The sequence below is a fragment of the Streptomyces sp. NPDC006385 genome (assembly GCF_040612485.1).
GTDB lineage: Bacteria > Actinomycetota > Actinomycetes > Streptomycetales > Streptomycetaceae > Streptomyces.
Window position 1 is genome coordinate 57672 of the sequence record NZ_JBEXQG010000014.1, and the last position, 97782, is coordinate 155453.

The following is a 97782-nucleotide window of genomic DNA, read 5'->3' on the forward strand; positions in this document are numbered from 1 at the left end:
CCTCGCCGACGGCTTCGGCCCCGGCTTCAACGGCCCCCTGACCATTGTGGTCGACACCAAGGGATCCGCCGATCCCAAGGCCGCCGTGGCCACCGTCACCAAGGAAATCGCCGCGACCGACGGCATCGTGTCCGTCTCCCCGGCCAACTTCAACCAGGCCGGCGACACCGCGGTGCTGTCCGCCACTCCGGCCACCAGCCCCACCGACGCAGCCACGATGGACCTCGTCCAGACCATCCGCGACGAACGCCCCGCCGTCGAGCGGCAGGCCGGGGCGAGCTACGAGGTCACCGGCAGCACCGCGATGAACATCGACGTCGCCGAGAAGTTCCAGTCCGCCCTCGTCCCCTACCTGATCACCGTGGTCGGCCTGGCCATCGTGCTGCTGATGCTGGTGTTCCGCTCGATCCTGGTGCCGCTGAAGGCGGCCCTCGGCTACCTGCTGTCGGTCCTCGCCGCCCTCGGCACCGTCGTCCTGGTCTTCCAGCACGGCTACGGCGCCGAACTGCTCGGCCTGGAGACCACCGGCCCCATCATGAGCATGATGCCGATCTTCCTGGTGGGCATCGTCTTCGGACTCGCCATGGACTACGAGGTCTTCCTCGTCTCCCGCATCCGCGAGGCTTACGTCCACGGCGACCGGCCCGGACAGGCGGTGGTCTCCGGCTTCCGCACCAGCGCCCGTGTCGTGGTCGCCGCCGCCCTCATCATGATCGCCGTCTTCTCCGGCTTCATCGGCTCCGGCGAGTCCATGATCAAGACGATCGGTTTCGGACTGGCCGCCGCGGTCCTCTTCGATGCCTTCATCGTCCGCATGGCGATCGTCCCGGCCGTCCTCGCCCTGCTCGGCGACCGCGCCTGGCACCTGCCGGCCTGGCTGGACCGACTGCTGCCGAACGTCGACGTCGAGGGAGAGGCGCTCACCCGCAAGCACACCGCTCCCGCGACGGAGACCCGGCACGAGGCGGCCACGTCGCTCAGTCGGTAACCGTACGACCCGGTGGCCGCCTCTCCTGGCGGCCACCGGGTGCGGGGCGCTGAAGCGGCAGCGCCCCGCACCCGTCGTACCCGTGGGGACGGGGAGCGGCGGGTCCCGGGTCCGGCGGCACCCGCCTTGTCCGCCGCCGGACCCGGCAGTCCTCGAACGTCCGCCCGTTGCTTGATCGTGATGAGGCGGCGTCTTGCATGGGGCGGCTATCTTCGGTTGGCTGCTAACGCGCATCAGTAACGCGCATTATCACTCTTAGAAGCAGGAGGGCCGCATGGCCACCGGACTCACCGGAAGCAGCGTCGTGGTGACGGGTGCGGCCTCGGGCATCGGGCGAGCCACCGCGCTGCGCTTCGCGCACGAAGGCGCGAACGTGCTCGTGGCCGACCTGAACGCCGACGGCGCCGAAGAGGTCGCCAAGCGAATCGAGGACGTTGGGGGCAAGGCACGGGTGGTGGCGGGCGACCTCAGCGACCCGCGGGTGGTGGACGCGGTCGTGAACGCGGCCGTCGAGAGCTTCGGCTCGCTCGACGTCCTGGTGAACAACGCCGGGGTCATGGACCGGATGTCGGCCCTGGGCGAGACGGACGACGCCGAGTGGGAGCGGGTCATCCGGATCAACCTCACCGCGCCGTTCCTCCTCACGCGCGCCGCGCTCCCCCACATGCTCGGCGCCGGGCGCGGCTCGATCGTCTTCACCGCCTCCGGGGCGAGCCTGCGCGGCGGCGCGGCCGGGGCCGCCTACACCGCGTCCAAGCACGGGGTCGTGGGCCTGGTGAAGAGCCTGGCCGTGATGTACCGCAAGCAGGGCATCCGCGCCAACGCCGTCGCGCCCGGCCCCACCACGACCGGTATCCAGGTCGACGCCCGCCCCGACGCGCACGGTCCGGCAGTGGTGGGTCAGCTGATCGGCGCGAACATCGGGCGGCTGGGCTCCGCGGAGGAGCAGGCGGCCGCCATCGTGTTCCTCGCCTCGGACGACGCGGCCTTCGTCAACGGCGCCGTCCTGCCGGCCGACGACGGCTGGTCCGCCGTCTGATCCGGCCACCCCCACCCGGCCCTTCCGCGCCGACACCGCCCCGCCCACGCCTTCTTCGAACAGGAGCCGCACCGATGACGACCCTCCCCGACCCGGACGCCATCAAGTCCCTCGTCTCGCGTCTGACCGTCGAGCAGAAGATCGCTCAGGTCACAGGATTCGCCGTCACCGACCTCTTCGTCCCCGGCGGGGACGCGGGCTTCCAGCTTGCTCCGAGCCGGCTGTCCGAACTGCGGCCGCACGGCGTGGGCCACCTGTCCCTGAGCTGGTACCTCGGCCGGGACGCGGACGGTCTGAAGTCCGCGCTGGACGGCATCCAGCAGGCCGTGCGGGAGGTGAGCCCCTTCGGCATGGGCGCGCTCGTGCACAACGAGGCCATCAACGGCTTCCTGCACCCCTGCGCCGAGCAGTTCCCCACCGCCTGGGCGCAGGCAGCGACCTGGAACCCCGCCCTGACCGAGCGGATCGCCGCCGGCGCGGCGGCCGACATGCGCCGCACCGGCGTCCACCTCGCGTTCGCTCCCGTCATGGACCTGAACCGGGACCCGCGCTGGGGCCGGGTCCACGAGACCTACGGCGAGGACCCGGAACTCGCCGCGCGGTTCTCCGTGGCGTTCGTGCGCGGCATCCAGGACGAGGACGGCGGGGCGAGCACCCTCGCGGTGGGCAAGCACTTCCTCGGGTACGGGGCCTCGGAGGGCGGCCTCAACCAGGCCACCACCCAGCTGGGCCGCCGCGCCCTGGTCGACGACTACGCCGAGCCCTTCCGACGCGCCATCGCCGAGGCCGGCCTGTACGGCGTCATGAACTCCTACAACGACATCGACGGCCTGCCCGTGGCCGCCAACCGCTGGGTGCTGACCGAACTGCTGCGTGAGCAGCTCGGGTTCGAGGGGCTGGCCGTCAGCGACTACGACTCCGTCAACCTGCTGCGGCACGTCTTCCACACGGCCACGACCCCCGGCCGGGCCGGTGCCCAGGCCATCGCGGCGGGTCTGGACGTCGAACTGCCGGGCGACACCAACTACTCCCACCTGGCCGAGGAGATCGAGGCCGGACGCCTCGACGAGAGCCTGCTCGACCAGGCCGTGACCCGGGTCCTCACGGTCAAGGCCCGTCTGGGCCTCATCCCGGACGTCCGGACGCAGCGGCCGGCACAGCCCGCCGGGCCCGAGCCGACCGAGGCCGCACAGGTGCGCCGTACCGTCGCGGCCGAAAGCCTGGTACTGCTCCAGAACGACGGAACCCTGCCGTTGCCGCCGCAGGGCCTGACCATCGCCGTCGTCGGACCAGCCGCCGACGACCTCCGCGTCCACTTCGGCGCCTACACCTCGGTGGCCCACGACGAGGTGCCGACGGGCATGCGCGCCCTGAAGGAGGGCCGGGTGCCCGGCGTGGACCCCGCCACCTTCGTCTTCACCGACATCTTCCAGGCACGCTTCCCCAGCGACGACTCCGTCTTCGCGGGCATCACCCGGAGCCTGCACCCCGACGCCCCCACCGTCCTCGACGCGCTGCGAGACCGTACTGACTCCGTCATCCACGTGCCGCTGGGCTCCTTCGAGGACGGCGGACCGCTCGAAGCGGAGGCCGTGGCCGCCGCCGTGGCCGACGCCGACGCGGTCGTCGCCATGGTGGGTGAACGCACCGGGTGGGTCGGCAACAACACCGCCGGCGAAGGCCAGTCGACGGCCCACCCGAGGCTGCCCGGCAACCAGGAGCAGCTCCTGGAACTGCTCGGCCGGACCGGCAAGCCGCTGGTGACGGTCGTGGTGTCCGGCCGCCCGCTGGTGCTCACGCAGGCGGCTCGGGTCTCCCGCGCCGTCCTGCTCGCGCCCCTGCTGGGAGAAGCGGCCGCCGAGGCCGTCGCGGACTGTCTGCTCGGCGGCATCAACCCGAGCGGCAAACTGCCCAGCACCTTCCCCCGCGACATCGGCCAGCTCCCCCTGTACCACGGCCACCTGTTCGGCAGCGGCTACGCCCACCCGACCGGCACCCGGCACGGCTACAACGACCTTTCCGACGTCACCCCTCTGTACGCCTTCGGCCACGGCCTGTCCTACAGCACGTTCGACGTGACCTTCGACGACACGGACGGGCCGGCCGTCGAGCAACACAGGGACCGCATCCGCGCCCGGTTCCGGGTGACCAACACCAGTGACGTGGCCGGCACGGCCGTGCTCCAGATGTACGCCCGTGACGAGGACGCGAGCGTCGTACGGCCCGTGCGCCGCCTGCTCGCCTTCGCCCGCGTCCCACTGGCGGGCGGGAGGAGCACGAGCCTGCTGCTGGAGGCACCAGTGGAGCGACTCTTCTACACCCTGCCCGACGGACGTCGCGGGCTGGAATCCGGTGACGTCACGATCATGGGCGCCTTCGCGAGCGACGACATCCGGTGTGCCGCCACCATTGTCGTGACGGGAACGGACCGGCCCGGGACGGACGCGTCGCTGCCGTACGACAGTTGAGGCATCGGCAGGCTCACCCCCACCCCAGAAGGAGATGAGGACACCTTGCCCACCCCCCACGACCCGGTCCGCCCCGAGGCGCTCGGCATCGACCTGGACGCGCTGCGCGCCCGCTACCGGGCAGAGCGCGACCGCCGCATCCGGCCGGACGGCCGCGGCCAGTACCGCAGCACCACAGGAGAGTTCGGCTACTACGACGAAGACCCCTACGCCGACCGGGACCACACCCGCGAACCACTGACCGACCGGGTCGAGGTCGTCATCGTCGGCGGCGGTCTGGGCGGCCTCATCGCCGGCGCCCGGCTGCGGCAGGCCGGCGTGGCGTCGATCCGCGTGATCGAGAAGGGCGGGGACTTCGGCGGCACCTGGTACTGGAACCGCTACCCCGGCATCCACTGCGACATCGAGTCGTACGTCTACATGCCCCTGCTGGAAGAGGTCGGCTACGTCCCGCGGTGGAAGTACGCCCCCGGCGAGGAGATCCGCGAGCACGCGCGCGCCGTCGGACGGCACTTCGACCTCTACCGCGACGCCTGCTTCCAGACCTCGGCGACCGAACTGCGCTGGGACGAGGCCGAGTCGGAGTGGATCGTCGCCACCGACCGCGGCGACCGCATCCGGTCCCGCTACGTGATCGCCTCCACCGGCACCCTCAGCCAGGCCAAGCTGCCCGGCATCCCGGGCATCGAGACGTTCCGGGGCCATACCTTCCACACCAGCCGCTGGGACTACGCCTACACCGGCGGCGACGCGAACGGGAACCTGCACGAACTCGCCGACAAACGCGTGGCCCTCATCGGAACCGGCGCCACCGCCATCCAGGTCGTCCCGCACCTCGGCGCCGACGCGCAGCACCTGTACGTGTTCCAGCGCACGCCGTCCTCCGTCGACGTACGCGCCAACCGGCCCACCGACCCCGACTGGGCCGGCTCGCTGCAGCCCGGCTGGCAGCGGCACCGCATGGAGAACTTCCTCAAGGTGGTCACGGGCGTCCCGGCGGACGAGGACCTCGTGAGCGACGGCTGGACCAGCAGCGCCCGACTCTTCGAGAAGCTCATCCCGACCAACAGCTACGCGGACGTCCCGGCCGAGGATCGCGAACGGGCCTACGAGCTCGCCGACGCCCAGAAGATGCACGAGATCCGCGCCCGCGTGGACGCCCTCGTCGACGATCCCCACACAGCTGAGCTCCTCAAGCCGTGGTACCGCTACATGTGCAAGCGGCCCACCTTCAGCGACCACTACCTCCAGACGTTCAACCGGCCCAACGTCACCCTCGTCGACACGGCGGACACGCACGGCGTGGAGCGCATCACGCACAACGCGGTCGTCGTCGGTGACCGGGCGTACGAGGTCGACTGCATCATCTTCGCCACCGGCTTCGACGTCGGCGTCTCCGGCATCCTCTCCGGGCGGCTGCCGGTGTACGGCCGTGACGGCCTCGCCCTCATGGACGCCTGGAAGCAGGGCCCGAAGACCCTCCACGGCTTCTACAGCCACGGCTTCCCCAACTTGTTCCAGCTCGGCCCCATGCAGAACGCCAGCGCCGTCAACTACGTGCACATCCTGGAGGAACAGGCCGCCCACGTCACCGAGGTCATCGCGGCGGCCCGCACACGGCAGGCACGGTACGTCGAACCCACACCCGAGGCCGTGGAGGAATGGGTCGCCGCGATCCGCGAGAAGTCGGCGGACCTGCACGCGTTCCAGGCCGAGTGCACACCCGGCTACTACAACAACGAGGGCATGCCGAGGGAACGCAACGAGTCCTTCGGGGACGGGCCGGTCGCCTTCCACGCCCTGCTGCGCGACTGGCGTGCGCAAGGCGGGATGGACGACGTCCTCGTAGAGCCCGGCACCGCGCGGGAGGCCGGCTCGTGACGCGACAGCACCCCAGCCGCTTCGGCCCGGCCGGTACCGAGCCACCCCGCAGTACCCGCTGGGACATCACCCGGCTCACCTCACCGAGCCCGCTGTGGGGGTCGAACGGCGTCGCGTTCGGCCCCGACGGGCGGCTGTACGTGGCACAGTTCCTCGCCGGGCAGATCAGCGCCGTGGACATCGCCACCGGCGACATCGAGGTGGTCGTCCCGATGGGCGGGCCCGTGCAGTCGCCGGACGACCTGGCCTTCGGCGCGGACGGGTCCATGTACATCGCCGACCTGGTTCCCGGCCGGGTCTGGCGGCGCAGCCCCCAGGGCGCGTACACGCTCGTCTCCGACCAGGTGCGGGTACCCAACGGCATCACATGCCTGGGTGACCGCCTCTTCGTCAACGAGATGCGGATGAACGGCCGGCTGCTGGAGATCTTCCCCGACGGCCGCGACCCCGTCGTTCTCACCGAGGGGCTCGCCCTGGGCAACGCCATGCAGATCGGCCCCGACGGCTGCCTGTACTACCCGCACATGGTGACGAACGACGTATGGCGCATCCCGCCCGACGGCGGCGTGCCGGAACAGGTCGCGGAGGGGGTCCACGAACCCGTGGCGGTCCGTTTCGACCGGGAGGGAGTCCTGACGGTCCTCTCGCGCGGCGAGGCCGGCATCGTCACCCGCATCGACCTGCACGGCACGGGCGCCCGCTCCCTCGTCACCAGCGGCGTCACGGGCCTGGACAACGCCGCTTTCGACGCCGAGAACCGCATGTTCGTCTCCAGCTTCGCCACCGGCGGCGTCACCGAGATGCACCCCGACGGCCGGATCCGGGACATCGTGCCGCGCGGGCTCGACGGCCCGTACGGCATCACCGTCGACCTCGGCGGCAGGGTGTACGCGGCCGACCACTACCGCCTGGCGGAAGTCGACCCAGGCAGCGGTCCCGCCCACGGGCGCACCCTCAGGCATCTGCGGCTGGTGCACGGAGTCACCGCCGACGACGGGCTCCTGCACACCACCTCGCAGTACGGAGAGGTCACGACGTACGACCCCGGCACCGGAACCACACGGACCCGGGCGACAGGGCTGGACCAGCCCATGGGCGTCACGGTGGGCCCCGGCGGCCGTGTCGTGGTCGCCGAGGCGGGCGCCGGGCGGGTCCTGGCCGTCGACGCACAGGACACCGTCACCGTTCTCGCCGAAGGACTCCTCCACCCGGTCGACGTGACGTACGACGCCGACGGCCACTGTTACGTGAGCGACGACGTCCTCGGTGCCGTGCTCAGGCTCGACGCCGAGGAGACGGTGACCGTGGCGGACGGGCTGGATGCCCCGCAGGGGCTGGCGGTGCTGGGCGAGGAACTGTTCGTCGTCGAGACGGCCGCCCGCCGTCTGAGCGCCGTCTCCTTGCACACCGGGGCACAGCGGGTGGAGGCCGAGGACCTCGCGGTCGGCCCGCCGCCGGGCGTGACCCGCGCCGACCCCGCCCTGTTCGCCCACGGCATGCCCGGCGCCCCGCGCCTCTTCGCCGGGCTGACCGCGGCCCCGGACGGCACGCTGCTGCTGTCGGCCAACGGCGAGGGCACGGTCCTGCGGCTGCGACCGCGGGTGCCTGACGAGCAGGAGTAACGCGCCTCAGCAGGGGACAGCACCGGCCACGGCCGACAAGGTACCGTCACAGGTGACGACTACCGCTGCCCCGAGTGATGAGAGGCCATGAGGCAGGTTGCCAAGCGCGTCACCAGTGCGGACGTGGCGAAGGAAGCCGGTGTGTCCCGCACGACCGTGAGTTTCGTGCTGAACGACCGCCCCGGGCACGCGATCCCAGAGGAGACCAGGGAGCGTGTCCTCGAAGCGGCACGCCGACTCAAGTACCGGCCGCACGCCTCCGCGCGGGCTTTGGCCGCGGGGCACAGTGACATCGTGCTGCTGGCGCTGCCCGACATGCCGATCGGTGACGGTGTCAGCCGGTTCGCCGAGGAGTTGGCCGCCGCTCTGGCCGATCGCGGCCTGACCCTGGTCGCCCACGCGGGCGCGGACGACCGCTCGCTCCAGGACGTCTGCGCGGCCGTCGACGCCTCGGCCGTCATCGGACTCGGCGCCTTCGACCAGGCGACCGTCCAGGCCCTGCGCGCTGCGGGTGTCAAGGTGGTCATCCCCAGTGACGGCAACGCCCCGTCCATGCGGCACGTCGGCCGGCTCCAGGCCGAGCACCTCATCGCACGCGGGCACCGGCGCCTCGGCTACGCCATGCCCACCCACCCCAGCCACCTCCCCATGGCGCGGCACCGGCTCCAGGGCGTCACCGACGCGTGCGCGGCCGCCTCGCTGCGGCATCCCGTGGTCATCGACGTGGAACTGGAGGTGGTGGCGGCGGAGCGGGCCGTGCGGCAGTGGACGTCCCACTCGGTGACCGGCGTGTGCGCGTTCAACGACGAGACGGCACTGGCCGTCCTGGCGGGCGCCCGGGTAGCGGGTGTCGAGGTACCGCGGGGCCTCGCCGTCGTGGGTGCCGACGACATACCGACCGCCGCGCTGTCGCTGCCGCCGCTCACTACCGTCTCCTTCGACCTGCGGGAAGCCGGACGCCAGCGGGCGGAGGCGGTGGCGTCCACGCTCGCCGGACGCGCCCCCGCGCCCGGCGCCGCCCCGGTGGGGCCCGAGCTGATCGGGCGCGCGTCGAGTTGACGCGGCGGGGCCGCCACCGGTGGCGCGAGGCCCGGCTTCGCCGCGGCGGCGGGCACAGACCGCTCAGGCGGACCGGCGTACCAGGAGATGAGGACCGGCCGTGAGCGGGTTCAACTCCGCGTCCTCGCCGTCGAGTCCGGCAGCCACCACTTCCGCCAGTCGGCCTCCCGCCGCACCGAGGTCGAAGGCGATGGTGGTGAGGGGTGGGGCGGCCAGCCGGGCGACGGGAATGTCGTCCACACCCACGACCGCGAGATCATCAGGTGCGGTCAGACCGTGCGCGTGGAGGCCGGCCAGGACAGCGATCGCGATCTCGTCGTTGTAGGCGCACACGCCCGTGACGGACTGCCGACGCCATACGTCGACGGCCCGCGCCGCCCCCACGCGGTCGAGCCCGGTGGGCTGTGCGACGGCCGGGTCGGCACCACGCTCCGCGCACACCTCCAGGACCCCGCGGAGCCGCTCCTCGGCCGACCACCGAAGCGCCTGCCGCTCGGGCAGGGCGTAACCGATGTGTCGATGGCCCTGGTCGAGGAGGTGACGGGCCTGGAGTCGCCCGATCTCCTTCTGGGGCGGGGAGAGGTCCGCACCGACGGCGAGGACAAGGTCCACCCCTACGTGGTGGAGGGCCTCGGCGGTCTGCTCGTCGAACGGCTCCAGACCGACCACCGCGGACGCGTCCACCGCGGCACTCACGTCCTCCAGCGGTCGGGCGTCCGATGCGGCGAGGTGGGTCACCAGGGTCAGGCCCCGAGTGGCGAGTGAGGAGCCGAAGTGCTCGATGAAGCTCGACACGCTGGGACTGATGGGCATTCCGGACAGGGCGAGGAGCACCACGTTGCTGCGGCCGGCCGCGAGAGTTCGGGCCGACCCGCGCAGCCGGTAGTTGAGCTGCCTGGCCGCTTCGAGGACCCGGCGCCGGGTGTCCGTGGGGATGCGCTGACCGGGTTTGTCGTTCAGTACGAGGCTCACCGTCGTCTGGGACACACCGGCAGCGCGCGCCACGTCGGTGCTCGTGATCCGCTTGGCAGGGGGCTTCATCGGTCCTCGTCGTGATGGACGGCGCCGCTTTACCGATTCGTCACCATCGATGCGCTTGCCGTAGTCGTCCTGTCGGCTGCCAGGTTACTCAGGACTGCGACAATGCGCGTTACTAACGCGCATGGCCGGGCCGCCCGACCCCCGAGCCGGCCTCGAATCCGAGCGGACTCATCTCGACCGCTAGGTGGTCAAAAGGCGGCAGCTGAGCCGCTCACTGCGTGGGCTCGCGGTTGTAGAGCTTCCTGGCCCACAGGTAGCCGCCCAGGGCGATCAGGGCGCACCAACCGAGGGCGAGATTCGCGTTGTTGCCGATCGGGGTGCCCATCAGCAGCCCGCGCAGGGTCTCGATGAACGGGGTGAACGGCTGGTAGTCGGCGAACCATTGGAGCCCGGCGGGCATCGAGTCGGTGGGGACGAATCCGCTGCCCATCATCGGCAGGATCATCAGTGGCGTCAGCATGTTGCTCGCGGCCGCGACGCTCTTGGCCATGATGGCCAGCGCGACCGACAGCCAGGTGAGCGCGAAGATGATCAGCACGAGCACGCCGATCACGCCGAGCCATTCACCGAAGTCCGCGGTGGGCTCGAAGCCCACCAGCAGGGCGACGCCGGTGACGATGGTCATGCTCAGCAGGGTCTGGGTCAGGCTGCCGAGCACGTGGCCGGTGAGCACCGAGACCCGGGCGATGGCCATGGTGCGGAACCGGGCGACGATGCCCTCGGTCATGTCGATGGCCACCGAGATCGCGGTGCCCTGGGCCGCGGTGGCCGCGGTCATCAGGATGACGCCGGGGACGACGTAGTTCACGTAGGTGTCCCGGCCGCCCGACGGCCCGCCGAGGCCGCTGCCGAGGATGCCGCCGAGGACGTAGACGAACAGCAGCAGGAAGACCACCGGGACCCCGGCGGCGGTGAGGGTGAGCGTCGGGTAGCGCAGCATGTGCCGTAACTGGCGGCGCAGCATGGTCGCCGAGTCGCTGAAGGCGTGGGTGGCGGTGCTCATCGGGCGGGCTCCTGTTCCGCGACGGGGTTGCCCGTCAGTGCGAAGAAGACGTCGTCGAGATCGGGGGTGTGGACCTGGAGTTCGTCCACGGTGAGCGAGGCGCGGTCGAGCCGGTCGAGGAGTGCGCGGAGCGACGGGACGTCGCCCCGGCCGGCGACCTGCAGGGTCAGGGCCTGATCGTCGCGGGACATCACGTCCAGCGTCCGTGCCGCGTAGTCGAGGTCGCGCGCGTCGGTGAACCGCAGGGTGATGTGGCCGCCGCCGACCTGCCGCTTGAGCTCCTCCGCCGTGCCCTGTGCGACGAGCTTTCCCTGGTGCAGCACCGCGATCCGGTCGGCAAGCTGGTCGGCCTCCTCCAGATACTGCGTGGTGAGGAAGACAGTGACCCCTTCGTCGGCCACCAGACGGCGGATGATCTCCCACATGGTCCGCCTGCTGCGCGGGTCGAGGCCGGTGGTCGGTTCGTCCAGGAAGATCACTCGGGGTCGGCCGACCAGCGTCATCGCCAGGTCCAGGCGGCGACGCATCCCGCCGGAGTACGTCATCGCGGGCTTGCGGGCCGCGTCCACCAGGTCGAACCGCGCCAGCAGGTCGGTGGCACACCGCCGCCGTTCCCGGCGGGGCAGGTGGTGCAGGTCGGCCATCAGCAGCAGGTTCTCCTCGCCGGTGAGAAAGCCGTCAACCGCGGAGAACTGGCCGGTGACGCCGATCGCAGCACGGACCGCATCCGGATCACGGACCACGTCGTGGCCGGCGACCCGCATCTCCCCGGCGTCGGCCCGGATCAGCGTCGAAAGGATCTGCACCATCGTGGTCTTACCCGCGCCGTTCGGGCCGAGCAGCGCGAAGACCGATCCTGCGGGGATGTCGAGGTCGATGCCGTTCAGCACCACGTGGTCGCCGTACGCCTTGCGTACAGCGGTCGCCGAGAGGGCGGGGGGACCGAGGTCGGTGGTCATGGGGGTTCGCTTCCGTCGATGAGCTGTCAGCCAGCCTTCATGGCTCAGTAATAGTTGCGTTGCATACAGAGATTCGTCAAATGCATTTACGTGAAGCAACGACATAAGCACAGGTAAGCGAAGCAAATCGTTGCATGACGGTTGCCGGGTAATGCAACGGTAGGGCGTTGCATTAAGCTGGTTCGGACGTCGAACAGTGGAGGACGCCCCGATGCCCGGCGACCGACTCACGCTCCAGGACCGGCAGCAGATCGCCGCGGGGCTGCGCGAGGGACTGACCTACGCCGCCATCGGCCGCCGCATCGGGCGGCCGACCTCGACCGTCACCCGCGAGGTGATGCGCAATGGCGGGCCGCGCGGCTACCACGCCGAGGCGGCGCACCACGTGGGCGGCGCCGGGCACGCGCGTCAGCGCAGGGCCCCCTCGCCGACGCCCTCACCGGGAAGGGCCGACCTCGGCGGGCGCGATCCGCGGATCGCGGACGAGGTGGGCGCGCAGAGCGTGGAGCTGATGATTCAGGCCGGGCTCCCGCAGATGATGGCCAAGGTGCTCGCCGCGATCTTCACCACCGACAGCGGCAGCCTCACCTCCGCGGAACTCGTGCGACGCCTGCAGGTCAGTCCCGCCTCCATCTCCAAGGCCATCGGCTACCTGGAGAACCAGGCACTCATCAAACGCGAACGCGACCCCCACAGCCGCGCCGAGCGCTACGTCATCGAAGACGACGCGGTGTTCACATCCATCATGGCCGGCGCGCGCAACCAGACCCGGATCGCCGAAGCCTGCGCGGCCGGAGCCCGGAAGCTCGGCGTCACCACCCCTGCCGGTGCCCGACTGGAGAACACGAGCCAGTTCCTCCGCCACGTCATCGACGACCTGGTCCGCTCGGCCGAGCACTGGCACAAGGTCTACTCCACCCGCCCTCGACAGACACCGGAAACCGATTGAGCGGGTCACGCCGGCCGCAGGTCTCGCCGCATGCTTCCGTCACGATATCCACCGTCACGCTTGACGGCCCCGTTCTCTTATAACTCCGGCCAGGTGGCGCGTAGCGCTGCATATGCTCAGTGGCGGGCCGCAATGGAGGAAAGTTGCTCACGGGCGGTGACTTTGCTCCGGAGTATCGGTCTTCCTCACGAACCGCCCGTGCCGGATGCCCAGACCGGCCGGGTGGGACGTTGGAGTACGCCCCCGTGACAGGAGATTCTCCGTATGACTGATCCGGCAGTGACAGTGGCCCGCGGCCGCAGGACCGGGGTCTGGCCCTTGATTCACGCTGAGCGAGCAGCGTTGGCGGTCGATCTCGCAGACATGGCTGACGAGCAGTGGGAAACTCCCTCGTTGTGCACCGGTTTGACGGTGCGTGAGGTGCTTGCGCACCTCACCGCGGGCGCGAGCCTCAACGCCGTGCGCTGGATGGCAGGGGTGATCCGTTGCCGGTTCGACTTCGACAAGCAGGTGGCCATGCGGCTGGCCGAGCAGTTGGGCACGACCCCGGCCGAGACTCTTGAGCGGTTCCGGCGCGTCGTCCCGAGCACCACCAAGCCGCCCTTGCCTGGCATAGCCATGCTGGGCGAGACGATCGTGCACGCAGAAGACATCCGGCGTCCGCTGGGCGTCCGCCGCGACTACCCGAGCGAGGTAGTCACCCGGGTGGCCGAGTACTACCAAGGTTCGGACCTTGTGGTCGTTGCCAAGGGACGCATCGACGGGCTGAAGCTCGTCGCGGATGACGGTCCTTTCACGACCGGTTCGGGGCTGCTCGTGTCCGGCCCCACCGTGGCCTTGGTGATGGCCATGACCGGACGTGCGGCGTACTGGGAAGAACTCGAAGGCGACGGTGTGGAACTCCTTCGCAGTCGCTGCGGGACAGTGTGACCTCGCGGCCGTTCGGGTCAGTGGCGGCTGGTGTCCCGTGCCCCCATGGGCAGTGGCTCATCCACCTGCGGAGCCGGGCCAGCGGGCGCCGTGGCGTTGCTCGCGATGAGTGTGGCGACGCCTTCGGGGTTGCCGAGCCGATACTCGATCTGTGCGGCTGTCCGAGCTCCGTCCAGCAGACCGGCGCCGTCAGCGAACACCTCCACCAGACGATCAGCGACGTCAGGGCGGTGCACCCGCGGATGCCGGCAGCCGGCCAGCCACCGCACGTTCGCCATCAGCACCGCGTCCGGCGTCCCGAACCGCGCAAAGTCCCAGCCCACCGACCGGCAGGCCGCCGCAGTCACCGCGAACTTCGCCGCGTCCCCCGGCGCGGTCAGCTCATCGGGGCGCACGTCCCGGGGTGCGGCCGGCGGGGCGGGTCGGAAGTCGTTCCACAGATAACGCCCCATTGTCTGTGGCATCGCCGGAGCCGGCCTGCGGCGACGTCGCCGCGCCGCTGCGCGAAGCAACCCCGTTATCTGTGGCAAGGGGGAAGCGGTGCCCGCCGTCATCCAGCTCCGGTCCGGGAAGGCGCTGACCGTCCGGTCGGCGGCCGACGTCTTCCTCCGCTCGCTCGCCAATCCGAACACCGCCCGCGGCTACGGCACCGGTGTCGGGAAGACCGCCGAACGGCCCGGCGGTGCCGGCCTGGGTGAAGCGGATGACGCCGCCGGACTCTGAGATCCGGCCCGGCCGAAGCTGGCCGTCGACCGGCTGATCGCCCGCCGGGAGGTTCCGCTGCGGGAGAAGACGCTGTGGCGGATGCTCTACGAGACCTGCGCGCGGACGGAGGAGATCCTCGGGGTGAACGCGGACGGAGGAGATCTTCGGGGTGAACATCGAGGAGCTGGACCTGCCGGGGCGCCGGGCGCTGGCGAAGGCCAAGGGCGCCGCCGCCCCGGCGCCGGGGCGGGCGGGAGCGGGAGGACTTCGTGCTGGAGACGGTCTACTGGGACGCCGGCACCGCGCGGCTGCTGCCCCGTCTGCTGCGCGGCCGCGCCCGCGGCCCGGTCTTCGTCACCCACCGCCGCCCCGGCCCGGGGAAGGTGATCGCACCGCGCGACGTGTGCCCGGACACCGGGCTGGCTCGGCTGTCGTACGGGCAGGCCCGTGCCCTGCTGGATGCCCACACCTCGGTCGGCGGGGCGCGGGCACGGGCACGGGCTGGGACCTGCTCGCGCCGGGGGACAGCAGACGGTGAGGCTCTACAGGCCGGGGACGCCGTGGGAACTCGGCCGCTGTCTCAAGGCCCGGATTCGCTGCTTTGCCCACGGCGTAGGCCATGACCGTACCCACCAAGGGCAGGCCCGTCAGCCCAGCAGCCCGAGCAGCCGCTCCAGCGCCTCCACGACGGGCCTGCCCACCTCGCCCACGCTCGCCGCGATCTGCGCGACGGATGCCAGGATCATGCCGCGCTCACGCAGGGCGGCCCGGTCGGGGGTGAGCGCGGGCAACGCGTTCTCCACGGTCTGAGCTTGGTCCGGGGTGAGCTCCGGGCGCAGGTCCTTGAGGAGGCGGGTGAGGTCTCTCACGGCGGCCCGCAGCTCGGTGTCCTGAGCGGTGCCGTCGTTGTGGACGACGGTGCCGTGGTTGATCCCCGTGTTTCCCCTGCCGCCGTTCATGTTGACAATGGAACCGAAGTTGTTCGATGTGTCGCTCATAGTTTGATCCCCGTGTTTCCCCTGCCGCCGTTCATGTTGACGACGGAACCGAAGTTGTTCGTGGTGTTGTACTGCTCGAGGACGGTGGAGAACTCGTATTCCGGGTGGTCGATCGCGTACACGATCTGCCCGGCGATCGCCCGCAGTTCGTCCATGGTCGGCAGGGTCAAAACCACCCTGGAACCGCTGTTCAGCTCGACGACCAGCACCGGCTTCCTCGGCCAGAGCAGGACGGCCCAGATAACGGCCAGGGTGAACAGGGTCAGAACGCCCGGGGCAGGGCCGCCGCCCCTGTCCGTGGAGTCGAGCCGGGCGGAGACCAAGAAGGCGACGACCACTAACAGCAGGGCGTAGACGCCAACCTTGCCCCAGGCGGGCTTCAGCCTGAACACTTCGACCCAGCTGACATTGCGCAACGGAGCCGCCGCCGACCCCACCCACAGGATGTGCCGCTGGACCCGGAGTTCCAGCCGCTTTCCCCTGCGGGGAGGCAGCGGCATCGGCGGTATCTGAGGAGGCGGCTGCGGCGGCTGAGACGGGGGCCGGGGCGGAAGCTGTGGCGGAGGCCCGGGAGGTGGTACGCCGATGCCGCCTGTGTGATCCATGGTCCCCCCGTGCTGTCGTCACGACCACCCGCGCAGTGCGTGGCGCGGGAGCATCATTAAGCCTGTGTGGGGTCGTGGGACGGCAGACGAGATACGGCCAATATCATTGGCACTCGTCGGCGGCGTCCGGGTCCCGCAGCGGCCTCAGACCGCCGGGCAGGTCGGGAAGCTGGAACGAGTACCGGCCCAGCATGTTGATGTGGTGCCGCACGAACGGCGACAGCCGCGCGACGTCCTGCTCCCGCACCTCGAACCCGTCGGCCCGCAGTTGGTCGAGGGCGGCGTTCATGTAGCCAGCACAAGCACCCCAGAACAGACGTCACGCCAGACCCCGGACCTGCTTTCAAGATGGCGGCAGCTCAGTGTTGAGCCTCTCGGCAGGCCGCGCTCGATGCGGGTCCAGCCACTCCAGCCACGCTCCTTCAGAATCGCCAGCACCAGTTCGGCGCCCGGTGCGGACTCAAGCATGGTTGAGTCCATCAGGGCGACGAACTGATCGTCGAAGCCGTCGGCACCCACCTCGCCAGCCTCCACGGCGCGAATCATCAGGCGCTCCAGGATGTCGGCGACCTCGACGATCCGTGGATCGCCGGCCCGCCAGTCGGGCTCCCCGGTGAAGAAGCTGTAGAGCCTCACCATGTCGGGGTGGTCCAGTTCCTCGTGCTTCTTGGCAATCACGGAGTCGATCAGGTCCGGCACCTGCGCGGCGATCATGATCCAGGCATCCCGCTCCAGCTCGATGTACCGCTCCCCGACGCCGAGACCACGCAGCCGGTCGAGGTAGCCCACAACACTCTGCGGAAGCGCCAGGTGCTCTCCGGCGGCGAGCCGGGCGAGTCGGCTGCGGGTGTCCTGCAGCCGCCGGATCTCGGCGCGCAGATCCTTGTCGATCTCCTGGACGCCGCCGGCGAACTCCTCCGGGCCGGCGTCGAGGAGTTCCTGCACCCTGGCCAGCGGCACGCCTGCATCAGCCAGGGTGCGGATCCGGATCAGTCGCACGACCGCGGCGGCATCGTAGGTCCGGTACCCGGACCGGTCGCGCTCGGGCTCGGGCAGCAGCCCAACCTTGTGGTAATGGCGTACCGCCCGCACCGTCACCCCGGCGTACGCCGCAAGCTGGCTGATGGTGAGCATGGGTCTCAGCCTGCCTCAGGCGATCTTCCGGCGATAGGCGATCACCGCGAAGACGTACGCCACGACGAGGATGCCGACGCACCAGGTGAGGGCGGTCCAGATGTCGTCGCCTACCGGCTGCCCTGTGAACAGAGCACGCAGCGTGTTGACGATCGACGTCACCGGCTGATGTTCGGCGAACCAGCGCACCGGGCCGGGCATCGTCTTTGTGGGCACGAACGCCGAGCTGACGAACGGCAGGAAGATGAGCGGGTAGGCGAACGCGCCCGCTCCCTCGACCGACGACGCGGAGAGCCCAGGGATCACGGCGAGCCAGGTCAGCGCCAGAGTGAACAAGAGCAGGATGCCGGCGACCGCGAGCCATGCCGACACTCCTGCCCCTGAGCGGAATCCCATGAGCACAGCGACGCCCACGACGAGCACGAGCGCGATCAGGTTGGCGACCAGAGAGGTGACGACATGGGCCCACAGCACCCGACCGCGCGATCGGCATGGACTGGAACCGCTCGAAGATTCCGCTCTTCACATCGGTGAACAGCCGGTACGCGGTGTAGGAGATGCCCGATGCGATGGTCATGAGCAGGATGCCGGGCAGCATGTAGTTCACGTACGAAACCGGCCCGGTATCGATGGCGCCGCCGAATACGTAGACGAACATCAGCATCATGGCGACCGGCGTGATGGCGGTCGTGATGATGGTGTCCATGCTGCGTGTGACGTGGCGTAGGGTCCGCCCCGTGAGCGCGGCCGTGTCGCTGAAGAAGTACGCGGTCATCGTTGTCCCCCCAGTTGTCGTGCCGGTGGCGTCGCTCTTGTCGCCACCGCCGATAACTGCGAGGAAGATCTCCTCCAGAGTCGGCTGCTTCTCGACGTACTCGACCTTGGCCGGCGGGAAGAGTTGCTTGAGCTCGGCGAGGGTGCCGTTCACGATGATCCGGCCCTGGTGGAGGATCGCGATCCGGTCGGCCAGCTGATCGGCCTCGTCCAGATACTGCGTGGTGAGCAGCACCGTCGTTCCGTGGCCGGCGAGCTCCTGACCAGGTGAGGGCCGGTACAGGGAGGCGACCTGGCAGGAGGTAAAACCCTCCGGGCGACGACCGGTGCGTTCATCTGCTTCGAGGACGAAGCGGGCGTGACCGGTAGGCCGCCCAAGGGCCGCACCTGGGGCCGGCGCGGCATCACCCCGAGGGCCAAGGTGTCCGGCCGCAGCCGCGGACGGCTCTCGGTGACCGGGCTGGGATGCTGTGCTTCCGGCCGGGCCTGCCCGCCCGTCTGTGCTACCGGCTGCGTCGGCATACCGGCCGCAAGGGCGAGCGTCGCTCGCTGGGCGAGACGGACTACATCCGCCTGCTGGATGGCGCCCACCAACTGCTCAAGACCCCGCTGATCGTGGTGTGGGACCGGCTGAGCACCCACATCTCCAAGACGATGAAGGCACTCGTGGCCGAGCGGGACTGGCTGACGGTGATCCTGCTGCCCGGGTACGCGCCCGCCCTCAACCCGGTGGAGGGCCTGTGGGCGCACATCAAACGGAGCCTGGCCAACCTGGCCGCCCGCACCCTCAGCGAGCTGGAGACTCTGCTCCGCAAGCGGCTCAAGGCGCTGCAGTACCGGCACCGCCTCCTCGGCGGATTCCCAGCCGGAACAGGGCTCGCTCTCGACAGACCGGACGGACCCTGATGCCGAAGTCGGTAAAACATTCGCGGGTTCCGCCGTCCGGATGATGAGGTGGCACGGTGACCAACCACGATGAGGCGGCGGCGGTCCGACCTTTGACACTGGCTTGGGTGAACCGGCACCTGGAGGTCGGCGAACGGATCATCAGAACCGAGGCGCTGCACGGCGGCATCACTGCCGAAATGCGGAGGCTGACCATCGGCACGCGGGCCGGAGGCACCCGTGACCTGGTGCTGCGGACCTACGTCAACCCGTTCTACGTGGAGCACGCCGAGGACGGGCTGAACAGGGAGGCCGGCGCCCTGACCCTGCTCCCGGGGACCGGCGTGCCGGCTCCTGAACTGGTCGCGGTTGATTTGACCGCCGCGCGGTGCGAGTATCCATCGCTCCTTATGACACATCTGGCGGGCCGACCGGTCCTCGACGATGAGGGACTGGAGACGCGAGTCCCTTTGCTGGCCCGTCAACTCGTGGCGATCCACGCGTTGCGACCCGCCGAGCGGCCCCGAAAGTATGTGACGTTGACGACCGCCGACACCGTCGTGACTCCGAAGGGTGCCGACGCGACGGTATGGGCCGCGGCGATCGACGTGATCCGCAAGCCCGCGCCGCCCTATGAAGGGCGATTCCTGCACCGGGACTTCCAACCCGGCAACGTGCTGTTCGACGTGCCACCCTCAAGGCCGGCAGGTGCCCGGATCACCGGAGTCGTCGACTGGGCAGCGACCTCCTGGGGCCCGGCGGATCTCGATGTAGCGCACTGCTCCGTCAATCTCGCACTGCTGCACGGACCGGAGTGGGGCCTGCGGTTCCCCGAGGCGTATGAGGAGGCCGGTGGGGTGCTGGCCACGGCCGCGAGCGAGCGACTGTACTGGCTGGTACGGGACGGGATGGCCGCCTCAGAAGAAGTGCAGTCGGTGTCGCAGCCATGGCGGGAGGCAGGGCGGACAGAGCTGACGACGCGAGCCGTGGAGGAGCGACTGGATGCCTACGTCACCGCCCTGATGGACACGCTGGGCTGAGCCAAGACGGTCCGGGCCGACCCGGCCTCATCGTCCAGCGCTCAACCGACACCACACCACACCCGCTCGCATTGTGCTGCACAAGACCTCGGCCTTCACAGGCGAGGAGACAGGCGGCTTCCAGGATGCCCGATCGGCATCAAACCCGTCACTCCCGCCCGGGACCCGCGCGAACTGGCGGCCGAAGTCCTTGCCCTGACCAAGACGAACTGGCACCAGACCCGCCTGGACGGACGGCTCCCCGTAACCCTGCGCACCGCTAACCAGGTCAAGTCCGTCCTGCGCTTCTGCCCGCCCGACCAGGCTGTCGCCACCCGCTACGCCCACTACATGTGAAGCAAACGGCCGGGCGGCTGCGGATGCGAGCGGTGCTTCGGCCGCAAGCGGTAACTGGCGGACGTCAGATCTTGATGACGGTGGCGCGCCTGCCGCACAGCATGGTGAGGTCCTCCGGGTCAAAGGTCAGGATCGTGACGGGTCCGGGGGCGGCGAGGGCGGTGGCACTGAGCATGGCGTCGATGGCGCACTTGCGGCCGTGCAGGGTGGCATCGGCGAGGAGGGCGGCAGCGTGACGGGCGAGGGGTTCGGTGACCCGTAAGTGATCGTTGTGTAGCCGGCGAAACTTCGGCCGGGTTGTTCCGGTTGTGGCTCGGCCGGCCCGTCAGGAGTCGTCGGTGGTCGCGAGGTGCACCAGCTGTCGCCGCCACGGCGGGGTGGGGCCGGGGACCGAGCAGGTCAGGGCTGCGACTCGGGGGGCGAATCGGCAGGCTTCCGTGACGTCGCCGAGTCCGAGACCGATCAGCCGTCCGCCGAGGAATCCGGAGGATGTCCGCGAGGCCGCACCGGTGGGCCAGCCGGTCGTGTAGACCTGCAAATTGACCAGCAGCGGTCGGACGTTGGGGTCGATGCTGATGGTGGCCTGCGGAGCGACCGTCGTCAGGAATTCCTCGACGACCGCCGCGCCGGGCTCACGGACCAGCACCAAGGAGCCGGTGTGCACACAGGTCGTCTCGGACAGGTCCACCTTCGCCAGTTCTTCCGGGGTCCACTGCCAGTCGGCCGTGCTCTGTGCGTGGAAGGAGAACGTTGCCTGTCCCGTGGCGTCCAGCTCCGCCACGGCCGGCGTGCTGGGCTCGGTGGCCGCTATGGCATCCGACAGGTCGACGCCGGACGCCTCCAGATCGGCCCGGAAACAGGTGGCAGATGGGCCCGGAACAGGTGGCCGAACACGTCGCCGGACAGCCGCGCGAGGAAGCGTGCCGGGGTACCGAGACGGGCCAGGGCGACCGTAGTGTTCGCGGGTCCGCCTCCGGGCAGTACCCGCAGCGCGAGTTCGTTCGCGGCCCCTGAGGGTTCGGTGAAGGCGTCGGCGACGCACTCTCCCAGGACGGTGATGTGACGTGGGCTCATGGGGTGCTCGTCTTGCGGAACAGGTGAAGGGGCTTCTCGGTCTCGCCGCTGATCGGCTACGCCGGCAAGGCGGTTACGGAAGTGCCGACGTCAATGGGCCCCACACGGGACGCCCCGCCGAAATCGCTGTGCGTCGGCGGAGCATCCGTGTCGGTGTCAGGTGTCGGCGGGCCGGCCACTGTGTGGTTCGGGCGGTGTCAGGTCCCATGCTCCGACCGTGTACGCGGCGGAGCCGGCGCCCGTGGCGCCCATCTGCACGCGCCAAGGCCCGTCGCCGACGGGGTAGAAGCGCAGGGTGAGTGTTCGGCCGGACGCGGTGAAGATCTCCGCGACCGAGTGGTCCAGCAGGATCCGCAGGGTCGCGGTGGGCCCCTCGGAAGGAAGGCGCCAAGTGCCGCCTTTCGCACGGGGGTCGAGCGAGGCGTGCTCGCGGTCGACGACCAGTTCGCCGGTGACCGGGTGGTGGACGATGTCGAGGTACTCGGTCCCGTCCGGTGAGGTGAGCAGCCGGAGGCGTCCGCCGCGATCGAGGGTCACGGTCAGGTCGGTGGCCCGGGCCACTTCGCCGAGGTCCACCGGCTGCTCGGCGCTCGCCTTGCCTGCGGCGGCGATACGGCGTTCGCCGCGCAGGGCGAGCAGCTCGCGGACCGGCCGCTGGACCAGCTCGCCGTCCGTACCCGGTGCCAGTTCGCGGGGCAGGGAGAGCATTCCGGCCCAGCCGGCCTCGTCGGTCCAGGTGCTGGGGGCGCCGACGCGTTCCTCGTCCCGGGCTTCCCAGATCCAGGCCCACATCAACCAGCGGCCATCGGGAGCACGGAGCAGGGCGGGGGCGTAGAAGTCCGGCCCGTGGTCGAGGAGCCGGGGCGCCGTGGCTCGGAATACGCCGTCCTCCTCGCGGCCCGGCCAGTAGACCGTGCAGCTGGCACCCTCCTGGGGGTCCCAGGCGCTGGCGAGGACGGCCCCCGTGCCGTCGGGGAAGGCGGCGTACTGCGCGCACTCCCAGCCTTCTCCGGTGTTGCGCCCGTCGGGCAGGGGCTGGGCTGGGCGGGCGAGGAAAACGCCCTGGTACGACCACTCGTCGAGGTCGTCGGAGGTGTACTCCACGGCCGCTCCCCGGCCGTCGGCGAGGGCGGCGCCGACGAGCATCCGCCACCTGTCGCCGTCCCGCCACACATAGGGGTCGCGGAACATCGTCGTACCCTCAGGCGCTTCTGGGGTCAGCAGCCGGCCGCGTTTGGTGAAGGTCGTACCGCCGTCGTACGACACCGCCGAGGTCACCGGCTGGTGCCAACGGCCGGGATGGCGAGCCGAGTAGAAGGCGGTCAGGTGGCCGTCGTGCGATACGGCGTTGCCCGACCAGACGCCGCCCTCGTCGTCACCGCCAGGGGTGGGCGCCAGGGCCACCGGCAGGAGCTCCCAGTGGATGAGGTCCGGGCTGCGGAAGTGGCCCCAGTGCATGTCGGCATGGCGGGCGCTGTGCGGGTTGTACTGGAAGAACACGTGGTAGTGGCCGTCGTGGAAGACCAGGCCGTTGGGATCGTTGATCCAGTGCGCCGGCGGTCGGAGATGGACGGCCGGGAAGTGCGTGTCGAGCGATACCGCCGCCTGGGTCTCAGTCATCGGCGCGCTCGTCATAACGGCGGCGCACGGCCGCGGCCTGCTTGATGTTGGCCTCGGACTCCTGGAGCGAGCGCTCGCCACGCTGCCGGGTCCGCTCGGCGAGGTGCTCCATGTGGCGCTCGAAGCGGGCCTGGTACCGCTCGCGCATCACCGCTATCTCCTCGGCGACGGCTCCGGAACGAGAGGCCGGAACCGGCATCGGCTGTCCGGCGGGGCGGACGGGCAGGCGCTGCTCCAGCGGCAGGATGGTGGCCTTGGGGGACGGCAGTGTCTGGTACCAGTAGGCGGTCGAGGCCCAGTCGTCGGCGAGGTGGTTGCCGTGGCCGTGCTCGATCGAAACCTTGATCCGCTCCTCGAAGCGGACCGGATCAGCCACGTGGAAGCGGTAGTTGACCGAGTAGCCGGGGACGTCGGCCTCGTGGAGGACAGCGCCGTGGTAGAGGTAGGCGTTCTTCTGCATCCCCCACGCGTGGTTGAAGTAGTCCTCGGTGCCGGTCCCGTGCAGGGAGGGCGGCCAGCTGGTGGAGCCGTCGGGCAGGAAGTCGTCGTCGATCCAGATCATGTCGTTGCCCTCGCCCCACCAGCTGCCCTGGCGGTGGTGGACGGAGAGGTTGCAGCCGACGTAGTGGCCCTTGCCCTCGGTGTCGAGGATGACGTAATTGTCCTCGCCCGTCACGTCGACGATGTTGACCTCGGGGCTGTTGGTCTGGATGTCGGGGGCCCAGCCGTTGCAGGGGTTGTTGCGGTTCCAGCGGGCGTGGAAGTAGAGGGTGTCCTCGGGCAGGTCATCGGGGAACAGCTCATAGTCGATGTAGAAGTACTGCTGGATCGGCAGGTCGTTCTCGTTGACCAGCTCGATGCGGGCTCGCTTGTTGAACGGCATCGGCGCCCAGCAGTTCAGAGCCGCGCTGCCGCCGAAGATCAACGACTCCTCGGGCTTTGCGGAGACGGTGAACAGGGCCGACTGGTAGCTGTTGGGCATGCAGTGGCCGATGCCGAAGAAGTCGCCGAGCGGGACGAGGACGGCGGGCTCCTCCTCGTCGTCCCAGGTGATGCGGATCAGGACCTTGCGGTAGTAGTCCGGGTCCGGCTCCTCCCAGTTCACCCCGAGCGCGTTGTGGATCTCCATCACCGGGGCCACGGTGTCGGCCTCCAGCGGGTCGATCAGGCCGGGGCCGAGGGTCTTGCGGCAGAACTGGGTCATCCAGATGTGGGTGATGCGCCCGGGGCCTTCGAGGTCGGCCAGGACGCGGCTGGAGTGGGCGGGGGTCGTCCAGTAGTCCTGGTTGCGGCCACGCTGGTCCCAGCTGGAGACACGGGCCGTGCGGGCCCGCGTGGGACGGGTGAGGTGTTCGAGAGAGTGCGAGGACATGGGAAACTGACCCCTTCAGTGATGGTTCGCTGAACTCGGGCGGCGAGAGACTGGACCTCTCTCGCCGCCCCCTTGCTGGTGTGGAGGTGGTTCAGGCCGGGCAGCCGCAGGACTCCCGGTAGGTGATCTCCGGGTCCAGGCGGACGGTGCGCGGGCGGGACGTGAGACTGCCGTCGATACGACTGAGCAGCAGCTCCATCGCCGTGGCTCCGATCTCGTGGGCGGGCTGGACGACCGCGGTGATACCGGGGCGGAACAGATCGGTATGCGGGAAGCCGTCGAAGGTGGCGAAGGCGAAGTCCTCAGGCGTGGTAAGGCCCAGTTCCTTCGCCGCCGCCAGTACGCCCACCGCTGTCTCGGTGCCGGCGGCGACCACCGCCGACGGCCGCTGCTGCCGTAGGACACTCGTCATGCGCTCGCCCGTGTCGTCCGCCCGTCCGCTGCCGGTGACGATCAGGGTTTCGTCGACGTCGATGCCCGCCTCGTAGAGCGCCTCGAGGTAGCCGCGCCGCCGCTCGGAGATGGTGGACACAGCGGTGTCGCCCGCGGCCAGGGCGATCCGCCGGTGGCCGTGCCGTTCCACCAGGTGCAGCACCAACTCCCGCATGGGTGCGGTGTTCTCGACGCCCACCTGATCGGCCTTGACTCCGTAGAGGCGGTCGATGAGGACGACCGGAGTGCCCTGGTCGATGACTGCGGTGATGGCCTCCAGGCGGGACCGGGCGACGGGCGCGATGAGCAGGCCGTCGACCCGGCGCTCGGCCAGGACCTCCAGCGCCCGGGCCTCCAACTCCGCGTCCTCGCCCGAGTTGGCCAGCAGCACGGTCAGGCCGGCGCCCATGGCCTCCCGCTCGACACCGCGGGCCATCGCCGCGAACGCCGGTTCGGACACGTCCGTCAGGATCAGCCCGATGGAGTCGGTGCGTGAGCGGCGCAGGGCGCGGGCCAGGCTGTCGCGCCGGTAGCCCGTGACCCGGATCGCGTCCTCGATCCGGGTGCGGGTCTCGTCGCGGACCGGCCGGGTGCCGTTGATGACGTGGGACACGGTGGACGTGGAAACGCCGGCCATCCGTGCAACGTCGGAGATCGTGGCCACTGCTGCTTCGCCGCCTCCTCGCGTCGTCGGACCCGATCCGTGATCCAGTCCGTAACTGCATAACTCCATCCGGTCCACCGGTCTATGTGGTTGACCGGTTCGCCGTCCACTCGTTTCGCTCACCGAGAGGCTCATCGAAACGATTGCGCAGACCTTCGCACGCCGCAACGCGGACCGTCAATGGCTCTGGCCAGCGCGACTAGTGCACTCCCGGAAACTTCTCAGTCACACGGTATTGACACGCCGGGACTCGCGAGGCACCTTTCATCGAAACGTTTGCGTCAACGGCCGCAGAGCCGCCCCGATGCCGAACATTCGAGCGTACCGGACATCCATGCCGGAGCAGACGGCCTGCACCAACACCGAACATCTCCTCGGAGCCCTGCCACCCCCACGCCGGTTCCGCCTCCCCACCCAGTTCCCGGAAGGCATCAGCACCATGGCGACCTCCCCTCAGCCCGCGACCCCGACGTCGAGACGGCCGTCCGGCATCTCACGCCGACTCCTGCTCACCGCCACCGCGAGCGCCCTGTTCGTCACCGCCACGGCCTGCGGTTCCGCGGTGAACACGGCGGACGGATCCTCGTCGGACGGCCTGATCACGCTGTCCATGCACAACCCGGACAGCAAGACCCAGGACCCGGCGACCTGGCAGATGGTGCAGGAGTTCAACAAGAAGCACCCCGACATGAAGATCAAGCTGGAGGGCCAGCCGGTCGACCAGCACGGGCAGCGGATGACCATCGCCGCGCAGAGCGGCACGCTGCCGGAGATCTTCTGGGTCTACGACTCGCTCGCGAAGACCATGGTCAAGAGCGACGACCTGCTGGACCTGAGCCCGATCCTCGCCGAGAACGACCTCAAGTCGAAGTTCGCCCCGAGCATGCTCGCCGGCTTCCAGCAGGACGGCGTCCAGTACGGCCTGCCGTACCAGGCGCTGGTCACGGGCTTCTACTACAACAAGGCCATCCTGGACGAGCACAAGATCGCCGTCCCGGAGACCTTCGAGGACCTGCTCGCCGCGGTGAAGAAGCTCAAGGCGGCCGGCGTGGTGCCGATCGCGCAGGGTGCGAACAACTCGTCGTTCAGCGTCTGGGCGTTCCTGACCATGCTCGACCGCTTCGGCTACGAGGCGAAGTACCAGGACATCCTGTCCGGCAAGGCGAGCTACGACAACGCCGACTTCCTGCGTCTGTACAAGCACGTGGAGGAGCTCGCGAAGGCCGGCGCCTTCCCGTCGAACATGAACACGCAGACGTACGCCCAGGCTGTCGCCTCCTACACGGACGGCAAGGCGGCCTTCCTGGACGCGGGCGTCTGGGAGGCGGCGAAGATACAGGAGAGCACCGTGGGCAAGGACACCGGCTTCTGGGCCGGGCCGACCTTCTCCGACGGTGTCGGCGAGCAGAAGCTCGTCATGAACGTGCCGTCGGCGCCGTTCGTGGTGAGTGCCAAGGTCAAGGACGACAAGAAGAAGTACGCCGCGGTGAAGGCGTTCATCCAGTTCTACTACAGCGACGCGGGCCAGAAGATCCTCGTCGACAACGCCCAGCCGCCGGTGACCACGTACGAGCCGGACGTCGACGCCGCGAAGAACTCGGTGTTCGCCGCCGTCCTGGCCGAAGCCTCCAAGCCCGGCTGGAAGAGCCCGAAGGCCCAGCCCGATCTGGTCGTCTCCGCGGCCACCGCGAGCGCCATGTACGACAGCTTCTACGGCGTGATGGGCGGCAGCCTCAGCCCCGAAGAGGCCGTGAAGAACGTCCAGAAGACCATCAAGTAGTCACGCTGCCGGCGCCCGCGTGCCGCACGGGGCGGCGCGCGGGCCCGGACGACGGGAACAGCATGAACTGGCTCACCACGCGCCGGCACTTCACCCTCATGGTCGCGCCGGCCCTGATCATCTACAGCCTGTACATGATCTATCCGATCCTGTACTCGCTCTACTACAGCTTCACCAACTTCGACGGCGTCTCTGCCAACGGCTTCGCGGGCCTCGACAACTACCGGCAGATGGGCCAGGACGACGCGTTCTGGACCTCGATGCGCAACACCGGGATCGTCCTCGGCATTGCCCTGTTCCTGCTGATCCCCCTGGGCTTCCTGCTCGCGATCCTGCTCAGCGGCCGGGTGAAGGGCAGTGGTGCGATGCGGGCGCTCGTCTTCGCCCCCGCGATCATCGCGCCGATCCTCGTCGGACTGATCTGGATCTTCATCCTGGACCCGGAGATCGGCTTGGTGAACGCCTTCCTGCTGGCGATCGGGGTGCCCGCGCACCCGCAGTGGATCGGCGGCCCCACCCTCAGCCCGTACTCGATCGGCTTCGTCTACCTGTGGCAGCAGATCGGGTTCGTCCTGACCATCTTCTACGCCGGCCTGCGCATGCTGCCCCGTGACGTGATGGAGGCCAGCAGCCTGGACGGGGCGAGCCGCTGGCAGCAGCTGCGGCACATCCAGATTCCGATGATGCGCGAGACGTTCGGCATCGTCACCGCGCTCGTCGTCACCGGCGTCTTCAAGGTCTTCGAGCTCGTCTACGCCCTCACCGGCGGCGGTCCCGTCCACCTCTCCGAGGTCATGGTCAGCTACATGTACCACATCACCTTCACCACGCAGCAGTACGGCTACGGCATGGCCCTGGCGGTGGTGGTGTTCGTGGTGGGCGCGCTCGCCTCCGCGGCCACGTTCTTCGGCAACCGCCGTAAGGGAGAAGTCCGTTGAGCATCGATACCGAGGTCAAGATGGAGCTCGCGTCCCCGGCGGCTACCGGCGAGACCCCGAGCGGGCCGCGACGCCGCAGCCGCGGCAGGATCGTGGTCTCGGTGGTCGCCTACCTGATCACCTTCGTGATCCTGTTCCCGCTGCTGTGGATCGTGCTGTTGTCGTTCCAGACCAACGACACCATCCTCAACGACCCGTTCTCGCTGGGCAATCTCACCCTGGCCAACTACCAGCAGGCCCTGGAGACCCTGAACCTGCTGGTGATGTACAAGAACACCCTGATCCTGGCCGTCGTCTCGGTCACGGTCGGGCTGGTCATCTCCTACATGGCCGCGTTCGCCCTCACCCGCATGGTCTTCCGCAGCGGCCGGCGCCGCACGCAGAACACCCTGCGCTTCTACTTCCTGGCCGGGCTCGCCATCCCCGTGTACGTCCTGCTGTTCCCGGTGTACCGGCTGGACATCGCCTTCGGTATGTTCGGCACCTACTTCGCGCTGATCCTGCCGTACATCGCCGTCACGATCCCCTTCAACATCCTGCTGCTGACCGGCTTCCTGCGGGACTTCCCCGAAGAGATCGAACAGGCCGCGGTGATGGACGGGGTCGGGCTGTGGCGCATGGCCTGGAAGGTCGTCTTCCCGCTGATGCGGCCGGTCATCGCCACTCTCGCGATCCTCAACGTCATTTACGTCTGGAACGAGTTCCCCTTCGCCGTCACCCTCATCAACGACCCGAACATGACCACCGTCTCCCTCGGCGTCTCTCAGTTCCAGGGCGTCTACAGCGTCAACTACGGCGCCATGATGGCGTCCGCCACCCTCGTCCTGCTGCCGCAGCTGGCGATCTACGCGGCCTTCCAGAAGCAGGTCATCGCGGGTATGACCGCGGGCGCCGTCCGCTGAAGCCTTCTTGTGCCCGTCCCCTTTCCGAAGGAGCCGCCATGCACCCTGCCCAACCACCGGCCCCCTCCCGCCGCACCCTGCTCACAGGAGCCGCGGTGACGGCCCTGACCACCGTGGCGTTCCTGTCCGCCGCACCGCCTCAACCGGCCGCCGCTGCCGTCCCGGAAAAGCCCACGCCCGGCAAGCGCGACGCCAAGGCCCACCCGTATGCCGCGATCGTCGGCCTCCTTTGACCCGACCACCGACCGGAAGGACACCCGTGGCCAACACCGTCTATGACGTCACCACCTTCAACGGCAGCGTCTCCCCGCACACCGACATCGGCAAGGTGATCAACGAGATCATCGCCGACATCAAGTCCAAGCAGACCACCCAGAACACCAGACCCGGCGCCGTCATCTACATCCCGCCGGGTCACTACGACCTGCTCACCCGCGTCGTCATCGACATCAGCTTCCTGACGATCAAGGGCTCCGGACACGGCTTCCTGTCCCGGGCCATCCACGACGACACCTCCGACACCAGCAAGTGGATCGAGGTGCAGCCCGGCTCCAGCCACATCCGGGTCAAGCACACCGACGGCAACAACGAGGCGTTCCTCGTCCAGCGTTCCGGCGCGCCCGCCGAGGTCGGCCGGCTCAACGGCGTCGTCTTCCAGGACTTCTGCATCGACGGCGTAGCCTCCTCCAAGCCGTACGCGGAGGGCAACCACAAGATCGGCATCTCGGTCCAGTCGGACAACGACTCGTTCCGCTTCGAGGGAATGGGCTTCGTCTACCTCACCCAGGCCATGGTCGTCCGGGGCGCGGACGCCTGCAGCTTCACCAACAACTTCGTCGCCGAGTGCGGCACCTCGATCTCCCTCACCGGTGCCTCACAGGTCGCGAAGATCACCAACAACTACCTGATCAGCGCCTGGGCGGGCTACTCCGTCTTCGCGGAGAACGCCGAGGGCATCCTCATCTCCGGCAACACCATCCTGTGGGCCTGCAACATCACCCTCATCAACTCCAACCGCTGCACCATCTCCGCCAACAAGCTGCTGAGCAACTTCCCCAGCATGATCGCCCTGACAAACGGCAGCTCGGAGAACCTGATCTCAGGCAACCACTTCCGTCGCGTCTACGGCGACGGCACCAGCACCCGCTACGACGACCTCTTCGGCCTCGTCCACGTCAACGGCAGCGACAACGCGGTGACCGGCAATCAGTTCTCCTTCTCCGTACCGGCCGGGAACATCAGTCCGTCCGGAGCCGACCCGACGATCATCCTCGTCGCCGGCGGCGACCGTAACTACCTGGCCACCAACAACATCAAGGCCAACCTCGACGTCAAGATCGTGCTCGACGGATCCTCCACCAAGACGAAACTCCTCTACACCGCCCAGAGCGCCCAATTGCAGGCGTACACAGACGACTACGCCCTCGTGGCCACCCCCTGAACAAGCCACACGAGCGCGGGCATGGACTGCACCAGCAGAGTCTCCGTGCCCGCGCACGTGTTTGCGCGAGCCCTCACGGGGCCTTTGGCCGCTGTGGAGCCTGATTGCCGGTGAAGCCGGCCAAGAGGGCGGAGATGACGCGGTCCGTGGATGCGGCCATGTCGACCGAGTCGGGGGCGAGCAGCCACTGAACCTGGAGGCCGTCCATGACGGCGATGATCGCGTTGGCCGCGTCTTCGAGGTTCAGATCCGCCCGGGTCTCGCCGAGTTCGTGCGCTTCGGCGAGGGCTTCGCAGACCATGGCACGCAGTCCCGCGTAGCGGTCACGGAAGTAGTCCTGCGCGGGGTGGCCTTCGGTGACGCTCTCCGCCGACAGGACGGAGTACAGCCGGACGATGCCCTCCCGTTCGGTGTTGCGGCGGGCCGTGTCGACCAGGTGGCGCAGGAAGGCCAGACCGCGGGGGCGCTCGCTGCCGAGCTGTTCGATGTCGGTCGCGTCGCGCAGGTCGAGGACGCTGGTGAGCAGCTGGGCCTTGGAGCGGAAGTAGTGCAGGACGCCGGCCTGGGTGACACCCGCGCGGTCGGCGATCTCCTGCAGGGAGGCGTTGTTGTAGCCGCGGGCGGCGAAGGTGTCCATGGCGATCTGCAGGATCTCCTGCCGTCGCTGTTGGGCTTTGAGGCTCTTCCCCGTGCGGGGCTGCCGCTCGCCGGTCGGCCTGCTCTCGCTCACCGTGCGGAGTCTACGGGGCTGTCGATCAGTGGTCACCTTTCGATCAAACCCGAGAAAGAACTTACGCACAAGCACTTACCAAGTACTTAGTAAGTGTGCTTTCCTGCTCTCCGTTCCGCCCGCTTCGTGCCGCACCGCGGCCTGGAAGGACGAGCATGAGCCGCCCTGCCCTCCCCGATGACACCGAACTCCGTGACCGCGTCCGCGGCCTGGACCTGGACTCCAAGATCCGCCTGCTGACCGGCGCCGACCTGTGGAGACTCCCGGCCGAGCCCCGACTCGGTCTGTCGGCGGTGACGATGTCCGACGGCCCGCAGGGGGTACGGGGAACCGGCGAGGATCCCGCCGAGACCGGCCTCCTGGCTCCCGCGCCGAGTGCGCTGGCGGCGGCCTGGGACACCGACCTCGCCGAGCGCCTGGGGGAGCTGTTCGCCATCGAGGCCCGCCGCAAGGGCGTCGACGTGGTGCTGGCGCCGGTGGTCAACCTCCAGCGCACCCCGGTCGCCGGGCGCCACTTCGAGTACTTCTCCGAGGACCCGCTGCTCACCGGCACCCTGGCCGCCGCCGTCGTGCGCGGCCTGCAGAGCCGGGGCGTGGGCGCGTGCCTGAAGCACTTCGTGGCCAACGACTCCGAGACCGACCGCACCCGCTACCGCGCCCGGCTGGACGAGCGGACACTGCGGGAGGTCTACCTGGCCCCCTTCGAGCAGGTCCTCGCCGAGGCCCCGCCGTGGAGTGTGATGGCCGCCTACTCGGGCCTCGACGACGGCGCCGAGTCGGCCCCGATGACCGAGAACACGCGGCTGCTGCGCGAGGTGCTGAAGGGCGAGTGGGGTTTCTCCGGGCCCGTGGTAAGCGACTGGGCCGCGACCCGGTCCACCGTGGCCTCGGCGGTGGGTGGTCTGGATCTGGTGATGCCCGGCCCCCACGGCCCGTGGGGTGACGCCCTCGCGGCGGCTGTGCGCGCGGGCGAGGTGGACGAGGAGGTCGTCGACGACAAGGTGCTGAGGCTGCTGCGTCTGGCCCGGTACGTCGGCCGGCTCGACGAACCGGGGCCGGCCCCCGTCCCGGCAGAACCCGAACCGGAGGAGTTCCGTCTGCTGCGTGAGGTCGCCGCCCGGGGCACGGTGCTGCTCCGTGACGAGGCGGATCTGCTGCCGCTGGCGTTTGGTGGGATCCGCAGCGTCGCGTTGATCGGCCCCAATGCTGTCGAACCGTACCTCCAGGGCGGCGGCAGTGCCTTCGTCCCTGCGGTGCGCACGGTGTCGTACGAGGAAGGACTGCGCGCCGCACTCCCCGAGGACGTACAGCTGACCGTGCACCGGGGCGGCGACGCCCGCCTGCGTCTGCCCTACGCCTTCGCCGAACTGCTCGCTGCCCCCGACACCGGCGAGACCGGTGTGCGCGCCGACCACCTGGACGCTGACGGCCACTGCATCGGCGGCGAGGTCCGCGTCACCGGGGACTGGACCACGTACGACGGCTTCGACCCGGCGACCCATCGGGTGGTGCTGCGCACGGTGCTGACCCTCACCGAGCCGGGGACGCACCGTCTGGAGTTCGGCTGCGCGGGCCGCTTCAGCGTGAGCCTTGACGGCGAGAACGTCCTGGCCGGGGCTGATGACCGCGGAGTCGAGCTGGTGCTGGAGTCCAGCCACAACCACCCGCCCCTGCGGGGGATCGACGTCGAGGTGGGACCGGAGGGCCGCAGGCTCGCGCTCGCCCTGGACCTCACCGTCGTCGACGCCGGTGGCTACGGCCGCTTCGTCACCGGCCAGGTCCGGCACGCACCGCCCGGTCCGACGCCGTACGAGGAGATAGCCGAAGCCGCCGCCGCAGCCGCCGCGGCCGATGTTGCCGTGGTTGTGGTGGGCACCAACGAGGAGGTGGAGTCCGAGGGCTGGGACCGCACCGGGCTCGATCTGCCCGGCCACCAGAACGACCTGGTGCGCAAGGTGATCGCCGCCAATCCGCGCACGATCGTGGTCGTCAATGCCGGCGCCCCGGTGCTGCTGCCCTGGGCCGACGAGGCTCCCGCCCTGCTGTGGGCATGGCTGCCGGGCCAGGAGGCCGGACACGCCCTGGCCGACGTCCTGCTCGGCCGGGCCGAGCCGTCGGGCCGGCTGCCGTGGACGCTGCCCGCCCGCGCCGAGGACGTCCCCGTCCCCGACGCCCGCCCCCGCGACGGCATCGTGGACTACACCGAGGGCGTTCACGTCGGCCACCGGGCCTGGGACCGGGACGGGCTCACCCCGGCCTTCCCGTTCGGCCACGGTCTGGGCTGGACCCGATGGACCTACGAGTCCGTGACCCTCTCCACGACTCCCGTCTCCGCCACTCTGCCCTGCCCCGCGGGCGGAGACGGGCTCAACCTGACCGTGGAACTGACCAACAGCGGCCCCCGGGCCGGCCGTGAGGTCGTCCAGGTCTACCTGGAGCCGCCGCAGGACGGCTCCGACAGGCCGGTGCGTCTGCTCGCCGGGTTCGCCACGGTACAAGCGGAACCGGGCGCACGCGTCACCGCCGAGGTGTACGTGCCCGCCCGCGTCTTCCGGATCTGGGACGGCGAGGCGAGCGCCTGGCGTACCCCGCCCGGCCGCTACCGCCTGCATGTCGGACGCTCCAGCCGTGATCCGCATCTCACCGCAGAGGTGAACGTCGACGGCGGGCGCCTGCACCCCGCAGTCTGAGCCTCCCGCTCGCCCGTCCCTTTTGCCCCACTCCCCGCGCCCCGTCAGCACGACCGCAAGGAGCCGCAACCATGCGCACCCCTCGTCCCAGCACCAGAACCCTCCAGATCGCCTGCGCCACCGTCGCGGCGGCCCTGCTGGCCACCGGCTGCGGCCGCAGCGACGACTCCTCGGCCGCCGACAACGCCCCGGCGAAGATCAGCAGCGGCAAGGCCGAGGGCAAGCTGGTCATGTGGTCCATGGGCGACAAGGCCGACAAGGACCTTGAGAGCCTGGCGAAGAAGTTCGAGCAGCAGAACCCGGACGTGACCGTCCAGATCACGGCGGTGCCGTGGGACGCCGCGCACGAGAAGCTGACCACCGCGATCGCCGGCGGCAACACCCCGGACATGTCCCTGATCGGCTCCACCTGGATGGCCGAGATGGCCGCCATGAACGGCTTCCAGGCCACCCCGGACTCGTTCAAGTCGTCCGCGTTCTTCCCCGGCCAGTGGGACACCACCAAGTACAAGGACACCTCCTACGGCGTCCCGTTCATCGCCGACACCTCGGTGATCTACTACCGCACCGACATCACCACCAAGGCCGGCATCAAGGGCGCTCCCGCCGGTGACTGGGACGGCTACCTGAAGGACCTCAAGACCATCCAGGCCACGGTCGGCAAGCAGAACCCCAAGCTGCGCAACGCCACCCAGCTGCAGGTCGGCTTCAACTCCTGGCTGTTCTGGCTGCCGATGGTGTGGCAGCAGGGCGGTGACATCTACGACGCCGACGCGAAGAAGTTCACGTTCGACTCGCCCGAGGTCACCAAGGCCCTGGAGTACTACAGCGGCTTCTTCAAGGACAAGCTGTCGCCGAACGACAAGACCGACGCCCGCCAGAACCTCCAGAACGGGCTGATCGGCACCGTGCAGCAGGGCCCCAGCACAGGCGGCGACCTGCACAAGCACGCGCCCGAGCTGGACAGCAAGTGGCAGACCATGCCGCTGCCGAAGGGCACGCAGTCGGCCGGCCTGGCCGGCGGCAGTGACCTGGCGGTCTTCAAGGACGCCGACAACGCCGACGCGGCCTGGAAGTTCGTCCAGTTCCTGACCGAGCCGAGGAACCTGGCCGAGTACGCGGACGCCTCCGGCAACCTTCCCGCCGCCGTGCAGTCCTGGTCGGAGGGCGACCTCGCCGAGAACCCGAAGATGGCCGCCTTCGAGACCCAGCTGAAGGTCACCAAGGCGCCCCCGGCGATCACCACCTGGCAGCAGATCGCCGACGCCATCGACTCCGAGTTGGAGAAGCTCGCCTACGGCAAGGCCACCGTCGCCGACGTGCAGAAGACCCTGCAGTCCAAGGCCACCAGCATCGGCACCGGCCGCTGACGCGCCGCTGCATCCCTCGTACGGACGGATGACAACCATGCCCACCAGCACCATTACCGGGCAGGGCACCCGGAAGCGGGCCGCCGCCGGCAAGCGGCCCGCGGCCGCTCCTTCGCCGCGACGGAGCACCGCACGGGGTCGGCAGGCCCGCGCCGCGTCGGTTCTCGCCGCCCCGTTCCTCGCCCTGTTCCTCGCCTTCATGCTGCTGCCGGTCGTCTGGTCGACGCTGATGAGCCTGACCGACACCAAGAGCGCCGACCTGCGCACCCCGCTGAACGTGTCGTTCGTCGGCCTCGACAACTACGTACGACTCTTCCAGGACCCGCAGTTCTTCACCGCCCTGCGCAACACGGCCGTGTTCGTCCTGGCGGCCCTCCCCCTGACGCTGGCCGCCGGGCTCGCCGCGGCGGTCGCCCTCGACAGTGGCATCCGCCGCTTCCGGGCCGCCTTCCGGGTCGGCTTCTACCTGCCGGTGATCACCAGCATCGTGGCCGTCGCCGTGGTGTGGAAGACGCTCCTCGAACCCCACACGGGCCTGGTGAACACCGTCCTCGCCTGGTTCGGGATCGACGGCCCGGCCTGGCTGGCCGACACCCGCTTCGCCCTGCCCGTCATGACCCTCATGGCCGTGTGGCGCAACCTCGGAACCGTCATGATCATCATGCTGGCGGGTCTGCAGTCGGTGCCCCACTCCCTGATGGAGGCCGCCGAACTCGACGGCGCCGGCCCCTGGCAGCGGTTCTGGCGGGTCACCTTCCCGCTCCTGCGCCCGGCCCTGCTCCTCACCGCCGTCACCACCGGCATCGGCTACCTGCAGTTCTTCGACGAGCCGTTCGTCATGACCGACGGCGGACCGCTGGACTCCACCCTGTCGGCCACGTTGTACGCCTACAAGCAGTTCGGCAACGGCAACTACGACATCGCCTCGGCGGCCGGCTACGTCGTCTTCGTTCTCATCATCGCGCTGACCGTGCTGCAGTTCCGCATGCTGCGCGACAAGGACTGATGCCCCCATGACCACGACAACGATCGACCCCGCTGTACAGAAGTCCGTACGGCGCCGCCGCATCCGCCAGGAGTGGGGCCGCCCCTGGCTGTACCTACCGCTCAGTGGCCTCCTGCTGCTGATGGTCACGCCGTTCCTGTGGATGCTGTCCGGGGCGTTCAAGCCCGAGGCCGACATTCGCAAGATCCCGCCCGACCTGATCCCCACCCGCCCCACGCTCACGAACTTCCAGGAACTGTTCAGCAGCCTGGACTTCACGAGGATGTTCGCCAACTCCGTGATCGTGGCCCTGGCCGTCACCGCCGGGAACCTGATCTTCTGCTCGATGCTCGGCTACGCCCTGGCCAAGCTGGAGTTCCGGGGACAGCGGGCCGTGTTCACGGTGGTTATCGCGACCCTCATGGTCCCGGGCCTGGTCACCTTCGTACCGCTGTACGTCCTGGTGGCCAACATGCAGCTGACCGGCTCCCTGCTCGGGCTGATCCTGCCGTTCCTCGCCACCCCCTTCGGGGTGTTCCTGATGCGGCAGTTCATCTCCACCCTGCCGGACGAGCTCATCGACGCCGCCCGCGTCGACGGCTGCCGCGAACTGGCCATCTTCTGGAAGATCATCCTCCCGCTGACCAAACCGGCCCTCGCGACCCTGGGAATCATCACCTTCCTCGGCTCCTGGAACAACTTCCTGTGGCCCCTGGTCGTGGCCCAGAACGAGAGCCAGTACACCCTCCCCGTCGGCCTCGCCCTGGCCAGCAGCGGACAGGACTTCACCCGCTTCGGCATCCTGCTCGCCGGCGCCGTCGTCGTCCTGCTCCCGGTGACGATCGTCTTCCTTCTCTTCCAACGCCACTTCGTCGCCGGTATCGCCACCACCGGCCTGAAGTGACCCCAGCTCCGGCGCCCTTACCCGGCCCCCACGCGCCGGTCTCGCCACACCCACGTCCTGCACGCGCGCCGCCGTGCAAGGCCGTCATGCCCGCAAGGAGCCGCACCATGAGAACCACCACCCGGCAATGGCGCCGGACCTCCCTGGCAGCCGCCGCGACCCTGCTCGCCACGCTTCCGGTCCTCCCGGCAGCCACACCCGCCTCGGCCGAAGCCGCGCCCGGCACCAAGGCATCGGTCTGGGTCACCAACCCGTCCACCAAGACGTACCTGGCCAAGCAGCCGGCGGTGACGTGGCGGACCGGCCCGGCCCCCTCCGGCACCGAGGATTCGACCATCACGGTCGACACCACCCGCAAGTACCAGCCGATGACCGGCTTCGGAGCCTCCTTCACCGACTCCTCCGCCTGGCTGGTCGGCACCAAGCTCAACTCCAGCCAACGGAACGCGCTGATGCGCGACCTGTTCAGCCGTCGTGACGGCATCGGCCTGAGCGCTCTGCGCCAGCCCATGGGCGCCACCGACTTCACGGTGAACGGCAACTACTCCTACGACGACATGCCCGCCGGCCAGGAAGACCCCACGCTGGCCAACTTCACGATCGCCCACGACCGTTCGTACACCATCCCCCTGCTGAAGCAAGCCCGACAGATCAACCCGCGGCTGAGCCTCATGGCCACCCCGTGGAGCCCGCCCGGGTGGATGAAGACCAGTGACTCGATGAACGGCGGCCGGCTCAAACCTGACGCCTACCAGCCGCTCGCCGACTACTTCGCGAAGTTCCTCAAGGCGTACGCGGCGGCCGGAGTCCCGGTGCGCTACATCACCCCGCAGAACGAGCCGCTGCACGAGCCGTCGACCTACCCGGGCATGTACCTGCCCGCCGACCAGGCCAAGACTTTCGTCACCGACTACCTGGCCCCGACGCTGCGCAAGCAGGGCCTGTCCACCGGCATCCTGGGCTACGACCACAACTGGGACGTCACCAGCTACCCCGAATCCTTCTACGCCGACCCGGCAACCGCCCAGCAGGTCACCGGCACGGCCTGGCACTGCTACGCGGGCGGCCCCGAGGCCGTGGTGGCGCAGACCGTCGTCCACAACGACTACCCCAACAAGCCCGCCTTCCAGACCGAGTGCTCCGGCGGCAACTGGGAGGGCGACGAGCAGGGCGCCTTCGCCGGCGTCATGGACAACGTCATCAACGGTCCACGGAACTGGGCCCAGAGCATCATCCGCTGGAACATCGCCCTGGACGCCGGCGACGGACCCACCAACAACGGATGCCAGGGCTGCCGGCCCGTCGTGACCGTCTCCCCGAACACCGACGGCAAGTGGACCTACACGCCGACGGCCGACTACTGGGGCCTCGCACACGCCAGCAAGTTCGTCCAGCCCGGCGCCCGCCGGGTCGCCTCCAACACCCTGGGCAAGGGCAGCATCGAGGACGTCGCCTTCACCAACCCCGACGGTTCCACCGCGCTGGTCACCTACAACTCCGGCAGCACGGCACGCACCTTCACCGTGGGCTGGGGCGACCACCACTTCACCTACACCCTGGCCGCCGGAGCAGCAGCGACCTTCACCTGGACGGGAACCCGGCACGGCACCACCGACCCGGCCGCCATCGGCTCCGTCGACATCCCCTTCCGCAACCCCGACGGCAGCCAGGCCCTGATCACCTACGACAGCAGCCTGCTCACCCAGCAGCCTCAGGTGCGTGTCGGCGACCAGTGGCTCGGCTACACCCTGCCCACCGGCGCCGCCCTCACCACACCCACCGGCGAGACGGCCCTGTCCCGAGACGGCTGGCAGGCAACAGCCTCCGCGAGCAGCTCGGACGACCCGCCCTCCAAGGCCATCGACGGTGACACGTCCACCCGCTGGAGCTCGGGCCACGGGATGCAGCCCGGAGACTGGTTCCAGCTGGACCTTGGCTCCACAGAGACCTTTGACCAGCTCGTCCTCGACTCCACCGCCTCATCCGGCGACTTCGCCCGCCACTACGAGGTGTACACCTCCGACGACGGCACCACCTGGGGCAAGCCCATCGCCACCGGCCCCGGCAGCACCGTGACCCGGATCCTGCTTCCCAAGACCACCGCCCGCTACATCCGAGTGGTCAACAAGTCCAACTCCGGCAGCTGGTGGTCCATCCACGACGTCTCCGTCTTCGCCCCCGACGGCAAGACCACCTCTGCCGCCGGCTCGAACCACGGCCTCCTGCGCAAGAACGCGACCCTGCCCGACGGCACACAACTCTCGGTGATGTACAACTCCGGCAGCGGCTTCACCACCTTCGACGTTCCGTGGGGCAGCACGATGTACAGATACCGGCTCCCGGCAGGCGCCGCCGCGATCCTCACCACGCGGCCTGCCTGAGCGCACGCCTGGAGAAAATGCCTGTAAGCCCACACAGCGAGGGCCCGCGCAAAGTACGCCGCGCGGGCCCTCGCCGTCTTTCGCCCTCTTTCGCCCGTGTCCAGGAACTCGGGGTCAACGCCCCAGTACAAGCCGAATGAGTGGATGCGGCCACTGGGAGTGCCCCTGCGGCTCCTCTGGGGCTTCCGGCTGCATCGACAGGCAAGAGCGTGAAAGAGCCGCAAGCCCATTCGTACAGATCAGCAGCTCACCATCGCCCATCGCGGCAGGTCACAGCATCCACCGGTTCCGCGGCACCTGCCCAGCAGGAACCAGTAGCTCGGCGCAGAGCGTCGGCTGCCCTCGGCGCCCCAGCGATAATCGACACCTTGGCAGGTCCTGACCCGCCCCATCGCCCGTAACGCCCACACGGCACATAATGCGCACCGTCAAAACCGCAGGTCAGGAGCCCTTGGCCACCGGCTCAAGGATGGCCACACACTCCACATGGTGCGTCATCGGAAAGATGTCGGATTGAGCAGGTCTCGGACCAGGTCAGAGGCCATTTCTCGGCTCGTTGTCCCGCCTGCGGGAGCCCAGAGCGTCAAACGAGCGTCATGACGCACAGCACGTCCCTCCCCTCCTGGACGGAACAGGCTGCCACGACCAACTGCCCCGGCACGGCCCGTTGACTCGGCAGGCACGCCTGTGGGCTTCGGGCTGACCGGCCGGCGCACCCGATGAAGCCGTGCCTTCTGCACTCCATCGAGAACGCCAGGGCCTCGGTTCTTCCAGGCTGACGGCTGCTTGCAGAGGGACGGCTGGTTTCAAGCGAGCCGAAGGCGTTGGTCGGGAGCGTCTCGGCGCAGAGGGTCGGGGGATTCGTTGATGCGCATCAGCCAGTCGTAGGTGCGTACCTGGATGTGGGAGCGCCGGGCATGCAGTTCCCGGATTTCGGCGGCTGCGTCGTCGTAAGTCTCGCGGGCCATGATGATCAAGCCTGGGACTTCGGCCGTGATACCTGGCAGGCCCAGCCCGTCGGCGTCGCGCGCGGAGCGGGCGTAGTGCAGATTGGTGGACAGCCACCTGCGCCAGTCCTCGATCTGGTCGACCGCGTGCCGCAGGGTGGCCGTCGCCCGCCTATTGCCGGGGTTGGTCAGGCGACTGACCGGGCTCTCCAGCTCAACCAGCGTCCACCGAACTCCGAGTGAGGTCTGACCGGCGATCATGAAGTCGGCCATGTAGTGGTTGCCGAGCTGGACCTGGGGCCGGATCCAGGTGTCGTGGGTGCCCACTACGGTACCGGCCAGCAGCGCCGGGTGCTTCTCCAAGAGCCGCTGCATCGCGGCCTCGTCGTCCGCTGTCTCCAGTGCGTTGCGCAGTGCCTCGATCGCCGCCGGGGTCGCTGGAAAGTTGATCCGCCAGCGTTCCAGCTGCGCCTCCTGGGCTCGGGTAATCCGAGCCGGGTTGCTCTGAACCGCAGCAGCGTGTTCGCGGGCCAGATGGAGCTGATCGAGATAGCCGTCCTCACCGGGGCGGATGATGTGGGTGACCCGGTGCGGGGCAGTGCCGAGCCCGTGGCCGCCCCGGAAGTGCAGTCGGCCATTGGCGCCGATTGATGAGATCTCGCCGTGCATATCCGGCCCCTTGCGCCGGTCGCGAGCGGTGACAACGTCATCGACCGCAGGCTCTAGCCGACGCAGGGCGGCGGCGGACTCGCGGTCACGGGCGACGCGCAGCCAGGCGTTAAGCACCTCCCGGCACCCGAGCTTGTCCATGTCGGGAACCGCCAGGTCGGTGCGGTTCGCGAGATCGAGGAGGACCTCGTACTCGTCGTCGCCGAAGTCCCCGGCGAGGGTGAGTCCTAGAGGCGTTCGAAGCAGGACGCGCAGCTCGGCGGCAGCGACCAGCTCGGGTGTGGCCTGTTCTAGGGGCAGGGCCAAGGCGCGTGCGATGGTGATCTGCTCGGCCGTCGGCGCCTTGCACTTACGTTCGAGGCTCTCGGCCACGACCTGCCACCGTAGCTCTGACACTTCCCCTCCTTCTGAAACGACGCGCCCACCGTAGCCGCAAGCGGCGACGTGGTGTGGGGTTCTTCAGTGAGCCTCTTCAGCGTTGCCGCTCCAGGGTGAGGACGGCTTTGGCGATTGACGTCATGCGGCTCGGAATGCAGCGGGCTCTGCGGAAGATCCGCCAGGACTTCATGCGGGCGACGCCTCGTTCGACCGGTGCCCGTGCCGCGGCCAGGGCCCGGTTGACGGTCCTCTCGGTGGGGGTGAGTTCCTGCGGGGGCCTGCGTTTGATGCCTGTGGTCAGCCAGGGGCCACCGCCCTGGTAGGCAAGATCCGCCAGGATGGGAACGCCCTGGCGCTCGCAGATCCGGATGATCCGGTGGGTGCGGGCGGCGGTCAGGTCGTGGGTGGGGCCCGGCAGGGCGGGCAGGAGCCACAGCAGCCGGCCGCCGGGGTCGGTGACCACCTGCACGCGGCACGGCCGTCGCCGATCCGGTCGCACTCGGCGAGGGTGCCGTCGAGCAGGACGAAGTCGGGTTCGTGCCCGCGCAGCGTCTTCAACAGGCCCGGTGCACGTTCGGCGAGCAGGTCGACGACCGCGCTGGTGTAGGCGTGGGCGGTGGACTCGCTGATCCCGAATCCAGCGGCGAACACCCCGCACCCACCCCGAGGGACGTCTCGGCCGCGACGCCAAGGACCTCGCGCTGTACCGGGAGAAGTTCCGCCGCCGTCTGCCGGAGTCGCTGGACGAACTGCACGGCCCGTCCCAAGGGATCGGGGAACTACCGCTACACCTGCCCTGGTCCGGGATGACGTCATACGACCTGGGCAAACCGCGCCAGCGTATAGTCCTGTACCGCACCGTCCTACACGAGGGCCTGCTCGACGGCCTGCCCCGCACCTCGACCCCGGCGCGCTCCTCCATCTGTAGCCGGTGATGAGCACCCTCGTCGGTCGCACCGTGCGCGCCGTACGGGAAGACGCGTTCCCTCAGCTCGCCTCCCGCACCCGATAGAGCGGCATAGCGGTCGGCCTCGTACGTCTGAGTGTGGTCACTATTCGGCGTCAGGGTGCATCTGTACCCACCGGCCGTCGATGAACTTCATCTCCACGCCGTAGTACGGCTGAGGCGGGGCAACCAACCGCTTGCCGCGGTGTGGCGCTGTCGGCGGCTTGGGGCTGCCAGCGGGCTGCACCTGCGCCGCGCCCGGCTTCATTTTTGGGTCGCGCTTCCGCAACGCTTCGATTCTCTTGAGGAGTTCGGCGCGGCTGATGTCTTTGGGTACCCGGGTCACACGGGTCGGAGCCACCGAGCGGGGCGACGAGCGGTCTGTGGTCGACCGGCAGGCGCGGTGCACCGGCAGCCCGCCCGGGGCGAGGACGAGCTTCTTCCTGGCCACCGGCAGGCGGCATACGACGCAGCGCTTGAGCGCAGGCTTGGACCTGAACGCGTCGGACACGATCCCCCCGGATGGTGATGCCTTGGCGTGACAGCACAATAGGCGCGCTGGTGACCGCCCGGGAGGGTTCGGGCGAAAACCGTTGGGCCTCCGAGAACGCGCCTTCCACCGAGCAGGACGGTGGATCCACAGCGACAGAAACCGTGCGGCCGAGCGATCTGCCCACGAATGCGAGACGGCGAAGTCCGCTACGGCGGCACTTGCGTACCGGACCGTGATCAAAGCGACGAGTGTCAGCCGGTGAGCAAAGACCTCGAAGGCCGTGGAGTGAGGAAGCTACCGCTCCTCGTGCCCTGCGGTAGGCATCACTCTTCGGCAGTCGAGAGCAGGCTGGCAACTGCCATGACAAGCGGGCGACGGCCACAGAGGGATGTGGGGCGGCATGCACGAGCCAGGCAACATTCCGGCGGAGATGGAGCGGCTCCAAGGGCACGCTGAACGCGCCTTCGTCGAGGTGCAGCGGGCGGATACGAAAGCAACAGCGCTGTGCGGAATCGCCGGTGGCCTGCTGGCTGCAGGGATTGCCGTGCTGTCGAGTACACGCGGCATGCCCCCAATCGGAGTGTTCTCGCTAGTTCTGATGTGCCTGCTGCTGATGGCCGCGATAGGGGCTGCGCTGCTCGCGCTGCGGCCCGTGGTCCCAAGGGCGGGGCTGCATACCGAATTGATGGACGAGGCGCTCGTTCATCACCGGGTCGGTGTGAGTACGGCTGCGCGTGGGGAGCTTGAACGGCATGCCGAGGGCCGTCGACTACAGATGCTGGCCTGGCTGGCGGACAAAAAGCTGCGAGCGGCCCGCCTGGCCGTCGACCTTGCCCTAGCAGCACTCCTGATGGCTGGAATGTGTCTATTGAGCAACATTCTGGTTAGTTGAGACGATCACCTTAAGTGTGTCGGGGCCGCACAGCAGGGGGGACGCATGTATCAGCCGCATGCCGCGGTGATCGGCGACAAGTTATGGGCACGCCTGAAGGCGCTCGCACCGCAGCGTGTGAGGCCCGCTCGGAGCGTGCTCCTCCGCCAGGGAGATCCAGCAACTCACGTGATCGTGCTGGAGTCCGGGTCAACGTTGATCACCCTGGCCGGGACCTGCGGAGAAAGGACGCTTCTCGCCGTGCGCGGCGCCGGTGAGTTACTCGGCGAGCTGGCCGTGTTGGACTCCCAGCCGCGCACCGCCACGGTCATCGCCGCCGAGACCTGCCAGATCCGCATCGTCCCGGCTGCCGCTTTCCTTACATTCGTTGAGGAGCATGATCTGCTGGCCCCTCTCCTGCGCCACGCCATTGCCCGGGTCAGGGAATCGGAGGCCGTGCGGCTCGAACTGGCCACTGCGTCTGTGCCCCTGCGTCTGGCATCGGCTCTGTCGCGACTGGTCGAGGCCGCATCCGCTTCGGCTTCGGATCTCGCCGTGCGTCTGACCCAGACTGAGCTGTCTCAGATGATCGGCGCTTCCCGCAACGCTGTGGTCAACGCGCTCAAGCCCTGGCGCGAGCAGGACTGGGTCCGCACCACCTCCAGTGGTGGGCTCCTCGTCCGCGACATCCATTCGATTCAGTCGCACGCACGTACGCATGCGTGACGGGCCGCACTTCACGCCTGCCCACTGCTGGGCAGCGGCGGCCGTCCCGCCCGATCAGCATGGGCACTTCCCTGACCGCCTGTGCTGAAAGGACGGTGCCCGATGGATGCGCCGCTGCACGCAGAGCCCCTGGACGTGCCTGCCGAACTCGCCCTCGTGGCACTCGATATGGAGAAGTACAGCCAGATCCCGGAGGCGAAGATGGCCGCCGCTCGGTGCGACGTGGACGACATCGTGGCGACCGTGCTCGCCGAATGTCAGCTGCCCGACCCGCAGGAACTTCCCGGCGGCTACAAGGACAGTGGCGACGGGGCGATCCTGCTGTTCCCGCCCTCAGTGCTGGCACGACTCGTCGACCCACTGCTGGGCCGGCTCAATGCGGCTCTGGTGCGCTACGAGCGGCAGCGGCTGGCCAGTAGTCCCGTCCTGCGCCTGCGGGCCAGTATGCACGTCGGCCCACTGTCCCTGCCCGACCATCGCGGTAACGCCATCAATGACACCGCCCGGCTGCTCGACAGCCAGGCAAACCGGCAGGCGCTGTCCGCCGCGAAGGACAGTGGCGGCTTCCTTACTGCCGCGCTCTCCGAGATCGTCTACCAGCGCACTGTGCACGCGGGACGCATGCAGGATCTGGGCCCGCACCACTTCCTCGAGGCGGTTGCCCGCGTCAGCGACAAGCCCGGCTTCGAGCAGCCCTGCCGGATTCACGTGCCGGGCCTGACCGGACCGGCCGTGCGCCCCTACGTCACGGACGCCGCATCGCCGACCGCTGCCACCTCCTCCACCGCGCAGCCGAGCGACGCGTCGGTGACGCCGGTTGCCAGCAGCGGCGGCACGTTCCAATTCCACGGTCAGGTCAGCGACGCCACGATCGCCAACAGCATCGACACCCTGCGGATCGATCGCCGCCAGCGGTAAGTCGTCTGGCCTTCCACCCTTTCCGCCCTTCCCACACTCACCCTGGAGCACCCGCATGTCTGACGTGCCGTTCGACCCCACCGACTCCAACGCAACCCCACCAACAAGCGAGGTTGGCGAGAACCAGTCCAACGGCTCCGGCGGCTGGCTGCATCGCTTGCGCCCCGGATCCGGTGCTCCCGATCGGCGGGACGCAAACCCTGACGACCCATCTCCCTCCCCCGTTCCCCCACCACCGGCTGCCGTCCCTCCCGCGCATCCCATTCATGAAACGGAGGACGGAGCGACACACGTGTATGGAGACCCCGACGTCGTCGCCCACTACATCAAGCAACTGATCCTGGAGACGCGAAAGCAGGACTTACTGGAGGGTATCGAACAAAATCGCGAGCGACTGCTCGATCAGCCGTTCGTTCGGAGCGCGCACTGGAACACGATCTGGGAGCAGATCGTCAATCCCGCTACCAGCCGCCCGCATCAACCCGTGATCATCATTGTCGCGCCCCGGTCATGCGGCTCGACAACCCTCGCACTACGGCTTCTGGCCGAGCACACTGCTCACGACGCCACCGTGGTCAAGTTGGACGCGGACTGGAAGACCCCCAGCAAAGGACGCCTGCCACTAGAGCTCGCGCACGCCTACCAGCTTGACCTCAAGCACCCGGAGAAAGATCAGGTATCGGCCGACTTCCTCGATGCACTGTCGGAACACGCTACCCACCTCCGAGGTTGCGGTTCCTATCTGGCGCTGACCGTGGCACAGGACTTGTGGAAGGATCACCGTCTCAGCGATCGCGACGGCGTCCAAGTAGTTCGTCTGCGCGAGGCTCCCGATGCCCAGGAAGTAGTAGAGGCGCATCTGGACGCCAACGGCTACGGACAACTGGTCACATCGCTTCGCTCCTTCCCCAAGGCCGCAGCTTCCTTGCGCGGACTGACGGCGGTGGCCGCCGTACGGGCCGCGCGCTCCGCCGTGACGGCTTGGAAGGAACATATTCACGCCGACTCCCAGCAGTCGCGAGTGCGGGCAGACACCGACGGCGGAACCCCGGCAACCCTGGAAGAACGCATCATCGCGGCTCTGACCGACTGGCGAGGGGAACTCGACGGCCGGTTCGGCGAGATGAACAGCCTGCACACCCACGACAACCCCTCACTCACCGTGGACGACCGTTGTCTGCTGCTCGCCCTGGCCGTGCAGCAGTCGGCGCCCCTGCCCGTCGTCGCGCGCAGTGCAGCCGCTCTGATGAAAGCCATCGAGGACGTCCCCGAGGCTCCTGGCGCAGCAGCAGGATTCTCGCCGACGCTCAGTGCCCTGGCCGGACGGGGAATGCGTCGGCGCATCCAGGATGTCGGGGGCCAAGTCGACATGCAGGACACCGTGCTCTTCGACCGGCCTGCCTATGGACGCGCGGTGCTGGAGTATGTCTGGGACAACTACGACGTCATGCGTGAGCCCTTGCTGACCTGGCTCGTCGCGACGGCTCAAAGCGCCGAGCCGGAAGACCACGCAGTGGCTGCGTTGGCTGAGCTCACCGTGCGGCACGGATCGGTGGACTACCTCACGACACTGGGCAACCTGGTCGGCAGCAGCCATCCAAAGGTGCTTGGTGCGGTCATGGAAAGCGCCGTGCGCAACGAACACGTCGGACGCCTGGCGTGGGAAGCACTGTACGGGTGGGCGGAGAAGGAGAGTTACGCGCCCGCCGTGATTGCGCTGTGCCAACGAGTCCTGGAGGATTCCTCCGTCGCCACATCTCTGGCCAAGCGGGCAATGGTGCGCCTGCGCCGGGTCGCGCACAAGAACACCGGCACCACCGTGGTCGGCCAAGTCCAGGCTGCCTTCGACGCTCTGGTCCAACACCCCACTGTCGCCCAGCGCCTGGCCGGGGAGGTCCAGAGCTGGCAGCAGGGCAAGGTTTCCTCCGCGCGCAGCGGCGCCCTGGCCTTCCTTGCATTGATGACCCGCCGGCACGACGGCACGCCATGGCTCGTGGGCTCCCCACCCACAAACATCGACGTGCAGCGCGGCGTCCACGACCTGCTGTCCTCTTCGGAGACCGCCGCCGAGGCCATCTCGCGTCTGACGGACTGGATCCGTGCTTGTGCCGACGATCCCAGCGCCTACACGCAGTTGCGTGACCTGCTACTGCCCGCGCTGCGCGGCCACAACATGTTCGAGGCCGGCTGGAGGTTCATGAGCGGGCTGCGTGGCATCTCCACCGTTGAGGGCGTCAGCGTGGCCGACGACTTCTACAACCACCTCGTCGACAGCCGTGTGCGCACGGTCTTCCCGCTCGAAGAGAACCTCGTATGAGGTGGCCATGGCGCCGCGCAGTCCGTACAAGTAGGTCTGCCCAGCCACGGTTGCTGCCCAGTGCCACCGATGGCATCGCCTTCGAGGCCCTGTACACAATCACCTGGCGACCACTGTGGCGGGTTCCTCCCAACGTGGAGGAGACAGCACGCGCCGCTGTGCATGCCGCGGCGACCGAGGCGGCCGCGCGTCTGCGAGCCTCGGACGTGCCCGCTGCCCAGGACGCCGTCAACGCCGCCCTCGGCTGTCTGCCTCGCCGAGCCCCGAACTACTGCCTGTTGAAGGTCAAGGCGACCCTCGGTCTGCCCAGCGCGTCACAGGAGCTGCTGACGCAGCGGGCAGCTGACGAGCAACGCGTCCGCCGCCTGCGCTTCTTGAAGGAGAACCTTTACGACCACCCGGACCTCGTCGTCCTGGACCAACTCGAACACCACGCCCCCGGCGCCCTGGGCGACGAGCACGTTGCCGAACTCCAACGCCTTGCTCGCCTGATCTGCTCCTGCGACCGCTGGTGGTTCCCGCTCCTGCAGCAATGGGAACAGGTCGGCCAAGGGTTCACGAACATCGAAAAGCGCCAGCAGGCCATGGTCGTGCTGTCCGACTCCCTCAAAGCACTCAACGACGGCAGTCTCCCCAGCGGCATCGCAGCAGGGGACATGTCCGGGTCTGACGGAGCACCCCGAAGGGCGCACCCATGAAGCTCGCCCTGTGGCGGATGCTGCTGGCACCCCTGACCAGCCTCCGAGCCCTGTTCATTCAACGTCGCAGCGCGACACAGCTGTCCTACGACGTCGCCTGGCGCCAGGCACGCCTGGACCGTAGTCCCGACGACATGGTCTATCGGCTACACGGCCACCACGCCACCGCACCCGACCAAGCAACGAGTGCTCAGTCGCCCTTGGCCCCGCCAAGGAAAGACGAGCCGACCGACCGGTGTCCCTGACCGACGTCTCCGTAAACCACAAACACCTTCGCCCTGTCCATGGAGGACAGGGCGAAGGACGTTCATGCGGCAATGGTCAGCGGCGAGTCCAAACGCTTCCAGGCTCCGAGCACCGCCTTGTGCGCGTCCGGTTGCAGGTGGGCGTAGCGCTGGGTGGTCTGGAAGCTCTCGTGGCCGAGGAGGTGCTGGACCTCATAGAGCGAGACTCCCTTCTGGACCAGCCACGAGGCGCAGGTGTGGCGCATGGAGTGCGGCGGGTAGTGCGGGACGAGTCGCTGCTCGCCGTCGGTGTCGAAGTAGTGGGCGGCTTCGACTGTGGGCCACCAGGTCTGTCGGCGCCAGTTACTGTCGGCGAGGAGCCGACCGGCACGGCCCTTGGTGATGGTGGTGAACACCACGGCGTCCCGGTCGAGCCGGTGGATGTGGCGTTCGAGGGCCTCCAGGACGTGAGGCGGGAGCGGGACCTCTCTACGGCTCTTGGAGCTCTTGGGGTACTCCTTGATGCCGCTCTTGCTATTGACCTCCACCAGGAACAGGCGCGAGCGGCGCTGGTCGATGCGGTGGCGATGCAGGCCGGAGAGTTCTCCCCAGCGGAGTCCGGTATAGAAGCCGAGCAGGCACATCGGCGCCGCCACGCGACGGGGAGTTCGTCCAGGATGCTCTGCGCCTGGTCTAGCGTGAACCACTGCGGCGGCTTGACCGCGATCTGGGGCAAGTCGATGTTGCGGCATGGGGTCACCGCCAGGACATCGTCGTCGACGGCCGCGCGCATCATGGAGGACGTCAGGTTGTAGGCCCGCTTGATCGCAGCGGCCCCCGCGCCCTTCTCGATTAGGGTCCGGATCCAGCTCTGGACGTCCATGCGGGTGATGGCCCGCAGCTCCCAGTCCGCCCAGTAGGGCATGACGTGGTTCTTGATGTTGGAGGCGTCGCCTCGCAGCGTGTGGGGCTCAACGACGCGGGCGTTCCACCACCGGTCGTGCCACTCGCGGAACGACGTTTCCCCGGCCCGCGGGTCGCGCATGCCTCCGCGGGCGAACTGGGTCTCCATCTCGATGCCCCAGGCGCGCGCCTGCGCCTTGAGGGGGAACGACTCGCTGAACCGGTCCCCTGTCCGGTTGCGTACGGTCGCCTGCCATTTGCCGGACTTCACTTGCGGAGGTACGAGGCTCTACTCCTTGTTCAACGGTGACGGGCTGGGATGGGCCAGGGTCAGCGGCGGGCGGCCGGCGGTACGACGGCGCGGCGGCTGATGAACTCGTCGAGGCTGGCCGCGGGGACCCGTACACGGGACCGGCCTGGTCCGGTACGGAGGTCGACGACAGGTAGGTCGCCAGCAGCGATGAAGCGGTAGACGGTGCGGCGGTCGACGTCCAAGGCGGCGGCGACGGCAGGGATGGACAGCAAGCGTGCAGGCATGTAGGGGACCTTGAGATGGGGTGGGCTGGGCGCCCGGCGAGTCGGCAGCCGGAGCATCGTCCGGTCCAAGGCGGTCAACCAGCCCTGCCAGGACAGTGGGACCGCTTCACGGAGCGCCTCAACCAAAGGGAGGCTGATCACGTGACGGCTTCGTTGGGGGTGAGGACCACCGGTGCCGATGAGGATGAGCTGGTAGCTCCGCGCTCTAGGTGCCAGCCAGAGCGCGGGCGGGAATCACGACCTGAGCGAGTCCGGAAGGGCCATAGCCAGGGCCAGACGGTCCCAGTCGATTTCCGCCTTGTGCGTGCGGAAGCAGTGCGGGTAACGCAGCGCCAGCCAACTCGGGGTCACGCCGGCCCACTCGGCAACCGTGACGGATGAGATGCCCACCCTGAGCCACTTCACCACGCAGGACTCACGGAGGATGGAGATGGGCTCCCCCAGGCGCCACGAGTATCGCTCGTCCCTTGGCAGGACGGCCTCTCGGGCCTGCTGCCACATCCGCTGATATACGGACGCCGAGAGCGGCCCACCTCGCGTACCGGGAAACAGCAGATCGTCCCCCTGCAGGCCAGCCTCGCTGATCCACTCACGTAGGAACTCGACGAACTGCGGCTGGAGGGAAATCTCCCTCGCCATCCCTTTGTGGCGGGCCGTCAACTCACCCACGTCACCCACCGGGAGCACCACGTCGCTCACTCGCACGGCGCGAGCCTCGCTTGGGCGCAGAGCCTGCTCGGCCACGAGGCGCATGAAGGGGGGCACAGAGAAATTGGCACCCGCCTGCCCACGCATCCACTCGAGCAGCGATCGAACCTGCTCCTCGGTATACAACCATTCTTCGTCCATGACCTCGACAGACACAGCTCTGACCTCCTCAGGGAAAATGACTGAATGCGTCACGCGGGGATCAGCGCGACAGGTTCAATGGTCTGCAGAATCGCCGGTTTGGCTAACCGGCGATCGTCGGCTATGTTTCGCCCGACACGGCGCTCACGACATCCAGGTGTATGCAGAACAGAAGGGCGTAGCCGCACTTCTCCGGACCGCTTCTAGGTTTGCTTGCTTCGCCGCGTCATTCCAGTCCGTTGCGCCCTCAATGTGTCTGCCGTCGGCGAATCGGGACGCCCGAGTATCACGAAGGAGCGCGCTGCCAGCGCGCTCGCCTTACTGTCGCGGCCGGGGAACAGAGCAGGCGCCTTCTAAGCGCCTGCTCTATCGCGACGGCTCATTGCCTACGCCGTACCAGGGCTTGAACGGCCCTACAGATATACCGCAGGGCCGCAAGGATCCTCCCCAATCAGGGATTAGTAGCACGGCATGATCGCAGGTAAGGCGAGCCCACATTCATCCCTGAATCGCCGCGATCAAATTACTGGATGCGGCCAAAAAGTTCATACTGAAAGGGCGGGTAGAGACCCCCAACGAGGCTATGAGAATTAGCCGTCGAAGAGATCCGCTTGCTCCCAATAGGCTGGGGCTGGCTCGCCCGTATCGAGCAAGTTCTCAAGTTGCGCGGCATCTTCGGCATCCAAGCCCAGGACCAGCCGGAGAGTTGTGCCGAGCAGCTCGGCATATGGAACGAGTGCCCTCGCTCCTGGTGGGCTGGCGGTCCTGCTGACGAAATTACACCGCAGAGGGACACGGGTGGGGGTGAGCGCTTGTGCTTCGACCACGCCCTCCTCCTGTCCCAGCGCGGCGCTGATCCCATCGAGTTGCGGGTCATGGGTCACATCTTCGCCCGGGGCGTCGTAACCGATACTGCGGTTGGTCATCAGCATCCGGATGGAGGTCAAGGGGATGGCGAATCTGGCGGCCCGCTCCCGGACCTCGGCCAGCAGGGGCGCCTCGTACTCCTCCGGAGCATGGAGATCCTTGCGGCTGCCGGCCAGGAAGGCCACGAAGTCGGATCCGCGCAGGCCGAGGTGTCCGTCGTCGATGACCCAGCGCCATGCGCCACCGGCCCTTACGGTCTCCGGTTCGACCACCATGCACACGTGCGCCTTCCACGCCTGCACTGCGCTGCGCATCAACCGCTGGAGGTTCGGTGTGTCCGTAATGCCGGTACGCAGCAGCGTCTTGGCGTCCACGAGCGGTCGGATGCGACGCCAGAAAGCCTCGTCCGTGATCTCTGGAGAGGAGAGAAGCAGGCTCAGTGAGGTCTCGTCGAGGGATGTCTGGTGGGGCACATTGGCCGGGAACTCGGACAACGACCGGCCGCTGCCCTGCCACATGGCCGCCATCAACGTGGACATGCGGCGCGACACGTCAGGCACCGTGTGCCGAGAGACTTCAGAGAGAGCCAGCCGAGTGGGGTCGGCTTGGCCCTCGCGGGCCGCCTCCACGCCCGTACCGACCATGTGCAGGAAGCGCTCGACCTGACGCTCCCCCATGATGCCGCGGCCGCCCTCGATGATCGCGTCGGATGCCAAAGCGGTCGGCTTCCGTGTAGGGGTGTGGGCAGGCAGCGCCCCGAGTCCGGAGGGATCGAGCACAAGGGTGTGGTGTTCCTCGGCGACGGTTTCCAACTGGTCTCGTGCAGGCCCGGACCCGAGGCGAGCGAGTGGCACGACCAGCGGCTGCTGTTCACGCTCGAAGAGCTGAACGTCCGATGCAAGGAGTTCCGGGTCAGAGGACGCGCGAAGGTAAACGCGTCGTTCGGACTTTCGGGTGCCGGAGCTCCACGTCATCAACAGGTCCGGCACGTAGGTGTGGTTGAAGAAGTCCGTCCGCACGATCCGCGCGGTGGGGTACACGTCCAGGAGACGCCGCTGGATCACATCCTTGACGCGCTCGACCGCTTGCCGCGGATCGGGGTGGTCGAGAGCGCTGTCGATCTCCGGCGCCAACGGCGTCACCATGACGACCTCCCCTGGCTGTTGTAGAAGTTGGCGACGACTCCACGCCAGTCGTCCAGCGGTACCAGCTTCTCCTGCTTCTCTGACATCACGACCAGCCAGAGCCGCTCGGACAAGTCCTCCACAAGCTCATCCTTGATCGACTCGGCAGCCGCTTCCGGATCCTCGATACCGAAGATCCTCAGCGACTCCGCAAGCACGGCCTCGCGGATCGTCTGCGGGCTGGTGAGCAGATCCCAGTCATTGGCACGGAAGGGCGCCCAACTGATCCACATGTAGTGGTCGCCGAGCATGTACTCCTGGCTCAGTGCCACGTAGCACTTGGCGAGGAAGCTCTTGTAAGCGGGGCCCTGGTCGCTCGCGTTCTTGCGCCACTTCACCTCGGCGCAGAACATCTGGCCGTCCCACTCGCCGCCCCGCATCATCCCGCCGAGGTCGTACGAGAAGGGCCTCTCGTTCCCGTTCGGCCATCGCAAGGTGAGCTTCCGCGCCCACGCACCATCGATGTTGGTGTAGGACTGCGACACACGCATGGTGCCTTCAAGCCACCGCTTGACCCGCTGCACCGCCTCAGCGCCCTTGACGTGCTCTTCTTCACCCGGCACGGCGCAAGAGTATCTTTACGTACCATCTCTGATACAGAGTGCGAGGAATCTGGCAGTTGTTCACACCTGGTCGTCGGCCACAACCACGGCTGCGTTCCCTTGCTCGGCCGCGAGGCCACGGCACTCATTCAAGCGAGCGCCCATGAACGATTTCAGCCTCAGTACTCATCGTCCAGCCTGCCGCTCGGGCCGGTGCGGACTCCAGCCCTTCAGATACCGCTGAAGTTCATCCGGCTCCGGATCACGCGGAGTCGGCATCCCCGGGGGGTTAAGCAGGGGGTCGGTCCCCCGCGCATACGAACGTGCCCACTCCAGCCATAGCCGGGACGATTGCAGGGTCTGCTCGCCCAAGTCCCCGTCCAGCTCAGCGAGACGGTGCTCCAGGGCATCGCAGTACTCACCGATCACGACAGCCTCCCGCCATCGCCTGGCCTCCTCGCGGAGCACCTCGGCGAACTGTTCTCGGACGGCCTGCTCCTTCGCTTCCTCCACAGCGGCACGCCAGCGCACCTCACGCTCTTCTCTCGCACGTTTCTCCCCCTCTCTGCGCTGGGCCTCTTCCACCGCTCGCGCCTCGATCTCGCCGAGAACCAGCCCCAGAGATTGTTCAAGGGTCCGGCTCTTGCGGTCCCGCCAGCGGCCGGGTCTGTCAGTCAGCCCATGGGCGACCTCCACGACGAGACGCGAGGACCGTTCCGATCCGTGGACTCGGGAAACTCCTGCCTGATGGTGACCGGATACGCGAAGCCGTCGACAACAACGTCCATCCCACCCTCGCGCGGGCGGTAGGACGACCCGACCTTCCGCACCGCGTGCCCTCGCCGCGCCGCTTCGACAGCCATCCCTTGGAGCATCAGAAGTGATCTGCGGCGCAGCTCAGGCGGCATCACCAGCCGCCTCGCGTCATCCTTGAGAGCAGCCACAACTGGATGAAGGGACGCCAGCCGCGTGGGGACCCGAACGGCTGGGGCGTCCGCCTCTGGCCTCTGGCTCCGGGCATTGGGATGCGGGCCCTCTGCGAGGAAGAACTCCAGCCCGGCCAGACCGTACGGCACCTTCTCGATGCGCTTCCCCTCCGCCATGCCGCTTCGCGTAATTGACGACCCGTCGCCATTCCGCGATCTCCTTATCATCGGCATGGGCGAAGCGGACGCGTCCTTCAGCGAGGAGCCGTTCGACCAATTCGCGAGCTTTCGCCCGCCGTGCGCGGGCGACGGGACGTTCGCCATACGGCGCCGACGGCTCACCACAGTCGGCAGGGTCCACGTCGTCAGGATGGCGGCCATGACGGAGGTAGAACCGTCCGGCCTCAGTGACCTCCGCCCGGGCAGCACCGCTGCTGCCCTTGTCCACCGTCAAGAGGCCACGGTCACGCAGGGCGTACGCCGAGCGCCAATCCCCCGGCGCCCAAGCTCCGGGTTCCTCACCGGCCGCGAGCCGCTCAAGAAGCGCGCGCTGCCGTTCATTCGGAGCAGGCCGTCGTTCCACGGCATCCAGCCCACACCGCGCGGGCACGCCCTGTATAGACCCGAAAGGGCGGCTCCCTGCCGCAGAAGTCCTCCTCGGACCGCTCTGGGACTTCCGGCTGCATCGCCGAGAGCGTCACCAGCCCTCAACACCCCACCGGCAGTCGCCACATGGCTAGAGTCTGACGTGCCCAAAAGCCGCCTGACACTCCATCAGAACGAGCGTCAAATGAGCGTCACGAGCGTCATTTCGGCGTCAAGATATCACCCGTAACGCCCACACCGCACATAATGCGCACGAACAAAACCGCAGGTCAGGAGCCCTTCGCGGCCGGTTCGAGGATCGCCACACACTCCACATGATGAGTCATCGGAAACAGATCGAACGCCCGCAACACCCGCACCCGATACCCCCCGTCCCGGAAGTACCCCAGATCCCGCGCCAACGCCGCCGGATCGCACGCCACATACGCGATGCGCCGCGCGCCCAGTGACGCCAGATGGGCCACCGTCTTCCGGCCGGCCCCGGCCCGCGGCGGGTCGAGGACGATCAGGTCCACCTCGGTGATGCCCGTACGCGGCAGCACCGTCTCGACCTTGCCCTGCTCGATGCGTACCCGGTCGAAGTCGGCCAGGTTGTGCCGGGCGTCCTCCACCGCGCGCTTGCCGGACTCGATGCCGAGGACCGCGCCCTTGTCGCCGAGCCGGTCGGCCAGCGCGCCCGCGAACAGGCCCACGCCGCAGTACAGGTCCAAGGCCATCTCGCCCTTGCGGGGCATCAGGCCCTGCATGACGGCCGTCACCAGGGTGTCGGCCGCCTTCGGATGGACCTGCCAGAAGCCACCGCTGCCCACGCGGTACGTACGGCCGTCCGCACGCTCGCGGACGAAGGGGCGCCCGTGGACGCGGTGGACGCCGCCGTCCTTCTCCTCGACCCGCATGACCGAGACCGGCCGGTCCAGTTCGACGATCGGCAGGCGCGCGCCCGGCCTCGGCGTCAGGATGACCTGCCGGTCCTGCGAGCCCGTCGCCGCGATCGCCTCGACCGACGCCATGCCGGTCCAGTCGCGCTTCTCGATGCCCAGCTCGCTGACGCCCTCGGCGGCGATCATGCAGTGGTCGATCGGCTCCACCTCGTGCGAGCGGTGCCGGCGCAGTCCGGCGTGGCCGTCGGCGTCGACCGCGTACTGCACCCGCGTCCGCCACTGCGGCACCTGTCCGGCAGGCACCTTGTCGCCCTCGGCCGGCATCACCGTGCCGTCCCAGCCGACGTCCTGCGGCGTCAGTCCCGCGAGCCGCTGAAGCTGCTCGGCGACGACCTCGCCCTTCATCCGGCGCTGGGCCCCCGGCTTGGCGTGCTGCCAGTCGCAGCCACCGCAGCGGCCGGGGCCGGCGAAGGGACAGGGCGCCTCGATGCGGTCCTTGGAGGCGTCCAGCACCTCCACCGCGTCGGCGCGCAGGAAGCGGTCGCCCTCCTCGCCCTCCGTCACCCGGGCCACGACCCGCTCGCCGGGCAGCGTGTGGCGGACGAAGAGGACCTGCCCGGCGTCGGTGCGGGCGATGCAGTGCCCGCCGTGGGCGACGGGGCCGATCTCGACCTCGTACTCCTCCCCCACCAGCGACTTCTTCTGTTCTGCCTGCATGGTGGGTCGACTCCAGATCGAGAAGGGGACGGCGCGGCCCTGAACGGCGGCCTCCAGCGGGTCTGGCCGGGGCCGGGCCCGGGCCTGACAACAGCCCACCAGTCTACGTGCTCCCCGTCAGGCCGCTGTCCGCCCCGTCAGGCCGCTGTCCGCCCCGTCGTGCCCTGCCCGCGTCATGCCCCTGCCCGCGTCAGCGCTGGACGTCGTTCTCCTTCACCCGCTCCTGGGCCGGCCCCCGCCGCACCGAACCCGGCGCGTTCCACTCCTGCCGCTTGCGGGCCCGGGCCTTGGCCACCTCGGAGGACTGCAGCTGGTACGGCACCGACGTCACCATGATGCCCGGCGTGAACAGCAGCCGGCCCTTCAGCCGCAGCGCGCTCTGGTTGTGCAGCAGATGCTCGTACCAGTGGCCGACGACGTACTCGGGGATGATGACCGACACGGCGTCGCGCGGGGACTCCTTGCGGAGGTTCTTCACGTACTCGATGACCGGCCGCGTGATCTCGCGGTACGGCGAGTCCAGCACCTTCAGCGGTACGTCGATGCCGCGCCGTTCCCACTCGGTGCGCAGCGCCTTGGTCTCCGCCGGGTCCACGTTGACGCTGAGCGCCTCCAGGGTGTCCGAGCGCATCAGCTTGGCGTAGGCCAGGGCGCGCAGGGCGGGGCGGTGGATCTTGGAGACCAGGACGACGGAGTGCACGCGCGACGGCCGTACGCTGTCGTCGCTCGGGCCGTCGGGGGCGGCGAGTTCCTCGGAGACGTGGTCGTAGTGGCGGCGGATCGCCGTCATCGTGCCGTAGAAGATCACCATGCCGAGCAGGGCCACCCAGGCACCGTGCGTGAACTTCGTGACGAGGACGACGATCAGGACCAGTCCGGTGAAGAAGGCACCGAAGGTGTTGATCGCGCGGGAGCGGAACATGCGGCGGCGCTTGGCCTGGTCCCTCTCCGTCGCCAGGAGGCGGTTCCAGTGGCGGACCATGCCGATCTGGCTGAGCGTGAAGGACACGAACACGCCGACGATGTACAGCTGGATCAGACGGGTGGAGTCGGCGCCGTAGATCCACACCAGGAGCATGGCCGCGCCCGCCAGGAGCACGATGCCGTTCGAGAAGGCGAGCCGGTCGCCGCGGGTGTGCAGCTGGCGCGGCAGATAGCGGTCCTGGGCGAGGATCGAGCCGAGCACCGGGAAGCCGTTGTAGGCGGTGTTGGCCGCCAGGAACAGCACCAGGGCGGTGGCGGCGGCGAGCACGAGGAAGAAGAAGCTGCCCTTGCCGAAAACGGCCTCGGCGACCTGGGTGATCACCGGGTTCTGGACGTAGTCCGCGCCGACCGCGACGCCGTCCTTCACCAGGTCGACGGCCGGGTTCTCGGCCATGCGCACCTTGGTCACCAGGGCGAGCACGATGATGCCGCAGAACATGGTGACAGCCAGCAGGCCCATCATCGCGAGCGTCGTCGCCGCGTTCTTCGACTTGGGCTTGCGGAAGGCCGGGACGCCGTTGGAGATCGCCTCGACGCCGGTGAGCGCGGCACATCCGGAGGAGAAGGCGCGCAGCAGGAGGAAGACGAGCGCGAGGCCCGCGAGGCCCTCGTGCTCCGGCTTGATCTCGTACGCCGCCGTGGGCGCCCGCATGGTGTCGTCGAGGACGAGACCGCGGAACGCGCCCCACGCGATCATGGTGAAGACGCCGGCGACGAAGACGTACGTCGGGATCGCGAAGAGGCTGCCGGACTCCTTGACGCCACGCAGGTTCATCAGGGTCAGCAGCACGATCACGGCGACCGCGCACTCGACCTTGTGCTCGACGACGAACGGGATCGCGGAGCCGAGGTTCTCGATGCCCGAGGAGATCGAGACGGCGACGGTCAGGACGTAGTCGACGAGCAGGGCGCTCGCGACCGTGAGGCCCGCCTTGGGGCCGAGGTTGGTGGTGGCCACCTCGTAGTCGCCGCCGCCGCTGGGATAGGCGTGCACGTTCTGCCGGTAGGAGGCGACCACGGTGAACATCAGCACGACGACCGCGAGCGCGATCCAGGGGCTGAAGTGGTAGGCCGACACGCCCGCGATGGACAGGACCAGCAGGACCTCTCCGGGCGCGTACGCCACGGAGGACAGCGGGTCGGAGGCGAAAACGGGCAGAGCGATGCGCTTCGGCAGGAGCGTTTCCGCCAGCCGGTCGCTGCGCAGTGCGCGCCCGATCAGAATCCGTTTGGGCACGTCGGTCAGTTTGGACACAACAGAGAATCGTAGGCCCCCTGCCTGGGACGGAGCACATCCGGGTGAAATCGCGCGCGGCGCGGGGGTGAATTCCGTGCCGCGTTCGCGCCGGGCGCCGACCCCGGTGGCGTGCGCATGCCTCCATGACCTGCGTCAGTACGCTCATCACATCCGGGAGACCTCATGTCGCACGCGACCGCCCAGCTCGTCGGTGCCCTCGTCGCGCTCGCCGGACTCGGCGCTCTGGCACTGGCCAGCGTCCGCAGCTTCAACCGCCGCTGAGGGGTGGGCCGATGGGCGCCCCGCCCCGTTCACCTCGACTCACCTCGACTCACCTGGGCGTGGTCGACTCGGCCGTCTCCCGCCTGGTGATGGCCTCGGCCACCCGTTCGATGCCGGCGCGAAGGAGCTCGCCGTAGGGATCCCGGGGAAGGGCGGGGGCGTGTTTCCGGGCGGCGTCGATGTGTTCGGCGGCCGCGTCGAAGGAACCGAGTCGGCGGTGGTCGTCAGCGAGGTTCAGGTGCAGCGACGGATAGAAGGCGGTGACATGGAGGCCGGGGTGATGGTCCTGAACGCGTCGCTCGGTCACGGCGTCGGCGGCGTCCAGGGCCCGGACGTCCCAGACCAGAGCCTGGGCGGGGTCGTCGTACAGATCGGCCAGATGGTGCGCGAGGGTGCAGCGGTGCAGCGGATCGCCGGTGACACCGATCGCGGACCACAGGGCGAGGAGTTCGCGGCGGGCGGAGGCGATGTCGCCGGCTCGTCCTTCGGCGACGGCTCGGCCGATGGCGTCCATGGTCGGGTCGGGGGCGGTGGGAGTGGCGGTCATGGCGGTGGTCCTCGTCGTCGTCCCGCTCAGGTGGCGGGGGCGGGCTTGATGGGCATGGCCAAGGTGGTGAGGTCGCCGCGGTCGGCGGAGCGGATCGTGGCGGGCTGGTCGGCGCCCCGCAGGTCGAGCAGCACGTCGGGTCCGACGGCGGTGCTGACGGCCGGATAGAGCGTGGTCTGCGCGAAGGAGATCCCAAGTGCCTGCCCCGTCACGGTGGCCGGGATCCGGTGGCCGGCGCGCTCGTCACCGGTCGTCAGGGTGTACATGCCGTGCTCGTCGATCCGCAGCGCGATGTGCTCACCGGAGTGTCCTTCCAGGGCCCTTAGGAGCAGGTCCTTGGCGATCGTCACCCGCGTGGTGACCGCGGGCAGCGAGGCGAGCATCGACCGGTGGTCGGGGTACTCCTCCCCCAGCAACCGGCAGTACTGGTCCTCTCGGCCCGCCGCCATGCGCAGCCAGATCCCGTACGGCGTCGCTTCGACGCGTACCAGTGGGCTGCGGCGGGCCTCCGCGGCGGCGGTCCGCAGCTCGTCGCCGTCGACCGTGCCGGCCCAGGTCGTGGCCGCCGGGGTCGTGGCCGTCCAGGTCGCGGCCGCCGGGGTCGCGGCCGCCGATTCGGCCGGAACCAGGGTGCGCGTGGACAGCCAGTAGCGGTCGGTCGCGGTCAGCGTGATCGCTTCCGGCGCCGCCTCGACACACAGACCGCCCAGCACCGGCATCCGGGGATCACGGGCGGTCGCCGTGAGGACCTGCTCGACCGCGTCGGCCAGCACCGGGCCCTTCAACGCGGCGATCGGCAGACCCGGCACGTCGGAGAGCGAGGACTTGATGACCACGGCCTTCCGCCGGGCCGCGACCGCATCCTCATGGAGCCTCGCGACGTGCTCGTCGATCAGCCGGGCCGCGTCCCCGGGGGCGGCGTCGAGAACCGCCTCGACAGCGGTGAGGGGCATGCCGATCTCCCGGAGTCGACGAAGCACGGTCGCCCGGGGCATCTGCTCGGCGCTGTAGTAGCGGTAGCCCGAGTCCGGGTCGACCTCGGCGGGGGCGAGCAGCCCGCAGTCGTCGTAGAACCGCAGCGCGCTGGAGGTCAGTCCACTGCGTCGGGCGAAGACGCCGATCGGCATCAGCTCATGAGGGGGCACCTCGGCATCATCGGGCTTCGACCAACTCGAAGGTCAAGGCACGACCCGACGCCCCCTCCGAGGTGTCCGACCCTGACGTTACGGTGGACTGAGGCACAGGCGGGCCCACGATCCGACCACGAGGGATCATCGACGGGATTCCCCGGCATGATGTTGCCCAGCGGTCCCCGACGGCCCGCGACTGTTGCCCGGCGAACCGAGAGAAGGATATGAGCACCACGTTCACGCAAGTCAGACGCCTAACGAGGAGTGCGGGGTAAGCGCCGTGCACATCGTCATCATGGGTTGCGGAAGGGTGGGCTCCGCTCTGGCCCAGACCCTGGAGCAACAGGGACACACGGTCGCCGTGATCGACCAGGACCCCACCGCGTTCCGCCGGCTGGGTCCCGGGTTCGGCGGCCGCCGGGTCACCGGGGTCGGCTTCGACCAGGACACGCTGCGCGAGGCGGGCATCGAGGAGGCGGGCGCGTTCGCCGCCGTCTCCAGCGGGGACAACTCCAACATCATCTCCGCGCGCGTCGCCCGCGAGATGTTCGGCGTGGAGAACGTCGCGGCCCGTATCTACGACCCCCGCCGCGCCGAGGTCTACCAACGCCTCGGCATCCCGACCGTGGCCACGGTCCGCTGGACCGCCGACCAGATGCTGCGCCGCCTGCTGCCCTCGGGCGCCGAGCCGCTGTGGCGGGACCCCACCGGCGGCGTCCAGCTCGCCGAGGTGCACGCGTCCGCGGCCTGGGTGGGGCACAAGATCAGCAGGCTGCAGGAGGAGACGGGCGTCCGCGTCGCGTTCCTGACCCGGCTGGGCGAGGCGATCCTGCCCACGTCGCAGACGGTGCTGCAGGAGGGCGACCTGGTGCACGTGATGATGCGCACCGACGAGGTCGACAAGGTCGAGGCGGCGTTCGCCAAGGGACCCGAAGAGGAGGGCGGTCACTGATGAGGGTCGCCATTGCCGGTGCCGGCGCGGTGGGCCGCTCCATCGCGGGCGAACTGCTGGAGAACGGCCACGAGATCCTGCTCATCGACAAGGCGCCGACCGCCATCTCGGTCGAGCGCGTCCCGCAGGCGGAGTGGCTGCTGGCCGACGCCTGCGAGATCACGTCGCTGGACGAGGCGGCCCTTCAGCGCTGCAACGTGGTGATCGCCGCGACGGGGGACGACAAGGTCAACCTGGTCATCTCCCTGCTGGCGAAGACGGAGTACGGCGTCCCGCGCGTCGTGGCCCGAGTGAACAACCCCAAGAACGAGTGGCTGTTCAACGAGTCCTGGGGCGTGGACGTCGCGGTCTCCACCCCCCGCCTGATGTCGGCCCTGGTCGAGGAGGCGGTGAGCGTCGGCGACCTGGTCCGCCTGCTCCGCTTCAGCCACGGCGACGCCAACCTCGTCGAGCTGACGCTTCCGGAGGAGTCGGCCCTGGCCGGCACCCAGGTCGGCGACGTGGAATGGCCCGAGGACACCTCCTTGGTCACCATCATCCGCGGTACCCGAGTCCTCACCCCGTCCCGCGAGGACTCCCTCGAAGCGGGCGACGAACTCCTCTTCGTCGCCGCCCAGGCGAGGGAGGAGCAGTTGGAGGACCTGCTGTCGGTGCGCCGCGAGGACACGACGAGCTGAGCCCTTCGAGGGCTACGACGACGGAGGGCGCCCTGCGTGTGCAGGGCGCCCTCCGTCGTCGTATCGCCTTCTATGCCTCGGGGCGGTGCCGCCCGCCTGCCTCGTCCGCCTGCTCCGCGGCCGACGCCGCCTTGCGCTCCTCCTCGGCCCGCTCCGCCGCCTCCATCTCCGCGAACACGTCGATCGGCGCCGGCGCCTTCGCCAGGAACACCCACGTCAGCCACACGGCCAGCAGGAACGGCGGGATCTTCAGCGCGACCAGCACCCAGCCCAGCTGCGTGGTGTCCGCCCACAGGTACAGCGGGAAGAGGATCGCGCACTTGGTGAGCAGGATCAGTCCCCACGCCCAACTGGCCTTCGCGTACGCCTTCTTGCGCCCGGGGTTGCGCGTACGCCAGGAGAGGTTCTCCTTGAACACCGGTCCGAGGATCAGCCCGATCAGCGGCACACCGCACAAGGTCGTGATGATGTAGGCGAGCCCCAGCCCCAGCGTGTAGAGCATGCCGGGCAGGTAGAAGTCCTTGGCGTTGCCCGTCATCATCGCGAACACGACACCGAAGGCGACGCCGAAGACGCCGCTGAACGCGTGCTTGATGGTGTCCCGCATCACCAGGCGCACCACCACGAGCACCAAGGACACCGCGAGCGCGGCGATCGCCGACAGGTGCAGGTCCTTGTTGATCGTGTAGATGGTGACGAAGAGCAGACCGGGCAGCACCGTCTCGATCATGCCGCGCATGCCGCCGAACGCCTCGAACAGCGCGGCCTCGGTCACCGCCCGGGCGTCGTGCTCGGCGTCTGCGGTGGTGTCTTCGGTCGGCTTGTCGAGCGACGTCACCGGCTACTCCCGTCCAAGGGGTCTCAGTTCGTATTTCGGGTTGAACAGCACCCGGCGGCCCCGGCTCATGGCGATCCGGCCCGATGCGATCAGCCGGCGCCCCGGCTCTATCCCGACTATGGAGCGCCTGCCGAGCCACACCACGTCCAGGGCGGCGGAGCCGTCGAACAGCTCGGCCTCCAGGGCCGGCACTCCCGCACGCGGCCGCAGGGTGACCGTGCGCAAGGTACCAGTAACCGTCACGATCTGCCGGTCACGGCAGTCACCGATCTTGGTGCATCCGGCCGTCTCGGCGTCCTCACGCAGTTCCTCGGACTCCAGGTCCTCCTGCGACGAGGAGAGCCGGTCGAGCATGCGCCGGAACCGGCCCACCGGCTTTTCGGAACGAGGAACAGCACTCATGTCTTGAAGCGTACCGGGGTCCACCGACACCTTCGTAGCCGCGGTACCGACGCTCGAATCTCACTTCTCGAAGCGGTATCCCATGCCCGGCTCCGTGATGAAGTGCTCGGGATGCGAAGGGTCGGCCTCCAGCTTCCTGCGCAGCTGCGCCATGTACACCCGCAGGTAGTTGGTCTCCGTCCCGTAGGACGGCCCCCACACCTCCTGCAACAGCTGCTTCTGGCTGACGAGGCGCCCCGTGTTGCGTACCAGCACCTCCAGCAGATGCCATTCCGTCGGGGTCAGCCGTACGTCCCTGCCGTCCCGGTTGACCTTCTTCGCGGCCAGGTCGACGGTGAACGCCTCCGTCTCCACGGTCGTCACGTCGTCCTCGCCGGGCCCGACCGGCTCGGCCCGGCGGACGGCGGCCCGCAGCCGGGCCAGCAGCTCGTCCATGCCGAAGGGCTTGGTGACGTAGTCGTCGGCGCCCGCGTCCAGCGCCTGGACCTTCTCGTCGGAGGAGTGCCGGGCGGAGAGCACCAGGATCGGCACCCGGGTCCAGCCCCGCAGCCCGCGGATCACCTCGACGCCGTCCATGTCGGGCAGCCCGAGATCGAGGACGACCACGTCGGGGTGGCGGGCGGCGGCGAGTTCGAGGGCGGTGGCCCCGTCGTGGGCCGCGTCGACCTCGTACTTGCGGGCCTTGAGGTTGATCACGAGGGCGCGCACGATCTGCGGCTCGTCGTCCACCACCAGCACCCGGGTCATGCGGTGACCTGCCTTTCGGGTTCCACGGGGCGCTCCGTCGACGCGCCCCCCTCCTGAAGCTCCGGGCGCGGTCCCGCCGCCCGCAGGGTGAGCACCATGGTGAGTCCGCCACCGGGCGTGTCCTCGGCGTTGAGGGTGCCGCTCATGGCCTCCGCGAAGCCGCGCGCGACCGCGAGGCCGAGTCCCACTCCCGCCCCGCGCGGGGCGTCACCGTGGCGCTGGAAGGGCTCGAAGATGCGTTCCTTGGCCTCGTCGGGGACGCCGCGGCCGCGGTCGACGACCCGCACCTCCACACGGTCGGCGATGGCGCTCGCGGACACGAGGACGGCGTCGCCGTCCCGGCTGTACTTGACGGCGTTCTCGACCAGGTTGGCCACCGACCGCTCCAGCAGCCCGGGGTCAACGGCGACCATGGGCAGCGTCTCGGGGATGTCCAGCTCCACGCTGTCCTCCGGCACCCCGCCCAGCGCCATGGGCACCACCTCGTCGAGGTCGACCTCGCGGATCAGCGGCGTGACCGTGCCCGTGTGCAGCCGGGACATGTCCAGGAGGTTGCCGACGAGGTGGTCCAGCCGGTCGGCGCCCTCCTCGATGCCCTCCAGCAGCTCCGCCTCGTCCTCCTCGGACCACGCCACGTCGTCGGACCGCAGGGAGGAGACGGCCGCCTTGATGCCCGCGAGGGGGGTTCGCAGGTCATGGCTGACGGCGGCCAGCAGGGCGGTGCGGATCCGGTTGCCCTCGGCCAGTTCCTTGGCCTGGTCGGCCTCGCGCTGGAGGCGTCGGCGGTCCAGGGCGACGGCGGACTGGGCGGCGAAGGCGGCGAGGACCCGGCGGTCCTCGGCGGGCAGGACCCGGCCGGTCAGGGCGAGCGCCAGGTGGTCGCCGACCGGTACGTCGACGTCCGCGTCGTCCGGCCGCTCCGGCGCGCGCCCCGTGCCGACGCTGCCCACGCAGGTCCACGGGTCGACGTCGCTCTGGCGTTCCAGCAGGGCCGCCGACTCCATGGCGAAGGTCTCCCGGACCCGCTCCAGGAGTTCCTCCAGCCCGGTCTCGCCGCGCAGCACGTTGCCCGCCAGGAAGGCCAGGATCTCGGACTCGGCGCGCAGCCGGGCCGCCTGGTGGGTGCGGCGGGCGGCGAGGTCGACCACGGAGGCTACGGCCACCGCCACGAAGACGAAGATCAGGAGCGCGAGGAGGTTCCTCGGGTCGGCGATCGAGATGCGGTGCAGCGGTGGCGTGAAGAACCAGTTGAGCAGCAGTGATCCGGCCGCCGCCGAGGCCAGTGCGGGCAGGAGCCCGCCGAGGAGGGCCGCCGCCACCGTCAGGGTCAGGAACAGCAGCATGTCGTTCGCGAGACCGAGGTCGGCGTCGACATGGGTCAGCAGCAGGGTCAGCAGCAGCGGACCGCCGACTCCGGTGAGCCAGCCCCACAGGATCCGGGACCGGCCGAGGCGCGCTCCCCGGGCCACGGGCAGCCCGCGTCCCCGGGCGGCCTCCTCGTGCGTGACGATGTGCACGTCGAGGTCGGGGCCGGAGTCCCGGGCGACCGTCGCGCCCACGCCCGGCCCGAAGACGTACTGCCAGCTCCTGCGCCGCGAGGAGCCGAGGACTATCTGGGTGGCGTTGACGCCTCGTGCGAAGTCCAGCAGCGCGGCCGGGATGTCGTCGCCGACGACATGGTGGAAGGTGCCGCCCAGATCCTCGACCAGCGTGCGCTGGACGGCCAACTCCTTCGGCGAGGCCGACGTCAGGCCGTCGCCGCGGGCGATGTAGACCGCCAGCACCTCACCGCCCGCGCCCTTCTCCGCCAGCCGGGCCGCCCGGCGGATCAGGGTCCGCCCCTCCGGACCACCGGTCAGCCCGACCACGATCCGCTCCCGCGAACCCCAGATCGCCGACACCCGGTGATCGGCGCGGTACTGCTTCAGGTACTCGTCGACCCGGTCCGCCACCCACAACAGCGCCAGCTCCCGCAGCGCGGTCAGGTTCCCGGGGCGGAAGTAGTTGGACAGCGCCGCGTCGACCTTGTCCGGCTTGTAGATGTTGCCGTGCGCCATCCGCCGCCGCAGCGCCTGCGGCGACATGTCGACCAGCTCGACCTGGTCCGCGCGGCGCACGACCTCGTCCGGGACCGTCTCCTGCTGCCGTACACCGGTGATCGACTCGACGACGTCGCCCAACGACTCCAGGTGCTGGATGTTGACCGTCGACACCACGTCGATCCCGGCCGCGAGCAGCTCCTCCACGTCCTGCCAGCGCTTGGCGTTGCGCGACCCGGGGATGTTCGAGTGGGCCAGCTCGTCCACCAGCGCCACCTGCGGACGCCGTGCCAGCACCGCGTCGACGTCCATCTCCGTGAAGCGGCTCCCCCGGTACTCCAGCTCCCGGCGCGGTACCTGCTCCAGGCCGTGCAGCATCACCTCGGTGCGCGGCCGCTCGTGATGCTCGACGAACGCGACCACGCAGTCGGTGCCCCGCTCCACACGGCGGTGCCCCTCGGACAGCATCGCGTACGTCTTGCCGACGCCCGGTGCCGCACCGAGGTAGATCCGAAGCTTGCCGCGTCCCATGGCCTCATTGTCTTCCGGTCCCGCTGTTGTCTGCGCAGCGTCGACCTTACGACCAGCAATCGCGACAAATGGGGCCGGGTGCGACGGCGGGGGCGTCTTTGACGCAACTCTGACGCTCCCGCCGTCGCCTCGTCGGGGCTCAGCCGGGGTTGTCGCCGTGGGTGAGGGTCTCCCAGGCCACGAAGAGGTTGTTGCTGCCGGCCGGGCGGTTGCGCTCGGTGAGTGCCTCGGTGTTGGTCATGGCCTGGCCCAGCCGGTTGGCCAAGGCGTTGTGTCCGACCTCGGTGACCGGGCCGAGCCCGAGGTGCAGCGAGCCGCCGCACAGCCAGCCGGGCACGGCCGCACCGAGCTCGTACTTGGCCTGGAAGCCGAGCGCGTGCCGCAGCCGCTCGCCGACGTCGGTGCCGTACAGGTCCTGTCCCTGGATCCGGCTGGTCTCCGCGACGTGCGAGATCGCGGAGATGCCGTACCCGGTGTGCGTGAGGTCGCGGCAGGTCTCCTGGGTGAGGCCGGTGACGAAGGTGGACTGGCCCTGCCAGTACCGGACGATCTTGTCCCGGGTGTCGAGGTTCTGGCTGGGCACGGTCTTCGGCAGGGAGCCGTCGGAGGACAGGTAGACATAGGCGGCGGTGCGGGTGCGGAACTTCGCCATGGCCTTGTCGTACGACGCCTTGTCCTCGAGGAAGACGGAGATGCCGACGGCGGCCTCCATCATCGACAGCTCCCAGTTGCCGTTGGAGTGCGAGCCGTTGATGATCTCGGGCAGGTAGACGGTGCGGAGCATGGTGGCGAACCGGCCGGAGTTGGCCCAGCCCCCGGTGTACGTGTGCTTGATGATCTCGGCGGCCCTGGGCCAGGAGGAGCCGGCCCAGCCCGTCTGCAGGGGCGCGTTGCTGTTGGTGTGGTCCCGGATCACCGCCGACCAGGCGTCCATGAGCTCGATGGCCTTCTTCGCGTGCCGCTCGTCGCGGGTGAGGTACCAGGCGAGGGCCTGGGTGTAGGCGGCTGTCGCGTCCTCGCGCTCGTCGGTGCAGCCGTGGTTGGGGTTCGAGTACGAGCCGCACTCGACGACCGCGCGCGGCTTGGGGGTGCGGTTCAGGTCGGCGTACCTGCTCGCCATCATCCGGTCGAAGGCGCCCTTCCACGGCTGGGCGCCGGCGTCGACCTTGGAGCGGGTGAAGTCCAACTGGCCCCTGGAGACGGTGACTCCGGGGTGGACGAAGGCGGTGGGGGCGGCGTCGGCGGGCCAGGCGAGGACCCCGGCGACGAGGGCGGCCGCGGCCGCGAAGAGTGCGGTTCTGCGCATGTGTGGGGGCCTTCCGTTCTCGTATGTGAACGTGAAGCGCCTCATGAACAGGCGCGTCGGCCGGAGACGGTAGGTACAGACCAATGCGGCGTCAAGGGTTCACACACGAGAAGGGCCGTATCCCGGTAGGGATACGGCCCTGCCACGCCCCAGGGGCGCGGGACTGCATCGATATGCGGTTCTCTCGCGGAGCGCTCAGCGCACCTCGGTGATCTCCGGCCCGCGCTGGAGCTGGCCCATGCCACCGGAGAAGCGCGAACCCGCCTCCTCCTGCTGGATGCCCTCCGGCACCATCTGGGCGTCGTTCGGCAGCTTCAGGACGATCGGGTCGCGGGGCGCCATCGGGCCCTCGCCGCGGACCACGACCGTGTCGCGGAAGATCTGCTCGAGCAGCCCGGCCGCCTGCGGCTGCACGGCGCCCTGGCCCGAGATCACACCGCGCAGGAACCAGCGGGGACCGTCCACGCCGACGAACCGCACGACCTGGAAGCCACCCGTGCCGTCCGGCAGCTGCACCGGCACCTGGGCCCGCAGCTCCCAGCCCAGCGGGCCCTCGACCTCGTCGATGATGCCACCCTGCTGGGTGATACCGGAGCCGATCTCCTCGCGCACCTCGCCCCAGATGCCCTCGCGCTTGGGCGCGGCGAACGCCTGGAGCTGGATGGCGCTGTCGCGCAGCACGACGGTCGCCGCGACGATCGCGTCACCCGCCACCTCGACGCGGAGCTCCATGCCGTCGACGCCCGGCACGAACAGGCCGCCCAGATCCACGCGGCCCTCGGCGGGGTCACGGACCTCGGAGCTGTCCCAGGGCCCGTCGGGCCGCGGTTCCGGCTCGAGCCGCACGCGCTCGCGCGTGCCGTCGTCGTCCGCCTCAGTGTCGATGTCGACGACCTGCTCGGGCTCGCCGGCCGCGTCCTCGGCGGCACCCTTCTTCTTGCGACGTCCGAACACGTCACTGTCCTTCCCGGTCGGATACGACCGAAGCGTATCGATTCCCACCCGCCCGGCCGCCGTCGGCGGCCTGACCGCTTGTGATGCTTGTGCCGCCCACCGCGGCATGGCCCCCGGTGGACCCGAAGCCCCCCTCGGCCCGCGCCGAGTCGGGAAGCTCCGCGACCTCCTGGAAGCGGACCCTCTCGACCTGCTGGACGACCAGTTGGGCAATCCGGTCGAAGCGCTCGAACCGCACGGTCTCATGCGGGTCGAGATTCACCACGATCACCTTGATCTCCCCACGGTACCCGGCATCAACCGTCCCCGGGGCATTCACGAGGGCGACACCGAGGCGGGCGGCGAGACCGGAGCGCGGGTGCACGAAGGCCGCGTACCCCTCCGGCAGTGCCACAGACACCCCGGTGGGCAGCACGGCCCGCTCCCCCGGCTTCAGTTCGCGGCTCTCGGTGGTGCGCAGATCCGCTCCGGCGTCACCGGGATGCGCGTACGTCGGAAGCGGTACGTCGGGATCGATGCGCCGGATCAGCACGGGGAGTTCTCGACGGGGCTCACGGCTCACGGGTTCACCTCGAAGGCACGGGCACGCCGGACCTGGTCCGGGTCGTTCATGGCGGCCCGGATCTCCTCCGGGCGGCCGTTGTCGATGAAGTGGTCGACCTTCACTTCGATGAAGAGGGCGTCGGCACGGACGGCGACGGGCCCGTCGGGGCCGCCGATCCGTCCGGTCGCGGTGGAGTAGATCTTGCGGCCCGCCACCGCCGTCACCTCGGCCTCCAGATACAGCACGGTGCCCACCGGCACCGGCCGCACGAAGTCGGTCTCCAGCCGCCCGGTCACGGCGATCGTCCGCAGCAGCCAGTTGAGCGAGCCGAGCGTCTCGTCGAGGGCGGTCGCGAGCACACCGCCGTGCGCGAGCCCGGGAGCGCCCTGATGGGCGGGCTGCACGGTGAACTCGGCGGTGATCCGGACACCTTCCCCGGCCCGCGCCGCCAGGTGCAGCCCGTGGGCCTGCTCGCCGCCACAGCCGAAGCACTCGCCGTAGTGCGCGCCGAGAAGCTCACCGGGCGCGGGAGCGTCAGGGTGGCGGGCCGGTTTCACGGCGCCGGCCGGAGGCTTGAGAGCTGCTGAAGTACCACTCACAGCCGCAGACCTTACCCGCGCGTCGGCGGCAATCGGACACCGTGCCAAGCTTGGCTCCATGCAGCTCTCCGCCGCCCCGTACGAAGAACGTCTCACCGCCCCCCGCTCCTGGTGGCTGATCTCGTTCCTGGCCGGGGTCTCCCTCGCCCTGATCGTCCTGCCGTTCGGCACCCTGCCGATGCTCGCCGGCATGGTCGGCGGCACGGCCGCGGCGGCCGTCATGGCCAGCTCGTACGGCTCGGTCCGCATCCGCGTGGTGGGCGACTCGCTGATCGCGGGCGAGGCGAAGATCCCGTTGCGCGCCCTGGGTGAGGCGCACGTCCTGGACCCGGAGGAGGCCCGCGCCTGGCGCACCTACAAGGCCGACACCCGGGCCTTCCTGCTGCTGCGCGCCTACATCCCCACAGCTCTGCGCGTGGAGGTCACGGACCCCGAGGACCCGACGCCCTACCTGTACCTGTCGACTCGGGAACCGGAGCGCCTGGCGGAGGCGATCAGGGCGGCGAAGGCCTCGGTCTAGCACACCCGAACGGGCCGTCACCGGCTTGGTCAAAACTTGTTCTTCCGGCCGCAAAAACTTCGCCGCGCCACGAGAACCTCGGCCGTCTCAGGGGGATTTGCCGGTCTCCGCGGTCTCTCCGCGCCGAGGTCTCAGCCGCGCCCGAGCTCCTTGCCTCCGCGCCGCCGCACGACGTCCTCGATCCGCAGCGGTTGCGCCGGGCGCTCCAACGGCGGCTGCTGCGGCAGCTCCTCCCACGGCACCTGGACCTTCCGCAGGTCCGCCCGGATCCGCGCGGCGAGCTTCTTCGTGTCCCGGCGGTTCATGAGCGCGCCCACCGTCGCGCCCACCATGAAGGGCATGAGGTTCGGCAGGTTCCGCACCATCCGCTTCATGATCTGCTGACGCAGCTCGCGCTTCATCTGCCCGCCGAGAGCGGCGTTGACCGTCGCCGGTTTCGCCGGGTCGATGCCGCGCTCCTCGGACCACGAGGACAGATACGCGGCACTGCGGTCCTTGAGAGTGCCGGGCGGCCGTACGCCGTACACCTCGTGCAGCTCGGCGATCAGCTTCAGCTCGATCACCGCCACGCCGGTGACCTCGGCGGCCAGCTCCGCCGGCATCGCGGGCGGCACCGGCAGCATCGCCGCCGCGCCGACTCCCGCGCCGACCGTCGAGCTCGCGTTCGCCGCGCCCGCGACCAGCTTGTCCGCGAGTTGCTCGGGCCCGAGTCCCGGGAACTGCCGGCGAAGCGTCGCGAGGTCCCGTACGGGGATCCGCGGCGCGTTCTCGATGATCCGGTCGGCCAGGTACCCGAGACCCGCCCTGGCGCGGCTGCCGCCCTTGCGGACGCCTTCCCGCGCCTTCTGCCGGATCACCGCGACCCTGCGCCTGGCGACGGGCGCGGGAACCTCCGCCGGCGCCGGGAGGTCGGCCCGGCCGGACGTCGGTTCGAGCGAGGCTCCCGCACCGGATGAGCCCCGCTCGTCGTCACGCGCGCGGCGCGGGCCGTCGGACGGCCCCTGGTCCGCTCCCCGGAACGAGAAGCGGCGCTTCCGAGGAGGGGTCGAGCCTGTCATGCCCGACCCGCCCTCAGTCGCAGTCGCGGCAGATCGGCTGGCCGTTCTTCTCCCGGGCCAGCTGACTGCGGTGGTGCACCAGGAAGCAGCTCATGCAGGTGAACTCGTCCTGCTGCTTGGGCAGCACCCGGACGGCCAGCTCCTCATTGGAAAGGTCGGCGCCGGGCAGCTCAAGCCCCTCGGCGGCCTCGAACTCGTCGACGTCGACCGCGGAGGTCGACTTGTCATTCCGGCGGGCCTTGAGCTCTTCAAGGCTGTCCGAGTCGACGTCGTCGTCGGTCTTGCGTGGGGTGTCGTAATCCGTTGCCATGTCGCTCTCCCCCTCTGGGTGTCTGCGGTGTCTCCAGCGCACGTAACGCGTGAGAGGCCGGACTTGTGCCCGACCCGAGGCGGAGATTTTGCCTCACATCAAGGTCTGTTACTCAATCGACACCCAACCGCACTCCTCAAGAGTGATCGGCTTGGATGGCGAACGGGACCGTACACGGTCCCAATGCCGCAGTTCAAAGGCGTCTCACCGTGTACTTCCCGTGATCAAGACCCCCGAAAACCCGGATTTTCCCGGCTTTCCGACAGGCCGCATGATCACTGACAGTAGATGGCTGGAAATTCGCCCTTGTGATCGATCACACATGGGGCTGCTAGGCGAGTGCCCAGAAAATTCCGCGCAAAGCGAACATCCCCCTATCTCGGCAAGTTGTCGGCGCACATGGTCTCAGATCGGCAGAGCGACTCGCATCACGAGCCCGCCGCCCTCCCGTGGCTGCGCCGAGATGTGCCCGCCGTGCGCCCGGGCCACGGACCGCACGATGGACAGTCCCAGGCCGACTCCCTTGTCGCTGCCCGTGCGCTCCGTGCGCAGTCGCCTGAAGGGCTCGAAGAGGTTGTCGATCTCGTACGCCGGCACCACCGGCCCGGTGTTCGAGACGACCAGCACCGCCTGCCCGTGCTGCGCCTCGGTGGTGACCTCGACCCAGCCGCCCTCCGGGATGTTGTAGCGGACGGCGTTCTGCACCAGGTTCAGCGCGACCCGCTCCAGCAGCACGCCGTTGCCCTGGACGACCACGGGCTTCTGCTCGCCGCGGATGACCACGCCCTTGGCCTCCGCCTCCGCGCGCACCTGGTCGACGGCCTGCTCGGCCACCTCCGCGAGGTCCACCGGTTTGCGCTCGACGATCTGGTTGTCGCTGCGGGCGAGCAGCAGCAGCCCCTCCACGAGCTGCTCGCTGCGCTCGTTGGTGGCCAGCAGCGTCTTGCCGAGCTGCTGGAGTTCCACCGGCGCGTTCGGGTCGGACAGATGCACTTCGAGGAGTGTGCGGTTGATCGCGAGCGGGGTGCGCAGCTCGTGCGAGGCGTTGCCGACGAAGCGCTGCTGGGCGGTGAAGGCCCGCTGCAGTCGCTCCAGCATCTCGTCGAAGGTGTCGGCCAGTTCCTTCAGCTCGTCGTCCGGTCCGTCCAGCTCGATACGGCGGGACAGGTCGGAGCCGGCCACCGCGCGCGCGGTGCGGGTGATCCGGCCGAGCGGTGACAGGACCCGGCCGGCCATGGCGTAGCCGAAGGCGAAGGCGATGACGGCGAGGCCGAGGAGGGCCAGGAGGGAGCGGCTGAGGAGATTGTCCAGGGCGACCTGGCGCTGGTCATCGATACAGGCGGTGATCGCCTGGTTGAACTGGGAGAACGTGAGGTTGTCGGACCTGATGGCGGGGCAGTTGTCACTGGTGACCGAGAGCTGCCTGGCGTCCACGATCTTGAACAGCGGCTCGTTGCCGGTGTTGATCGCCTGTGCGGCCAGCAGGTAGATGATCGACAGCAGCAGGATGCCGGCGATCAGGAACATGCCGCCGTACAGCAGCGTGAGCCTTATCCGGATGGTGGGGCGCAGCCACGGGAAGGGGGGCTCCACCCTGCGGGGGTCCCAGGTGGGCTTGGGAGGCGCCTGAGGAGGCGCGGGAGTCGCTGCCATGGCCGATCAGATCCGGTAGCCGGAGCCGGGCACGGTGACGATCACCGGCGGTTCGCCCAGCTTGCGGCGCAGCGTCATGACGGTGACCCGCACGACGTTGGTGAACGGGTCGGTGTTCTCGTCCCAGGCCTTCTCCAGCAGTTGCTCGGCGGAGACGACCGCGCCCTCGCTGCGCATCAGCACCTCCAGGACGGCGAACTCCTTGGGCGCGAGCTGCACCTCCTTGCCGTCGCGGAAGACCTCGCGGCGGTTCGGGTCGAGCTTGATGCCGGCACGCTCCAGGACGGGCGGCAGCGGGACGCTCGTACGGCGGCCGAGGGCACGCACACGTGCGGTCAGCTCGCTGAAGGCGAAGGGTTTGGGGAGATAGTCGTCGGCGCCGATCTCGAGCCCTTCGACACGGTCGCTGACGTCGCCGGAGGCGGTGAGCATCAGCACGCGGGTGGGCATGCCGAGTTCGACGATCTTGCGGCAGACGTCGTCGCCGTGCACGAGTGGGAGGTCGCGGTCGAGGACGACCACGTCGTAGTCGTTGACGCCGATGCGCTCCAGGGCGGCCGCACCGTCGTACACGACGTCGACGGCCATGGCCTCCCGGCGCAGTCCGGTGGCCACCGCATCGGCGAGCAGTTGCTCGTCCTCGACGACGAGTACGCGCACGTCGCTTGTCCTTCCTGTGTCCACCCGCGTAGCGCTTGTCTCGGCGCGCGGGTGGGGGCTTGGTGGGGTGTCTTGGCCTCCATCCTGCCCTTTTCCGCCATAAGTCGGCGGTAAGACGGGTGACCGGGCGATGAAGGACGGGTGTGAAGCCCGGGGATGCGAATTTTTCTCGTCCGGTTGAGGTTTCCGTGGAACAGAGCGAGGGGAGGACGGCATGTACACCCCGCGATCACGCTCTGCTTGTACCGCACCACCATCCGGTACACAGCGTTCCGCTTTCCGCAGGGCGGGCGTGGGTGTCCGGCACCGTCGCCGCCCGGCAGGGCAGCGCTGGGCACCTATCGGAGACGTGATCGCCCCTTTCGAACGGCACACCCCCGTGCCACCGACCCACGACCCAGGACGAGGGGGCGCAGCATGGACGCATTCACCGCAGGACTTCTGCAGCGCATAAAGGCGACCGAGTCCGACCTGACGCGGGCGCGTGACGAGGGCGACGACTTCCTCGTCGAGGTCGAGCAGGGCGAGCTCGACGACCTGCGCCGCCTCGCCGCCGAGCACGGTGTGGAAGTCGGCGCGTTCAGCGTCTGACCAGCACGAAAGCGGGCCCCGGTGAATCCAGCACCGGGGCCTCGCTGCGTGGTGGGGGGCGGACGGCCGCGAGTGGGTCAGTCGTGCCAGGCCCCGAAGTCCTCCAGGAGCTGCTGGAGGGGCTCGAAGACGCCCGGCGTCGCCGCCACCGCAAGTTCGCCTGACGGCCGTTCTCCGGGCCGCCCACCCGTCAGGGCACCCGCTTCCCGCGCGATGAGGTCTCCCGCGGCGAGGTCCCAGGCGTGGAGCCCCCGCTCGTAGTAACCGTCGAGCCGTCCCGCCGCCAAATCGCACAGGTCGATCGCGGCCGAGCCGCCCCTACGGATGTCGCGCAGGAGGGGGATCAGCCGCTGGGCGATGTCGGCCTGGTGGGTGCGGACCTCGGTGACGTAGTTGAAGCCGGTCGAGACCAGGGCCTGGTCCAGTGGAGCGGCCGGCCGGCAGCGCAGCCTGCGCTCCCCGGCCCACGCTCCCCTGGCCCACGCGCCCCGTCCGCGGACCGCGTGGAACGTCTCGCCCCGCATCGGGGCCGCCACCACCCCGACGAGCGTCTCCCCGTCCTGCTCGGCGGCGATGGAGACGGCCCAGGTGGGCAGCCCGTAGAGGTAGTTGACCGTGCCGTCCAGGGGGTCGATCACCCAACGGACGCCACTCGTGCCGTCCGTCGAGGCACCCTCCTCGCCGAGGAAGCCGTCGTCCGGGCGGTACTCGGAGATCAGGCCGGTGATCAGCTTCTCCGCCGCGATGTCCATCTCGGTGACCACGTCGATCGGGCTCGACTTGGTCGCGGCGACCGCGAGGTCGGCCGGGCGGCCGTCCCGCAGCAGCTCGCCCGCGCGACGGGCGGCCTCCTGGGCCAGGGCGAGCAGGTCCGAATGCTGGGCGTCGGTCACGTGGCTCCTCACGCGTAGGGGCTGTCGGCGCCCGCGGCGGCGGGCCTGGGCGCACGGGACGGGCAGCAGCCCACCGGGCAGAGGTGGTGGCTCGCACCGAGCCCGCCGAGGACACACGGCGTGACCTCTTCCGCCCGCTCCACGGCGGCGCGTTCCAGGACGAGGTCGCGGATCGCGGCGGCGAAGCGCGGATCGTCGCCGACGGTGGCCGAGCGGCGCATCGGCAGGCCCAGCTCCTCGGCCTTGGCCTTGGCCTCCGTGTCGAGGTCGTAGAGGACCTCCATGTGGTCGGAGACGAAGCCGATGGGCGAGATGACGACCGCCGGGGCCCCGGCCGCGTGCCGCTCCTGAAGGTGGTCGCAGATGTCGGGCTCCAGCCATGGGATGTGCGGGGCGCCGGAGCGGGACTGGTAGACGAGCTGCCAGGGGTGGTCGACGCCGGTGCGCTCGCGGACGGCGTCGGCGATCAGCCGCGCGACGTCCAGGTGCTGCTTGACGTACGCCCCGCCGTCGCCGTGGTCCTCGACGGGGCCCGAGGTGTCGGCGGCGGCGGTCGGGATCGAGTGGGTCGAGAAGGCGATGTGGGCGCCGTCGCGGACGTCCTCGGGGAGATCGGCGAGGGAGGCGAGCACGCCGTCGATCATCGGCTCGAGGAAGCCGGGGTGGTTGAAGTAGTGCCGCAGCTTGTCGACCTCGGGGAGTTCGAGGCCCTCGGCCTCCAGCGCCGCGAGCGAGTCGGCGAGGTTCTCGCGGTACTGGCGGCAGCCCGAGTACGAGGCGTACGCGCTGGTGGCGAAGACGAGAACGCGGCGGCGGCCGTCGGCGACCATCTCGCGCAGCGTGTCCGTCAGGTACGGCGCCCAGTTGCGGTTGCCCCAGTAGATCGGCAGATCCAGGCCGTGCTCGGCGAAGTCCTTGCGGAGGGCGTCCAGCAGGGCGCGGTTCTGGTCGTTGATGGGGCTGACACCGCCGAACAGGAAGTAGTGCTCACCGACTTCCTTGAGGCGCTCTTTGGGGATGCCCCGCCCGCGGGTGACGTTCTCCAGGAACGGGATCACGTCGTCCGGGCCCTCGGGGCCGCCGAAGGAGAGCAGGAGCAGGGCGTCGTAGGGGCTGGCATCGTGCGCGTCTGGCATGGGTCGATCCTGTCATCCGGTACTGACAGCCGGGAAACGGTGGGGTGACCACCCGGGTTCCCGGCTCGTCCGACCAGGTGCGTTAGGGTCACCTAACTCGTAAGCTGTATCGGCCATCCACATGCCTTACCGCGCGTCGCAAGCCACCCCGAGCCGCCGCAGTCCCCCGCTGCTCCCGCCTGACCGGAGACTCCAGTGCCCAGCCCCTACCGCGCCCTGTTCGCCGCCCCCGGCAGCAAGGCATTCTCCGCCGCGGGCTTCCTCGGCCGGATGCCGCTGTCGATGATGGGCATCGGCGTGGTGACGATGATCTCCCAGCTGACCGGGCGCTACGGCCTCGCCGGCGCCCTGTCGGCCACCATCGCGCTCGCCGCGGCGGTGGCGGGTCCCCAGGTGTCACGGCTGGTCGACCAGTACGGGCAGCGGCGGGTGCTGCGTCCGGCGACGCTGATCTCGCTCGTGGGCGCGGCCGCGCTGCTGTTCGCCGCGCACTACGGGTGGCCGGACTGGGTGTTGTTCGCGGCCTGTGTCGGCATCGGCTGCGTGCCGAGCGTCGGGGCGATGACCCGCGCCCGCTGGGCCGCGCTGTACCGGGGGACGCCTCAGCTGCACACCGCGTACTCCTTCGAGTCCGTGGTCGACGAGATCTGTTTCATCTTCGGGCCGATCATCTCCATCGGCCTGTCCACGGCGTGGTTCCCGGAGGCGGGGCCGCTGCTCGCCGGCTGCTTCCTCGCGGTCGGTGTCTTCTGGCTGACCGCGCAGCGGGCCACCGAGCCCGCGCCGCATCCGAGCGAGCACAAGGGCGGCAGCTCGGCCCTGCGCTCCCCGGGGCTGCAGGTCCTGGTGGCCACGTTCGTGGCGACCGGAGCGATCTTCGGGGCCGTAGACGTGGTCACCGTGGCCTTCGCGGACGAGCAGGGGCACAAGGGCGCCGCGAGCGTGGTCCTCGCGCTGTACGCGACGGGTTCCTGCGCGGCGGGGCTCGTCTTCGGGCTGCTGCGCTTCAAGGGGGCGCCCGAACCTCGCTGGCTGCTGGGCATATGCGCCATGGCCGTGAGTATGATCCCCCTCCTACTGGTCGGGAACCTGCCGTTTCTGGCCGTGGCGCTGTTCGTCTCGGGCATGGCTGTCGCTCCCACGATGATCACCACCATGTCCCTGATCGAAGAGCACGTACCACGCGCGCAACTGACCGAGGGCATGACCTGGGTGAGCACCGGGCTCGCGGTCGGGGTCGCGCTCGGCTCCTCCATGGCCGGCTGGGTGATCGACGCGGCCGGTGCGGAGGCCGGGTACGGGGTTCCGGCGGTGGCCGGGGCCGTCGCGGTCGCGGTCGGTTTCCTGGGGTACCGCCGGCTCAGCAGGCCGGCTCCGCGTCGGGGAGGCACCGTTGAGCAGCACAGCGAGCGGCAGGAACGGAACGTGGCGTAACTGGGGCGGCAATGTCGCCGCCCGCCCCGCGCGGGAGGTCACTCCGGCCTCTGTGGACGAGCTGTCCGCGGCGGTACGCCGGGCCGCCGAGGACGGCCTGAGAGTGAAGGCGGTCGGCGCCGGACACTCCTTCACGTCCATCGCCGCGACCGACGGTGTGTTGATCCGCCCTCAACTCTTGACCGGAATACGCACCATCGACCGGGACGCCATGACGGTCACGGTCGAGGCCGGCACCCCGCTCAAGAGGCTCAACATGGCCCTGGCGCGCGAGGGCCTGTCGCTGACGAACATGGGCGACATCATGGAGCAGACGGTCTCCGGCGCCACCAGTACGGGCACCCACGGCACGGGCCGCGAGTCGGCCTCGATCGCCGCCCAGATCAAGGCGCTGGAGCTGGTGACGGCAGACGGCTCGGTACTCACCTGCTCCGAGAAGGGGACCGATGAAGAACGCGCGGTCTTCGCGGCCGCTCGGATCGGCCTCGGCGCGCTGGGCATCGTCACCGCGATCACCTTCGCCGTGGAGCCCCTCTTCCTGCTCAGCGCGCGCGAGGAGCCGATGCCGTTCGACAAGGTCCTGGCGGACTTCGACGAACTCTGGGCCGAGAACGAGCACTTCGAGTTCTACTGGTTCCCGCACACCGGCAACACCAACACCAAGCGCAACAACCGCAGCGCGGGCCCGGAGAGGCCGGTGCCGCAGCTCCAGGGCTGGATCGAGGACGAGTTCCTCTCCAACGGCGTCTTCCAGGTGGCCCAGTGGGTGGGCCGCGCGGTGCCCGCCACGATCCCCGCGATCGCCCAGATCTCCAGCAAGGCCCTGTCCGCCCGGACCTACACCGACATCCCCTACAAGGTCTTCACATCACCGCGCCGGGTGCGTTTCGTGGAGATGGAGTACGCCGTCCCGCGCGAGGCCGTGGTCGAGACGCTGCGCGAACTGAAGGCGATGGTCGACCGCTCCGGCCTCCGGGTCAGCTTCCCCGTCGAGGTGCGTACCGCGCCGGCCGACGACATCACGCTCTCCACCGCCTCGGGCCGCGACAGCGCCTACATCGCCGTGCACATGGTCAAAGGCACCCCGTATCAGCGCTACTTCACCGCCGCCGAGCGCATCTTCACCGCGCACGAGGGGCGGCCGCACTGGGGCAAGGTGCACACCCGGGACGCCGAGTACCTCGCCCAGGTGTACCCGCGCTTCGGCGAGTTCACGGAACTGCGGGACCGGCTGGACCCCGACCGCCGGTTCCAGAACGACTACCTGCGCAGGGTGTTGGGGACGTAGCCGACGCGACGTACAGGCGAAATCCATTAGTTCCGTTTCTGCGGATTGCGTGAAGTACGCCACGTTCAAGATCCTGGAACCGCTCAACCGGCGGCCGAGTCGCGCTTCTTGCCGGAAGTCGGGCGGCGTGCCAATCCACGCACGTGGCCCAAATGGAGTACTGTTGCGAGCCCTGGGTCCGGTCTCCCGCCAGGGCGTCCGTGGCCTTCAAGGACCGCCGGGAGGGGGCTAGTTGCACAGGGTGACGGAGTTGGTCACTTAGCGTTGCGAATAGGTAACCGTGCCATAACGGCGATCCAGGGCCCGTGCCCGACACGCCGGGCAACTCGGCAAGGTTGTGGCAGGCTGCACCCGGGCAGGCCACACTCGACTAGCGGAAGCAGCGACGCACGTGACGTCGGCAGGCACCACCCGGGAGGTCCCCATGCCCGAACTGCGTGTCGTGGCCGTCTCGAATGACGGCACACGGCTGGTGCTCAAGGCTGCCGACTCTACGGAGTACACGCTTCCGATCGACGAACGCCTGCGCGCCGCCGTGCGCGGCGACCGTCCCCGTCTCGGCCAGATCGAGATCGAGGTGGAGAGCCATCTCCGCCCCCGTGACATCCAGGCGCGTATACGCGCTGGTGCGACCGCGGAAGAGGTCGCCCAACTCGCCGGCATCCCCGTCGACCGCGTGCGCCGCTTCGAGGGCCCCGTCCTCGCCGAGCGCGCGTTCATGGCCGAGCGGGCCCGCAAGACCCCCGTCCGCAGGCCCGGCGAGAACGCCGCCGGACCGCAGCTCGGGGAGGCCGTCCAGGAGCGGCTGCTGCTGCGCGGCGCCGACAAGGACACCGTCCAGTGGGACTCCTGGCGCCGTGACGACGGCACCTGGGAAGTGCTGCTGGTCTACACGGTGGCGGGCGAACCGCACTCGGCGAGCTGGACCTACGACCCGCCCCGGCGGCTCGTCCAGGCCGTCGACGACGAGGCGCGCTCGCTGATCGGCGAGTCCGACGACCTCGCGGCGCCGGAGCCCAGCTTCCCGTTCGTGCCGCGGATCGCCCGGCTCCCGCGCGAGCGTTCGCTGGACCGCGCCCTCGACCGGCCGAGCCTGCCGGCACAGGCCTCCGAACCGGCCGAGGAGACCACGGAGGAAAGGGACTCGCTGACCAGCCTGCTGGAGGCGGTGCCCAGCTTCCGCGGCGACCTGGTGGTACCGGAACGCCCGACGGAACCGGACACGGAGGAACCCGCCGACGAACCTGCCGCGGAGGAGCCTCCCGCCCCCGCCGCATCGGCCGGCTCCGCCTACGCGGACGTTCTGATGCCCCGCTCCGTCGGCAGCCACCGCGACCGCCTCATCGGCGCCACGGACCGCCAGGCCGAAGCGGACGGCGTCCGCCCCGGCCGCCGGGCCGCCGTCCCGAGCTGGGACGAGATCGTGTTCGGGACGCGCCGCAAGAAGCAGGAGTAAGTCGGTCGTACGGCTGTTGACGCGGCCGTACGAGGACGAGGGCCACGCCGACCGCAGCGTGGCCCTCGTGCTGTGCGAGAGGGGCGCCCATCGAGGTCCGCGCCCCCTTCGTCAGCCCAACGCCGCCCTACTGCGGATCCGGCCCCACCGCCACCGGCCGCGAGGGGTCCGACGACCACTCCGACCACGAACCGACGTACAGCTCCGCCGGAATGCCCGCGACCGCCAGTGCCAGCACCTCATGGGCTGCGGAGACTCCCGAGCCGCAGTACACGCCGACCTCCGCGCCCTCGGACACCCCCAGCGCCTCGAAGCGCGCCGCGAGGTCCTCGGCGGGCAGGAAGCGGCCGTCCGCCGTCACGTTCTCGTTGGTGGGCGCGGACACGGCGCCCGGGATGTGGCCGCCGACCGGATCGATCGGCTCGACCTCGCCGCGGTAGCGCTCCCCAGCCCGTGCGTCCAGCAGCACTCCGGCCCGGGCCAGCGCCGCGGCACCGTCGGCGTCGAGCAGCCCCGTGGCCCCGGGCGCCGGCTCGAAGTCCCCCTCCGCAGGGGTCGGTACGGACGTCTCCAGCGGCCCTTCCCAGGCCGGCAGTCCGCCGTCGAGGACCCGCACGTTCGGGTGACCCGTCCAGCGCAGCAGCCACCACGCCCGGGCCGCTCCCCAGCCCTGCCCGCCGTCGTACACGACGACCGGCATCCGGGACGACACGCCCGCCCGCCGCATCGCCACGCCGAATTCGGCCAAGTCCGGCAACGGGTGGCGGCCACGCGAACCGGGCGCGGCGGCCAGCTCCCGGTCGAGGTCGACGTAGACCGCGCCGGGGATGTGCCCGGCCTCGTACGCCGCACGGCCGTCGAACGGCGGCTCACCGGACGCCTTGCCCAGGCTGAGCTGCCAGCGGACGTCGAGCAACACCGGCGGGTTCCCGCCCGTCAGTTCGCTCGCGAGTTCGGATGCGGAGATGATGGCGTTCATGGCCACCATCCTTGCGCACGGGGTGGCCGCATCGCCCGGCTCCGGTTACTCTGCCCGCCGGACAGGCCCGATCACCAGGCGTACGGGATCAGGCACATGCTGTACAGACGATCGACATCCGTGGGCAATCGCACGGAAACCGGCGGTAAATCGCACACCGGGCACCCTCCGGGCGCCGGCCGTCGTGCGGCGGCGCGCCCGCAGCGCGCGCGGCCGCGGGTGGTGCGAGCATCGGCACGGGGGTCGGGACAGCGGAGACGACACGGCACCCACGAGGGGGCCGAGGAGAGAGTGACGGATGACCGAAGCACGGGGGTCGGCCGGCCCGAACGGCGCGACGCACGCCCGGCACGCGCCCGGCACGCCCTGCCGGGTGAGTCTGATGGTGCACGGGCTGGCCGCGACCGAGGAGTTCTACGGAGCGCTGTTCGGCTGGGAGTTCGAGCCCGGCCCCCGCCAACTCGGCCCCTATGTGCGGGCCCTGCTGAACGGCCGTGAGGTGGCCGGCATCGGCCAGCTACCGCCCGACCGTCACCTTCCCATCGCGTGGACGCCCTATCTCGCCTCGAACGACGCGGACCTGACCGCCGAGACGGTACGGCTGTGCGGCGGCACCGTCGGGGTGGGTCCGCTGGACGCCGCAGAGGCCGGCCGACTGGCGATCTGCTCCGACCCCTCCGGCGCCGTCTTCGGCATCTGGCAGGCGGCGGCCCACCACGGCACGGCGATCACGGGCGTGCCGGGCACCCCCGCCTGGAACGAGCTGCTGACCTTCGAGACCGTGAACGTCGCCAAGTTCTACCAGAGCGTGTTCGCCTACGAGGAGGAGCCGGAGGTCTGCGCCGACTCCGACCACGTCACCCTGCGCATCGACGGCCGCCCGGTCGCCGACATCCACGGCGTCGGCAACGCCCTGCCCCGCGACCGGGGCCCGCACTGGATGACGTACTTCGACGTCGCCGACACGGACGAGACGCTGGCCCGGATCGTCGAGCTCGGCGGCCATGTGCTCCGGCCGGCCGAGGACAGCGCCCATGGGCGCGTGGCAACGGTGTCGGACCCGGAGGGGGCCCGGTTCTCCCTGATCCAGACGCCGCGCTGACGGCGCCCGGTCCGAGCCGCCCTCGTGATCGGCTGCCGGACGCCTGCCCCGCTCAGACCGGCTGCACCGGCAGGACGTCGGGGGACAGCGCCGCCGCGCGGGCGCTGGCCGCCGTCATGCGGCGCCGGTGATGGCGGCGGCACAGCACCTCGTAGCCGACGGCGTCCGCCTGGTTCACATCGCCGACGACCACCTGGGCGCCCTCGACGACCATCTCGCCGCCTATCGTGCGGGCGTTGTGCGTGGCGCGGGCACCGCACCAGCACAGGGCCTCGACCTGCAGCACCTCGACCCGGTCGGCGAGTTCCACCAGGCGCTGGGAGCCGGGGAACAGCTTGCTGCGGAAGTCGGTCGTGATGCCGAAGGCGTAGACGTCCAGGCCCAGGTCGTCGACCACGCGCGCGAGTTGGTCGATCTGGTCCGGGGCGAGGAACTGGGCCTCGTCGGCGATGACGTAGTCCGCGCGGCCGCCCTGGGAGAGGTGGTCGACGAGGTACCCGTACAGGTCCGTCCCGTCCTCGACCTCGACCGCGTCCGTGACCAGGCCGAGCCGCGAGGACAGCTTGCCCTCGCCGGCGCGGTCGTCACGCGTGAAGATCATGCCCTGCAAGCCACGCGCCGAACGGTTGTGCTCGATCTGGAGAGCCAGCGTCGACTTCCCGCAGTCCATCGTTCCGGAGAAGAACACCAGCTCGGGCATGTCGAGTTGAGCACCTTTCGGCGGCGAGGAGGACTGAAGGAGGTGTCAGGAGCGTACTTCGAGCAGCGGGACCAACTGCTCGGCGGGGGTCATCGAACCGTGGTTGCCGACCATGGCCGACTCATTCGGCTCTCGCTCGGACGCGATGATCAGGACGTCGTCGCGCGCGGCCGCGACCACGTCCCCGATGCGGTCGTACACCCGTTCGTCGATCTGCGGCCCGAACCAGCCCGCCGCGACCGCCTCGTCCCGGGAGGCCACCCAGAACTGCTCGCCGAGCACCTCGCGCCAGCAGGTCAGGACGTCCTGCGCGGCGCCCGGCACCGCGTAGACGTGCCGCGCCCGGCCCTCGCCGCCGAGCAGGGCGACACCGGCGCGCAGCTCCCAGTCCTCGTCGAAGTCGATGCGGTGGTCTTCGTCGAAGGGCACGTCGATCATGCCGTGGTCGGCGGTGACGTAGAGCGCGCTGCGCGGCGGCAGTTGCTCGGCCAGGCGCTGGACGAGCCGGTCGACGTACATGAGCTGGCCGCGCCAGGTGTCCGAGTCGACGCCGAAGCGGTGGCCGGCGCCGTCCAGCTCGGCGTAGTAGGTGTACACCAAGGAACGGTCGCCCGCGGCCAGTTGCTCGGCCGCGAGGTCCATGCGTTCCTCACCGGTCAGCCGTCCGAGGAACGTTCCGCCGCTGAGCGCGACCTTGGTCAGCGGGGTGTTCTCGAAGGCGGGTGACGACACCTGGGCCGCGTGCACGCCCGCCCGATGTGCCAGCTCGAACACCGTGGGATACGGCTGCCAGACGCGCGGCGACGTCCACGGGTTCCAGCGCAGCTGGTTCATCAGCTCGCCGGTCTCGGGGTTGCGCACCGTGTAGCCGGGCAGGCCGTGCGCGCCCGGCGGCAGGCCCGTGCCGACCGAGGCGAGGGAGGTCGCGGTGGTCGCCGGGTAGCCGGCGGTGATCGGGCGCCCGGTGCCGCCGCGCGAGCTGCTCAGCAGCGAGGTCATGAACGGCGCGTCCTCGGGGTGCGCCCTGAGCTGCTGCCAGCCGAGGCCGTCGATGAGGAACACGCAGTTCCGGTCGGCGGCGGTCAGCTCCGGGATGGCGGCGGTCATGTTCGGTACGGCCATGCCCGCGGCCAGCGTGGGCAGCAGATCGGCGAGCGAGCCGCTGCCGTACTCGGGGAGCGGCGCGGACTCGACGGCGAGGGGCTCCGGATGCGGATCCCAGGCGGTGGACTGTGCCATCAGCGGGTGAGGTCCGCGGTCGCCTCGGAGAGCGCCTGGGCGAAGGCGAGCGCCTGGCGCACCGTCTCCGGGCCGTCACCGGCCTCGCTGACGCGCAGGCTGAGGTCGTCCGCCGTCGAACTGCCCGTGTAGCCGTGGTCGGCCTCGCAGTTGGGGTCGCCGCAGGCGGCGGGCTCCAGGTCGATGCGAGAGACGGCGCCCCAGCCGATGGTCAGCACGACCTCGCGGGGCAGGGTGCCCGGGGTGTACTGCTCGGGGTTGGCGACCACGCGGCTGACGACGACCGACGAGATCCGGTCGAGCTTCACGGACTCCGTGGACGTCGTGGCGTACGGCGTCGGGGAGGTGGTGTCGGCGGCCTGCTCGTCGGTGTGGCTGACGATGAAGCGGTTGCCGGTGAGGACGAGCACGGTCACGTGCCGCCGCACCTCGTTCTGGTCGAACGTCGTCTCCTGATGGACCAGGAACGACCGGATGGGCTCGCCGCCCACGGCGGCCTCCACCGCCTCGGCCACGAGGGCCGGGTAGTAGCCGCTGCGTTCGATCGCCGCACGCAGCCCCTGGGTCGTCGTACTGGTCTTGGCCATGACGTCCATCCTACGGGGGCGCACTGACTGCGAGGCACCGCTCACGGCAGTCCCTGTGCCGACTGTGCCGACTCAGTACACGGGGAGTGTCCGCGGGCCGAGATCGTCGCGGGCGGGGGGCGGGGCGAGGCGTACGGAGGCGCCGAGCACGCTCAGGCCGTGCGTGGCGACGACGACCGGTTCCAGGGTGACCGCGACGACCTCGGGATGGTCGTCGACGAGCCGCGAGACCCGCAGCAGCAGCTCCTCCAGGGCAGGGGTGTCGACGGGTGCGGAGCCGCGCCAGCCGAAGAGGAGCGGTGCGGTCCGGATCGAGCGGACGATCGAGGTCGCCTCGCGGTCGGTGACCGGGATCAGCCGGTGCGCCATGTCCCCGAGCAACTGCGAGGGGGCTCCGGCGAGCCCGAAGGACAGCACGGCACCGGCGGCCGGGTCGATCACGGCCCGTACGACGGTGTCGACGCCGCGCGGTGCCATCCGCTGCACGACCGGCCGCAGCTCCTCCGGCTTTCCGAACAGCGCGGTCAACTCGGCGTACGCCCGCCGCAGTTGCTCCTCGTCGGCGAGATCGAGCCGTACGCCGCCCAGGTCGGCGCGGTGCCGCAGGTGCGGGGCCGTGGCCTTGAGGGCGACGGGGTAGCCGAGGGCGCGGGCCGCGTCGGCGGCGGCTTCGGGGGTGGGCGCGTGCAGGGCGCGGTGCACATGGACGCCGTACTTCCCGAGCAGGTCACACGTCTCGTCGGTGCCGAGCGTGAGCCCCTGCCCGCGCGCGAGCAGCCCGTCGATCAGCCGGGCGGCCCCCTTCTCGTCGATGTCCTCGTACTCGGGCACCTTCCCGGGGTCGGCCGCCTCGCGGCGCCACTGGGAGTACTTGACGACTTCGGCGAGCGCCCGGACGGCACGCTCGGCGGCGGGGTAGGCGGGGATGAGGCGGGGGGTCTCGGAGGTGTCCGACTTGTCGGGCGGCGTCTCGGCCAGGAAGTCCAGGGGGCGGAAGGGGTGGGTCCGGCCTGTGGCGCCGGGTGCCGTCGTGCCCGCCTGTGGTGCGGTGCTGGCCGCCGCCGACAGTGCCTCCGCGAGTCCTCCGAGCTCCACGTGCACCACCAGCACCGGCTTGCCCGGCACCCGCTCGGCCGCCGACCTCAGCGCCTCCGCCAGCTCCGCGTCTCCGGGTGAGACCTCCCCGATGGCCGGAATCGCCGTCACCACCACCGCGTCGCAGGTGTCGTCCGCCAAGGCGCGCGCCAAGGCCGCCCGGAAGTCCTCCGCCGACGCCCCCGTCGTCAGATCCAGCGGCGGCAACGGCCGCAGCCCCTCGGACAGGCACGCGTCGTACGTCAGCAGCCCCAGCGACTCGGAGTTCCCCAGGATCGCCACCCGCGGCCCGGCCGGCAGTGGCTGCCGGGCGAGCAGCAGCCCCGCGTCCACCAGCTCGGTGATCGTGTCCACCCGGATCACGCCGGCCTGCCGCAGCAGCGCGGACACCGTGGCGTGCGGCAACCGCGTGGCCCGCACCGCGTGCCCCTGCGGCGCCGCGCCGCCGTGCCGCGCGCCCTGCACCACGACCAACGGCTTGGCAGCCGCCGTACGCCGGGCGAGGCGGGTGAACTTGCGTGGGTTGCCGATGGACTCCAGGTACATCAGGACGACGTCGGTGTCCGGGTCGTCGTACCAGTACTGGAGGACGTCGTTGCCGGACACGTCGGCCCGGTTGCCGGACGAGACGAAGGTCGACACGCCTGTGACGCCGGTGACCCCGCCGCCGCGTCGGTACAGCCGGGACAGCAGCGCGATCCCGATGGCACCGGACTGAGCGAACAGCCCGATCCGGCCCGGGCGGGGCATCTCGGGGGCCAGCGAGGCGTTCAGCCGTACGTCGGCCGAGGTGTTGATGATCCCGAAGGCGTTCGGGCCGATGATGCGCATGCCGTACGCGCGCGCGTGCCGGACGAGTGCGCGCTGGCGCTCGCGCCCGTCGGGCCCGCTCTCGGCGTACCCGGCGGAGACCACGACCAGCCCCTGCACGCCGTGCTCACCGCACTCGGTGACCACCTCGGGGACGTACTCGGCGGGCACGGCGACCACGGCGAGGTCGACCGGCCCGTCGATGTCCCGCACGGAGCGGTGGGCCGGCACCCCGTCGAGTTCCTTGAGGTCCTCCGGGAACGCCTTGTTCACGGCATACAGCCGCCCCGTGTACCCGGCGTCCTTGATATTGCCCAGGACGCTGCGGCCCACCCCGCCGGGCGTGCGGCCGGTGCCGATGACGGCGACGGAGCCGGGCACCAGCAGCCGCTGCACGGACCGCGCCTCGGCGCGCTGCTCGCGCGCGTACTGCACGGCGAGCGAGCGGTCCGTCGGCTCCAGGTCGAACTCCAGGCGTACGACGCCGTCCTCGAAGCTGCGCTTCTGGGTGTAGCCGGCGTCCGTGAACACCTTGATCATCTTGGTGTTGGCGGGCAGCACCTCCGCGGCGAACCGGCGGATCCCGCGCTCGCGCGCGACGGCGCCGATGTGCTCCAGCAGGGCGGAGGCGACGCCGCGCCCCTGGTGGGCGTCCTGGACCAGGAAGGCGACCTCGGCCTCGTCGGCGGGTGCCGACGCGGGCATTCCGTCGGCGCCGATCCGGTCGTAGCGTACGGTTGCGATGAACTCGCCGCCCACCGTGGCCGCGAGTCCCACCCGGTCCACAAAGTCGTGGTGCGTGAAGCGGTGGACGTCCTTGGCGGACAGTCGCGGGTAGGGCGCGAAGAAGCGGTAGTACTTCGACTCGTCCGACACCTGCTCGTAGAAGCTGACCAGGCGCTCGGCGTCATCAACGGTGATGGGGCGGATGCGCGCGGTGCCGCCGTCGCGCAGCACCACGTCGGCTTCCCAGTGGGCGGGGTACTCGTGCCGGTCCGACGAGGTCTGCATGGGCCCCAGAGTACGGCTCGCGTATGACAACGGCGCGAGGCAGTCTGTGGAGGACGTACGTCGGGTCGAGGCCGCGACCCGACGGTCACCGAAGGAGGGGCGTTCCGTCCCCTCCCGACGTGCTTCACGCGTGTGGGAAACTGGTCTAGACAACCCTGAACACCGAAGGGCAGCAACACATGGCTGAGCGCCGCGTCAACGTCGGCTGGGCCGAGGGCCTTCACGCCCGCCCCGCCTCCATCTTCGTCCGAGCCGCCACGGCCACAGGCGTCCCGGTGACGATCGCCAAGGCCGACGGCAACCCCGTCAACGCGGCCTCCATGCTGGCCGTTCTGGGCCTGGGCGCCCAGGGCGGCGAGGAGATCGTCCTCGCCTCCGACGCCGAGGGTGCGGACGCCGCCCTCGACCGTCTGGCGAAGCTGGTCTCCGAGGGCCTTGAGGAGCTTCCCGAGACGGTCTGAACGACCTGAGCGGGTCTTCGCAGCAAGCGGTGAAGCCGCGTCCGCCTTTCCGGCGGGCGCGGCTTCGCTGTTTCAGGGCAGGCGCCGCGTTTTCCAGGCGGGCACTTGAGAGAATTAATGGCACACCCGGAAAAGGGCAGCGGAAATTCCGCACCCCCGAATATCCCCCCTTTGTATACGGCGCTCCTGTTAATGTCGCAGACTCGGCATGTTTACGGGATGTTGCGAATTCCTCACACGCTCCCCGCGATCACCACCGGGACCGAACCGCAGCCGGTGCGCGGAGATGGCGCGCTCGGTGTGCAGCGCCGTGATCGACCGGGCGCGCTCGCCGTCACCGCGCGCCACGGCGTCCACGATCGCGCCGTGCTCGGTCCAGGACTCCACGGGATCGACCGGCGGCTCCACGGCGTACATCCAGGCGATCTTGTGGCGCAGCTGGGTCAGCGTCGAGGTCAGGGCGGGGCTGCCGGATGCCTGGGCCAGCGTCTCGTGGAACCAGCCGCCCAGGGAGCGCAGATCCTCGCTGTTCCCTCTCCTGGCCCGCTCCTGGCCAAGCCTGACCAGGCCGCGCAGCACCTTGAGATGGGCCTCGGTGCGCCGCTGGGCGGCCCGCGAGGCGCCGAGCGGCTCCAGCAGGGTGCGCATCTCCAGCAGGTCGGCGGCCTCCTGCTCGGTCGGTTCGGCGACGCACGCGCCCGCGTGCCGCCGGGTCACCACGAATCCCTCCGCCTCCAGGGTGCGCAGCGCCTCCCGCACGGGGACGCGGGAGACGCCGTAGCGGCGTGCGAGGAGTTCCTCGGTGAGCCGGCTGCCGCGCTCGTGGACACCGGCGACGATGTCGTCCCGGATCGCGGTGCATACCGAGTGCGCCGGAATACGCATGACCGACCTCCGCCTTAATCCCCGTGAAACGTCGACGAATGACGTGTGCTGAGTGACTCTATTGCAACCGGCCGGAATTTCCGACGGCGGGCCGGAATCCATGGATATTTTTTGGACAGCCGATCGTCACGGAAACGCCGAAAGCCCCGGCTCGGTGAGCCGGGGCTTCGGGGAGCGCGGTGGGACCGTCAGATGTCGACGCCGTGCGAGCGCAGGTAGGCGACGGGATCGATGTCGGATCCGTACTCCGCCGTGGTGCGGGCCTCGAAGTGCAGGTGCGGTCCGGTGACGTTGCCGGTGGCGCCGGACACGCCTATCTGCTGGCCCGGCGTGACCGTCTGCCCCACCGAGACCCCGATGGACGACAGGTGCCCGTACTGCGTGTACGTACCGTCGTTCATCTTGATCACGATGTTGTTGCCGTACGCCCCGCCCCAGCCGGCCTCCACGACCGTGCCGGAGCCGACCGCGTGCACGGGGGTGCCGCTGGCGGCGTGGAAGTCGACGCCGGTGTGGCTGCCGGAGGACCAGACGGCGCCGCCGGACTTGTAGCCGGTGGAGACGTACGAGCCGGAGATCGGGGCGACGTAGGACAGCAGGCGCTTGCGCTCGGCCTCGCGGGCGGCACGCTCCTTGGCCTCGCGCTCCTCCTTGGCCTTCTCCGCCGCCTTCTTGCGGGCGGCCTCCTCGGCCGCCTTCTTCGCGGCGGCGGCCTCCCTGGCCGCCTGCTCCTGCGCGTCGGCCTGGGCGTCGATCTGCTCGACGATCGAGTTGTCGACGGTGATGGCGGGGATGAGGCCGGTCTGCTCCGCGGCCGGTTCGGCCGCGAGCGCGGGGGCGGCCAGGGTGCCCATGACGCCGGTGGCGGTGAGTGCGGCGACGCCGGCCGCACGGGCGGTGGTGCGCTCGAACCGGCTGGGCCGACGGTGCTTGCCGGTGGGGCGGTTCTTCCCGGTGGCGCAGGTGAACGCCATGTAGTGGCTGGTCCTTTCCTTCCCTCTCGCCTACCGGGTTAGCTGACGGGTTCGGAGCAGGAAGGTCTCCTACGGATGCCCTCGCGGCTCGCGCGGGCGTCCGATTCACCCCAGGGACGTGAGTGGGTCCCCGGCTCCCCTGGCTCGCGCCGTACGGGGACTCGGCGATGGCTGTCCGGTGCCGCGGGTGCGGCGCACTGCCTGACGGACAGCCCGGAAGACGCTAAGCGGGACAACTTTCCATCCCCAAACCGATCGTGGCTTTTGTAGCGCATCCCACAGGGCAGACAGGCAACCTCTCCCGCAATTCGGGCATAAGGGGGCCCTGGTGACTGTGTCGTCACCAGGGCCCCCTACGCGCGCGGCCGCTGCCCGGCGCCGTTCCCGTCCTCTGCTCGACCTCTCCTCGGCCTCTGCTCGGCCTCTACTCGGCTGCCACGACGGTGACTTCGCCGATACCGAGGGCCTCGACCGGCTCCCGGATCTGCGCCGCGTCTCCCACGAGGATCGTCACCAGACGGTCCACCGGGAAGGCGCTCACGGCCGCGGCGGTGGCCTCGACGGTGCCGGTCGCGGCGAGCTGCCGGTACAGCGTCGCCTGGTAGTCGTCGGGCAGGTTCTGCTCGACCTGGTCGGCCAGCGTGCTCGCCACGGCGGCGGCGGTCTCGTACTTCAGCGGCGCCACCCCGACGAGGTTCTGCACGGCGAAGTCCCGCTCGGCGTCGGTGAGCCCCTCGGCGGCGACCCCGCGCAGGACCTTCCACAGGTCGTCCAGCGCCGGACCGGTGTTCGGGGTGTCGACGGAGCCGCTGATGGCGAGCATCGCCGCGCCCGTGCCGTCCGGGGCCGAGCGCAGGACTTGCGCGAAGGCGCGCACGCCGTAGGTGTAGCCCTTCTCCTCGCGCAGGACCTTGTCCAGGCGGGAGGTGAGGGTGCCGCCCAGGCAGTACGTGCCGAGCACCTGCGCCGGCCACACGCGGTCGTGCCGGTCGGGGCCGAGGCGGCCGATCAGCAGCTGGGTCTGGACCGCCCCGGGGCGGTCCACGATGACGACGCGGCCGGTGTCGTCGGCGGTCACCGCCGGGACGGGCCGGGTCTCGGCCGTGGAGCCGGTCCAGGCGCCGAGGGTGTCGCCGAGCAGGGCGTCGAGGTCGACGCCGGTGAGGTCGCCGACGACCACGGCGGTGGAGGTGGCGGGGCGCACGTGCCGCTCGTAGAAGGCGCGTACGGCCGAGGAGTCGATGCCGGCGACCGTGTCCTCGGTGCCCTGGCGCGGACGGGACATGCGCGAGGTCGCCGGGAACAGCTCCTTGGAGAGCTCCTTGGCGGCACGGCGCGAGGGGTTGGCCAGCTCGTGCGGGATCTCGTCGAGCCGGTTGCGGACCAGGCGCTCGACCTCGGCGTCGGCGAACGCGGGCGCCCGGAGCGCGTCGGCGAGCAGCGCCAGCGCCTTGGGCAGACGGGAGACCGGCACTTCGAGGCTGACGCGGACGCCGGGGTGGTCGGCGTAGGCGTCGAGCGTGGCGCCACAGCGCTCCAGCTCGGCGGCGAACTCCTCGGCGGTGTGCTTGTCGGTGCCCTCGGAGAAGGCGCGCGCCATGATCGTGGCGATGCCGTCGAGGCCCTTCGGCTCGGCGTCCAGGGGCGTGTCCAGGAGCACCTCGACGGCGACGACCTGCTGGCCGGGGCGGTGGCAGCGCAGGACCGTCAGGCCGTTGTCCAGCTCACCGCGCTCGGGCGCCGGGAACGCCCAGGGCCGGGCCTCGCCGGCCTGGGGCTGCGGGTGGAACTCCATGCTGGCGAGCTCGGTCACTGCGCCGACTCCTCGTTCTCGTCGGTGGTCCCGGCGGGTGCGGTCCCGTCGGTGGCGGCGGCTTGAAGGTCCTCGGCCTCGCCGGCGACCGGCTCGTACACGAGCACGGCGCGGTTGTCCGGGCGCAGACGGGCCTTGGCGACCGCCTGGACCTCCTCGGCGGTGACGTCGAGGACGCGCTGCACGGCGGTGAACGCGAGCTGCGGGTCACCGAACAGGACGGCGTAGCGGCACAGTTCGTCGGCGCGGCCCGCGACCGTGCCGAGCCGGTCCAGCCACTCGCGCTCCAGCTGAGCCTGGGCGCGCTCCATCTCCTCGGCGGTGGGGCCCTCCGCGGCGAAGCGGGCGAGCTCCTCGTCGACGGCCGCCTCGATGACCGGCACCTCGACGTCACCGGAGGTCTTCACGTCCAGCCAGCCCAAGGAGGGTGCCCCGGCCAGGCGCAGCAGGCCGAACCCGGCCGCGACGGCCGTACGGTCGCGGCGTACGAGCCGGTTGTACAGGCGGGAGGACTCGCCGCCGCCGAGGACGGTGAGCGCCAGGTCGGCCGCGTCGCACTCGCGCGTGCCGTCGTGCGGGAGCCGGTAGGCGGCCATCATCGCGCGCGCCGGGACGTTCTCCTCGACGACCTCGCGCAGCTGCTCGCCGATGATGTCGGGCAGCGAGCCGTCGCGCGGCTCGGGCTTGCCGTCATGCGCCGGGATCGAGCCGAAGTACTTCTCGACCCAGGCGAGCGTCTGCTCCGGGTCGATGTCGCCGACGACGGTGAGGACGGCGTTGTTGGGCGCGTAGTAGGTGCGGAAGAACGCGCGGGCGTCCTCCAGGCTGGCCGCGTCCAGGTCGGCCATCGAGCCGATCGGCGTGTGGTGGTAGGGGTGTCCGTCCGGGTAGGTGAGGGCGGTCAGCTTCTCGAAGGCGGTGCCGTACGGGACGTTGTCGTAGCGCTGGCGGCGCTCGTTCTTGACGACGTCCCGCTGGTTGTCCAGGTTCTCCTGGTCGAGCGCCGTCAGGAGGCTGCCCATGCGGTCGGCCTCCAGCCACAGCGCGAGCTCCAGCTGGTGGGCGGGCATGGTCTCGAAGTAGTTGGTGCGCTCGAAGCTGGTGGTGCCGTTCGGCGAGCCGCCCGCGCCCTGGACGAGCTCGAAGTGGCCCGTGCCCTTCACGCTCGCCGAGCCCTGGAACATCAGGTGCTCGAAGAGGTGGGCGAGTCCGGTACGGCCCTTGACCTCGTGGCGGGAGCCGACGTCGTACCAGAGGCAGACCGCGGCGACCGGCGTGAGGTGGTCCTCGGAGAGCACCACGCGCAGGCCGTTGGCCAGGCGGTGCTCCGTCGCGGTGAGGCCGCCGGATTGTGCCTCCGGTGTGGCCGTGTGACCCATGGGCAAGGTGTCCTTCCGGTCGCGTGCACTGCAGTTGTGTCGAGCACTGCGTGCTCAGTTCCTGCCACTGTATGCAGCGTCCGAAGGGTCGGCGAAGTTCCCGGTCAGAACGATGTGTCCGGACGGTGGTGAAGACGAGCCGGGGTCGCCGCCCGGGCGGTGCTGCGGCACTGCTCGTCGGCGTGTGCCGTGAGTACGGCGGGCGGAGCCGCCGGCACGCTCCCGCGTGCTCGCGCCCCGGCACATCCGCGTCGACGATCGTCCGGAAGGAGATCACTCCGGCGAGTGAACGGTCTCGTGGCACGCGCTTGCCTTCGCGGAACCTCTCGCGGCGCGCGGGCGTTGGTGCCCGATCCGTCCCCTCGGTCGCGGACGAAAGGCGGCGTCGGCGACACTTCTCGGACACCGGGTGGGAGGCCGAGATTCGGGTCCTGGTCGGAGGTTGTCAGTGCCGCGGTCCACAATGGTCCGCGTCAGATCCCGTCACACGCTCGAGCGACCAGAAACCTAAGGAGCCGGCAGCGATGGCCCGCCGCAGCACGAAGACCCCACCGCCCGACGACTCGTACGAGGAGAAGATCCTCGACATCGACGTCGTCGACGAGATGCAGGGCTCCTTCCTCGAGTACGCGTACTCGGTCATCTACTCCCGCGCCCTGCCGGACGCCCGCGACGGCCTCAAGCCGGTGCACCGCCGCATCGTCTACCAGATGAACGAGATGGGCCTGCGCCCCGACCGCGGCTATGTGAAGTGCGCCCGCGTCGTCGGCGAGGTCATGGGTAAGTTGCATCCGCACGGTGACGCGTCGATCTACGACGCCCTGGTGCGCATGGCCCAGCCCTTCTCGATGCGGGTCCCGCTCGTCGACGGCCACGGCAACTTCGGTTCGCTGGGCAACGACGACCCGCCGGCCGCCATGCGATACACCGAGTGCCGGCAAGCCGCGGCGACGAGCCTGATGACCGAGTCGATCGACGAGGACACGGTCGACTTCGTCCCCAACTACGACGGTCAGGAGCGGGAGCCGGTCGCCCTGCCCGCCGCCTTCCCGAACCTCCTCGTCAACGGCGCCTCCGGCATCGCGGTCGGCATGGCCACGAACATGCCGCCCCACAACCTCGCCGAGGTCATCGCGGCCGCCCGTCACCTGATCCGCCACCCGAACGCGGATCTGGACACCCTGATGAAGCACGTCCCGGGCCCCGACCTGCCCACGGGCGGGCGGATCGTCGGCCTCTCCGGCATCCGGGACGCGTACGAGACGGGCCGCGGCACCTTCAAGATCCGCGCGACCGTGTCCGTCGAGGCGGTGACCGCCCGCCGCAAGGGCCTCGTCATCACGGAACTGCCCTTCGCGGTCGGCCCGGAGAAGGTGATCGCCAAGATCAAGGACCTGGTCGGCTCGAAGAAGCTCCAGGGCATCGCCGACGTCAAGGACCTCACCGACCGCGAGCACGGCCTGCGTCTGGTCATCGAGATCAAGAACGGCTTCGTGCCGGAAGCGGTCCTGGAGCAGCTGTACAAGCTGACGCCGATGGAGGAGTCCTTCGGTATCAACAACGTCGCGCTGGTCGACGGCCAGCCCCTCACCCTCGGCCTCAAGGAGCTCCTGGAGGTCTATCTCGACCACCGCTTCGAGGTCGTACGACGCCGCAGCGAGTTCCGCCGCAGCAAGCGGCGCGACCGCCTGCACCTCGTCGAGGGCCTGCTCACGGCGCTGCTGGACATCGACGAGGTCATCCGTCTGATCCGGTCCAGCGAGAACTCCGCGCAGGCCAAGGAGCGCCTGATGGAGCGCTTCTCGCTGAGCGAGGTCCAGACCCAGTACATCCTGGACACGCCGCTGCGCCGTCTCACCAAGTACGACCGCATCGAGCTGGAGTCGGAGAAGGACCGGCTGAACGAGGAGATCGCCGAGCTGACCCGGATCCTGGAGTCGGACGCGGAGCTGCGCAAGCTGGTCTCCGCCGAACTGGCTGCGGTGGCCAAGAAGTTCGGCACCGAGCGGCGTACGGTCCTGCTGGAGTCGGCGGGCACCTCGGTCGCCACCGTTCCGCTGCAGGTGGCGGACGACCCGTGCCGGGTGCTGCTGTCCTCGACGGGTCTGCTGGCCCGTACGGCCAACGGCGACCCGTTCGCGGAGGACGGCGAGGCCAGGCGCTCCAAGCACGACGTGATCGTCTCGGCGGTGCCGGCCACGGCCCGCGGCGAGGTGGGCGCGGTGACGTCCACGGGTCGGCTGCTGCGCATCAACGTCATCGATCTGCCGCAGCTGCCGGAGACGGCGTCGAGACCGAACCTCTCGGGCGGCGCGCCGCTGTCGGAGTTCGTGTCCCTGCAGGGCGACGAGACCGTGGTCTGCCTGATGACGCTCGACGAGTCCTCCCCTGGCCTGGCGCTGGGCACCGAGCAGGGCGTCGTCAAGCGTGTGGTGCCCGACTACCCGGCCAACAAGGACGAGTTGGAGGTCATCACTCTCAAGGAGGGCGACCGGATCGTCGGCGCGGTCGAGCTGCGCACCGGTGAGGAGGACCTGGTCTTCATCACGGACGACGCACAGCTGCTGCGTTACCAGGCCGCGCAGGTCCGCCCGCAGGGCCGGGCCGCCGGCGGCATGGCGGGCATCAAGCTCGCGGCGGGTGCGAAGGTCATCTCCTTCACGGCCGTCGACCCGGCGGACGACGCGGTCGTCTTCACGGTCGCGGGCTCGCGCGGCACGCTGGACGACTCCGTGCAGACGACCGCCAAGCTGACGCCGTTCGACCAGTACCCCCGCAAGGGCCGCGCCACGGGTGGCGTGCGCTGCCAGCGGTTCCTGAAGGGCGAGGACTGCCTGGCCCTGGCCTGGGCGGGAGCCGTCCCGGCACGGGCCGCGCAGAAGAACGGCTCCCCGGCCGAGCTGCCGGACATCGACCCGCGCCGCGACGGCTCCGGTGTGTCGCTGCCGAAGACGGTGGCGGTGGTGGCCGGGCCGGTCTAGGGCCGGTTGCGAAAGTGGCGTCGTCGCCCGAAGGGCGGCCGCGCGGCGTCCGGTGCGCTCTCTCGGCGTGCCGCCCGGAAGCCCTCGTACTGGGCGTACT

Annotated in this window: 83 protein-coding genes, 7 pseudogenes and 1 riboswitch (1 of these 91 cut by a window edge); of the genes and pseudogenes, 36 read left to right on the forward strand and 54 right to left on the reverse strand. The window is 69.7% G+C overall.

Annotation, left to right across the window (positions count from 1 at the left end; genetic code table 11):
• The 6 genes from ABZ078_RS13830 to ABZ078_RS13855 all read left to right on the forward strand — a co-directional run.
• A protein-coding gene (locus ABZ078_RS13830) for an MMPL family transporter (protein ID WP_356574867.1) crosses the window boundary here: on the forward strand, window positions 1-988 show its end. Its footprint begins 1238 nt before the window's first position; the window shows 988 of its 2226 coding nt (coding positions 1239-2226); its start codon lies beyond the left edge, outside the window; the stop codon is at window positions 986-988.
• Window positions 989-1262: 274 nt separating this feature from the next.
• On the forward strand, window positions 1263-2027 hold the full coding sequence (locus ABZ078_RS13835; RefSeq protein ID WP_356574869.1) for an SDR family NAD(P)-dependent oxidoreductase: 765 nt from the start codon (window positions 1263-1265) through the stop codon (window positions 2025-2027).
• Window positions 2028-2101: 74 nt separating this feature from the next.
• The gene (locus tag ABZ078_RS13840; RefSeq protein ID WP_356574870.1) at window positions 2102-4495 is read left to right on the forward strand and encodes a glycoside hydrolase family 3 N-terminal domain-containing protein; all 2394 of its coding nucleotides are present in this window, start codon (window positions 2102-2104) and stop codon (window positions 4493-4495) included.
• 45 nt (window positions 4496-4540) lie between these two features.
• Complete coding sequence (locus ABZ078_RS13845) at window positions 4541-6376, forward strand: NAD(P)/FAD-dependent oxidoreductase (RefSeq protein ID WP_356574872.1); 1836 nt, start codon at window positions 4541-4543, stop codon at window positions 6374-6376.
• A 65-nt stretch (window positions 6377-6441) separates the two neighbouring features.
• Entirely contained in the window at window positions 6442-7998 is a 1557-nt protein-coding gene (locus tag ABZ078_RS13850; protein ID WP_356575012.1) for a hypothetical protein, read from the forward strand.
• A gap of 87 nt (window positions 7999-8085) precedes the next feature.
• Window positions 8086-9057, forward strand: a complete 972-nt coding sequence (locus ABZ078_RS13855) for a LacI family DNA-binding transcriptional regulator (protein ID WP_356574874.1) — start codon at window positions 8086-8088, stop codon at window positions 9055-9057.
• Between the two features lie 63 nt (window positions 9058-9120).
• Here ABZ078_RS13855 and ABZ078_RS13860 read toward each other — a convergent pair whose 3' ends face one another.
• The 3 genes from ABZ078_RS13860 to ABZ078_RS13870 form a co-directional block, all read right to left on the reverse strand.
• Window positions 9121-10098: a LacI family DNA-binding transcriptional regulator gene (locus ABZ078_RS13860; protein WP_356574876.1), complete on the reverse strand. Its 978-nt coding sequence runs from the start codon at window positions 10096-10098 to the stop codon at window positions 9121-9123.
• A 211-nt stretch (window positions 10099-10309) separates the two neighbouring features.
• On the reverse strand, window positions 10310-11101 hold the full coding sequence (locus ABZ078_RS13865) for an ABC transporter permease (protein ID WP_356574878.1): 792 nt from the start codon (window positions 11099-11101) through the stop codon (window positions 10310-10312).
• Window positions 11098-12060, reverse strand: coding sequence for an ATP-binding cassette domain-containing protein (locus ABZ078_RS13870; protein ID WP_356574880.1), 963 nt, complete (start codon window positions 12058-12060; stop codon window positions 11098-11100). Before ABZ078_RS13870 ends, ABZ078_RS13865 begins: the two co-directional genes overlap by 4 nt.
• A gap of 211 nt (window positions 12061-12271) precedes the next feature.
• Between ABZ078_RS13870 and ABZ078_RS13875 the strand changes: the two genes are divergently transcribed.
• Window positions 12272-13009 carry a helix-turn-helix domain-containing protein gene (locus ABZ078_RS13875; RefSeq protein ID WP_356574882.1) on the forward strand — a complete coding sequence of 246 codons (738 nt, stop codon included), beginning with the start codon at window positions 12272-12274 and terminating at the stop codon, window positions 13007-13009.
• 264 nt (window positions 13010-13273) lie between these two features.
• Window positions 13274-13939 carry a maleylpyruvate isomerase family mycothiol-dependent enzyme gene (locus tag ABZ078_RS13880; protein ID WP_356574884.1) on the forward strand — a complete coding sequence of 222 codons (666 nt, stop codon included), beginning with the start codon at window positions 13274-13276 and terminating at the stop codon, window positions 13937-13939.
• A gap of 17 nt (window positions 13940-13956) precedes the next feature.
• Here ABZ078_RS13880 and ABZ078_RS13885 read toward each other — a convergent pair whose 3' ends face one another.
• Window positions 13957-14403, reverse strand: coding sequence for a hypothetical protein (locus ABZ078_RS13885; RefSeq protein ID WP_356574886.1), 447 nt, complete (start codon window positions 14401-14403; stop codon window positions 13957-13959).
• A 76-nt stretch (window positions 14404-14479) separates the two neighbouring features.
• On the opposite strand from ABZ078_RS13885, the pseudogene ABZ078_RS13890 reads away from it, so the two are divergent.
• Window positions 14480-15155, forward strand: a pseudogene (locus ABZ078_RS13890) (site-specific integrase); the annotation flags it as partial.
• A gap of 136 nt (window positions 15156-15291) precedes the next feature.
• On the opposite strand, the gene ABZ078_RS13895 reads toward ABZ078_RS13890, so the two are convergent.
• The 6 genes and pseudogenes from ABZ078_RS13895 to ABZ078_RS13920 form a co-directional block, all read right to left on the reverse strand.
• Complete coding sequence (locus ABZ078_RS13895) at window positions 15292-15642, reverse strand: hypothetical protein (protein ID WP_356574887.1); 351 nt, start codon at window positions 15640-15642, stop codon at window positions 15292-15294.
• The gene (locus tag ABZ078_RS13900) at window positions 15639-16142 is read right to left on the reverse strand and encodes a DUF6232 family protein (RefSeq protein ID WP_356574889.1); all 504 of its coding nucleotides are present in this window, start codon (window positions 16140-16142) and stop codon (window positions 15639-15641) included. Before ABZ078_RS13900 ends, ABZ078_RS13895 begins: the two co-directional genes overlap by 4 nt.
• A gap of 208 nt (window positions 16143-16350) precedes the next feature.
• Window positions 16351-16539: pseudogene (locus ABZ078_RS13905) on the reverse strand (Tn3 family transposase); the annotation flags it as partial.
• The gene (locus ABZ078_RS13910; RefSeq protein WP_356574891.1) at window positions 16533-17381 is read right to left on the reverse strand and encodes a MerR family transcriptional regulator; all 849 of its coding nucleotides are present in this window, start codon (window positions 17379-17381) and stop codon (window positions 16533-16535) included. The pseudogene ABZ078_RS13905 and the gene ABZ078_RS13910, both read right to left, overlap by 7 nt.
• A 15-nt stretch (window positions 17382-17396) precedes the next feature.
• A complete protein-coding gene (locus tag ABZ078_RS13915; RefSeq protein WP_356574893.1) occupies window positions 17397-17855 on the reverse strand; it encodes an ABC transporter permease in 459 nt (152 codons plus the stop codon).
• Window positions 17856-18162: 307 nt separating this feature from the next.
• Window positions 18163-18417, reverse strand: a pseudogene (locus tag ABZ078_RS13920) (ABC transporter ATP-binding protein); the annotation flags it as partial.
• Between the two features lie 203 nt (window positions 18418-18620).
• On the opposite strand from ABZ078_RS13920, the gene ABZ078_RS13925 reads away from it, so the two are divergent.
• Window positions 18621-19061, forward strand: a complete 441-nt coding sequence (locus ABZ078_RS13925) for a transposase (RefSeq protein WP_356574895.1) — start codon at window positions 18621-18623, stop codon at window positions 19059-19061.
• A 56-nt stretch (window positions 19062-19117) separates the two neighbouring features.
• Window positions 19118-20080 (forward strand): aminoglycoside phosphotransferase family protein, encoded by a 963-nt coding sequence (locus ABZ078_RS13930; protein ID WP_356574896.1) that lies wholly within the window; start codon window positions 19118-19120, stop codon window positions 20078-20080.
• Window positions 20081-20480: 400 nt separating this feature from the next.
• Here ABZ078_RS13930 and ABZ078_RS13935 read toward each other — a convergent pair.
• The 5 genes and pseudogenes from ABZ078_RS13935 to ABZ078_RS13955 form a co-directional block, all read right to left on the reverse strand.
• A pseudogene (locus ABZ078_RS13935) lies at window positions 20481-20672 on the reverse strand (DNA-binding protein); the annotation flags it as partial.
• A gap of 69 nt (window positions 20673-20741) precedes the next feature.
• Window positions 20742-21490, reverse strand: a pseudogene (locus ABZ078_RS13940) (PfkB family carbohydrate kinase).
• 156 nt (window positions 21491-21646) lie between these two features.
• On the reverse strand, window positions 21647-23110 hold the full coding sequence (locus tag ABZ078_RS13945; protein WP_356574898.1) for a glycoside hydrolase family 32 protein: 1464 nt from the start codon (window positions 23108-23110) through the stop codon (window positions 21647-21649).
• Window positions 23103-24482 (reverse strand): glycoside hydrolase family 172 protein, encoded by a 1380-nt coding sequence (locus tag ABZ078_RS13950; RefSeq protein WP_356574900.1) that lies wholly within the window; start codon window positions 24480-24482, stop codon window positions 23103-23105. The genes ABZ078_RS13945 and ABZ078_RS13950 overlap by 8 nt, the downstream gene beginning before the upstream one ends.
• Before the next feature lie 91 nt (window positions 24483-24573).
• On the reverse strand, window positions 24574-25578 hold the full coding sequence (locus ABZ078_RS13955; RefSeq protein WP_356574901.1) for a LacI family DNA-binding transcriptional regulator: 1005 nt from the start codon (window positions 25576-25578) through the stop codon (window positions 24574-24576).
• Between the two features lie 334 nt (window positions 25579-25912).
• Here ABZ078_RS13955 and ABZ078_RS13960 point away from each other — a divergent pair, with 334 nt between their 5' ends.
• From ABZ078_RS13960 to ABZ078_RS13980, 5 genes are all read left to right on the forward strand, one after another.
• A complete protein-coding gene (locus tag ABZ078_RS13960) occupies window positions 25913-27358 on the forward strand; it encodes an extracellular solute-binding protein (protein ID WP_356574903.1) in 1446 nt (481 codons plus the stop codon).
• A 62-nt stretch (window positions 27359-27420) separates the two neighbouring features.
• Entirely contained in the window at window positions 27421-28296 is an 876-nt protein-coding gene (locus tag ABZ078_RS13965) for a sugar ABC transporter permease (protein ID WP_356574905.1), read from the forward strand.
• Window positions 28293-29198, forward strand: a complete 906-nt coding sequence (locus ABZ078_RS13970) for a carbohydrate ABC transporter permease (protein ID WP_356574906.1) — start codon at window positions 28293-28295, stop codon at window positions 29196-29198. The genes ABZ078_RS13965 and ABZ078_RS13970 overlap by 4 nt, the downstream gene beginning before the upstream one ends.
• A 38-nt stretch (window positions 29199-29236) precedes the next feature.
• Window positions 29237-29431 carry a hypothetical protein gene (locus ABZ078_RS13975; RefSeq protein WP_356574908.1) on the forward strand — a complete coding sequence of 65 codons (195 nt, stop codon included), beginning with the start codon at window positions 29237-29239 and terminating at the stop codon, window positions 29429-29431.
• A gap of 26 nt (window positions 29432-29457) precedes the next feature.
• Window positions 29458-30639 (forward strand): NosD domain-containing protein, encoded by a 1182-nt coding sequence (locus ABZ078_RS13980; protein ID WP_356574910.1) that lies wholly within the window; start codon window positions 29458-29460, stop codon window positions 30637-30639.
• A gap of 73 nt (window positions 30640-30712) precedes the next feature.
• On the opposite strand, the gene ABZ078_RS13985 is transcribed toward ABZ078_RS13980, so the two are convergent.
• Window positions 30713-31369: a TetR family transcriptional regulator gene (locus tag ABZ078_RS13985; RefSeq protein WP_356574912.1), complete on the reverse strand. Its 657-nt coding sequence runs from the start codon at window positions 31367-31369 to the stop codon at window positions 30713-30715.
• Between the two features lie 155 nt (window positions 31370-31524).
• Between ABZ078_RS13985 and ABZ078_RS13990 the strand changes: the two genes are divergently transcribed.
• From ABZ078_RS13990 to ABZ078_RS14010, 5 genes are all read left to right on the forward strand, one after another.
• Complete coding sequence (locus tag ABZ078_RS13990; RefSeq protein WP_356574913.1) at window positions 31525-34059, forward strand: glycoside hydrolase family 3 C-terminal domain-containing protein; 2535 nt, start codon at window positions 31525-31527, stop codon at window positions 34057-34059.
• Window positions 34060-34130: 71 nt separating this feature from the next.
• On the forward strand, window positions 34131-35429 hold the full coding sequence (locus tag ABZ078_RS13995; RefSeq protein ID WP_356574915.1) for an extracellular solute-binding protein: 1299 nt from the start codon (window positions 34131-34133) through the stop codon (window positions 35427-35429).
• Between the two features lie 37 nt (window positions 35430-35466).
• A complete protein-coding gene (locus ABZ078_RS14000; RefSeq protein WP_356574917.1) occupies window positions 35467-36435 on the forward strand; it encodes a sugar ABC transporter permease in 969 nt (322 codons plus the stop codon).
• A 7-nt stretch (window positions 36436-36442) separates the two neighbouring features.
• The gene (locus tag ABZ078_RS14005; RefSeq protein WP_356574918.1) at window positions 36443-37318 is read left to right on the forward strand and encodes a carbohydrate ABC transporter permease; all 876 of its coding nucleotides are present in this window, start codon (window positions 36443-36445) and stop codon (window positions 37316-37318) included.
• 107 nt (window positions 37319-37425) lie between these two features.
• A complete protein-coding gene (locus ABZ078_RS14010; protein ID WP_356574920.1) occupies window positions 37426-39699 on the forward strand; it encodes a discoidin domain-containing protein in 2274 nt (757 codons plus the stop codon).
• A gap of 806 nt (window positions 39700-40505) precedes the next feature.
• On the opposite strand, the gene ABZ078_RS14015 is transcribed toward ABZ078_RS14010, so the two are convergent.
• The 3 genes and pseudogenes from ABZ078_RS14015 to ABZ078_RS14025 form a co-directional block, all read right to left on the reverse strand.
• A complete protein-coding gene (locus ABZ078_RS14015; protein ID WP_356574922.1) occupies window positions 40506-41687 on the reverse strand; it encodes a Shedu anti-phage system protein SduA domain-containing protein in 1182 nt (393 codons plus the stop codon).
• Between the two features lie 100 nt (window positions 41688-41787).
• Window positions 41788-42338: pseudogene (locus ABZ078_RS14020) on the reverse strand (transposase family protein); the annotation flags it as partial.
• 407 nt (window positions 42339-42745) lie between these two features.
• Window positions 42746-43150 carry a hypothetical protein gene (locus ABZ078_RS14025; protein ID WP_356574924.1) on the reverse strand — a complete coding sequence of 135 codons (405 nt, stop codon included), beginning with the start codon at window positions 43148-43150 and terminating at the stop codon, window positions 42746-42748.
• A gap of 382 nt (window positions 43151-43532) precedes the next feature.
• Between ABZ078_RS14025 and ABZ078_RS14030 the strand changes: the two genes are divergently transcribed.
• From ABZ078_RS14030 to ABZ078_RS14050, 5 genes are all read left to right on the forward strand, one after another.
• On the forward strand, window positions 43533-44024 hold the full coding sequence (locus tag ABZ078_RS14030) for a hypothetical protein (RefSeq protein WP_356574926.1): 492 nt from the start codon (window positions 43533-43535) through the stop codon (window positions 44022-44024).
• Between the two features lie 45 nt (window positions 44025-44069).
• A complete protein-coding gene (locus ABZ078_RS14035; RefSeq protein WP_356574928.1) occupies window positions 44070-44729 on the forward strand; it encodes a Crp/Fnr family transcriptional regulator in 660 nt (219 codons plus the stop codon).
• A 102-nt stretch (window positions 44730-44831) separates the two neighbouring features.
• Window positions 44832-45647: a hypothetical protein gene (locus ABZ078_RS14040; RefSeq protein WP_356574930.1), complete on the forward strand. Its 816-nt coding sequence runs from the start codon at window positions 44832-44834 to the stop codon at window positions 45645-45647.
• A gap of 292 nt (window positions 45648-45939) precedes the next feature.
• Complete coding sequence (locus ABZ078_RS14045; protein WP_356574932.1) at window positions 45940-47964, forward strand: hypothetical protein; 2025 nt, start codon at window positions 45940-45942, stop codon at window positions 47962-47964.
• A gap of 134 nt (window positions 47965-48098) precedes the next feature.
• Complete coding sequence (locus tag ABZ078_RS14050) at window positions 48099-48662, forward strand: hypothetical protein (RefSeq protein WP_356574934.1); 564 nt, start codon at window positions 48099-48101, stop codon at window positions 48660-48662.
• Window positions 48663-48969: 307 nt separating this feature from the next.
• On the opposite strand, the gene ABZ078_RS14055 is transcribed toward ABZ078_RS14050, so the two are convergent.
• The 12 genes and pseudogenes from ABZ078_RS14055 to ABZ078_RS14110 form a co-directional block, all read right to left on the reverse strand.
• Complete coding sequence (locus ABZ078_RS14055) at window positions 48970-49542, reverse strand: site-specific integrase (RefSeq protein ID WP_356574935.1); 573 nt, start codon at window positions 49540-49542, stop codon at window positions 48970-48972.
• 257 nt (window positions 49543-49799) lie between these two features.
• Window positions 49800-49958 (reverse strand): annotated as a pseudogene (locus ABZ078_RS14060) (site-specific integrase); the annotation flags it as partial.
• A 161-nt stretch (window positions 49959-50119) separates the two neighbouring features.
• Window positions 50120-50326, reverse strand: a complete 207-nt coding sequence (locus ABZ078_RS14065) for a helix-turn-helix domain-containing protein (RefSeq protein ID WP_189595995.1) — start codon at window positions 50324-50326, stop codon at window positions 50120-50122.
• A gap of 234 nt (window positions 50327-50560) precedes the next feature.
• Window positions 50561-51190 carry a site-specific integrase gene (locus ABZ078_RS14070; protein ID WP_356574938.1) on the reverse strand — a complete coding sequence of 210 codons (630 nt, stop codon included), beginning with the start codon at window positions 51188-51190 and terminating at the stop codon, window positions 50561-50563.
• A gap of 575 nt (window positions 51191-51765) precedes the next feature.
• Complete coding sequence (locus tag ABZ078_RS14075) at window positions 51766-53187, reverse strand: hypothetical protein (RefSeq protein ID WP_356574940.1); 1422 nt, start codon at window positions 53185-53187, stop codon at window positions 51766-51768.
• Window positions 53181-53789 carry a hypothetical protein gene (locus ABZ078_RS14080; RefSeq protein ID WP_356574942.1) on the reverse strand — a complete coding sequence of 203 codons (609 nt, stop codon included), beginning with the start codon at window positions 53787-53789 and terminating at the stop codon, window positions 53181-53183. The genes ABZ078_RS14075 and ABZ078_RS14080 overlap by 7 nt, the downstream gene beginning before the upstream one ends.
• A gap of 165 nt (window positions 53790-53954) precedes the next feature.
• Window positions 53955-54464 (reverse strand): hypothetical protein, encoded by a 510-nt coding sequence (locus ABZ078_RS14085; RefSeq protein ID WP_356574944.1) that lies wholly within the window; start codon window positions 54462-54464, stop codon window positions 53955-53957.
• On the reverse strand, window positions 54443-54871 hold the full coding sequence (locus tag ABZ078_RS14090) for a hypothetical protein (RefSeq protein ID WP_356574946.1): 429 nt from the start codon (window positions 54869-54871) through the stop codon (window positions 54443-54445). Before ABZ078_RS14090 ends, ABZ078_RS14085 begins: the two co-directional genes overlap by 22 nt.
• Window positions 54872-55569: 698 nt before the next feature.
• Window positions 55570-56898: a TRAM domain-containing protein gene (locus ABZ078_RS14095; RefSeq protein WP_356574948.1), complete on the reverse strand. Its 1329-nt coding sequence runs from the start codon at window positions 56896-56898 to the stop codon at window positions 55570-55572.
• Between the two features lie 190 nt (window positions 56899-57088).
• Window positions 57089-59137 carry an APC family permease gene (locus ABZ078_RS14100; RefSeq protein ID WP_356574950.1) on the reverse strand — a complete coding sequence of 683 codons (2049 nt, stop codon included), beginning with the start codon at window positions 59135-59137 and terminating at the stop codon, window positions 57089-57091.
• 313 nt (window positions 59138-59450) lie between these two features.
• Window positions 59451-59948 (reverse strand): hypothetical protein, encoded by a 498-nt coding sequence (locus tag ABZ078_RS14105; protein WP_356574952.1) that lies wholly within the window; start codon window positions 59946-59948, stop codon window positions 59451-59453.
• 26 nt (window positions 59949-59974) lie between these two features.
• Entirely contained in the window at window positions 59975-61093 is a 1119-nt protein-coding gene (locus ABZ078_RS14110; RefSeq protein WP_356574954.1) for a MerR family transcriptional regulator, read from the reverse strand.
• Window positions 61094-61358: 265 nt separating this feature from the next.
• On the opposite strand from ABZ078_RS14110, the gene ABZ078_RS14115 reads away from it, so the two are divergent.
• Both ABZ078_RS14115 and ABZ078_RS14120 read left to right on the forward strand, forming a co-directional pair.
• Window positions 61359-62030 (forward strand): TrkA family potassium uptake protein, encoded by a 672-nt coding sequence (locus ABZ078_RS14115; protein WP_128430916.1) that lies wholly within the window; start codon window positions 61359-61361, stop codon window positions 62028-62030.
• Window positions 62030-62707 (forward strand): TrkA family potassium uptake protein, encoded by a 678-nt coding sequence (locus tag ABZ078_RS14120; protein ID WP_356574956.1) that lies wholly within the window; start codon window positions 62030-62032, stop codon window positions 62705-62707. Before ABZ078_RS14115 ends, ABZ078_RS14120 begins: the two co-directional genes overlap by 1 nt.
• Before the next feature lie 70 nt (window positions 62708-62777).
• On the opposite strand, the gene ABZ078_RS14125 is transcribed toward ABZ078_RS14120, so the two are convergent.
• The 8 genes from ABZ078_RS14125 to ABZ078_RS14160 all read right to left on the reverse strand — a co-directional run bounded on the left by ABZ078_RS14125 (window position 62778) and on the right by ABZ078_RS14160 (window position 70667).
• Complete coding sequence (locus ABZ078_RS14125; protein ID WP_356574958.1) at window positions 62778-63545, reverse strand: DUF3159 domain-containing protein; 768 nt, start codon at window positions 63543-63545, stop codon at window positions 62778-62780.
• Window positions 63546-63548: 3 nt separating this feature from the next.
• Window positions 63549-63947: an OB-fold nucleic acid binding domain-containing protein gene (locus ABZ078_RS14130; protein WP_356574960.1), complete on the reverse strand. Its 399-nt coding sequence runs from the start codon at window positions 63945-63947 to the stop codon at window positions 63549-63551.
• A gap of 60 nt (window positions 63948-64007) precedes the next feature.
• Window positions 64008-64694 (reverse strand): response regulator, encoded by a 687-nt coding sequence (locus tag ABZ078_RS14135; RefSeq protein ID WP_356574962.1) that lies wholly within the window; start codon window positions 64692-64694, stop codon window positions 64008-64010.
• On the reverse strand, window positions 64691-67264 hold the full coding sequence (locus tag ABZ078_RS14140) for a DUF4118 domain-containing protein (RefSeq protein ID WP_356574964.1): 2574 nt from the start codon (window positions 67262-67264) through the stop codon (window positions 64691-64693). The genes ABZ078_RS14135 and ABZ078_RS14140 overlap by 4 nt, the downstream gene beginning before the upstream one ends.
• Before the next feature lie 139 nt (window positions 67265-67403).
• A complete protein-coding gene (locus tag ABZ078_RS14145) occupies window positions 67404-68570 on the reverse strand; it encodes an alginate lyase family protein (protein WP_356574966.1) in 1167 nt (388 codons plus the stop codon).
• Between the two features lie 195 nt (window positions 68571-68765).
• Window positions 68766-69524 (reverse strand): DUF3710 domain-containing protein, encoded by a 759-nt coding sequence (locus ABZ078_RS14150; protein ID WP_356574968.1) that lies wholly within the window; start codon window positions 69522-69524, stop codon window positions 68766-68768.
• Window position 69525: 1 nt separating this feature from the next.
• Window positions 69526-70086 (reverse strand): dUTP diphosphatase, encoded by a 561-nt coding sequence (dut, locus tag ABZ078_RS14155; protein ID WP_356574969.1) that lies wholly within the window; start codon window positions 70084-70086, stop codon window positions 69526-69528.
• Complete coding sequence (locus ABZ078_RS14160; protein ID WP_356574971.1) at window positions 70083-70667, reverse strand: PaaI family thioesterase; 585 nt, start codon at window positions 70665-70667, stop codon at window positions 70083-70085. Before ABZ078_RS14160 ends, dut begins: the two co-directional genes overlap by 4 nt.
• A gap of 58 nt (window positions 70668-70725) precedes the next feature.
• Between ABZ078_RS14160 and ABZ078_RS14165 the strand changes: the two genes are divergently transcribed.
• Window positions 70726-71187: a DUF3093 domain-containing protein gene (locus ABZ078_RS14165; RefSeq protein WP_356574973.1), complete on the forward strand. Its 462-nt coding sequence runs from the start codon at window positions 70726-70728 to the stop codon at window positions 71185-71187.
• A 131-nt stretch (window positions 71188-71318) separates the two neighbouring features.
• On the opposite strand, the gene ABZ078_RS14170 is transcribed toward ABZ078_RS14165, so the two are convergent.
• The 4 genes from ABZ078_RS14170 to ABZ078_RS14185 all read right to left on the reverse strand — a co-directional run bounded on the left by ABZ078_RS14170 (window position 71319) and on the right by ABZ078_RS14185 (window position 74868).
• Window positions 71319-72245: a hypothetical protein gene (locus ABZ078_RS14170; protein WP_356574975.1), complete on the reverse strand. Its 927-nt coding sequence runs from the start codon at window positions 72243-72245 to the stop codon at window positions 71319-71321.
• A 13-nt stretch (window positions 72246-72258) separates the two neighbouring features.
• The gene (locus ABZ078_RS14175; protein ID WP_005481602.1) at window positions 72259-72555 is read right to left on the reverse strand and encodes a DUF4193 domain-containing protein; all 297 of its coding nucleotides are present in this window, start codon (window positions 72553-72555) and stop codon (window positions 72259-72261) included.
• Window positions 72556-72960: 405 nt separating this feature from the next.
• The gene (locus ABZ078_RS14180; protein ID WP_356574977.1) at window positions 72961-74208 is read right to left on the reverse strand and encodes a HAMP domain-containing sensor histidine kinase; all 1248 of its coding nucleotides are present in this window, start codon (window positions 74206-74208) and stop codon (window positions 72961-72963) included.
• 6 nt (window positions 74209-74214) lie between these two features.
• Window positions 74215-74868, reverse strand: coding sequence for a response regulator transcription factor (locus ABZ078_RS14185; protein ID WP_007385219.1), 654 nt, complete (start codon window positions 74866-74868; stop codon window positions 74215-74217).
• A gap of 417 nt (window positions 74869-75285) precedes the next feature.
• Here ABZ078_RS14185 and ABZ078_RS14190 point away from each other — a divergent pair, with 417 nt between their 5' ends.
• Entirely contained in the window at window positions 75286-75459 is a 174-nt protein-coding gene (locus ABZ078_RS14190) for a hypothetical protein (RefSeq protein WP_356574979.1), read from the forward strand.
• A gap of 77 nt (window positions 75460-75536) precedes the next feature.
• Here the strand turns inward: ABZ078_RS14190 and ABZ078_RS14195 are convergent, their stop codons facing one another.
• Both ABZ078_RS14195 and ABZ078_RS14200 read right to left on the reverse strand, forming a co-directional pair.
• A complete protein-coding gene (locus ABZ078_RS14195) occupies window positions 75537-76352 on the reverse strand; it encodes an inositol monophosphatase family protein (RefSeq protein WP_356574981.1) in 816 nt (271 codons plus the stop codon).
• Window positions 76353-76360: 8 nt separating this feature from the next.
• Window positions 76361-77488 carry a ferrochelatase gene (locus ABZ078_RS14200; RefSeq protein WP_356574983.1) on the reverse strand — a complete coding sequence of 376 codons (1128 nt, stop codon included), beginning with the start codon at window positions 77486-77488 and terminating at the stop codon, window positions 76361-76363.
• Between the two features lie 195 nt (window positions 77489-77683).
• Here ABZ078_RS14200 and ABZ078_RS14205 point away from each other — a divergent pair, with 195 nt between their 5' ends.
• From ABZ078_RS14205 to sepH, 3 genes are all read left to right on the forward strand, one after another.
• Complete coding sequence (locus ABZ078_RS14205) at window positions 77684-78922, forward strand: MFS transporter (RefSeq protein ID WP_356574985.1); 1239 nt, start codon at window positions 77684-77686, stop codon at window positions 78920-78922.
• Window positions 78882-80210, forward strand: coding sequence for a D-arabinono-1,4-lactone oxidase (locus ABZ078_RS14210; protein WP_356574987.1), 1329 nt, complete (start codon window positions 78882-78884; stop codon window positions 80208-80210). The genes ABZ078_RS14205 and ABZ078_RS14210 overlap by 41 nt, the downstream gene beginning before the upstream one ends.
• A 424-nt stretch (window positions 80211-80634) precedes the next feature.
• Window positions 80635-81666, forward strand: coding sequence for a septation protein SepH (gene sepH, locus ABZ078_RS14215; RefSeq protein WP_356574989.1), 1032 nt, complete (start codon window positions 80635-80637; stop codon window positions 81664-81666).
• 127 nt (window positions 81667-81793) lie between these two features.
• On the opposite strand, the gene ABZ078_RS14220 is transcribed toward sepH, so the two are convergent.
• The gene (locus tag ABZ078_RS14220) at window positions 81794-82645 is read right to left on the reverse strand and encodes a sulfurtransferase (RefSeq protein ID WP_356574991.1); all 852 of its coding nucleotides are present in this window, start codon (window positions 82643-82645) and stop codon (window positions 81794-81796) included.
• A 298-nt stretch (window positions 82646-82943) separates the two neighbouring features.
• Here ABZ078_RS14220 and ABZ078_RS14225 point away from each other — a divergent pair, with 298 nt between their 5' ends.
• The gene (locus ABZ078_RS14225) at window positions 82944-83747 is read left to right on the forward strand and encodes a VOC family protein (RefSeq protein ID WP_356574992.1); all 804 of its coding nucleotides are present in this window, start codon (window positions 82944-82946) and stop codon (window positions 83745-83747) included.
• A 52-nt stretch (window positions 83748-83799) separates the two neighbouring features.
• Here the strand turns inward: ABZ078_RS14225 and ABZ078_RS14230 are convergent, their stop codons facing one another.
• The 4 genes from ABZ078_RS14230 to ABZ078_RS14245 all read right to left on the reverse strand — a co-directional run bounded on the left by ABZ078_RS14230 (window position 83800) and on the right by ABZ078_RS14245 (window position 89189).
• The gene (locus tag ABZ078_RS14230) at window positions 83800-84447 is read right to left on the reverse strand and encodes a thymidine kinase (RefSeq protein ID WP_356574994.1); all 648 of its coding nucleotides are present in this window, start codon (window positions 84445-84447) and stop codon (window positions 83800-83802) included.
• Between the two features lie 45 nt (window positions 84448-84492).
• Window positions 84493-85686, reverse strand: a complete 1194-nt coding sequence (locus ABZ078_RS14235) for a nucleotide pyrophosphatase/phosphodiesterase family protein (RefSeq protein WP_356574996.1) — start codon at window positions 85684-85686, stop codon at window positions 84493-84495.
• Window positions 85686-86282 (reverse strand): DUF5998 family protein, encoded by a 597-nt coding sequence (locus tag ABZ078_RS14240; RefSeq protein WP_356575014.1) that lies wholly within the window; start codon window positions 86280-86282, stop codon window positions 85686-85688. Before ABZ078_RS14240 ends, ABZ078_RS14235 begins: the two co-directional genes overlap by 1 nt.
• 63 nt (window positions 86283-86345) lie before the next feature.
• The gene (locus ABZ078_RS14245) at window positions 86346-89189 is read right to left on the reverse strand and encodes a GNAT family N-acetyltransferase (protein WP_356574998.1); all 2844 of its coding nucleotides are present in this window, start codon (window positions 89187-89189) and stop codon (window positions 86346-86348) included.
• A gap of 179 nt (window positions 89190-89368) precedes the next feature.
• On the opposite strand from ABZ078_RS14245, the gene ABZ078_RS14250 reads away from it, so the two are divergent.
• Window positions 89369-89650, forward strand: a complete 282-nt coding sequence (locus ABZ078_RS14250) for an HPr family phosphocarrier protein (RefSeq protein ID WP_019755624.1) — start codon at window positions 89369-89371, stop codon at window positions 89648-89650.
• A 189-nt stretch (window positions 89651-89839) separates the two neighbouring features.
• Here ABZ078_RS14250 and ABZ078_RS14255 read toward each other — a convergent pair whose 3' ends face one another.
• The 4 genes from ABZ078_RS14255 to ABZ078_RS14270 form a co-directional block, all read right to left on the reverse strand.
• Entirely contained in the window at window positions 89840-90535 is a 696-nt protein-coding gene (locus tag ABZ078_RS14255) for a GntR family transcriptional regulator (protein WP_356575000.1), read from the reverse strand.
• 188 nt (window positions 90536-90723) lie between these two features.
• Window positions 90724-91509, reverse strand: a complete 786-nt coding sequence (locus tag ABZ078_RS14260) for a M23 family metallopeptidase (RefSeq protein WP_356575002.1) — start codon at window positions 91507-91509, stop codon at window positions 90724-90726.
• 12 nt (window positions 91510-91521) lie between these two features.
• A riboswitch (cyclic di-AMP (ydaO/yuaA leader) is annotated at window positions 91522-91686 on the reverse strand.
• A 247-nt stretch (window positions 91687-91933) separates the two neighbouring features.
• Window positions 91934-93322: a pitrilysin family protein gene (locus tag ABZ078_RS14265; RefSeq protein WP_356575004.1), complete on the reverse strand. Its 1389-nt coding sequence runs from the start codon at window positions 93320-93322 to the stop codon at window positions 91934-91936.
• A complete protein-coding gene (locus ABZ078_RS14270) occupies window positions 93319-94701 on the reverse strand; it encodes a pitrilysin family protein (protein ID WP_356575006.1) in 1383 nt (460 codons plus the stop codon). The genes ABZ078_RS14265 and ABZ078_RS14270 overlap by 4 nt, the downstream gene beginning before the upstream one ends.
• A gap of 524 nt (window positions 94702-95225) precedes the next feature.
• Here ABZ078_RS14270 and ABZ078_RS14275 point away from each other — a divergent pair.
• Window positions 95226-97682 carry a DNA topoisomerase IV subunit A gene (locus ABZ078_RS14275; protein ID WP_356575008.1) on the forward strand — a complete coding sequence of 819 codons (2457 nt, stop codon included), beginning with the start codon at window positions 95226-95228 and terminating at the stop codon, window positions 97680-97682.
• The last annotated feature ends 100 nt before the right edge of the window (window positions 97683-97782 follow it).

Excerpts from the sequence above, each read along its gene's own strand:
- ABZ078_RS14040 (WP_356574930.1), top strand. The coding sequence starts at position 44,832 with ATGGATGCGCCGCTGCACGCAGAGCCCCTGGACGTGCCTGCCGAACTC.
- ABZ078_RS13950 (WP_356574900.1), bottom strand. The coding sequence starts at position 24,482 with ATGTCCTCGCACTCTCTCGAACACCTCACCCGTCCCACGCGGGCCCGC.
- ABZ078_RS14270 (WP_356575006.1), bottom strand. The coding sequence starts at position 94,701 with ATGGGTCACACGGCCACACCGGAGGCACAATCCGGCGGCCTCACCGCG.
- ABZ078_RS13990 (WP_356574913.1), top strand. The coding sequence starts at position 31,525 with ATGAGCCGCCCTGCCCTCCCCGATGACACCGAACTCCGTGACCGCGTC.
- ABZ078_RS13860 (WP_356574876.1), bottom strand. The coding sequence starts at position 10,098 with ATGAAGCCCCCTGCCAAGCGGATCACGAGCACCGACGTGGCGCGCGCT.
- ABZ078_RS14135 (WP_356574962.1), bottom strand. The coding sequence starts at position 64,694 with ATGACCCGGGTGCTGGTGGTGGACGACGAGCCGCAGATCGTGCGCGCC.
- ABZ078_RS13960 (WP_356574903.1), top strand. The coding sequence starts at position 25,913 with ATGCCGGAGCAGACGGCCTGCACCAACACCGAACATCTCCTCGGAGCC.
- ABZ078_RS13875 (WP_356574882.1), top strand. The coding sequence starts at position 12,272 with ATGCCCGGCGACCGACTCACGCTCCAGGACCGGCAGCAGATCGCCGCG.
- ABZ078_RS13880 (WP_356574884.1), top strand. The coding sequence starts at position 13,274 with ATGACTGATCCGGCAGTGACAGTGGCCCGCGGCCGCAGGACCGGGGTC.
- ABZ078_RS14260 (WP_356575002.1), bottom strand. The coding sequence starts at position 91,509 with ATGGCGTTCACCTGCGCCACCGGGAAGAACCGCCCCACCGGCAAGCAC.
- ABZ078_RS14035 (WP_356574928.1), top strand. The coding sequence starts at position 44,070 with ATGTATCAGCCGCATGCCGCGGTGATCGGCGACAAGTTATGGGCACGC.
- ABZ078_RS13865 (WP_356574878.1), bottom strand. The coding sequence starts at position 11,101 with ATGAGCACCGCCACCCACGCCTTCAGCGACTCGGCGACCATGCTGCGC.
- ABZ078_RS14010 (WP_356574920.1), top strand. The coding sequence starts at position 37,426 with ATGAGAACCACCACCCGGCAATGGCGCCGGACCTCCCTGGCAGCCGCC.
- ABZ078_RS14175 (WP_005481602.1), bottom strand. The coding sequence starts at position 72,555 with ATGGCAACGGATTACGACACCCCACGCAAGACCGACGACGACGTCGAC.
- ABZ078_RS14235 (WP_356574996.1), bottom strand. The coding sequence starts at position 85,686 with ATGGCACAGTCCACCGCCTGGGATCCGCATCCGGAGCCCCTCGCCGTC.
- ABZ078_RS14170 (WP_356574975.1), bottom strand. The coding sequence starts at position 72,245 with ATGACAGGCTCGACCCCTCCTCGGAAGCGCCGCTTCTCGTTCCGGGGA.
- ABZ078_RS13870 (WP_356574880.1), bottom strand. The coding sequence starts at position 12,060 with ATGACCACCGACCTCGGTCCCCCCGCCCTCTCGGCGACCGCTGTACGC.
- ABZ078_RS13885 (WP_356574886.1), bottom strand. The coding sequence starts at position 14,403 with ATGCCACAGACAATGGGGCGTTATCTGTGGAACGACTTCCGACCCGCC.
- ABZ078_RS14000 (WP_356574917.1), top strand. The coding sequence starts at position 35,467 with ATGCCCACCAGCACCATTACCGGGCAGGGCACCCGGAAGCGGGCCGCC.
- ABZ078_RS14200 (WP_356574983.1), bottom strand. The coding sequence starts at position 77,488 with ATGCCAGACGCGCACGATGCCAGCCCCTACGACGCCCTGCTCCTGCTC.
- ABZ078_RS13855 (WP_356574874.1), top strand. The coding sequence starts at position 8,086 with ATGAGGCAGGTTGCCAAGCGCGTCACCAGTGCGGACGTGGCGAAGGAA.
- ABZ078_RS14095 (WP_356574948.1), bottom strand. The coding sequence starts at position 56,898 with ATGCAGGCAGAACAGAAGAAGTCGCTGGTGGGGGAGGAGTACGAGGTC.
- ABZ078_RS13910 (WP_356574891.1), bottom strand. The coding sequence starts at position 17,381 with ATGCTCACCATCAGCCAGCTTGCGGCGTACGCCGGGGTGACGGTGCGG.
- ABZ078_RS14250 (WP_019755624.1), top strand. The coding sequence starts at position 89,369 with ATGGCTGAGCGCCGCGTCAACGTCGGCTGGGCCGAGGGCCTTCACGCC.
- ABZ078_RS14165 (WP_356574973.1), top strand. The coding sequence starts at position 70,726 with ATGCAGCTCTCCGCCGCCCCGTACGAAGAACGTCTCACCGCCCCCCGC.
- ABZ078_RS13840 (WP_356574870.1), top strand. The coding sequence starts at position 2,102 with ATGACGACCCTCCCCGACCCGGACGCCATCAAGTCCCTCGTCTCGCGT.
- ABZ078_RS13900 (WP_356574889.1), bottom strand. The coding sequence starts at position 16,142 with ATGCCGCTGCCTCCCCGCAGGGGAAAGCGGCTGGAACTCCGGGTCCAG.
- ABZ078_RS14030 (WP_356574926.1), top strand. The coding sequence starts at position 43,533 with ATGCACGAGCCAGGCAACATTCCGGCGGAGATGGAGCGGCTCCAAGGG.
- ABZ078_RS14255 (WP_356575000.1), bottom strand. The coding sequence starts at position 90,535 with ATGCGTATTCCGGCGCACTCGGTATGCACCGCGATCCGGGACGACATC.
- ABZ078_RS14240 (WP_356575014.1), bottom strand. The coding sequence starts at position 86,282 with ATGGACGTCATGGCCAAGACCAGTACGACGACCCAGGGGCTGCGTGCG.
- ABZ078_RS14245 (WP_356574998.1), bottom strand. The coding sequence starts at position 89,189 with ATGCAGACCTCGTCGGACCGGCACGAGTACCCCGCCCACTGGGAAGCC.
- ABZ078_RS14180 (WP_356574977.1), bottom strand. The coding sequence starts at position 74,208 with ATGGCAGCGACTCCCGCGCCTCCTCAGGCGCCTCCCAAGCCCACCTGG.
- sepH (WP_356574989.1), top strand. The coding sequence starts at position 80,635 with ATGCCCGAACTGCGTGTCGTGGCCGTCTCGAATGACGGCACACGGCTG.
- ABZ078_RS13945 (WP_356574898.1), bottom strand. The coding sequence starts at position 23,110 with ATGACTGAGACCCAGGCGGCGGTATCGCTCGACACGCACTTCCCGGCC.
- ABZ078_RS13995 (WP_356574915.1), top strand. The coding sequence starts at position 34,131 with ATGCGCACCCCTCGTCCCAGCACCAGAACCCTCCAGATCGCCTGCGCC.
- ABZ078_RS14145 (WP_356574966.1), bottom strand. The coding sequence starts at position 68,570 with ATGCGCAGAACCGCACTCTTCGCGGCCGCGGCCGCCCTCGTCGCCGGG.
- ABZ078_RS14105 (WP_356574952.1), bottom strand. The coding sequence starts at position 59,948 with ATGACCGCCACTCCCACCGCCCCCGACCCGACCATGGACGCCATCGGC.
- ABZ078_RS14090 (WP_356574946.1), bottom strand. The coding sequence starts at position 54,871 with ATGGCGGAGGGGAAGCGCATCGAGAAGGTGCCGTACGGTCTGGCCGGG.
- ABZ078_RS14190 (WP_356574979.1), top strand. The coding sequence starts at position 75,286 with ATGGACGCATTCACCGCAGGACTTCTGCAGCGCATAAAGGCGACCGAG.
- ABZ078_RS13835 (WP_356574869.1), top strand. The coding sequence starts at position 1,263 with ATGGCCACCGGACTCACCGGAAGCAGCGTCGTGGTGACGGGTGCGGCC.
- ABZ078_RS14120 (WP_356574956.1), top strand. The coding sequence starts at position 62,030 with ATGAGGGTCGCCATTGCCGGTGCCGGCGCGGTGGGCCGCTCCATCGCG.
- ABZ078_RS14220 (WP_356574991.1), bottom strand. The coding sequence starts at position 82,645 with ATGAACGCCATCATCTCCGCATCCGAACTCGCGAGCGAACTGACGGGC.
- ABZ078_RS14225 (WP_356574992.1), top strand. The coding sequence starts at position 82,944 with ATGACCGAAGCACGGGGGTCGGCCGGCCCGAACGGCGCGACGCACGCC.
- ABZ078_RS14005 (WP_356574918.1), top strand. The coding sequence starts at position 36,443 with ATGACCACGACAACGATCGACCCCGCTGTACAGAAGTCCGTACGGCGC.
- ABZ078_RS14275 (WP_356575008.1), top strand. The coding sequence starts at position 95,226 with ATGGCCCGCCGCAGCACGAAGACCCCACCGCCCGACGACTCGTACGAG.
- ABZ078_RS13965 (WP_356574905.1), top strand. The coding sequence starts at position 27,421 with ATGAACTGGCTCACCACGCGCCGGCACTTCACCCTCATGGTCGCGCCG.
- ABZ078_RS13975 (WP_356574908.1), top strand. The coding sequence starts at position 29,237 with ATGCACCCTGCCCAACCACCGGCCCCCTCCCGCCGCACCCTGCTCACA.
- ABZ078_RS13895 (WP_356574887.1), bottom strand. The coding sequence starts at position 15,642 with ATGAGCGACACATCGAACAACTTCGGTTCCATTGTCAACATGAACGGC.
- ABZ078_RS14140 (WP_356574964.1), bottom strand. The coding sequence starts at position 67,264 with ATGGGACGCGGCAAGCTTCGGATCTACCTCGGTGCGGCACCGGGCGTC.
- ABZ078_RS14230 (WP_356574994.1), bottom strand. The coding sequence starts at position 84,447 with ATGCCCGAGCTGGTGTTCTTCTCCGGAACGATGGACTGCGGGAAGTCG.
- ABZ078_RS14065 (WP_189595995.1), bottom strand. The coding sequence starts at position 50,326 with ATGCCTGCACGCTTGCTGTCCATCCCTGCCGTCGCCGCCGCCTTGGAC.
- ABZ078_RS14130 (WP_356574960.1), bottom strand. The coding sequence starts at position 63,947 with ATGAGTGCTGTTCCTCGTTCCGAAAAGCCGGTGGGCCGGTTCCGGCGC.
- ABZ078_RS13925 (WP_356574895.1), top strand. The coding sequence starts at position 18,621 with ATGCTGTGCTTCCGGCCGGGCCTGCCCGCCCGTCTGTGCTACCGGCTG.
- ABZ078_RS14075 (WP_356574940.1), bottom strand. The coding sequence starts at position 53,187 with ATGGTGACGCCGTTGGCGCCGGAGATCGACAGCGCTCTCGACCACCCC.